We start from the raw sequence: 112,485 nt of genomic DNA on the forward strand, positions 1-112,485 counted from the left end.
CCGGTGTTGTTCACCGTCGCCGTCGTCAGGCTGTCCATCGCCTTGGCGGACAGCAAGACCTGCCCGCCCTGGGCCTGGATCAGCAGCTTGTTCTCGGCCAGCGCATTGATGGCGCCCTGGTCAATGCTGTAGCCCAGCAAGTTGCCGTTGTCCAGGTTCAGGGTGATTTTGTTGCCCGCTGCCAGCAAGGCCGTACCCAGCATGGCCCGGATGACACCTTCGTTGCGTACTTCCGGCGCCAGCAAGGCCACATAGCCGCCATTCGCAGCCGTCAGCGTGCCCTTGTTCACGACGGAGCCACTCGTGCCGTTGTTGCTGAAAACATGGTTACCCGCCATGAAGTCGGCATTGCTCATGCTGAGCGTGGAGGCGACCAGGCCGCCGACGTTGACCTGGCTGCCGGCGCCAAACAGCACGCCGTTCGGGTTCAGGATGAACACCTGGCCGTTGGCCGTGAGGCTGCCCAGGAATTCGCTCGGGCTGCTGCCGGTGATGCGGTTCAGCGCTATCGCCTGCGCATTGGGCTGGTTGAATTTCAGCGCTTCGTTGGCACGGGTAGACAGGCTGGTCCAGTCAATCGCCACGCGCTGGCTGGACTGGTTGATGGTGGTGGTGGTGCCCACCGTGGCCAGGCTGGCGGTGCCCGCAGACACGCTGGCGTTGGCGGCGTCTGCGGCCTGGGCCTGCTGGGCACCTCCGACAAGCAGGAGCCATGCGGCGCTACAGGCAGCGTTGAGCGTGAACCCGCCCGTTGCACTGGCGCCGCGTCGGGCCAGGCGGTAAATGCGGTTGATGCCGGCATGGCTTTTCATGTGTAGCCTTTCGGGACAGGACGGGCGGCGAAGCCCCCAAAGATCTCTCTTTTCCTGCCGGCGATGGCCTGCCATTTGGGGCCACAGGGCCATGCGCCGCGCATGACAAGTGCTATATTACGACGCCCCGGACCGGCGCGATAGCCTGGGTTTCACGCATGGCGCAGCCCTGGGAAGCCCTACTTGCTACAGTTTTGATAGCTGCTCTCGCCCGTCTCCATTGGGTTCAGGGCTTGTTTTTCTTAAGAAATAACAGCTGGCGACAAAGGGATGGCTCTGCACAGGGGAAGCCACGTTGCGGCCTCTTCATAATCACCCCATGAAGTTTTCACACAGCTATCCCCATTCCAGAGCCAGGACCCACCCCTTGCGCAAATTCGCCGGTTTGGCCCTTGCCACCTTGTTCTGCGGCCTCGCCGCTGCGCAGACAGCCAAACCCGCACCATCCGCCCCGGTACCCGTGCCGCACCCCCTCGTGGGTACCTGGAGCTGGACGCTGGCAGGAAAGGCCTGCACTGAAACCTGGCAATACAGTGCCAAGGGTACCCGGCTTAACACCAGCGGCGAAGAAGTCACACGGGGCGACTACGAAATATACGCAGCGCCCAGTGCGCAGGGTTTTTACCGGCTCACCGACACCGTGACCGACAGCAATGGCAAGCGGGACTGCTCAGGCGACCTGCATGAAGCGTCGGACCCACCGGTTGTGCGGTTCATCCAGTTCAGCCCCAAACAGGACCAGCTCATTGTGTGCAAGGCCGAGTCGCTGCAGGCGTGCTTCGGGCCTTTGAAGCGGATGCCGGGCTAGCGCTCTTGCGAGCGCTCAGCGGCCGCTGATCAGCGACTGCAAAACACCGGGCGTGAAATGCTCGCCGATGTAGTCGGCCAGACCGTCGAACACCGAGTCGAGCGTAGGCACCGTGGCGCCAAACAGCGCCTGCAGCACCGCCGGGTCTTCAAACATGCCGTGCAGGTACAGGCCCAGCACATTGCCGCGAATGTTCTGCCAGGCCAGGCCTTCTGCCATCACCGCGCTGGCCTTGTCGCCCGCTGCGGCCAGCGCCGGGTGCTCCGCGGTCTGGCCGTGGTGGATTTCATAACCCTGCAGGGCCACGCCTGACAGTGCTGCCCAGGCGCCGTCCACCTCGCCAAAGCGGGCCTGGCGCTGCCGCACCGTTTTGCCTTCTTCGAACACGGTGACCACCGGCAGCAGGCCCAGCCCCGGCGCGTTGCCGTCTATGCCATGCGGGTCAATCAGCGCTTCGCCCAGCATCTGCAGGCCGCCGCAAATGCCCAGCACCGCGCCGCCCTGACCCGCGTGGGCGGCAATGGCCTGGTCCAGCCCTTGAGCGCGCAGCCAGGCCAGGTCGCCGCTGGTGTGTTTGGAACCGGGCAGGACGATCCAGTCGGCGCCCGCCAGGTCGACCGGGCTGCGCACCCACTTCAAGCGCACACCGGGCACGTTTTTCAGCGGCTGGAATTCGTCGAGGTTGCTGATGCGGGGATAGGCGATCACGGCAACAGTGGTGGAGACTTCCCCTGCTGCGGTACTGCGGTCGTCAAAGACCCCGTCTTCTTCGGGCAAGCCATGCTGCCACCACATCGGCAACGTGGCCACCGTGGGGATGCCGGTCATGTCTTGCAGCATTTGCGGGCCGGGCGCCAGCAGTTTGGCGTCGCCCCTGAATTTGTTGAGCACAAAGCCCTTGATGAGTTTGCGCTCGGTTTCGTCCAGCATGGCCCAGGTGCCATACAGGTGGGCAAAAGCGCCGCCGCGGTCGATGTCGGTTACCAGCAGGCAAGCCGCATTGGCATGCTGTGCCGATCGCATGTTGACGATGTCGCTGGACTTGAGGTTGATCTCGGCCGGCGAGCCCGCGCCCTCCATCACCACCACGTCGTTGTCCGCAATCAACTCATCGAGCGCCCGCGACACCACCGGCCAGACCGAGGCGCTGCGGCCGCGCCATTCCATGCGCGAGAGTTCGGCATTCACCTGGCCCATCAACACGACCTGGCTTTGTGTGTCTTTTTCGGGCTTGAGCAGCAAGGGATTCATGCGCACGTCAGGCACCGCGTTGGCGGCGAGTGACTGGAAGTATTGAGCGGAGCCGATCTCTCCTTGCGCGACCACTCTTGCGTTGTTGCTCATGTTCTGCGCCTTGAAGGGCGCGACTTTCAAACCCTGGCGCGCGTAGTAACGGCACAGCGCGGTCGTCAGCCAGCTTTTTCCGGCACCGCTGGTAGTACCCAGCACCATGACACTTTTTGCACTCATGAACTTGTCCTGGAGAGTTGTTGCCACGCGTTGTGCAGGGCATCCTGCGCGGCTGGCGGCTGCACGCCCAGGCGCACATGGCCGGGCAAACCGAATGATGTCGTGTCGCGCAGCTTGATGCTTTGGGCGCGCAGTGCTGACAGCGCCTGCTGCAAGCTCAGGCCTTCGGGCAAGGCCGGTTGGGCGCAGAAGAAATTGGCGTCGCTGGACAGGCATATCCATCCCAGCGATTCGCAGACACTGATCTGCCGGGATTTCCATTCACGCAAGGTGTTGAGGCTGCCGGCAAGCCAGTCCTGTGCCTCTTTGCTCACCCAGGCTTGCAGCATGGCCTCACCATGCGCGCCCACCGGCCACGAGGGGCAGAGCCGCTCCAGCGCTGCAGCGTTGTCCGTTTGCTCCATCGGTGCAATCGCATAGGCCGCGCGCACGCCGGTCAGGCCCAGCGCCTTGTTCGGCGTCCAGAGCTGCCAGGTGTTTTGCAGCTGCTGCTGCGTGAGCGTAGGCGCAGCGCTGAGCCGCAGGGGCTCGTAAGCGCGGTCCAGCACGACAAGGGCTGACACTTCCTGACCTTCAACCAGCTCACCCAGGCCGCGATGTGCAGCACCCAACGGGCTGGAAGGCTCGCAGGCCCAGAGCAACTGCGCATCGTGCTGCTGGCTTGCCGCCACCAGGCCATGCGCAACAGCCGCCTGCGCATAGTCGCCATAACTGTGCGGCGGCAGCCGCACCGCGCGTGCGCCCTGCTGCGCGGCCAGGGTGGTCATCCGAAAGATGAATTCGCTGGCGCTGGCCGCCAGCAATACACGCGCCTCATCGACACGGTGAAAGGCCGCCAGTTGCCTGCGCAACTGCGTGTAGCCGGCGTCGGGGTAACGGGTGGCGTCAGCGTGGCGGACGGCGGCCAGCGCTGCGGGACAAGGTCCGCAGGCATTGCTGTTGGTTGAAAAGTCGTGCAGCGGCACACCGAGCGCGTCGGGTCCGCCGTGAATGCGCGTGGTGACGAGGCGGGTGTTCATGCCGATGCCACTAGCGCCATCAACAGCATCGCGGCGAGAGCAACCAGGGTCTGGGAGAACACCGCCCGGGAGGCCAAGGTTTGGGCCAGGGCCGTGTCTGATGCTTCAGGTCGCCGACCTTGCGGGTTCAAGGTGTAAACGCCGGGCTTGCCGAGCGAGATACCCAGCGCCAACGCCATGGCCGCCATGGGCCAGCCGCTGTTGGGCGACGGGGTCTTGCGGGCTTCTTCGCGCAATGCCTTGAGCGGCAGGCCCTTTGCCGCCAGTGCCAGCAACAGCGCTGTCAGGCGCGCCGGCAACCAGGAGAGCACGTCGTCCGCGCGCGCAGCCCACTTGCCGGCCCATTCCCAATTTTTGCCGCGATAGGTGCCGCGGTAACCCCACATGGCGTCTGCCGTATTGGCAAACCGGTAAATAGCCGCTCCCGGCAAACCCAGCAGTGCAAACCAGAAAACCGGGGCCACCACAGAGTCATTGAGGTTTTCGGCCAGCGATTCGATCGCGCTTTCCCGCACCTGGCTTTCGGTGAGCTCGGTGGTGTCGCGGCTCACCAGCCAGGAGAGGCGCTCCCGCCCTGCTTCCAGCGACTGGCCCAACGCCAGTTCAACCGCGCCGACTTCTTCGCGCAGCATGCGCCATGACAGCATGCATTTGAGCAACCAGGCCATCGGCACGGCCAGCAGCGCAGTGTCGATGGCGGTGCCCCAGGCCGGCACCTTGATGTAGCCGGCCAGTTGCCAGAACACCAGTGCCTGCACCCCCCAGGCTGCTGCGCCCACCAATGCCACACCCACCCACCAGGCCAGTGTGCCGAGAAAAAAAGCCGGCACGGGCGGGCAGCGTACCGTGACGCTTCCGCAGGCCCGGAGGTAGTTGCCCATCCAGACCACCGGATGCACACCTGTGGCCGGCTCACCGAAAGATTTGTCTACCCACAAAGCCAGCAACAGCACCACACCGAGCAAGCACGCCGTGTACCCTGCCATGGAAGCAGGAACGGCAAAGGCATGAAAGCTGGCCCAGTGCGTGAACATATCAGCCGGCTCCCGGCTCATGCCGGGCAATCGTGCCCCAGCTGTCTTCAAACACCATGTCGGCCAGCGGGGCACGGCGCGCCCACTTTTCAGCCTGCAACATGGGCTGGTCATAAAAGGCCTGGACCGGGCCCAGGCACAGCACCGCGATCGGCTTGCTGCCTTCGGGCATCTGCAACAACCCGCCCAGCTGCTGCGGGTCAAAAATCGAGACCCAGCCCATGCCAAGGCCCTCGGCGCGGGCCGCCAGCCAGAGGTTCTGGATGGCGCAGGCCGCCGAGGCCAGGTCCATTTCGGGCAGGGTCCGGCGGCCAAACACATGCTGTTCGCGCCCTGGCGGCAAGGCCACGACCAGCACTTCGGCCGCATCGAGCACGCCTTGCACCTTGAGTTTCATGAACTCGTCTTCGCGCTCGCCCAAGGCCCGGGCCGTGAGCACACGTTCCTGCTCAATCAGCGCATGAATACCTTCGCGCAAGGGCCGGTTGCGCACGCGGATAAAGCGCCAGGGCTGCATGAAGCCCACGCTGGGCGCGTGGTGCGCGGCCGACAGCAGGCGCTGCATCACATCGTCAGCCACCGTGCCGCCGCTGAAGTGGCGCATGTCGCGCCGCTCGAAGATGGCCCGGTACACCGCCTGCTGCTCGGAGTCGCTGAAGGCGTGGCCGGGTCGGGCCACATCGGCCGGACCCGGCCCGGCGGCGGAGACAAAGCCCGTCACACCATTCACTGAGGAGCTTGCACCGCGCCCGCTACGGGTACGTCTGCACGCTGCAGCACCGCCAGCAAGGCAGGACGCACCCAGCGCTGGAAAGCCAAACCACAGACCAGACCCAGGCTCACCCAGAACGACAAAGACACCCAGGTTGTGGCCCAGATGAACTGCGTGCCGAGCTGTTCAAGTGCGGCATGGGCTTCAGGGCCAAAACCGGCCAGGGCATCACCTTGAAGCTTGGGTGCACCCACCACAAATGGCAGCGCCAGCAAGGCTGCGGACACCAGCCAGCGCCAGGATGCGCGCGCAAAACCGGCTACGGCGCAGGCACCCGCCGCGCTGCCCACTGCCAGCACCCACCAGACCTGGCGGGCCTGCAGCGGCGCGGCTTCCATGCCGGGTACTTCCGCATGCAAACCCAGCGAAGGCCAGAGGTGAAAGCTCAACCAGCCAGCTGCAGCCACCACGCCGGCCAGGCGCAATGAAGCGATCGCGCCACCGCGTTGTGCGTCATGTTTGTAAAGCCACACGCCCATCACCGCAAACACCAGCAGCGCCATGCTGAAGGCGTGCAGCATGTTGGCCACCCAGGTCCAGCCAATGCGTTCTGTGCCATTTGCAGGCTCCCATTCCTTGGCAGTGCCGTGCTCATGCTCATGAGGAGCCGTACCTTCGGCATGCACGTGGGCAGCGGGAGCGGCGGCGGGCGCCGGAGCCTCAACCTTTTGCTCTTCGTACACCTCGGCCGCCAGAATCAGCGGGGCGGCTTGCCAGCGCTGCACACCGGTTTGCACGCTACCCACCACCACCGCAGTGGCCAGCGCCGCCCAGATCAATCGTTGAAAAACCATAGCTGTCTCCCGGTGAAAGTGCTGCTCAGTGGCAGGGTTTGACGGTGATGTGGCGCACATCGTGCGCGGCGTTGTGGGCCAATGGGCTTTCGGCAAAGGCCACGCCGTACAGCACCACCAGGCCCAGCGCGGCCGCGCCCAGCAGCGGGCGCAGCACGGCCAGGCCGGGGCTCAGGGTGTGAGAAGGGTTGTGGGTCAGCGTCGTCGGTTCAGTCATGGCGTTCTCCTTGAGGTAAGTGGGATGGTGGGTGGGGTGAAAAAAACAAACTTAGTGCATTTGGCCGCTCATGTCGAGCCCAGGCCGTTCAAACCAACAGGGGGCAATCGGGCAAGGATACCGCTGCGCAGGCGATCGGGCCGTGCATTGCGGGCCAGGTTGCCGTCGGCACTCTGCACGTGCAGTTGCCCGCAGGCAATCACCTGGGCTGCGGTCTCGCCATCAGGAGTCAGGTCGCCAAAGTAGTAGGTGTACTTGCCCTGGGCCTGCAGCGTCACGGTGCAGGCACGGGAGCAGCCGCTCATGCAGGCCAGGCCGCGCAGCTGCAGGCCCTTGTGCTGCCCGGTGTCCAGCTCACACACCAGCAGCGCTTCCTGAACGGCCTCGAACAGCGCCAGGCCGTGGGCGGGCAGCTCGCGCGAGGCGCCCGACGGGCGGCAGGTGGTGCAGACAATGATTTCGGTATCGGACATGACGATCTTTTACGGTTGGTAACCCGGAGCCATGGCCAGGCGGTGCTCCGCACCCCAGCGCATGGCCCAGGCGGCACAGCGGCCCAGGTTCTTTTTCGGGTCGTCAAAATCGACAATCACCAGGTGCTGCGGGGTCAACGGCGCCTGCGGTTGCTCCAGCGTGCGGCCATCGGTCAGCAGCCACAGCCAGCACTCCGTGGGGCCACTCTTGCGCAGCGTGCGTTGCAGCAGGCGGTCAGCCTGAACCAGTGCCTCGGCCAGCGGCGTGCCACCGCCACCGCCCAAGGGGCGCAGGCGCTGGCTGCCGGCGGCACGTGCGCGGCCAGGGGGCAGCAGCAGTTCCACCCCCTGCCCGCCAAAGCGCAACAGCGCCACATCGTCGCCCAGCCGCGCGGCCTGCTCAATCATGAAAGCAGCGTGGCCCTTGGCCAGCGCCAAGCGGCCGCGCTGGCGCATGGAGCCCGAAGTGTCGAGCACGATGCAATGCAGGCGACTGCTGCGCAGCGCCAGGGGCTGGTGGCGCAGGTGTTCGCGTTGAAGTGGCGCAGGCCCCTTGACCATCACGGTGGGCAGCCAGGCAATGGCGGCGCTGCGCTGCTGTGCGCTCAGCGCTGCGCAGCTCGTGGAAGACGTTTGAGGTGGAGGCCACCGCCAGCTGCCGGGCCCGTTGCGCGGGCGGCGGCTGGGGTGGCCTAGGCTTTTTTTGGCGGCCACCCTGCTATCGCGTGGACCTTGGTGGTGCCTTCGGGCTGGGCGGGCAAAGCGCCCCAGTCGCCTTGGGGCACGGGCGGCAACGATGGGACAGACGGCTGGTCTTGCAGGCGCTCTGGATTGTTTTTGGGCTGGGTCGATCCGTTGCTATTTCCCGGTGCCGACGCTGTACTGCCCTCCGGCCGGCGATGCGCCAGCGCCAGCTCGGCCACCGCGTCCACATCGTCCACGGTCACTTCGCTGCGCCCCTCCAGCGCCGCCAACGCACGCGCGGCGCGCAGCATCACCAGGTCGGCACGCATGCCGTCTACACCGGCGGCGATCGCACAGGCCGCCGCATGATGCAGCACCGCGTCAGGCCAGGCCAAGCCTGGCAACGCAGCACGGGCCGCCACCAGTGCGGCACTGAGCGCGCGTTGTTCTTCCGCATGCTGCGCGCCCAAGGTCCCGGGGTTTTCATCAAAACCCAGGCGCGCGCGCAGGATGGCGGTGCGCTCTGCAGCATCCACCGGGTTGGCCAGCGCCACCGACAGACCAAAGCGGTCCAGCAGTTGCGGGCGCAGCTCGCCCTCCTCCGGGTTCATGGTGCCCACCAGCACAAAACGTGCGGCATGCTGCTGTGAAATGCCGTCGCGCTCTACCGTGTTGACACCGCTTGCGGCCACGTCCAGCAGCGCATCCACCAGCGCATCGGGCAACAGGTTGACCTCGTCCACATAGAGCACACCATTGTGGGCACGAGCCACCAGCCCAGGCGCCAGGCGCACCTGGCCGTCGCGCAGCACGTCTTCCACATTCAGCGTGCCAACCAGTTGCTCCAGGCTGGCAGCCAGCGGCAAGGTGACAAAGGGCGCACCGGGCAGCAGCGCGGCCAGCGCGCGGGCCGCAGTGGACTTGGCTGTGCCGCGTGGGCCGCTGATCAGCACACCGCCTATGCCGGGGTCAATGGCGGCCAACTGCAACGCACGCTGTAACTGCGGCTGGCCCACCAGCGCGGTGAAGGGAAAGGCCGCACGGGTAGCGGGCTCAACAGGAATGTTCAGTTCCGGAATGCTCATGGTCGTGCTCATGTCAAGGGTCCTTCTCCGTGTTCTTCAAGCCGGCGCTCCAGCGCCAGCAAATGGTCTTCGATGCGTTCGCGCTGGTCGCCCGGCGCCTCCCACAGGCCGCGCTGCATGGCTTCGAGCAGCCGCTCACCGATGCTGCGCAGTGCGCCGGGGTTGTGCTGCTGCAAAAACGCGCGGTTGGTGTCGTCGTGCAAATAAGCATCGGCCACCAGCGCGTACTGATGGTCGCCCACCACGCCTGCGGTGGCGTCAAAGGCAAACAGGTAGTCCACCGTGGCGGCCATCTCAAAAGCACCCTTGTAGCCATGGCGGCGCACGCCTTCCAGCCACTTGGGGTTGACGGCGCGCGAACGCACCACGCGCGCCACTTCTTCACCCAGCGTGCGGATGCGCGGGGCGCCGGGCACGCTGAAGTCGCCGTGGTACAGCGATGCGGGCGCGCCTGCGAGGTGTTCAACAGCCACCGCCATGCCGCCCTGGAACTGGTAGTAGTCGTCCGAATCGAGCACGTCGTGCTCGCGGTTGTCCTGGTTGTGCAGCACCGCGTCCAGCCCTGCCAGGCGCTGCTCAAAACTGCCGCGCGCTGCTACGCCGTGCTCGCCCTGGCCGTAGGCAAAGGCGCCGGCGCGCAGATAGGCCTGGGCCAGGTCTGCGCCGTCGTTCCAGCGGCCGCTGGCCATGACCTCCTGCAGACCGGCACCATAGCCACCCGGGCGTGGGCCAAACACGCGCCAGGTGGCTTCGCGCTGGGCTTCCTCCGCACTCAAGCCCTTGGCCTCTGCCTCAGCGGCTTCGCGCCGCACCCGGGCGCGGATGGGGTTCACGTCGTCGGGCTCGTCCTCTTCACTGATCGCGGCCACGGCACGCACCGCGGTGTCGAACAGGTCAATCACATTGGGAAAGGCATCGCGGAAAAAACCCGACACGCGCAGCGTCACGTCCACCCTGGGCCGATTTCTGATGGCCATGGGCAGTACTTCAATGTCTACTACCCGGCTGCTGCCGTCTGCCCACCTGGGCCGCACACCCAGCAATGCAAAGGCCTGGGCAATGTCCTCGCCGCCGGTGCGCATGGTGCTGGTGCCCCAGACCGACAGGCCCAGGCAGCGCAGCATCTCGCCATGGTCCTGCAGGTGCCGCTCGATCACGCGCTCAGCCGCCGCAGCGCCCATGGCGTAGGCGGTCTGCGTGGGCACTGCGCGCGTGTCTACCGAATAGAAATTGCGGCCCGTGGGCAGTACGTCAGGCCGGCCGCGTGACGGCGCGCCGCTGGGGCCTGCGGGTACAAAGCGGCCTGACAAGCCGCGCAGGCACTGCGCAATCTCTTGTGGGCCGCAGGCGTCCAGCCGCGGACGCAGCACCTGGCGCATGCGCTGCAGAACCGGGGCTGTGTGCGGCCAGGCTGCGGCATCCCATGATTCATCGGCCACCACATGGTCAGCCACCAGTTGCCGGGCCAGCAATTCCAGCCGTTCGCGTGTGTGGCCCGCATGACGCCAGGCTTCGGTACTCACGCTCAGCAACACGGCAGGGAACGGCCCGTTCCAGGGCGCGGCCCATTCGGGGCTGAGCACGCTGAAGCCGTCCACACCATCCAGCTCCAAATCCTGGGCCAATGCCACCAGCAAGCTGCGCTGGCCGGCGGCCGTACCACCTGGAAAACGCGCCAGCGCCACCAGCGTGTCGATTTGCTGGCGGCCCTGTGGTGATGTGCCCAGGATGTGCAGCCCATCGCGGATTTGGGATTCCTTGATCTCGCACAGGTAGGCGTCCAGCCGCAGCAGCAGCGCTTCACGGCCCGCGTCATCGGCGGGTTTGGCAAAACCCAGGTCAGTGTGCAGGTTCTCAGTCAGCACACGCTCCAGAATGTCGCCCCGCAGGCGTTGGGCGCGGCGTGGGTCCAGCGACAGGGCCTCGTAGTACTCGTCCATCTGCCGCTCCAGCTTTTGCAGCGGGCCGTAGGTCTCGGCGCGGGTCAGGGCCGGCATCAGGTGGTCGATGATGACGGCCTGTGTGCGGCGCTTGGCTTGGCTGCCCTCGCCGGGGTCGTTGACGATGAAGGGGTACAGATGCGGCAGCGGGCCCAGGATGGCGTCGGGCCAGCAGTTGGCACCCAGCGCCACGCTTTTGCCGGGCAGCCATTCAAGGTTGCCATGCTTGCCCACGTGCACCACGGCATCCACTGCAAAACTGCGGCGCAACCAGAAGTAGAACGCCAGGTAGTTGTGCGTGGGCACCAGGTCGGCATCGTGATACGTGGCTACCAGGTCCAGGTCGCGCCCTCGCGCGGGCTGAATGCCCACAAACACATGGCCCAAGCGCAGGCCGGAGACCATGAAGCGGCCACTGCGCACCATGGGGTCCTGTTCGGGTGCGCCCCACAGCGTGTTCACCGCGTCGCGGCTGGCAGCGTCCAGTTGGTTGAAGTCCTGCAGGTAGTCGGCCATGGCAAGGCTCTGGCCTGCCGGCCGGATGAAGTTGGCGTCCATGTTGTTGGTCACGCCGGCCACCAGCGCGGCAATCAGCGCGTCACCACCCTCGGGCAAGGCACCTGTGGCATAACCTGCGTCCTGCATGGCGCGCAGCAGGGCCACCGTGGAGGCCGGGGTGTCCAGACCCACACCATTCGCCAGGCGGGCATCGTCGTTGGGGTAGTTGGCCAGGATCAGCGCGACGCGTTTGTCGGCATTGGGCTTGCTGCGCAACGCGCACCAGCGGCGCGCCAGCTCGGCCACAAAGGCCATGCGTTCGGGTTCGGGCTGGTAACGCACCACGTCCACCTCGGTGCGTTCATCGCGCCAGGCCAGGCCCTTGAAGCTGATGGCGCGCGTGCCGATGCGGCCGTCCACCTCGGGCAGCACCACCTGCATCGCCAGGTCGCGCGGGGCCAGGCCGTGCGGGTCAGCCGCCCACTGCTCTTGCGCGCAACCTGCGGTGATCAGCTGCAACACTGGCGCGTCGCCGGCCAGGGGCTCCATCTGCGCGCCCTCCACGCTGTCAACGTCGTCGCCATCGAGTGCGGTGATCGCAAAGCTCGTGGCGTTCAGCACCACGCCCACACCGTGCTGTACGGCCAGCGATTGCAAAAGCGCGAGGCTGGCAGGGTTCTTCAGCGAGTCCACGGCCACAGCCACAGCATTGAGACCCACCGCGTTGAGTGCGGCCAGCATGGCATCAAACACCGCTGTGTTGCCAGCTTGTACATGGGCGCGATAGAACACCAGCAGCGCCGCAGGAGCTCCGTCACGCCACGCCTGCGGCACGGGCGACTGGTAGACCATGGCCGGTGGCAACGCTGCAGGCGGCGTAGGCCGTGCGCCCAGGCCAAACGCGGAATGGCCTATCAATTCAAAAAAGTTGCGGGCGTTGTCACGGCCACCTTCGCGCAGGCAACGCCAGAGCTGGCGGCAATCTTCATGCGGGGCGGTGCTGCGCAGCAGCAGTTGCAGGTCTTCGCTCGCGTCACCCGAGAACAGCGCCAGCCACTGGCCGCGCGCACGAGCCAGCTCCCGCACACGCTCCACCACATAGGCCCAGTCGCTGGCCGCGCCCAGATGGTCGATCACCACCACGCGCGCATGCTGCAGCACATCGTCCACATACATGTCCGCCGACGCGGGCTGGCGCAGCCACATCAGGTTCGCCAGGCGCACCGTGGGAAAGCCTTCGGGCAACTGCTGCGCCGCATCGGCCAGCAGCGACAGCGTGGTATCCGCCGCGCTGAGCACCACGATGTCGCCCGGCGTTTGCTCCACGCGCACCACGCCCTGGCCACCGTCTTCAACGTGGCCTCCGGGGCGGGTGGAGAGCAAATGCATGGCTAACTTTCGCGATAGTTATGCGGCAACGGGAGTTGCCAATGCAGCACTGAGTTCAGCCTGCAACACAGCCGCATTGAGCTCGGAACCAATCAACACCAGGCGCGATTGGCGCGCTTCGTCAGCACGCCAGGGGCGGTCAAAGTAGCTATCGAAACGCGTTCCTACGCCCTGCACCACCAGGCGCATGGCCACACCGGGCAAGGCCACAAAACCCTTGACGCGGTAAATCTCGTGGCGGCCCACCACATCGCGCAGTGCGGCCAGCAATGTTTCGCGGCTGGTCACATCCAGCGCCACCTGCACCGAGTCAAAGGCGTCGTGGTCGTGGTCTTCTTCCTCGTCGTGGTGGGTCTTGCGCTGGTCGATCTGGTCTTCCACTGCACGCTCCAGGCCCAGCAACACACCGATGTCGATGCGGCCATGCTGCGCATGCACCAGCTTCACGCCGGGCAAGGTCTCCAGACGGATGGCTGCTTCCACGTCCACCAGCTGCGCAGGCGTCACACCATCCGTCTTGTGCACGATCACCAGATCCGCCGTGGCGAGCTGGTCTTCAAACAGCTCATGCAGCGGCGAGTCGTGGTCCAGGTTGTCGTCGGCGCGGCGCTGGGCGTCCACGGCCACCGGGTCGTCGGCAAAGTCGCCGGCCGCCACCGCTGGTGCGTCCACCACGGTCACCACGGCGTCCACGGTGAAGGTGTTGCGCAGGGCGGGCCACTGGAAAGCTTGCACCAGCGGCTTGGGCAGTGCCAGGCCCGAGGTCTCGATAATCAGGTGGTCGATCTGGTCGCGGCGCTTGGCCAGCTGCTCCATCACGGGCGCGAACTCTTCCTGCACCGTGCAGCACAGGCAGCCGTTGGCCAACTCATACAGCTGCCCGTTTTCTTCGCCGTTCTCGTCGCAGCCAATGCCACAGCCGCGCAGCAGTTCGCCGTCGATGCCGAGTTCACCAAACTCATTGACGATGACCGCAATGCGACGGCCTTGCGCGTTGGCCAGCAGGTGGCGGAGCAGCGTGGTCTTGCCGCTGCCCAGAAAGCCGGTGACGATGGTAGCGGGGATTTTTCGGGTTTGCATAAGAGTCTCTCGGGTAAAGAAAATTAACGGGGCGCGTCACGGGGAGGCAGGGCCTTGAGGCACTCCACCAACATTTGGGCGGCCTCGCCCAGGCGAGGGCCAGGGCGTGACAACAGGTCCATGCGTTCGGTATCCAGCAGGCACAGCTGCTGCTGGCGCACTGCCGGCAGTGCACTCCAGCCGGGGCGGTCTGACAGATTGGCCAGCGTGGCGCGCGGGCCAATGATGAGATCGGGCGGGCGGCGCAGCAGCAGCTCGGGGTTGATCCTGGGGAACAGGCCGAGCTCGCCACTCACCACATTGACCAGGCCCAACCGGGCCACCGTCTCGCCAATAAAACTCTTCTCGCTGGCAGCGGACGATCCTGCGCCCACTTCCACATACACGCTGCGCCCGCGCAATACGGCGGGCATGCGGCCCGCGGCGGCGTCCAGCTCACCCTCGATGCGGGCGATCAGCTCAGTGGCACGGGCAGGTTCGCCCAAGGTGTCGCCCAGCTTCACCAGCATGCGTTTCAGGTCTCCATGGGTGCGCGCATCCAGCATCATCACCGGCACGCCCAGCGCCTGCAGTCGTTCGCCCGCGCGGCTGCGCGGACCCAGCAAGACCAGGTTGGGACGCAAGGTCACGATGCGCTCGACCTGCGCGTCTTCCAGCCCTCCCACCTTGGGCAGCGCCAGCACCGAAACGGGCCAGGTGGAGTGGCGATCGGTGCCCACCAGCTGCGCGCAGCGGCCCAGCGCACACACAGCCTCGGTCAGCGAGGGCGCGAGCGTGACGATGCGCGACACCGGCTGCGAGCTCTGCGCCATCGCGAAGCTCGAGAGCAGCCCCAGCACTACCAACGACGCCACAGCGGGAACTCGCCTACGCAAGCTCCGAGTCCGCGCCCCGCCTTCACCAGCCGGGGCCGCGGAACCGGCTTTGCCGGGCCGCAGGCGCAGCGCCCCCAAGGGGCTGGAGCCCGCGGCTCCAAGCCTGCCTGCGCAGGCTTGGACGGGCGACAGAGGCGAAGCGTCTCGCGAGCCGCGGCCTGCAAGGCCTCGCGCATTACACGGAGCCGAAGGCGAAGTGAAAAGCGTGGGGGCCATATCTCTAGTCTTCAATGCCACGTTGTGCGGGCACGCCCGCCTTGAAGTGATGCTTGATCAAAGTCATTTCCGTCACCGTATCCGCCAGGTCTACCAGCTCACCCGGTGCATTGCGGCCCGTCAGCACCACGTGCACATGCGGTGGGCGTTCACGCAGGCAGGTGAGTATGGATTCCAGCGGAATCCAGCCGTAGCGCAACGGGTACATGATTTCGTCCAGCACCACCATGAAGTGCTCGCCGGCGCGAATCGTGGCCTCGGCCTTGGCCCAGCCGTCGAGTGCCAACTGGGCCGAGTGGTCCAGGTCGCGGCTCTTCCAGCTAAAGCCATCGCCCAGCCCTTCGATGGGGATGCCCAGTTGCTCAAACAAGCGGTGCTCGCCAAAGCGGGCAGTGGGCACTTTCATGAACTGGTAGACCTTGACGGCCTTGCCCCGGCCATGCGCACGCAGGGCAAGGCCAAAGGCTGCGGTGCTTTTGCCTTTTCCGTGGCCGGTGTTGATCATGATCAGGCCACGACGCTCGGCCGTAGGGACGACACGTTCGTAATCGACGGGTGGGGTTTCAATCTGCATAGGGGCTCTCTTTGCGGGATGGTTGACTTTGGGCAGCGCAATCCACTGCCCTTGCAAGGGATGAACGGCAAGGCGTCCGTCAAAGACATCTTCCAGTGCGCGGTGGGTGGCCAGATCGGCGCAGGCGCCTTGGTGGGTGATGCGGCCTTCAGCCATCACGACCATGGTGTCGGCTTGCAATGCCATGGTGATCTCATGCAGAACGCTGACCACGGTTTTTCCTTCGGCCACCAGCGCACGCACCACGTCCAGCCAGTCGGCCTGGTGCGGCGGGTCGAGGTTGGCCAGCGGCTCGTCCATCAGCAGCACCTGGGCCTGCACTGCCAGGGCACGCGCCAGCAGCACGCGCTGGCGCTCGCCGCCCGACAGTTGCCCCAAGGCACGCTCGCGCCAGTCCCAGGCACGGGTGGCGCGCAGGGCCTGCTCCACCGCTGCACGGTCGGCGGCGCTGGGCGGGGCCAGCCAGGCCTGGTGCGGCAAGCGGCCCAGCATGGCCACGTCCCACACGGTCAGGTCATCGGCCGAGGTTTCGTTCTGGCCCAGCCAGGCCAGCTGGCGGGCGCGTTCGCGGTGCGGCAGGCTTTGCAGCGGCTGGCCGAGCAAACTGACTTCACCGCTGTGCGGCAGTACGCCGGCCAGCGCCCTGAGCAAGGTGGACTTGCCTGCGCCGTTGGGGCCGACGATGCTGGTCCATCGACCCGCCGCAATGTCCAGGCTGATGCCGTGCAGGATGGGCTGTTTTTGCAGGCCATTTCCGAGGCTGGCCCTTATGGAATCTGCGCCGATAGCTATTGAATTCATAGCATTTCTCATGCCGCGCGCCCTCCACCCAGGTTGCTGCTGCGGTGCATCAACCACAGGAGGTAGCCGCCGCCCAGCACCGCAGTGAGCATCCCCACGGGCAGCTCCTGCGGCGCGATCAGCCAGCGTGCCAGCGTGTCGGCCGCCATCAGCAGCACGCCGCCCATGAGGCTGGAGAGCAGCATCAGGTGCGCGTGCGTGGTCTTGACCACCGAGCGCACCAGGTGCGGTGCGGCCAGGCCTACAAAAGCGATCAATCCGGTTTGCGCTACCGCGGTGCCCGTAGCCAGCGCCAGTACCGCCACCAGCGCCGCACGCATGGGCGCCACCGGCAGGCCCAGGCTGATGGCGGTGGCGTCGCCCAAACTCAATCCATCAAGCACGCGCGCCAGCAGCCACGCCGCCAGCACACACACACACCACACACTGGCCATCAGCACGCACGAGGTCCAACCGACAAAGGCGGTCGAGCCCAGCATGAAGGCCTGCATGGCCTGCAACGATTCCGGTGAGAACAGCAGCACCAGGTGCGTCATGGCGCCCAGCACCACGCCCACCACCACACCGGCCAGCAGCAGGCGCAGCGTGTGGCCCACACCGCGCGACAGCACCAACGTGAGCATCACCGCAAACACGGCGCCCAGAAACGCGGCACCGGTCAACCCCAGGCGCACCCACAGGCTGCTGGAGAACACACTGACGGCCATGCCGCCACTCATCATGCTGCCGCCCAACATGCCGGCACCACCGCCCAGCGCAGCCAGCGCAAGCGCCACGCCCAGCGAGGCACCCGATGCACTGCCGAGCAAATACGGATCGGCCAGGGGGTTTCGAAACAGGCCCTGGGCCACCGCGCCGGCCAGGCCCAGCAAGGCGCCGGCGGCCCAGGCGCCCAGGGTGCGCGGCAGACGTATCTGCCAAATGATTTGCTGTGCCATGGCGGTCTGTTGCGGGTCCTGTGCGGGGTTGAGCAGCGGACGAATCAGGTTCTCCAGCCCGGCGCTGCCCACACAGATGCCCAACGTGACCAAAGCCAATGCTCCCAGCACACCGGCCCAGACCAGCCAAAAAACGCGGGTTTGCATCATGGTTTGGCTCCCGGGGCGGGCGCATTTTTCAGCAGACATTGGGCCATCAGGCGCGCACCTTCAGCCATGCGCGGACCGGGACGCACCAGCATGTCGGCCTCGTCGGGTGGGAAAATGCAGACCCGCTGCTCGCGCAGTGCGCGGATGCTTTGCCAGCCGGGTCGGGCCGTCAAACCACCGGCGCTGCGCTGGCCGATCATGATCAGATCAGGGTTGGCGCGAACGACGTATTCGGGGTTGAGCTTGGGGAACGGCCCGAGCTTGGCCGGCACGATGTTTTGGGCACCCAGGCGTGTGAGCGTTTCGCCAATAAAGGACGACTCGCCCGCTGCATACGGCCCCTGGTTGACTTCAAAGTAGACCTTCACATTGCGCACGCTGGTCGGCAACGACTGTGCTGCGGCAGAGACACCCGCATCAATCGCACGCCAGATACGCGCCGCATCGGGCACCTCGAGCAACTGGCCCAGCTTGAGCATCACGCGCTGCACATCGGCATGGCGCTTGGGCTCCAGGGCCACCACCTTGATGCCCAGCGCCTGCAGCCGTTCGCCCGCACGCGACGAGGTGGCCATCAGCACCACATCGGGCTTGAGGGAGACGATCATCTCGATGTTCGGGTCCAGCCCGCCACCGACCTGAGGCAGCTTTTGCACGCTGGCCGGGAAGTTGGAATAACGGTCTACCCCCACCAGGCGCTGGCACTGGCCCAGCTCGCACACGGTTTCGGTCAACGAGGGCAGCAGGCTGACAATGCGCTGGGGTGCAGCCGGCAGCGTGACGGTGACGCCGCGGTCGTCTGTCACCTGCAAGGCGTGTGCCGCGCCGGCACAAGTGAACACGAACGCAAGCACCGACAGAAGGCGGGGTGTCAGAGTGTTTTGCGTAGGTAAAGGAGGCGCCCGCAACGCGGGCGGGGGACACGGAGCAAAACGCTCAGGCACCACGCATTCCAGCCGATGCCATAGCCGGCGAAGCAGTCCGGCGTAGGAGATGCTCATGCGGTGTCTTTCAAAGTCAGCGGCAGCCCTGCAGCCATTAAAGTCACGCGCTGACAGGCGGTGGCCACATCCTGGTTTAGTTTGCCCAGCGCGTCCACAAAGGCGCGTACCTCGCGCCCCATCGGAATAACCCCCAGGCCAATCTCATTGCCCACCAGCACCACAGGGCCAGGGGCTTGGGAAATTGCTATCAAAAGAGAAGCTGCTGGCGCACTGTCCATGAGGGCTAGAGGCTTATCTTTCTCAAAATCCACGGGCATCAACCGGTTGGTCAGCCACAGCGTCAGACAGTCCACCACTACCAAGGTGTCGGGCTGGCTGTGTTTTTGAATCGCCTCCGCCAGCGTCAACGGCTCTTCCACCGTGGTCATGCCGGGCACGCGCTCGGCGCGATCCGCCCGGTGGCGGGCGATGCGCTGGCGCATCTCCTCGTCCCAAGGCTGTGCGGTGGCAATCAGCACGGCGCGGTGGCCCAGTCTCTGGCCCAGCCACTGGTGCGCCAGCAGTTCGGCACGGCGTGACTTGCCACTTTTCTGGCCGCCCAGAATCAGTTCGCTTTTGGCAATCGTCATAGCGCTCATGATCGGAACGCTCCGGCTTGATCAGCGTCCATCCACTGCAGGATGATCTGGTGCATCCTGGCCACGCCGTCGGTCAGCGCAGCGGGGCCGGGCTGCAGGATGTCGGGCGACTTGATTTCAAACAGCTGGTTGTGACGCACCGCATTCACCGCACCCCAACCCTCGCGTGCCACCACGTTCTCTGGCCGGAATTTCTTGCCGCACCAGGAGCCCAGAATGATGTCCGGGTTCCGGCGCACTATCTCGGCGCCGTCGGCAATGATGCGGTTCTTGCCCAGCGACTCGGCAGCGAGTTCAGGAAAGCAATCGTCTCCGCCCGCGATGCCGATGAGCTCCGATACCCAGCGGATCGCGCTGATGTACGGGCTGTCCCATTCTTCAAAATACACCTTGGGTCGGCGCGCACCGTTGGCTACCCTGGCGGCAACCACCGCCTGCATGGCACGCAAATCGGCCTGCATCTGCACAATACGCTGCGCACCCTGCTCCGCCTCGCCCACCATGGCGGCCAGCTGGAACAGCATGGAGAAAATCTCGGCCACGCTGCGCTGGTTGAAGATCGTGACCTGCACGCCGCGCTTGACCAGGTCGGACGCAATATCCGCCTGCAGGTCCGAAAAGCCCAGCACGCAGTCGGGCTGCAGCTCCATGATCTTCTCGATCTTCGCGCTCAGGAAGGCGCTGACGCGCGGCTTCTCGTCGCGCGCGCGTTTGGGCCGCACGGTGTAGCCCGAGATGCCCACAATGCGCTGCTCCTGGCCCAGCAGGTAGAGCCATTCGGTGGTTTCCTCGGTCAGGCAGACGATGCGCTGCGGGCCGGGCTGGTAATGCAGCAAGTCCGTCATGCAGTCACCTCCACAGGTGCCGTGAACAGCTCTGCCACCGCCTCGGGGCAAGACGGGAACCAGGCGTGAAAGTAACTGGCGCGCACCGCACCCTGCTGCCACACAGCCTCACCCGCGTCGTTTGAAGGTTCGGTACCTGGGCGCGATGTTCGGGCCGTCGCCTGCAGGGGTGTGGCCGTGGTTGAGTAATGGAAGGTGTGGCCGCGCAAGGTGCCGCTGGCCAGCGGCAGTTGCTGCGGGCCCAGGCCGGCCAGCAGCTTTTGCATGGTCACCTCACCGGGCAGTACACCCCACTGCCCATGGCGCTCGCCATCCAGCGTGACCAGTGTGTCAAACAGCGCCATCATGCCGCCACACTCAGCCCACACAGGTTTGCTTGCGGCAATGTGCGCGGCCAGGCTTTCCCGCATGGGGGTGTTAGCGGCGATCGCCTCCGCGTGCAGCTCAGGGTAGCCGCCGGGAATCCACAGCGCGTCGCACGCAGGCAGCGCCGCGTCAGTCAGGGGCGAGAAAAACACCACTTCGGCACCCAGTGCGTGCAGGGTGTCGAGGTTGGCGGCGTAGATAAAGCAGAAGGCGGCATCGCGCGCAATGGCAATCGTCTTGCCTTGAAGTGCCGGCACTACGGACGCAGGGGCTTCTGGAACCGTAAAGTCCACCGCCCATCGCTGCAAGTCGTCCAGGGTCATCTGGCCCAGCGGGGTGGTGGCCAGCGTATCGGCCGCGGCGTCCAGCCGTTCCATGGCATCCGCCACTTCGGTCGCCACGGTCAGGCCCAGGTGGCGCTTGGGCAGGCTCATGGCGGCATTGCGCAACACCGCACCCAGCCATTGGTCCGGCGCCACACTGGCCTGCAGCATGCCCGCATGGCGCGCATTGGCCACGCGATTGGCCAGCACGCCGGCCCATGGCATGTCGGGGCGATAGTGCTGCAGGCCAAAGGCCAGCGCGCCAAAGGTAGCCACCATGCCCGACGCATCCACCACCGCCAGCACTGGCAAGCCAAAGCGCTGCGCCAGGTCGGCAGCGCTGGGCTCACCGTCAAACAGGCCCATCACGCCTTCCACAATGACCAGGTCGGCCTCCAGCGCCGCCGCATGGAGACGCGCGCGGCAATCGTCCTCGCCCGTCATCCACAGATCCATCTGGTACACCGGCGTGCCGCTGGCCAGGGCGTGCCAGCACGGGTCCAGAAAATCCGGCCCGCACTTGAAAACCCGAACCCGCCGGCCCTGCCGCGCATGCAGGCGCGCCAGCGCGCAGGTCACCGTCGTCTTGCCCTGGCCGGAAGCCGGGGCGGCGATGAGGATGGCAGGGCAACGGACGGGGGTTTGCATGGCTGGTGTGGATGAGGCTTACTTACTGGGGCGCCCAGGTCAGGCCGACGTACACAGAACGCCGGCCATTGGCGTAAGTGCCGGCAGTCTGGTAGGCCTTGTCGGTCACATTGTCGAGCTTGGCGACCAGTTTCCAGTCGCGCGACAGCGCCGTCGTGGCGCTCAGGTTCACGAGCGAGTAGCCTGGCAGCACGACGTTGCTGGTGTCGCTGTCGAAGGTATGCGAGGCCATCACCAGGTCGGTCGCCAGTTGCCAGCCGCCCACCGGCATCTCGGCGCCCAGCGTGCCGTATTGGCGGGAGCGGCGCTGCAGGGTTCGGTTGGTGACCAGGTTCTTGGGATTCTGCAAATCCAGCGAGCCGTGGACGTGAACATTGCCCAGCGTCTCTGCAGCCGTGAACGTCAGCCCCGTGTACTGGGCCTGCGCCGTGTTGGCATAGCAGCCACGATTGCTCAGCACTGTTGGCGGGCCGCCGTTGAGGCAGGGGCCGTTACCCGTGACATAGCTCAGCAGATTGGTCAGGCGGTTGCGATAAGCGGTGACACCGTACTGGGCAGTCCCCTGGCTGTATTTGAGCGCCATTTCCACACTGCGGCCGGATTCGGGCTTCAAGGTCGAGGTGCCGTAAATGCTGAAGCGCTGGTATAGCGTGGGGACCCGAAAGGAGGTGCCGGCGGATGCGGACACTTTCCACTGTGGTGTGAGCGCAAAGGCATAGGCGGCGGAGCCGGTGGTCTTGCCGCCGAATTCGCTGTCCGTGTCATGGCGGGCGTTGAACTGCACCGTATGTGCGCCGCCGCTCCAGCCGTAGCCCAGGCTCACGCCATCCAGCGAACGGTTCCCGTTGAGGGTGCTCCTGCCAGCCGGCACGGCCGAAGAGCCGACCAGGCGGAACACATCGCGACGACTTTCCAGTGTGGCGCTCAGGAGATGCGCGCCAATGCGGTATTCGTTCTGGAACAGCAGCGTGCTGATGGTGCTCTTGTCGTAAGAAATCTGCGGGGTCGAGCCGTTCAGGCCTTCTTCACCTGAGTCTGTACCCTGCGTGATCGCCAGCTTGGTACTGTATTGGCCAGACCATTTGGCTTCCCACTGCAGGCCCAGGGTCTGCAGGTCGCTGATGCGGCGAAAGTCGCGTGTGAGGCCGCCGTCGTACTGCGCATCCATATGGCTCTGCAACACATTGGCTTCAATGTGGTGGTCAGGATTGATCTGCAAACCCAGCTTGGCATTGGCGCTCTGGCTTTTGTAGCCGTCGGCATCGGGGTTTTGCGCCGGGATGGTCCGGGCATTGAAGCCATCGCTTTGTCCCTGCGTCAAGCCCAGCGAATAGTTAAAGCCGCCCGCTGAACCGCTGGCGGCGAGCTCAACCCGGCTGGTGTTGTAGGAGCCGTAACCCACCGTCACGGAAGGCGAAAAAGGGCCTTGGCCGCGCTTGGTGAATATCTGGATCACGCCGGCTACGGCATCGGAGCCATAGACTGCGCTGCTGGGGCCGCGCACGATCTCAATGCGATCAATCAGCGAGAGTGGAATGTTGTTCCAGGAGGCAGCTCCAGCCGTCGTCTGCGACTCCACCCTCACGCCGTCTACAAAAACCGGGGTGTGGCGGGTTTCACCGCCGCGCACAAAAACGCTTGTATTGCTGCCGATACCGCCGTTACGGGTGATCTGTGTGCCCGGCACGCGAACCAAAATATCAGCCAGCCCCACCGGGCCGGCCCGCTCTATGGTTTCACGGTCAATGACCGTGACATCGGCAATGACATCGCCGATAGGTTGGGCGCTGCGCGTAGCGGTTACCACCATTTCCTTGAGTTGTGGCGCCGCGCCGGCCTGGGCCGCTGGGGCAGTCTGCGACAAGGCGGGAAATGCAGCGGCCACAGCCAGCGCAAGCACGGCAAGGCGTGTGTGGAAAACACAGGTTTTCATGGAATCAGACAATCAACAAATACCCTCACTGGCTTCCCCGCCAGTGCATGAGCGTTACAAACGCTCATGCCAGTTCACGGACGTGCGCGTTCACCTTGTTGGCCGGTATCCGGGCTGACGGAACTGCCTCCATCGCCTTCCCAAGCGTGTGTTCAAAACGCTCAGTGGCTAGTGATGAAAGCTGAATGGGCTTCTGACCTGACGTCAGGAGCCCATTCGTCCGTATTACCGTTGCGGGGGCAGCGCAGGTTAAAGGTCGCGGCGCCAGCGAATCAGGTTGACCTGATGCATGGCTTTGACCCCCTCCTGCTTCCCGTTGAACTGCAGCGTGCGAACCACACTGCGGGCACCAACAAGGTAGATTCTACGCGGGCCTTCCCCATGTCCGGCCGCAAACCCTACAATCGGAGCTGCCATGTCGAACCAAACCCAAATCGACCAGATCGTCGAACGCGTTGAGCGGCTCCTGCTGCGCTATGAGGAGCTGCAGCGCACCAACGAGCTCCTGGTGGAGCAGGTGGGCGTTCTGACGCATGAACGCGACTCCCTCAAATCGCGGCTGGGCGCGGCACGCGCCCGTGTGGATGCGCTGCTGGAGCGCCTGCCCGAAACCAACGGGCATGCCGTCAAAAACACTGTGGGAACCGAGTCATGAAACAACTCGAAGTGCAGATCATGGGCCAAAGCTATCTGCTGGGCTGCCCCGAAAATGGCGACGCCCGAATGCTGGACGCGGTCAACCGCGTTGACATGGCCATGTGCAGGATTCGCGATGCCGGGAAAATCAAGGCACGCGACCGCATTGCCGTTCTGGCGGCGCTGAATCTCGCCTTTGAGCTCCCCGAGCGCACGCCAAACGCCACACCCGCACCCGCCGCGACAACGGCAGAAACAACCACCAGTACTGGCGAAACAGCACATCCGCAACTCACAGCCTTGCTACAGCGGCTTGACACAGCCCTGGGCGTTGACGGCCGCCTGCTTTAAGCCCGTGCATCCCTGCGGTAAATCACTCCCCACCTCGCGCGCGGGGGCCGCAAAGGCCTACAATAAAGACGTCTGCGATGCGTATTGGGCTTTATATTTCCTTGAACCAATGCTCTTCGAGCACGGGCTTGGTAAATTGTCTGGCAGGTGTGATCGTCTCGCGTCAGACGAACCCGAAACCTGACTGCCCTCGCCCACCTGAACCCCGGTTCAGGATGACGGTCCAGTGGCACTCGCAGACACCTTTCTTTTCTCATCCCGGATCCGACCGGAATCCAGGCCGCGAACAAAAACAATAGCCGGCTGCGGGCCCAGCCCGCAGCGCCACAGCAGATCCGATGTCTCTCGAACCCCAACTTATTGCCGAACTTCTCTTGTTGGGTCTGTGCACCGGTTTTCTCGCAGGCCTGCTGGGCATCGGCGGCGGCATGCTGATGGTGCCGTTCATAACATTCATCCTCACGGCAAAGGGTTACCCGCAGGAATACACCGTGAAAATGGCGGTCGCCACCTCGCTGGCTACCATCTGCTTCACCTCGTTGTCGTCAGTGCGTGCGCATCACCGGCGCGGGGCCGTGCTGTGGCCCATCGTTCGGTTGCTGGCACCCGGCATCCTGCTGGGGTCGTTGATTGGTGCACAGCTGGCAGTGGCCTTGCCGGGAAAAATCCTCAGCATCCTGTTTGCCGTTTTTGTGGCGTTTTCAGCCACCCAGATGTTTCTGGGCCGTAAACCCAAACCCAGCCGCACCCTGCCCGGCCGCCTAGGCACCTTCGGCATGGGTGGTGTCATCGGCATGTTGTCTTCGCTGGTGGGTGCAGGCGGCGCCTTCGTCTCGGTGCCTTTTATGACATGGTGCAATGTAAAGATCCACGACGCCGTGGGAACCTCGGCAGCGCTCGGCTTTCCAATCGCGCTTGCCGGCACCCTGGGCTACATCTGGGCCGGCCAGAATCTCCCGCAAATGCCGCCCGGCTCCATCGGCTTTCTGTACCTGCCTGGACTGCTCATCATCTCGGTGGCCAGCATTTGTACAGCGCCGCTGGGCGCGCGCACGGCGCACCGCATGGACATCCAGCCGCTGAAGAAAGTCTTCGCGGTCGTGCTGTATATCCTGGCGGCCTATTTCCTGCTGCGCTAACCCTTGTCGTGCTAACGGCGGGCGACAGCATGCCGGGGCCGCGCCGTCTTGGGACGAAAACCAATTGTCTGCTCGATCAACGCCCCGCCATCGGTCATCAAAAAAGTCTTGAACGCCTGCGCTACCGGCGTCAAACGCTTGTTGCGACGGTGCACGACATACCAATTCAGCATCAACGGAAAACCCTGCACGTCGAGCACGGTCAGGCTGCCCACCTGAAGTTCGCGGCTGATGGTATGCGCCGACAAAAAACTCACCCCCATGCCCGCGATCACGGCCTGTTTGATGGTTTCCGTGCTCTTGATTTCCATCGCGATGTTGAGGTCGGCCAGGTGCGCGCCAAAACCCTCCTCCATCGAATTCCAGGTATCGGAACCCTTTTCACGCACAACAAAGGGTTCGCTGGCCAGGCGCGATAGCGGAATGCGCTTCTTGGCTGCCAGCGGATGGTTGGGCGCCGCCACAACAACATAAGGGTGCGGGGCGAAAGGTTCGCTCACCGTGTCCATGTCCAGCGGCGGGCGCACCATGACGGCCAGATCCGTCAGGTTGTCGGTAAGTTGGCTCAACAGTTCCTCGCGATTGCAGACGCCGAAGTCCAGCGTCACGCCCGAGTGGCGCCGTGCAAACTCGACGAGCAGACGCGGAAAGAAATAGTCGCCGGCGCTGATCACCGCAACGTTCAGCTTGCCGCCGGAGATGCCCTTGAACTGCGCCATGGCTTCCTCCACCTCCTTGAACTGCTGGATGATGATCCGGCTGGAGTGAAGCATCTCAATGCCTGCTGGCGTGAGATGAATTTTTTTGCCGAGCTGCTCAAACAATGGAAGGCCTGCGTGGTCTTCCAGTTTGTTGACCTGGATGGACACCGCCGGTTGTGTCAAGTGCAGCTCTTCAGCGGCTCGCGAAAAGCTCAAGTTGCGGGCCACAGCCTCGAACACCTTGAGCTGGCGCAACGTCGCATTCTTCATCTCGGCCCCTTTAGTCCATAACTCACAAGTAATTCATGGTATCAAATGGATTAGCAATGAATAATCATTCATTGCAGGCCGGTCGGTCTGGACAAGCTTTCGCCTGTGGCTATTTCTGGTCCGCCCACCAGGACTCGCCGAACTGGCCTTGCAACCAGCCGACGAAGCCGTTGACCTTGGCCGGCACCAATTGGGGCGAAGGATAAACAGCATGGATTTCCTGCGATGGCAGCACCCAGCCGTTCAGCAGGGGCACCAGAGTACCGCTGCGCACCGACTCATGCGCCACATACCGAGGCAAGGCAGCCACGCCCATACCGCCGCGCGCTGCCGCCAGCAGCGCCGAGAGATTGTTCGAGCGCAGCGGCCCACTGACCGAGACCGGACGCACGTGGCCTTCTGCTCCGTTGAAATGCCAGCGCGCATCGCCTTGCACCGTGCTGTAGATCAGCGCATCGTGCGTGACAAGACCCGCAGGATCGGCCGGCGCGCCGCGCCTCTTGATGTATTCGGGCGAGGCCACCACCACCCACGGGTTGATACCCAGGTAACGCGCCCCTAACGTCGAGTCAGCGAGCGGCCCCATCCGGATCGCCACGTCAATGCCTTGCTCAACCAGGTTGACATAACGATCTTCGAAATTCAACTCGATCTGCAATTTGGGGTGCATCTGCATGAAACGCATGACCAGCGGCACCAGCACACGCCGTCCGAAAGCGACCGAGGTGGTGATTCGCAGGCCGCCCTGAACCTGTGACTGCAATAGCGCCGCCACCGTCTCGGCCTCTTCGACATGGTGTGCGATCAGCTTGCACTTGGCGTAATACAGTGCGCCTATCTCGGTGGGCGTCACTCCGCGGGTCGAGCGATGGAGCAGCCGAGAACCCAGCTGCTTTTCCAGTTGCACCACCAGCTTGGTGGCCGACGGCTGGCCCATACCCATGTCGGCCGCGGCTTTGCTGAAAGAGCCAAGGTCAACCACGCGAATGAAAAGCCGGATGGCTTGAATGCGGTCCATGGCCGCAAGTAGACCACGGCGACATCGGCCAGGCAATTATTTATTCCAGATTGGAATAAGCGTAATGCACGGGATGGGGGTTCCCCGCAGTCACCAACGCCGCGACCATCCGTCCAACGATCAGCAACCCTCTAGGAGACTTCGATGGCAAAAATGAAGGCCGCCATGGCCGCCGTTCTGGTGATGGAAAAAGAAGGCATCACACAAGCTTTTGGTGTGCCCGGCGCAGCTATCAACCCGTTTTACTCCGCACTGCGCGAGCGCCAGTCGATCACGCATATCCTGGCGCGGCACGTCGAGGCCGCATCGCACATGGCCGAAGGCTACACGCGCGCCAAGGCCGGAAACATCGGTGTGTGCATAGGCACCAGCGGCCCGGCCGGCACCGACATGATTACCGGACTGTACTCGGCAATTGCCGACAGCATCCCCATTTTGTGCATCACCGGGCAGGCACCCCGCGCGCGGCTTTACAAGGAAGATTTCCAGGCCGTGGACATTGAATCCATCTCCAAGCCGGTCACCAAGTGGAGCGTGACTGTACGTGAGCCGGCCCTGGTGCCGCGTTCCTTCCAGCAGGCTTTTCACCTGATGCGCTCGGGGCGTCCCGGCCCGGTGTTGATTGATCTGCCTTTTGACGTGCAGATGGCTGAAATTGAATTCGACATTGACACCTACGAGCCGCTGCCCGTGTACAGGCCGGCCGCCAGCCGCAAGCAGATCGAAAAAGCACTCGACATGCTTGCTGCTTCCAGCAAGCCTTTGATCGTCGCCGGCGGCGGCATCATCAATGCCGATGCTTCCGACTTGCTTGTCGAGTTCGCCGAACTCACCGGTGTGCCAGTGATCCCCACCCTGATGGGCTGGGGCACCATTCCCGACGATCATCCCCTGATGGCCGGCATGTGTGGGCTGCAAACCAGCCACCGTTACGGCAACGCCACCATGCTGGCCAGCGACTTCGTCATCGGCATCGGCAACCGCTGGGCCAATCGCCATACCGGTTCGCCCGAGGTGTATTGCAAGGGCCGCACCTTTGTGCACGTAGACATCGAACCGACACAGATCGGCCGGGTGTTCAACCCCGACTTTGGCATTGTCAGCGACGCCAAAGCCGCGCTGGAACTGCTGGTGCAGGTCGCCCGCGAACGCAAGGCGGCGAAGAGCCTGCCCGACTATGGCAGCTGGGCCGCCCGCTGCGCCGAGCGAAAAAAGCTCATGCACCGCAAGTCCCACTTTACCGAGACGCCCATCAAGCCGATGCGTGTTTACGAGGAAATGAACAAGGTGTTTCCGCGCGACACCATTTACGTAACAACCATCGGCCTGAGCCAGATTGCCGGCGCGCAGTTTCTCAATGTGTACGGGCCTCGCCAGTGGATCAACTGCGGCCAGGCGGGGCCGCTGGGCTGGACCATACCCGCGGCCCTCGGTGTAGTGGCCGCCGACCCGACACGTACCGTTGTCGGGCTGTCCGGCGACTATGACTTCCAGTTCTTGATGGAAGAACTGGCCGTGGGCGCGCAGTTCAATCTGCCCTATGTACAGGTGCTGGTCAACAACAGCTATCTGGGCCTGATTCGACAGGCCCAGCGCGGTTTCGAGATGGACTACTGCGTGCAGCTGGCTTTCGAGAACCAGAACGTACCGGAAGGCGAAGGCGATCTGCGCAGTTACGGTGTGGACCACCAGGCCGTGGTGCAAGGCCTGGGCTGCAAGTCATTGCGCGTGACCGATCCTGAAAAGATCAATGACGCCATGGTCGAGGCGCAGGTGATGGCACGCAAATACCGGGTGCCGGTGGTTGTGGAAGTCATCCTCGAAAAGGTCACCAACATCGCCATGGGCACGGAGATCGACAAGGTCAACGAGTTTGAAGACATCGACTGCCGCCACCCCAAGGGCCGCGAAGGCCTGGAACTGGCCGGCTTGCTTGAGTAAGCCCCTAGCAACGGCCAACGCCCCACCAGCAAAGAAATCATGCCTAAATTTTCCGCCAATCTCAGCATGCTCTATATCGAGCATGCGTTCCTCGACCGCTTTGAACCGGCTGCCAAAGCTGGCTTCAAGGCCGTGGAGTTTCTTTTCCCCTATGCCTTCAGCGCCGCTGACATCAAGGCCAGGCTCAATGGCAATGGTTTGCAGCTGGTGCTGCACAACCTGCCCGCCGGCGATTGGGAGGCCGGCGAACGCGGTATTGCCTGTCACCCCGATCGCGTGGAAGAATTCCGTGCCGGGGTTGCCCAAGCCATCGCGTATGCCCATGTGCTCGGTGTGAGTCAACTCAACTGCCTGGCCGGCAAAACACCCGCAGGGGCCAGTGACGCCGTTCTGCGCAAAACTTTTGTCGATAACCTGCGCTATGCAGCCAGCGAACTGAAAAAAACCGGCCTCAAATTACTGATCGAACCGATCAATACCTTTGACATTCCGGGCTTCTACCTGAACCGTACGGCGCAGGCACTGGATATTCTGGACGAGGTCGGCGCCAACAACGCCTTCGTGCAGTACGACATCTACCACGCGCAGCGCATGGAAGGGGAAGTGGCGGCGACGATACAAAAACATCTGGCACGCATCGCCCACATCCAGCTGGCCGACAACCCCGGCCGCAACGAGCCGGGCACCGGCGAGATCAACTACGCATTTTTGTTCACGCACCTGGACCGCCTTGGCTATGGCGGCTGGATAGGCTGCGAATACAAACCTGCCAGCACGACGGATGCCGGGCTGGGCTGGCGCCAGCGCCTGACAAGCTGACCCGCACCATCTCACAAGGACTACGTTTACATGACCTCCAACACCCTGAAAATCGGCTTCGTCGGCCTCGGCATCATGGGCACACCCATGGCCGGGCATCTGATCAAGGCCGGGCACCAGCTGTTTGTCCATACCCTCGGCAAGATGCCCGACGCGATTGGCAGTGGCAGCGCCACGCAATGCGTGAATGCCCGCGGCGTGGCTGAGCGCGCGGACATCATCTTCACCATGGTGCCCGATACCCCCGACGTGGAGGCTGCGCTGTTCAGCGAAGGCGGTGTCGCAGCCGGTCTGAAGGGCTCATCGGCAGACGCAGGTGAACGCAAGGTCGTCGTCGACATGAGCTCCATCTCGCCCATAGCCACCAAAACCTTTGCGCAGAAAATCAACACGCTGGGCTGCGACTACCTCGACGCACCGGTTTCCGGCGGCGAAGTCGGCGCAAAAAATGCGACGCTGTCCATCATGGTCGGCGGCCCGGAAGCCGTATTTGAACGCATCAAGCCGCTGTTTGAATTGATGGGAAAGAACATCACCCTGGTTGGCGGCAATGGTGACGGCCAGACCGCCAAAGTGGCCAACCAGATCATCGTGGCGCTCAACATCGAAGCGGTGGCCGAGGCGCTGCTGTTTGCCGCCCGCGCCGGTGCTGACCCGGCGCGTGTACGCCAGGCTTTGATGGGCGGCTTCGCGTCATCGAAGATTCTGGAGGTGCATGGTGAACGCATGGTCAAGCGCACGTTTGATCCGGGTTTTCGCATCGAGCTGCACCAGAAGGACTTGAACCTGGCGCTGTCCACCGCGCGCCTGCTCGGCATCTCGCTGCCCAACACGGCCACCGCGCAGGAGCTGTTCAATTCCTGCGTCGCACACGGTGGCAAAACCTGGGACCACTCCGCCATGGTGCGCGCACTGGAGAAACTGGCCAACTTCGAGATCGGCCAGCAGGCCGGGTGATCGTTGCCGGGACACGCAGCACAAGCTTGGGGCCGGCTTCTTTGCGTTGCGCCTGTTTTCCCCCGCGAGTTAAACATCCCCAAAGTCGCTCCGCACCGCTCATGCAACGGGCATGGGGCCTGCTATTCGATTTGCCGAAGAAAAGGCTGTCTCGTGCGGCCGAATCCCCTTCTGTGCTGGAACTGCCGAAAAAACTCCAGCCTCCATTTCTCACCCACTTGTTCGGGATTGGCGTGCGCACGCAGGCGTGCCGGAAAGTCACTGCACTCTTACCCACCTGCGTGAACCACACCCTTCGCGCCGGGCATTATCTATATATAACTGATAGATAATCATTTATATGAAATACTTTAACTATCATTAATCATCCATTCTTTCTACAGTTGTCTCAAGCCCGGTGCATCACGCATCGAAAAGTGCCCCCAGAGCATCCACCCATCAAAGGAGACCTCCATGCTCAACGCCTCGCTTGACAACACTGCCGCCGACCGGACCGATCAGACCCGCCACGCCTACAACGCCGCATTCGAAGAGCTCGGCTTGACCTGGCACTGGGATGTCGCTACTTATGCCCGATTGCAGGCCCAAGGCCGTGATGCCGTGCGTACCTATCTGGAGACCGAGCAGGCGCATCTGCTGCGAGCCTACGAAGCAGACTTCCTGGTTGAGGCCATCGAAGCGGCCAAGGCCCGCTGCCATGCCAGCATGGTCGCCAGCCGGGCAAACCCGGCTCCTTATGCCGGCTGGTCCAGCCATTCACTCACGCCGGCCAATAGCCGCCCGAAAAACACCACGCCAGCACCCCGGTTCACGCCGAGTGCGCTGTACACGTGAAGGGCCGGAATGTCTAACCGCTGGCTACGTTTCAGGGAAAGCAACTCAACCGGCTTCGGAACACTTGAGGGAGAAAACATCAGGGTTTGCCAGGGCAACATGTTCTCCGGTGCGACACCCACGGACCGGGTGCTACCGCTGGCCAGTGTCGAACTCTTGATGCCGGTACGGCCAAGCAAAGTCATCGCGATGTGGAACAACTTCCACGCCTTGGGTCAAAAACTCAACCTGGCTGTGCCAGCCGAGCCGCTCTACCTGATCAAGGCGCCGAACTCCTACCTGGATCCAAACGGTACCATCCTCAAGCCCCCATGCAATGGCAAAGTAGTTTTTGAAGGCGAACTGGGCATCGTGATCGGCAAAACATGCAAGCAGGTTCCCGAGCACGATGCGATGGATCATGTGTTCGGCTACACCTGCGCCAACGACGTAACGGTCGCCGACATACTGAACCGTGATGCCTCGTTTGCCCAGTGGGTACGCGCCAAAGGGCTGGATACCTTCTGCCCCTTCGGCCCCGTCGTTGCCACAGGTCTTGATCCGGACAAACTGGTAGTTAAAACCATCCTCAACGGCGAGGTCCGCCAGGACTATCCCATCAGCGACATGCGCTTTTCAGTGCAGCAACTCGTGAGCTTGATATCCCAGGATATGACGCTTTACGCGGGCGATATCATCCTGTGTGGCACATCAATCGGCGTGGGATCAATGAAACCGGGAAGCACGATCGAAGTGGAGATTGCCGGTATTGGCAGGCTCAGCAACCGATTCGAATAACGTTTTTTACCAGGAGTACGGGTGTGAAGATTGCGATCATTGGGGCCGGAGCCATCGGCGGTTATGTGGGTGTGAAATTGGCTTTGGCCGGTGAGGACGTGACTTTCATCGTACGCGGAGCCAACCTGGAGGCCATCCGCAAAAAAGGCATGAAGCTCATCATGCACGACGGCACCGAACACGTGGCCGACAACGTCAAGGCGACCAACAATTATGCGGAAGCCGGCCCGCAGGATGTGGTGATCCTGGCCATGAAGGCACACCAGGTTGAGGCCGTCGCCAATGAGCTTCCCAAACTGTTCGGGCCTGAGACGGCCGTGGTGACCATGCAAAACGGCATCCCCTACTGGTACTTCCACAACCATGGCGGCCCCTTTGAAGGCAGCCAGGTTCACAGCGTTGATCCCAGCGGCATACAGTCAAAAATGATTCCTGCCCAGCGCGTGATCGGCTGTGTCGTCTACCCGGCTTCTGAACTGATAGCACCGGGTGTCGTCAAACATATTGAAGGCGACCGCTTTCCCGTCGGCGAGCTCGATGGCTCCATAAGCGAGCGTGTCACGCGCATATCCGAATGCTTTTCCAAGGCCGGGTTCAAAGCGCCGGTACTAGACAACATTCGCTCGGAAATCTGGCTCAAATTGTGGGGCAACCTCACGTTCAATCCCATCAGCAGCCTGTCCCATTCCACGCTGGTGGATATCTGCCAATTTCCGCTGACGCGCGACCTGGCCGCCAACATGATGCGCGAGGCGCAGGAAGTAGCTCACAAACTGGGCATCGAGTTCCGCGTCACGCTGGACAAGCGCATCGCCGGCGCTGAGAAAGTGGGCAAGCACAAAACATCCATGCTGCAGGACATCGAAGCCGGCCGAGCCCCGGAAATCGACGCCCTGGTGGGTTCAGTAGTCGAACTGGGACGCCTTACGCAAACACCAACGCCGCACATCGACACGGTATATGCCCTGGTCAAGCTGCTCGCAAAAACCATGGATGAAGAGCGCGGGCAGGTGCGCCTTCAGCTCGCAGCCTGAACGACGGGGCGGGTGCCCGGGCAGCAGGCCGGAGTAAGTCGCTCAGGAAAATTGCCATATTTTTATAGCTAGAGGCCAAGGTAGCACCTTGGTCCGGGCCGTATTTCTTGTAAATATCAGACCAGAATCAGGGCCCAAAGGCCAACGTCTTCTTCATAGCCTCAACTACCGCGTCCGAAGGGGTGTCGAAATCGAACTTGGCTCCAAGGTCCAACGCCTTCAGCAGGAGCGGGTTTGCGTTCTTGAGGGAGTCGAACTGATTAGCCGCTTTTTTAGTCGCATCTGCTGGAGCTCCAGGGTGAACGTACAGCCCGTAGCCCCAACTCGCGTTGGCGGTCGGCACAATCACCAGTTGCGCCATATGGATGCGCTCATCGGTCCCGTGGTGGGTTTTCATGTCGGCAGCCTTTGCGCTCTGTAGCCGCGTAATCAGGCCGGCCCACCGGTCCGCTTGCCAATGAAACGCAGCCTTGGTCGGCAAGTAGCTTTGCCCCAGCCCTTGTTGAGGCAATATTTCGACCACCGTGCCGCAAAAATTCTCGGCTTTTACGAGCGATGTGGTCACACCGCTTTTCATGCCAAAGCAACTGGTCGTCTTGAGCTTGGCGAGCACTTTGGCTTGATCAGCGGGAGGGAGTGTCTTCAGCTCGACGGGTTTGCCGTCCTTGACCGTCCCGATGTCAGCCAAAATCAGTACAGCCGACTGGATCGGGTCCATATTGACCGCCACCGGCTTATAGCCCGAGGCAAGACCGACTACGGGGTTGCCATAGACCCAGCATGGTGGAGCCGGTTTCTTGACGGCTGTCAAAACATCCTGCGTCTCCCGGATGTTGAGCACCGGCGTGACCGATAGCCCCGTGGGGCGAATAAAGTCAACGAGTTCTTTCAGGGCACTTTCGGTTTGCGAGGCTCCCTCGCCCCGGATCACTTGCGGATTAAGGTAAAGACCGCCCTCGCACTGCTGCGCCTGCGCGGTCAAACCAAAAAAAAACAAAGCCATCAGCAACAATGAGTTTTTCATGGCTATTACCTTTCAAAACATTTTTGTGTTCCAGTTATCGCCACGGAACGAAGCGCCAGCCCTTTTGAAATTCATGGTATCGGCGATGTGACACTTTCCTCCTAGGGAGATACGCTATCAAGCGCCCGCCATGGAGCAAAACAGCTCGGGACAAACCCTAGAGGGCATCGAAAATCCCACAAACTTGACCCCTGTCAAGAGTTTTTCGTCCACTTGGTAAGACGATACGCGTGCAATATGCTCCGGCCAGGAATCAGTAAAGAAGTTCCAAGCCCAAACAGAGTTACCCAATACAGGAGACAACGTGATGAAAACCAGATTTGCGAGCATCAGGAATAAATTGACCGCAGCGGGAACATGCGCCGTCGCAGCTGCGGCGCTGACGGCCTTCCCGGCCCATGCAGCCTGGGAGCCCACCAAGCCAGTGGAGTTCGTGGTCCCTGCGGGTACCGGTGGCGGAGCCGATCAGATGGCCCGACTGATGCAAGGCATCATCATCAAGCACAAGCTGATGAAGGAACCGCTGATCGTCGTCAACAAATCCGGCGGTGCTGGCGCGGAAGGCTTCCTCGAAGTCAAGGGCGCCAAAGGTGATCCGCACAAGATCATCATCACGCTGTCCAACCTCTTCACCACACCTCTGGCGACAGGCGTTCCCTTCAACTGGCGCGACATGACGCCCGTGTCCATGATGGCGCTCGATCAGTTCGTGCTGTGGGTCAACGCAGAAAACCCCGCCAAAACTGCCAAGGATTACCTGGCAGCCGTGAAAGCTGCAGGCCCCAGCAAAATCAAGATGGGTGGTACAGGCTCCAAGCAGGAAGACCAGATCATCACCGTCGGTATCGAGCAGGCCACCGGTACCAAGTTCATTTATGTCCCCTTCAAGGGGGGTGGTGAAGTCGCGGTTCAGCTGGTCGGCAAACACGTCGATTCTTCCGTCAACAACCCGATTGAGGCTGTCGCCCAGTGGCGCGCCAACCAGCTTCGGGCTCTGTGCGTCTTCGACGAAAAACGCATGCCCTATAAGGCCAAAGTCACCGACACCCTGTCATGGGCCGACATCCCAACGTGCAAGGAAGCTGGCGTGCCCACCGACTACACCATGCTGCGCGGCATATTTATGGCGCCTGGCGTTTCGAAAGACCAGCTCGAGTTCTACGTCAACCTGCTCAAGAAAGTCCGCGACACCCCCGAGTGGAAAGACTACATGGAAAAAGGTGCGTTCAACCAGACATCGATGTCTGGCGACGAGTTCGGAAAGTGGCTAGGCGGCGCAGAACAGCGTCATCGCGAGCTGATGAAAGAAGCCGGCTTCATCGCGAAGTAACGCTAAAGAAAACCCGTTCGCCGGGTTTTCCCCTGCGGGCTGGCCAGGCGCCAGCCCCACAATCAATCAAGTTCGCCCTGCTGCAGGGCACTCAATCCAACGGAGTTGCTCATGGAGCCAAACCAAGAATCCGGCGCGGAGGCCCGCTCGGGCGTCGCGACCTATGTTGTTGAAGCGATCGTCGCCACCTGTATTGTCATCCTGGGTGCGGTGGTCATCCAGGGCAGTTGGGCCCTGGGGTCCGGCTGGACCACCGATGGCCCCGGTTCAGGCTACTTCCCGTTTTATATCGGCATCATCCTGTGTATTTCAGGCCTCGGCACCTTCTACCAAGCCGTGTTCGGCAAGAGCAGGAATACCGAGGTATTTGTCGACGGAGAGCAGCTCAAGCGGGTACTTGCCGTTTTGCTTCCTGCCATTGTTTATGTGCTGGCTGTCCAGTTTTTTGGCCTCTACGTGGCGTCCGCTGTATACATCGCGCTGTTCATGATCGTCCTGGGGAAATTCTCCCCGATCAAGAGCGTGATCACTTCCTTCGTTGTGATCGCGCTGTTTTTCTTCATGTTCGAGGTCTGGTTCAAGGTTCCCTTGTTCAAAGGCCAGTTCGACTTGCTGAGCTTCCTCGGCTACTGAGTCCTCTATCCCCGCATCGAGCCCACTGAACTTTTACCGGATATCGAAATGGAAGAACTAAACTCGCTTTTTCACGGATTCAGCGTCATCCTGACGCCGATGAACATTGTCCTGATGTTCGTGGGCATCATCCTGGGTGTGCTGATCGGCGTGCTGCCCGGCCTGGGCGGAGCCAACGGGGTGGCCATTTTGCTGCCCCTCACGTTCACGATGTCGCCCACTTCGGCCATCATCATGCTGTCCTGCATCTATTGGGGTGCGCTTTTTGGTGGTGCGATCACCTCCATCCTGTTCAACATACCGGGGGAGCCCTGGTCGGTAGCAACCACCTTTGACGGCTACCCGATGGCTCAACAAGGCAAGGCGGGCGCCGCGCTGACAGCTGCGTTCACCTCATCGTTCGTCGGCGCCTTTGTCGCCGTCGTGATGATCACCTTTCTGGCGCCCCTGGTGGCCAAGTTCGCACTCAAGTTCGGTCCACCAGAGTTCTTCGCGGTCTACCTTCTGACCTTCTGCAGTTTCGTGGGCATGGGCAAAGGCTCTCCGTTCAAGATCCTCGCGTCCATGACGCTCGGCTTTGCATTGGCGTCTGTCGGCATGGACACCGTAACCGGCCAGCTACGCCTGACCTTTGGGATTCCGGACCTTATGCGCGGCTTCGATTTCCTGATTGCGGTGATCGGCCTGTTCGGCATCGGCGAGATTCTTCTGTCCATGGAAGAAGGACTGGCGTTCTCCGGCAAAAGCGCCAAGATCGACCCCAAGGTCGTGCTGGAGACATGGAAAAAGCTGCCGAAGTACTGGATGACGTCGGTTCGCAGCTCGCTGATCGGCATCTGGATGGGTATCACCCCTGGCGGCGCAACACCGGCCTCATTCATGAGTTACGGCCTTGCCAAGAAAATGTCGAAGAACGGCCCGAAGTTCGGTACCGGTGAGATCGAAGGTGTCATTGCTCCCGAAACCGCAGCGCACGCCGCCGGCACCAGTGCCTTGCTACCCATGCTGGCACTGGGCATTCCAGGTTCACCCACCGCAGCTGTGTTGCTGGGCGGCTTGCTGATCTGGGGCCTGCAGCCCGGGCCACTGCTGTTCGTTGAGCAAAAAGACTTCGTCTGGGGACTGATTGCCAGCATGTACCTGGGCAACCTTGTAGGACTGATCGTTGTACTGACCACGGTCCCGCTGTTTGCCTCCATCCTGCGCATCCCGTTCTCAATCATTGCGCCCATCATTGTGGTCATCTGCGCCATCGGCGCCTACACCGTCCACAACGCCATGTTGGACATCTGGTTCATGATGCTGTTCGGCGTGGTCGGCTATCTCTTCAAGAAACTGGACTATCCACTCGCGCCGCTGGTGCTGGCGCTGGTCCTTGGAGATAAGGCCGAAGACTCGTTCCGCCAGGCCATGCTCGTGTCACAAGGTGAAATGTCCATCATGTGGTCTAACCCGCTGGTAGGTGGCATCACGACACTTGCCCTGGTTTTGCTGCTGTGGCCGCTGATCTCCCGCGTTCTGGCCAAAATTCGCCCGCCCAAGAAGAATGAATTTGCAGCGGAACAGCCTGTGGACTGAGCATTCGAGCCCATAACAAAAAAGCCGGGTATATCACCCGGCTTTTTTATTCCCGCTTCGCTTTTCCGTCAGATCTTGCCGCGCTGCTTGAGTCGGCTCAGGGTTTCTGCTGACAGGTTCAGGTAGGACGCCAATTCTTTCTTGGGAATACGGTCAAACAGTTCGGGATGCTTGCGCTGAAAGCGCTTGACGCGGCCCGGTGCATCCAGCAAATGCAGCGTAATGGTATGGGCCATGATTTCGCTCATCAGGCGCATTACGTAATATTCGAACGACTGCTTGATTTCATGGTGACGCTCCAGGAACGCCACCCACTCCTGCAGCGGCAGCTTTGCCACCCGGACCTTGGTCACACAAACAGTGCTGTAAGGCGTGGGCGTACCGAGGCGCCACGCGGCATAACTGGTTTCCATGTCGCGTTCGTCGGCGAAACGAAGAATCATCTCCTTGGCCTGCTCATTGGTTACCACCCGCTTCAGGATGCCTTCAAGGATGAAATATTGCTCCATTTCATGCACACCCTGATGCAGGAGCGAGTCACCTTTCTGACCATCAACAATCACCAGATGCGGCTCCAGTTCAGCGCTCTGTTCCGTCGTAATCCCCTTCAGAACTATGTTCTGTGCCAGCTGAACACGAATGACATTTCTATCTGGATGGTTTTGTATGGACAACATGGGTTGGGAGGGTGCGGAACTGACACGTTTGTGCGGTCCAAATACAGAGAAAGTTGACCTCGGTCAAGGGTGAAACCTGAATCAATTCCTATGATAACCCGACGATGCAAATGACCCTCGTGCATGCCAATGGACAGCCAGGCCTGCTCAATTTTTACCCAAGTCAAACGAAGAGACATTCAAATGACAAAAGACACCCAATCCGGAGAGCAGACCGATGGATTTCACCTGCTGATCGACGCGCTCAAGCTCAACGGCATTGACACGATCTTCGGCTTGCCCGGCATCCCCATCACCGACCTGACGCGTAAAGCGCAGGCCGAAGGCATTCGCATGATTTCGTTTCGCCACGAGCAGCATGCCGGCAATGCCGCAGCTGCCGCTGGCTTCCTGACGCAAAAGCCCGGCATTTGCCTGACGGTGTCGGCGCCCGGGTTCCTCAACGGCCTCACGGCACTGGCGAACGCAACGACCAACTGCTTCCCGATGATCCTGATCAGCGGCTCAAGCGAGCGCGAGATTGTGGATCTTCAGCAGGGTGACTACGAAGAAATGGACCAGCTGGCAATTGCCAAGCCATTGTGCAAAGCAGCATTTCGCGTCCTCCACGCCGAAGACATTGGCGTCGGCATCGCGCGCGCCATACGTTCGGCGCTGTCCGGCCGCCCTGGCGGTGTCTACCTCGACCTGCCGGCCAAACTGTTCGGGCAGACCATGGATGCCGCAGCCGGCAAAAAGTCGCTCATCAAGGTTGTGGACCCTGCTCCCCGCCAGATCCCGGCGCCCGATTCGGTCAAACGCGCGCTCGACCTGCTCAAAGGTGCCAAACGGCCGCTGATCGTGCTGGGCAAAGGCGCCGCCTATGCGCAGTGCGATGCCGATATCCGTGCCCTGATCGAAAAAACCGGCATCCCCTACCTGCCGATGTCCATGGCCAAGGGCCTGTTGCCTGACACGCATGCACAGTCGGCTTCTGCCACCCGCTCCCACGTACTGGCAGAAGCCGATGTTGTGATGCTGGTCGGCGCGCGCCTGAACTGGCTGCTGTCGCACGGCAAAGGCAAGACCTGGGGCGGCCCGAACGCCGACACCCGGCAGTTCATCCAGATCGACATCTCGCCGACCGAGATGGACAGCAACGTACCGATCGCCGCACCGCTGGTCGGCGACATCGGCTCGTGCGTCTCGGCGTTGCTGGAAGGTTTGGGCTCAAAGTGGGCCAAACCACCGGCCGAATGGACTCAGGGGATCGCCGAGCGCAAGGACAAGAATCTTTCCAAGATGGCGGCAACCCTGGCGCTGAACCCGCCGACGATGAACTTCCACAGCGCGCTGAACGTCATCCGCAATGCGGTTAAAGAGCGCCCCGATGCCATCGTTGTCAACGAAGGCGCGAATACGCTGGATTTCGCGCGCAGCATTATCGACATGTACGAGCCGCGCAAGCGCCTTGACGTCGGCACCTGGGGCATCATGGGCATCGGCATGGGTTTTGCCGTTGCCGCCGCAGTCACCACGGGTAAACCCGTAATCGCAATCGAAGGCGACAGCGCTTTTGGTTTCAGCGGCATGGAAGTCGAGACGATTTGCCGCTACAACCTCCCCGTCTGCGTTATCGTCTTCAACAACAACGGCATTTACAAGGGCACCGACGTGAATCCTCGCGGCGGCGATGTGGCGCCCACCGTTTTCGTCAAGAACGCACGCTACGAGATGATGATGCAGGCTTTCGGCGGGGTGGGCGTTTTGGCCAACACTCCGGCCGAATTGGCGAAGGCGCTGGACGAAGCCGTTAAATCTGGCAAGCCGACCCTGATCAACGCCATCATCGACGAAACCGCAGGAACCGAAAGTGGTCGAATCACCAGCCTGAATCCGCAGAGTGCTGCAGCAAAGAAGTAATCCAAAGCCATCCCAAGGAGAAATCAAAATGAGCAACAAACCACTCGCAGGCATCAAAATCATCGACTTCACCCACGTTCAGGCCGGTCCCGCCTGCACTCAGATGCTGGCCTGGTTCGGCGCTGACGTAATCAAGGTCGAGCGTCCTGGCTCTGGCGACGTTACCCGAAGCCAGCTACGTGACATCGAAGGCGCTGACGCGTTGTATTTCACCATGCTCAACAGCAACAAGCGCGGACTGACGCTGGACACCAAAAAGCCCGAAGGCAAGGAAGTGCTGGAGAGGCTCATCAAGGAATCCGACGTGATGGTCGAGAATTTTGGTCCCGGCGCGCTGGACCGTATGGGATTCACCTGGGAACACATCCAGTCGCTCAACCCAAAAATGATTCTGGCATCCGTCAAGGGTTTCTCTGACGGCCACCACTACGAAGACCTGAAGGTTTACGAAAACGTGGCCCAGTGCGCAGGCGGCGCAGCATCCACCACCGGCTACTGGAAGGGCGAGAACTCAGGTCCCACCATTTCGTCTGCCGCTTTGGGCGACAGCAATACCGGCATGCATCTGGCCATCGGTATTTTGACGGCTTATATCGGCCGCCAGAAGACTGGCAAGGGCCAAAAAGTCGCCGTGTCCATGCAGGACAGTGTGCTCAACCTGTGCCGCGTCAAAATGCGCGACCAGCTGCGCCTGGACAACCTCGGCTACCTGGAAGAGTACCCGCAATACCCGCATGAAATGGACGCCTTCAAAGACGGCGTGGTGCCGCGTGGCGCCAATGCCGGCGGTGGCGGACAACCCGGCTGGATTCTGAAATGCAAGGGTTGGGAAACCGACCCCAACGCGTACATCTATTTCACGGTCCAGGGGCACGCCTGGGAGCCGATCTGCGACGCACTGGGCAAACCCGAGTGGAAAACCGACCCGGCCTACACCACGGCCAAGGCACGCCAGCCGCACATCATGGATATCTTCGCCACGATTGAAGCATTCATCGCTGACAAGACGAAGTTCGAAGCCGTGGACGTCTTCCGTAAATTTGATATTCCTTGCGCGCCCGTGTTGTCGATGAAAGAGTTGTTGCACGACAAATCCTTGCGTGCCAGCGGCTCCATCGTTGAAGTACCGCACAAGGTGCGCGGTAGCTACTTCACCGTGGGCAGCCCGATCAAGTTCTCTGACACCAAGCCCGAAGTAACCGCATCGCCCCTGCTGGGCGAGCACACCGATGAGGTTCTTGCTGAACTCGGTTACAGCAAAGACCAGATCGCGGCCATGCACACTGCAAAAGCGGTGTGAGCGCAATCTTGAAGTAGCGGTCTTGATGGCCCGGAAAGACGGCGTTCAGATTGAGCGCCGTTTTTTTTAAAGCCTCAACCAGCTTATTTGCCAGCAACAGGAGTGGACATATGCAAACAACAACCGACCTGAAACAGCTAGTGGAGGCCGTTGGCGATGCCATTGTGGCTTCCGACGCCGGCGGTGCAATTGTCTTGTGGAACCCTGCGGCCCAGCGGATGTTTGGCTTCACAGAAGAAGAAGCGCTGGGTAAATCGCTGGACATCATCATCCCGCAGCGCCAACAGCAACGTCACTGGGACGGCTATCACAAGACCATGGCGACCGGGCAAACGCGGTATGGCAACGACGTCCTTCGTGTGCCCGCAGTGCACAAGGACGGGCATGGCTTGTCTATTGCCTTTACCGTCGCGCTGTTACACACCCCGGATAACAAGGTATCGGCGATCGTCGCGGTGATCCGCGATGAAACCGCCCGCTTTGCCGAAGAACGCAATCTGAAAAAACGCCTGACGGAACTGGAGATGCAGCTTCTCCCTCAAGGCAAAACACCGTAACCCAAAAGACAAAGGCACATCACCGGTGCAGTGATTAACATAGGGGTTGAACCGGGCACCCAGGTGCCCTGCAGCATGGCGCAAGCCATACGAGCATCCATTTCAACCTCCAGCAGGAACTTTCATGAGCAAAGCGTTAGACGGCGTTCGCATCCTTGATTTCACCCACGTCCAGTCCGGGCCGACGTGTACCCAGTTGCTGGCATGGTTCGGCGCAGACGTCATCAAGGTCGAGCGCGCTGGCGAAGGTGACGCGACTCGCGGACAGTTGCGCGACATACCCGGCGTAGACAGCCTGTATTTCACGATGCTCAACCACAACAAGCGATCAATCACGCTGGACACCAAGAAGCCGAAGGGCAAGGAAGTCCTGGACACCTTGATCAAGGAGTGTGATGTACTGGTCGAAAATTTCGCGCCAGGCGCGCTTGACCGCATGGGCATCACCTGGGAACACATCCAGAAGCTCAATCCCCGAATGATCGTCGCATCGGTCAAGGGTTTTGGCCCCGGCCCCTACGAAGACTGCAAGGTTTACGAAAACGTTGCCCAATGTGCCGGCGGTTCGGCCTCCACCTCCGGCTTTGATGACGGCCCGCCCATGGTCACTGGCGCACAAATCGGTGACAGTGGAACCGGCCTGCACCTTGCCCTGGGTATCGTCGCTGCCCTCTATCAGCGCAACACAACGGGGCGCGGCCAGAAAGTACTGGCACCCATGCAGGACGCCGTGCTGAACCTGTGCCGCGTCAAGCTGCGTGACCAGCAGCGACTGGAACGCACCGGCACCATGCATGAGTATCCGCAGTACCCCGACGGCAAATTCGGTGAAGCCGTTCCCCGCGCCGGCAATGCATCCGGCGGCGGCCAACCCGGCTCCATCCTGAAATGCAAGGGCTGGGAGACCGACCCCAACGCGTATATCTACTTCATCACACAGGGCGCCGTGTGGCCAGCCGTGTGCAAGGTCATCGGCGAAGAAGGCTGGATTGACGACGAAGCCTTTGCGACGCCGGCAGCCCGGCTGCTGCACTTGAAGCCCATCTTCGCGCGCATCGAAAAATGGACCATGACCAAGACCAAGTTCGAAGCCATGGAGATTCTCAACAAATACGACATTCCCTGCGGCCCCATCCTCTCCATGAAGGAAATCGCCGAAGAGCCCGCGCTTCGCGAGACCGGCACCATTGTTGAAATCGATCACCCCACCCGCGGCAAATACCTGACCGTGGGGAATCCCATCAAGATGTCAGACAGTGCCACTGAAGTCACCCGCTCTCCCCTGCTGGGCGAGCACACGGACGAGGTACTGACGCAGTTGGGCTACGGCGCCGACTACATCGCCGAATTAAGGGCCGAGCGCGTCATTTAGGCGCGGCCCTCCCGCCACCAAAGCCAGCCACACAGCGAGCCCAATGAACCATCCCATCATTCCCATCGCCGTCATCGACGCCTCCAAGCAGCGAAAGCGTCAAGCGCCAAAGGGACGCCGCGTCGACCCGCAGGCGCTGGCGGAAGTACAGCGCCTGCTGGGCACCGAGTCGCGCCGGGCGGATTTGCTGATTGAGCATCTGCACAAGATTCAGGATGCGTTCGGCCACTTGTCGGCCGCCCACCTGGCAGCGCTGGCCCAGGAGATGAAGCTGGCACAGACCGAGGTCTACGAAGTGGCAACCTTCTATCACCATTTCGACGTGGTCAAGGAAGGCGAAGCCGCTCCCGCCGCACTCACCGTACGGGTCTGTGACGGCCTTGCTTGCGAGATGGCAGGCGCCAAGGACTTGCTGGCCAAGCTCCCTGCCCTGCTCGGACGGGAAGTCCGGGTCATTGCTGCGCCTTGCATCGGGCGATGCGAGCAAGCCCCTGCGGCTGTGGTGGGACAAAACCCGGTGCCAAACGCCAGCTGCGAAACCATCGCCGCAACCGTGGCGGCAAGGGCCACCGAGCATGTTCCCGAAGGTTTTACCGACCTGCCCGCCTACCAGGCGAAAGGCGGCTACAGCCTGCTCAAGCAGTGCATTTCGGGCGAGCGGGATATCGAAGCTGTTCTCAAGACCATGGAAGACTCCGGCCTGCGCGGTCTGGGCGGCGCCGGCTTTCCTTCCGGCCGCAAGTGGCGCATCGTGCGTGCCGAAAAAGGCCCGCGCCTGATGGCCGTGAACATCGACGAAGGCGAGCCCGGCACTTTCAAGGACCGCGTCTACTTGGAGCGAGACCCGCACCGTTTCCTTGAAGGCATGCTGATTGCCGCCTGGGCCGTCGGCATCGAGAAGATCTACGTTTACCTGCGTGACGAGTACCACGGCTGCCGCAGCATGCTGGCGGCCGAACTGGCCAGGTTGCGGCTAGACCCGCTGATGACCGGCATGCCGGAAATCGAACTGCGCCGCGGCGCGGGCGCTTACATCTGCGGTGAAGAGTCGGCCATGATCGAGTCTATCGAGGGTAAGCGCGGCATGCCCCGGTTGCGTCCGCCCTACGTAGCGCAGGTAGGCCTGTTTGGCCGGCCGACGCTGGAGCACAACTTCGAGACGCTGTACTGGGTGCGCGACATCCTGGAAAAAGGCGGTGAATGGTTCGCCTCGCACGGCCGAAATGGCCGCAAGGGTTTGCGCTCGTTCTCCGTCTCAGGGCGGGTAAAGGAGCCTGGCGTCAAGCTGGCACCGGCCGGCATCACCATCCAGGAGCTGATCGACGAATACTGCGGCGGCATGCTCGACGGCCAGAAGTTTTATGCTTACCTGCCTGGCGGTGCTTCAGGCGGCATCCTGCCCGCCACGATGAACACCATCCCACTGGACTTCGACACGCTGCAGCCTTACGGCTGTTTCATCGGCTCGGCCGCCGTGATGATCTTGTCCGACAAGGACACGGCCACCGACGCGGCGCGCAACATGATGCGTTTCTTTCACCATGAATCCTGCGGCCAGTGCACGCCCTGCCGCGTCGGCACGGCGAAAGCGGCACACCTCATGGAACAGCCCAAGTGGGACCTCGCCCTGCTGGCAGACCTGTCTCTGGTCATGCGCGACGCATCGATCTGCGGCCTCGGTCAGGCAGCGCCCAATCCCATGGACTGCGTCGTCAAGTACTTCCCACACGAACTATGAGTCTCCACGCTTGTCGCTTTGCGTACTACGCTGCCCCCCGAGGGGGCTGGCCTTGCTTGGGGCGGCCCGGCGCTGCGGCCGGCCGAGCTGTGCACTTTAAGGATCTCCAATGAATGCAATTACCCGGCAGGAACTCGCCGAACTCGACTCGCCGCTCGTAAGCTTCAGCCTCAACGGCCGCGAAGTCCAGGGTCGCGCCACCGAATCACTGCTCCAGGTCGCCAAGCGCGAAGGCGTGGAGATCCCCCACCTGTGCTTCAAGGAAGGCATGGAAGCCGTCGGCAACTGCCGCTCCTGCATGGTCGAGATCAACGGTGAGCGCGTGCTCGCCCCCTCATGCTGCCGCGCACCTGCCGCCGGCATGAAGGTCGTCACCGACAGTGAGCGCGCTGTGGCGTCCCAAAAAATGGTGCTCGAGCTGCTGCTCTCGGACATGCCCGAAAAGGAATACACCCGCAACAACGAGGTAGACCAATGGGCTGCCAGGATCGGCGTCGGCAAGCCCCGTTTCGAGGCGCGCCAGCAGGTGCGCCAGGATGTATCGCACCCCGCCATTGCCGTGAACCTGGACGCCTGCATCCAGTGCACGCGCTGCCTGCGCGCCTGCCGTGACGAGCAGGTCAATGACGTGATCGGGTTGGCCTTCCGCGGTGACCAAGCCAAGATCGTCTTCGATATGGATGATCCCATGGGTGCGTCCACCTGCGTGGCCTGCGGCGAATGCGTACAAGCCTGCCCGACGGGCGCCCTGATGCCGGCCCGCGAGGCTGCCTTGACCGTGCCGGACAAGCAGGTCGAGTCTGTGTGTCCCTACTGCGGTGTGGGTTGCCAGCTGACCTACAACGTCAAGGACGACAAGATTCTTTTTGTGGAAGGCCGCGACGGCCCCGCCAACCATGAACGCCTGTGCGTCAAAGGCAGGTACGGTTTTGATTACGCCCACCACCCGCACCGGCTGACCAAGCCGCTGATCCGCCGCGAAGGCATGCCCAAGACAGGCGACTTCAGCATGGACCCCGACCGCGTGATGGACGTGTTCCGCGAAGCAAGCTGGGAAGAAGCACTGGAATTTGCCGGCGGCAAACTCGCCGCGATCCGCGACCAGCACGGCAAGAAGTCGCTGGCGGGTTTCGGCTCGGCCAAGGGCAGCAACGAAGAGGCCTACCTGTTCCAGAAGCTGGTGCGCACCGGCTTTGGCAGCAACAATGTGGACCACTGCACGCGGCTGTGCCACGCGTCCTCCGTCGTCGCCCTGCTCGAAGGCATCGGCTCCGGCGCGGTGTCCAACCCGGTGATGGATGTCACCAAGGCCGATGTGGTGGTCATCATCGGGGCCAACCCGACGGTGAACCACCCCGTAGCGGCCACCTGGATCAAGAACGCCGTGAAAAACGGCACGAAACTGATCGTGATGGATCCCCGCCGCTCCGACCTCACCCGCATGGCGCACTGCCACCTGCAGTTCAAGCCCGACACCGATGTGCCCATGCTCAACGCGATGATGAATGTCATCGTGACCGAGGGCCTGGTGGACCAGGCTTTCATCGACAGCCGCACCATCGGCTACGAAGAGCTGCGCAAGAACGTTGAAGGCTACACGCCCGAGCTGATGGCGCCGATTTGCGGCATCGACGCCGACACGCTGCGTTACGTGGCCCGCCTGTTCGCCACCTCCAAAGGCTCGATGATCCTGTGGGGCATGGGCGTTTCGCAGCACGTGCACGGCACCGACAACGCGCGCTGCCTGATTGCCCTCTCGCTGATGACCGGCCAGATTGGCCGTCCCGGCACCGGCCTGCACCCCTTGCGCGGCCAGAACAACGTGCAGGGTGCGTCCGACGCCGGCCTGATCCCCATGATGCTGCCGGACTACCAGCATGTGTCCAAGCCCGAGGTCCGCGCCAGTTTCGAGAAGGCCTGGAAGCTGGCCCCGGGCACCCTGGACGACCAGGTCGGCCTGACGGTGGTCGAGGTGATGCACGCCATCAAGAAGGGCGGCATCAAGGGCATGTATGTGCAGGGCGAGAACCCGGCCATGTCAGACCCCGACGCCAACCACGCGCGTGAAGCCCTGGCGGCGCTGGACCACCTCGTGGTGCAGGACATCTTCCTGACCGAAACGGCCTACTTGGCGGACGTGATCTTGCCGGCCAGCGCCTTCCCGGAAAAAGACGGCAGCTTTACCAATACCGACCGCCTGGTGCAGATGGGCCGCAAGGCCATCAACCCGCCCGGCGACGCACGCCAGGACCTCTGGATCATCACGCAGATCGCCAACCGGATGGGCTGCGGCTGGCACTACAACCATGTCAGCGAAGTCTTCGACGAGATGCGCCACACCATGCCGAGCATTGGCGGCATCACCTGGGACAGGCTTGACCGCGAACATTCGGTCACCTACCCTTGTATGAAGGAAGGCGATCCAGGCCAGTCGGTGGTGTTTGTGGATGACTTCCCCCGTGAAGGCGGCCGCGCGAAGTTTGTGCCGGCCGACATCATCCCGGCCAATGAGCGCCCGGACACCGAATACCCGATGGTGCTGATCACCGGCCGCCAGCTGGAGCATTGGCACACCGGCAGCATGACCCGACGCGCGACGGTGCTCGATGCGATCGAGCCGGATCCGGTTGCGTTGGTGCACCCCCTGGATCTTGCGGCCCTGGGCGGCAAACCGGGCGATGTCGTAACCATCGAGTCACGCCGCGGCAAGGTGGAACTGTATGCCCGCGCCGACGAAAGCTCGCCACGCGGTGCGGTTTTTGTACCTTTCTGTTACTACGAAGCAGCCATCAACAAGCTGACCAACGCGGCGCTGGACCCGTTTGCCAAGATCCCGGAGTTCAAGTACTGCGCGATCCGCGTGTCGCTGGGCGGCGTGCCGCCCGAGCAGGACAGCTACGGTGGCGGGCAGGCGCTGAAGAACTCGATCGCTCTTGCGGGGTTCTGAGTATTTTTTGGCAGCAATGAGAAGCAGGGCATGAGCGGCCCGCCTCTGCTGCTCAAAGACAGCGCGTGAGTGCTATTAAATTTATAGCCACTCACGCCCTTGTTTATTGAGGTTGAGGCCGGTTTTTCCAATATTCCATCCAGCGCCCCCGCTGCAAACCTCTGCGCCCGGCGGTAGAGCGCCTGGATTGCAAGCGCCCTGCGTCTACGCTTGCGCAGGCGCCGGCATCACCACCACCCCATCCTCGTCGGCGTAGAGCCAGTCGCCCGGCCGCACCCAGACGCCCTGTATCTGCACAGCGATGTCACGCAGGCCCGCCTGGCGCCTTTCCGTGGGCAGCGGCACGCTTGCCAGTGCGCGGATGCCGGTCTGGCATTGCGCCAGCTCCGCGACATCCCGCACGCAACCGTCAATCACAACCCCGGCCCAGCCGTTTTTGGCGGCTGCGGCACCCAGATTGCCGCCCAGCAAGGCACGACGCAACGAGGCGCCGCCATCCACCACCAGCACGCGCGACTCGCCCGGCGACTCCACCGCCGCCTTGACCGGCGTGTTGTCTTCAAAGCATTTCACCGTGACGACGGGACCGCTGAATTTCTGAAGGCCGCCGTAGCTCCTGAAAACAGGCGGGAGCACCCTGAAATGACCCGAGGTGTCACCCTTATGCAGGTCGCAGAGATCGCAGGTGGCGAAGAAGGCTGGGAAAGAGGATTTGTCCTGGCTCATTTTCCGGTGACTTTCTTGATGACGGGTTTGATGTCTTCACGGCGGGCGGGCAAAACCACCGCGTTTTCGCGGGGCGCATTGAGGACGATGGACGTCGAGGTCTCCGTCAGGATGCAGAATTTGGTCACCACCGCGTCCAGGTGCGCCACGTCGATCACTGCGATTTCCAGCACCCAGCTGTCTTCGCCGGTCACGTTGTAGGCATTGATGACTTCAGGCGTCTGCTCGATCAGCTTGACCACCCGGGCGTACTCGACCCGCCCTACCCGCGCAATAGCGCGTATGCCGTAACCCAGCCGCGCCAGGTCAACCTCGGCCCGGTAACCTTTGATCACGCCGCCCAGTTCGAGCTTGCGCACACGCTCCGTGACTGCCGGCTGGCTCAGGTGAACACGGCGGCCCAGCTCGGCCATGGTGATCCGCGCATCGCGCTGCAGTTCGCCGAGGATGCGGCTGTCGTAATGGTCCCACTCAGTAGTTTCGGTCATATCACTTTTCAAGCTTTAAATTTAAAGGCCAGCTGCAGTTTTGCCGTTAGTTTTGCATAGTCTGACGGCGTTTGGCAACCTACCATGCAGGCATGACCTCTGCGCTCATTTCATCCTCCGCCACCGGCAAAGCGCCGGCGCTTTTGATCCCTGCCCTGCTCGCCTGTTACCTGGTGTGGGGCTCCACTTACCTGGCAATCCGCTTTGCCCTGATCAGTTTTCCGCCTTTCTTCCAGATGGGCACGCGTTTCCTGGCGGCCGGCCTTCTGATGATGGCATGGGTGCTGATACGCGGGCACAAGCTGCCCAGCAGGCGCGAGTGGGCCAACGCCGCAGTCATCGGCACCCTGATGCTGGGCGGCGGGATGGGGCTGACAGCATCGGCTGAAGTTCACATCGGCTCCGGACTGATCGCCACCTTCATCGCGGTGGTTCCCATGATGGTGTCGGCCTGGGGCCTCCTGCTGGGCCAGCGGCCCAGCAGGCTGGAGTTCCTGGGCATGGTGGTGGGGCTGGCGGGTGTGCTGATGCTGGTGCAAGGCGCCAGCTTTAGCGCTGCTCCCGTCGGCATGGCGTGCATTGCGGGGGCGACCTTGCTGTGGTCACTTGGCTCGGTGCTGTCCACCACCCGGCTGCCGCTGGCGAATGGCCCCGCGGGTTTTGCCAGCGAAATGTTGTGTGGCGGCGCGGTGTTGATGGCGATTTCTCTTGCATTGGGTGAGCACCGCGAAGCCGCTGCCAACTGGCCCGCGCAGCCTGAAGCCGTGCTTGCATGGCTCTATCTCGTGGTGTTTGGCTCGCTCATCGCCTTCAGCGCCTACCTCTATTTACTGGCCAATGCCTCACCTGCAGTAGCCACGAGCTATGCCTTTGTGAACCCCCTGATCGCGATTTTTCTCGGTGCATTCTTCGCCGGAGAGTACGTCACTGGGGGCGAATGGGCTGCTTGCGGCGTGATTCTCATGGGCGTTTTCCTGATTTTCAGAGGTAAATCTGCAACATAAAAGCGCAAATAAAGTGCGCTTTCGCTAGGAAACTGCGTTTTTCTCCAGTAGCATCCGCATTGCCACAAGGAAGAGTAGTTATCCGTGTGGTGATTTATCAACTTCTAGAAGGAAAATCAATCATGGCAACTGCAAAAAAAGCACCGGCTAAAAAAGCGCCTGCAAAAAAGGCTGCTCCGGCAAAGAAAGTAGCTGCGAAGAAAGCAGCTCCTGCAAAGAAGGCTCCTGCGAAGAAAGCAGCTCCTGCAAAGAAGGTAGCCGCGAAGAAGGCAGCTCCCGCCAAGAAAGTTGCGGCCAAAAAGCCAGCAGCGAAAAAAGCGCCTGCCAAAAAGCGCACGCCCAATGCAGCGTTCATGAAGGCACTGACCTTGAGCCCAGCGCTGGCAGCAGTGGTTGGCGACAAGCCTCTGCCACGTACCGAGATCGTCAGCAAGCTGTGGGTTTACATCAAATCCAAGGGCCTGCAAGACAAGGTCAACAAGCGCATGATCAACGCCGACGAAAAACTGCGCGCCGTTTTCGGCAAGGCGCAAGTGTCGATGTTCGAGATGGCTGGCCTGATCGGCAAGCACGTCAAGTAATCGGCTCCTGCCGATTTCAAAAGGCCGGTTTACACCGGCCTTTTTTTATGCGTGCGTGCTGTAGGGTCCACATCAGACCCAAAACCGCTGGCACGCTTCCTGCGTTACTCCGGCGCTCTCCGCCCCGCTTCCATTAACGCCCAAAACGACCTGAAACGTATGCTAATGCCATAGGGTTACTCGGTAGCCTGCCACCAGCGGCACAGTCGAAAAACGACGCTATTGTTGCTAAGATAAAAAATTCCCCGCGGCACCGCCCGCACCAGACTTAACAAAACAAGACTCCATGTTGATGCCACTGCAGCTACTGCATTCAAAAACCGAGGCGGCGAAAAATTTCGCGCGCCCTGCCTGTCACCAGCGCGACGGTTTTTTCACAGCCCGTCCCAGGACCTGCCTTAGCATCCCGCGATAATGCTGCGCTTTATTTTTACCCGACTGAGCCTGATCATTCCCACCTTTTTGGGGATGACGCTGCTGGCCTTCTTCCTGATCCGCATGGTGCCCGGCGACCCGATCGAAACCATGGCGGGCGAGCGCGGCATCGACCCGGTGCGCCACGCACAATTGCTCAAGGAATACGGCCTGGACCGACCCGTAATGGTGCAGTACGGCATCTACATCGGCCGCGTTCTCAAGGGCGACCTGGGCAAGTCCCTGATCACGCAGGAACCAGTTTTGCGCGAGTTCCTTACGCTGTTTCCAGCCACAATCGAACTCGCCGTGTGCGCCATTTTGTTTGCCCTGCTGATCGGCATCCCGGCCGGCATCCTCGCAGCGGTCAAACGAAACTCCATACTTGACCACGGCGTCATGGGGGTGTCCCTCACGGGGTATTCCATGCCGATTTTCTGGTGGGGACTGCTGCTGATCCTGCTGTTCTCGGTGCAGCTCGGCTGGACACCCGTGTCTGGCCGGCTGTCGGTGCAGTACTTCATTGAGCCCACCACCGGCTTTCTGCTGATCGACTCGCTCCTCTCGGAAGACAAAGGCGCGTTCTGGTCGGCCGCCTCCCATCTCATATTGCCCATGATCGTGCTGGGCACCAACCCGCTGGCGGTGATCGCGCGCATGACGCGATCGGCCATGCTGGAAGTGCTGGGCGAAGACTACATCCGTACCGCGCGCGCCAAAGGACTTTCCAACCTGCGCGTGGTGGCCCTGCATGCGCTGCGCAACGCGCTGATCCCGGTGGTCACCGTGATCGGCCTGCAGGTGGGCGTGCTGTTTACCGGCGCCATCCTCACCGAAACCATTTTTTCCTGGCCGGGCGTCGGCAAGTGGCTGATCGAAGCCATCAGCCGCCGCGACTACCCCGTTCTGCAAGGCGGCATCCTGCTCCTGGGCGCCATCGTCATGGCCGTCAACCTTCTGGTGGACATCACCTACGGCATCATTAACCCACGCATCAGGCATCAGCGATGAGCACGGCCACCTTGAAACCCGCTACTGCGCCCGCGCCACCGCATCCGCTGCGCGAATTCTGGAACTACTTCAGTGCCAACAACGGCGCCGTGATCGGCCTGGTCATTGTCATTGGCGTGTTGCTGATCGCGCTGTTCGCGCCGCTGCTGGCGCCGCACGCGCCCAATATCACCAACAATGCGGTGTTCCTCAAACCTCCAGCATGGCAAACCGGCGGGTCATGGACTTACCCCCTGGGCACGGACGCCATCGGCCGGGACATCCTGACCAGGTTGATGTACGGCGCCCGCCTGTCGCTGGTCATCGGCCTGGCCGTGGTGGCGCTGTCGGTGGTCGTCGGCACGGTGCTGGGCCTGCTGGCAGGCTTTTTCCGCGGCATCTTCGAGATCGCCGTGATGCGCCTCATGGACATCATCCTGACGCTGCCCAGCCTGTTGCTGGCCATTGTGATCGTGGCCATCCTCGGCCCCGGCCTGATGAATGCCATGCTGGCTGTGGCCATCGTCGTGCTACCGCATTACGTGCGCATCACGCGCGCCGCCGTGATCGCCGAAACCTCGCGTGACTACGTGACCGCCGCCCGCATGAGCGGCGCCAGCCGCATCCGCCTCATGTTCAGCGAAATCCTGCCCAACTGCACGGCGCCGCTGATCGTCCAGGCCTCGCTCGGCGTGTCCACCGCCATCCTGGACGCAGCCGCCCTGGGCTTCCTGGGCCTGGGCGCCCAGCCGCCCTCACCCGAATGGGGCACCATGCTGGCCGACGCCCGCGAATTTGTCCTGCGCGCCTGGTGGGTAGTCACCTTCCCGGGCCTCGCAATTTTGATCACTGTGCTGGCCTTCAATTTGCTCGGCGACGGACTGCGTGATGCATTCGATCCCAAGCTAAAAAGATGAACAAGATTCACCCACCCCTCATGAACCTCTTCGCAAGTAACAGCGCGGAACCGGCTTTGCCGGGCCGCAGCTGTTGCCCCCTGCGGGGGGATCCGGCTACACGAAGTGAGCCGAGAAGGGGGAGTTACTAATATGGCCCTTCTTGAAATCGAAAATCTTTCTGTTGAATTTCCCTCACAAAACGGCGTGATGCACGCCGTCGACGGCATCAGCCTGTCGCTGGAAGAAGGCGAAGTCCTCGGCATCGTGGGCGAGTCCGGCTCCGGTAAAAGCGTCACCATGATGGCCTTGATGGGCCTGGTGGCCTACCCCGGCCGCGTGAAAGCCGACAAACTGCGGTTTGCCGGCCATGACCTCCTCAAGCTCTCGCAAGGCGAGCGCAACAAGCTCATCGGCAAAGATGTGGCGATGATCTTCCAGGAACCCACGACCAGCCTGAACCCCTGCTTCACCGTCGGCTTCCAGATCACCGAAACTCTGCGCCTGCACCTGGGTATGGATAAAAAGGCCGCCACACGCAAGGCCATCGAACTGCTTGAGCAGGTCGGCATCAATTCGCCAGAGAGCCGCCTCAAGGCCTATCCCCACCAACTCTCCGGCGGCATGAACCAGCGCGTGATGATTGCCATGGCGATTGCCTGCAACCCGCGCTTGCTGATCGCCGACGAACCCACCACGGCGCTCGACGTGACCATCCAGGCACAAATCCTGGACCTGCTGCGCAGCCTCCAGAAGGAGCGCGGCATGGCCCTGGTGCTGATCACGCACAACATGGGCGTGGTGTCTGAAATGGCGCAGCGCATCGCCGTCATGTACGCCGGCCAGATCATGGAAGAGCAAAACGCCCAGGCCCTCTTCAACACGCCCCAGCACCCCTACACCGAAGCCCTGCTGTCGGCCCTGCCTGAACGCAGCGACGGCAGCTCCCGCCTGGCGACCATCCCCGGCATGGTGCCAGGCCTCTATGACCGCCCTGCCGGCTGCCTGTTTGCTCCGCGCTGCGCCTATGCCACCGAACATTCCCGCAACGAGCGCCCGCTGCTGCGCGCCTGGAAGGACGGCATGGTTCGCTGCCACTACCCGCTGGGTGACCCCAGCCGCGAGGCCAACATCGAACACGACACCCCGCTGGTGGAGGCCGCGCAATGAGCACCGCCGCCATCACCACGCCAGGCACCCTGCCCGTCGGGCCGGTCGTCGAGGCCAAAAATCTCAAGCAGGTCTATGAAATCCGCCGCGGTTTCATGCGCAAGTCCGACCACCTGCAGGCCGTCGGCGGCGTTTCCTTCTCGGTCCACGCTGGCAAGACGCTGGCCGTTGTAGGCGAATCGGGCTGCGGTAAATCCACGCTGGCCCGTATGGTCTCGCTGATCGAAACCCCTACCGGCGGCGAATTGCGCATCACCGGCATCGACGCGGTGAACGGCGGCCAGGAAGAGCGTCAGGGCCTGCGCAAAGCCGTGCAGCTGGTGTTCCAGAACCCCTACGGCTCTCTCAACCCGCGCAAAAAAATCGGTGCGATTCTTGAGGCACCGCTTGAAATCAATACCAGCCTGACCGCTGCGGAGCGCGCCGCCAAGGCCCGTGCCATGCTGGCCATGGTGGGCCTGCGCCCCGAGCACTACGACCGCTACCCCCACATGTTCTCGGGCGGCCAGCGCCAGCGCATCGCCATTGCACGCGCGTTGATGCTCAACCCCACGGTGGTGGTAGCCGACGAGCCGGTGTCGGCGCTGGACGTCTCCATCCAGGCCCAGGTACTCAACCTGCTGGCCGACCTGCAGCAGTCCATGGGTCTCGCCTACCTGTTTATCTCGCACGACCTGGGTGTGGTGCGCCACATCGCCCACGACGTGCTGGTGATGTACCTGGGCCATGCCGTTGAACAAGGCGAGAAAAATGCCCTGTTTAACCGGCCCCTGCACCCCTATACCCAGGCCCTGCTGGCCTCCACACCCGGCCTGGCCGGCACCGGGGTGAAGCAACGCATCGTGCTCAAAGGCGAGCTGCCCTCGCCGCTGAACCCGCCCACCGGCTGCGTGTTCTCTACCCGTTGCCCGCACGTCACCGACCGCTGCCGCGCCGAAAGGCCGCAGCTGCGCGAAGTTGCGGACCGGCAGGTTGCGTGCCACTATGCTGAAAACTTTCTCACTGCGTGACCTGAAACCATGCGCTCAAGCACCGGTTTCAGGCCACGTTTTTCAATGACCAGGGCGCACAACGTCACAAATGTTGTGCAATCTGGCCGCAAGCCCCCGCTGCAAAAGCAGCATTAACCTCCAAAGGGATCGTCCATGATTCAGACCAAACCAAGTGCAAGCCCCCGCGCAAGTAAGTTGCGCCCGGTCCAGCGCGCATTGCTGTGCGCTGTTGCCCTGCCAGCGCTGCTGGCACTTTCACCCGTCTCCGCGAAGACGCTGGTGTTCTGCTCTGAAGGCAGCCCCGAAAACTTCTACCCCGGCGTCAACACCACGGGTACGTCGTTTGATGCCAACGAACCCGTCTACAACCGCCTCGTGGAATTCGAATACGGCGGCACCAAGGTCGTTCCCGGCCTGGCCGAGAAATGGGACATCTCCGCCGACGGCAAGGAATACACATTCCACCTGCGCAAGGGCGTGAAATGGCACGCCAGCAACAAGGCCTTCAAGCCAACGCGCGACTTCAACGCCGACGACGTGCTGTTCATGTTCGAGCGCCAGTGGAAAGAAGACAACGCCTTCTTCAAGGTCACCAGCCCCAACCACTCCTACTTCAGCGACATGGGCATGCCCAAGCTGCTGAAATCGGTGGAAAAGGTCAACGACTACACCGTCAAGATCACGCTGGACAAGCCTGAAGCGCCGTTCCTCGCCAACCTGGCCATGCCTTACGCGGCCGTGCAGTCCAAGGAATACGCCGACGCCATGTTGAAAGCCGGCACGCCGGAAAAAATTGACCAGGACCCGGTCGGTACCGGTCCCTTCTACCTGGTGCAGTACCAGAAAGACGCCGTCATCCGCTACAAGGCCTTCCCGCAGTACTGGGGCGGCAAGGCCAAGATCGACGACCTCGTGTACTCGATCACGCCTGACGCTTCGGTCCGCTGGGCCAAGCTGCAGAAGAACGAATGCCATGTCATGCCTTACCCCAACCCCGCCGACCTGGACGCGATCCGCAAGGACGCCAACGTCACGATCGTCGAGCAGGCCGGACTGAACGTGGGCTACCTGGCCTACAACACGACCAAGAAGCCGTTCGACGACGTGCGCGTGCGCAAGGCCATCAACATGGCGATCAACAAGAAGGCCATCGTTGACGGCGTGTACCTGAGCACCGGTGTTGCCGCCAAGAACCCGATCCCGCCGACCATGGCCGCGTACAACAACGCCGTCAAGGACGACGAGTACAACCCCGAAGCCGCCAAGAAATTGCTGGCCCAGGCCGGCTTCCCCAACGGATTCACCACCGACCTGTGGGCCATGCCCGTGCAGCGCCCGTACAACCCGAATGCCAAGCGCATTGCCGAGTTGATGCAGGCTGACCTGGTCAAGGTCGGTGTGACCGCCGAGATCAAGAGCTTCGAATGGGGCGAGTACCGCAAGCGTTTGCAGGCTGGCGAACACCAGATGGGCATGCTGGGCTGGACCGGCGACAACGGCGATCCTGACAATTTCATGTACACCCTGCTCGGCTGCGCTTCGGCCCAGTCCGCCAGCGGCTCCAACATCGCCAAGTTCTGCTACCAGCCGTATGAAGACCTGGTCCTGAAGGCCAAGACGGTGACCAATCCTGCCGAGCGCATCAAGCTCTACCAGCAGGCCCAGGTCATCTTCAAGGAGCAGGCGCCCTGGTTCACCATCGCCCACGCGGTGCAGCTCAAGCCCATTCGCAAGAGCGTGATCGGCTACAAGAACAGCCCGTTCGGCCGCCACAACTTCTACGCTGTCGACATCAAGGAGTAAACCTCGACAGGTTCAGGCGGCTTCGTCATGAAGCTGCCGCCACAAAAAAGGCCGGGGTGACCCGGCCTTTTTTTTGCTTTTTCAGTTCATTCATCAAGAAAAAAAGGCCTCCAGATCAATAAGGGCGGGCGCAAGCAGCTCCTATTTTGATAGCATTCGAGCCTGCGCGCCTTGCGTGATGGCAGACAGGGTGCCGCGCGTCGTGATGACCTCCGGATCCAGCGTGACCTCAATCACCGTTCCTTCCTTCCGAGCCAGCGCCGCCAGCAGCTCCGCCTCAAACTCCCCGGTGCGCGTGATACGCACGCCGGCGTAACCGTAGGCACGCGCCAGCGCCGCAAAGTCCGGGTTGTTCAGGCTTGAACCGCTTTGATGTGTTGGATACTCCCGCTCCTGGTGCATTCGGATCGTGCCGTACATGCCGTTGTTGAGCAGCACGATGATGCTTTTGGCGCCGTGCTGCACGGCCGTGGCCAGTTCCTGGCCGTTCATCAAAAAGTCGCCGTCACCCGCGATGGTGAAAGCCACCCGTCCGGTCGTGATGGCCGCAGCAATACCGGCCGGCACGCCATAACCCATCGCGCCCACGGTAGGCGCCAGCTGCGTCTTGTGGCCTTTGACGAGGCCGTGATGCTGAAAGAAGCGATGCACCCAGCTGGCAAAGTTGCCGGCGCCGTTGGTCAGCACGGCATCCGCCGGCAGCTGCTTTTGCAGCAGGCCGACGATGGCCGGCATGTCGATATCACCCGGCAGGTTGGCGGAAGGTGTCGGCTTCAGGTTTTCCAGGTAGTCCTCGTTCGCGGATACCGTCCAGGCTTCCCAGGCCACAGACACCGGCGCCGTGAGGACCTCCAGCGATCGCGCAGCCGCGTTCATCGTGGCATTGATGGCCAGATCGGCCTGGTAGACGCGGTTGAGTTCCTCGGCGCTTGAATGGATATGCACCAGCTTTTGCTTGGGCCGGGGCGCCTCCAGCAGTGTGTAGGTACCGGTCGTCATCTCGCCCAGGCGCGGGCCTATGGCGATGATCAGGTCGCTGGCCTTCACGCGCGCGGCCAGCTTCGGGTTCAGGCCAATGCCCACGTCGCCCGCATACAGCGGATGGTGGTTGTCAAAGGTGTCCTGGAAGCGGAAGGCATTGCCCACGGGCAGCTTCCAGTTTTCAGCAAAGCGCTGCAGCGCCTGCGCCGACTGCGGCGTCCAGCCGCCGCCACCGGCGATGACGAGCGGCCGCTCGGACTTGAGCAGCATCTCGCGCAGCGTACGCAGCGAGCCCGGGTCGCTCCAGGCCTGCACGGCCTCCACACGCGGCAGCGGCTGCGCGGCTGTCATGCGGGTCAACATGTCTTCCGGCAGCACCAGCACCACCGGGCCCGGGCGGCCGTTCATGGCGGTGGCGAAGGCGCGCGCCACGTATTCGGGGATGCGGTCGGCCTCATCAATCCGCTCGACCCGCTTGGCAAAGCCCTTGGTGCTGGGGCCGAAGAAACTGGCGTAGTCCACCTCCTGGAAGGCCTCGCGGTCGCGGCAGTCGCTGGCCACGTCCCCCACCAGCAGCACCATGGGCGTCGAGTCCTGGAAAGCCGTGTGCACGCCGATGGACGCGTTGGTCGCGCCCGGCCCGCGGGTGACCATGCACACGCCGGGCCGCCCCGTCAGCTTGCCATGGGCTTCGGCCATGAAGGCTGCGCCGCCCTCCTGCCGGCAGGTGACGAACTGGATTTTGTCCTGCCGTGCATGCAGGCCGTCGAGCACGGCCAGGTAGCTTTCACCGGGAACGCCAAACGCATGGGTAACGCCCTGGGCCAGAAGGCAATCGACGAGAAGGTGGCCGGCGAGTTGGGAATTCATGAAGCCTATTGTGCCGCTGGAACAGACACTGGCGCAGCGACTGAATATGGGGCTCTTCAATCAAGCAGGGGCCGCGGAACCGGCTTTGCCGGGCCGCAGGCGCCGCCCCCTTGAGGGGGGAACAGGCTACACGCAGTGAGCCTGGACGGGGGTGGAACAATTATTCAGGCGTAGCCGCGTCGCCGTCACCACCGCCGGCGGCGAGGGCCTGCCGCGCCAGCTCTTCGTCACTGAGCGGTGGCGCTCCTTCAAGGGCCCTGAGTTCTTCGAGAAACTCTTCCGTGGGCTGCTCGTGTTCGAGCAGTACCTCTTCGAGCTTCTGCCGGCCGGTCTCTACATGCACCGAGGGAGAATGCAGTTCGGACGGCGGTACCGGGAATTTTTCACCCAGTTCAAATTTGAGCGCCTCGGCCTTCTGGTCAACCCAGTTTGCGAAGTCGCCGTCTTTCGGTGTGTCTGAATTGTTCATGACCATCTCCTTTGCCTGCCGGTGCCGGCGCGGATGGCCGGTACCTGCTTCATTATGGATGTACCCTTGGTCGCCATGTGTCATCCAACAGCGCTATCGCGCCAGGATTCTTGCTTTAATTCACCAAACAGTTAAATTCTCGCCATGCCGACCCCCAAAACGAAGCCCGCCGAACCCCGCTCGCGCGATGCCGACCGCTCCCAACTGGCCATCCTGCTGGCCGCTCGCGACGAGTTCGCGCAACACGGCCTGGGTGGTGCGCGGGTAGACCGGATTGCCGAGCGCGCCGACGTCAACAAACGCCTGATCTACTACTACTTCAAGAGCAAGGACGAGCTCTTCCTGGCAGTGCTTGAACAGGCCTATGCCGATATCCGAGAAGCAGAAACCGAGCTGCATCTGCGCGACATGGATCCGGCGCAGGCGATCCGCCGTCTCACGGAATTCACCTGGGAATACTACATCGCCCACCCGGAATTTTTGACGCTCCTCAACAGTGAAAACCTGCACCAGGGACGGCACCTGGCCATGTCCAGCCGCGTGCAGGAAATGAACTCGCCCCTGGTCCAGACGCTGGCGGAAATCCTTGAGCGCGGACGCGCGGACGGGCTGTTTCGCGGCGGCATCGATCCGGTCCAGCTTTACGTATCCATCGCCGGGATGTCGTATTTCTACCTGTCGAACAACCACACGCTATCGGCCATCTTCGGGCGCGATCTCATGACACCCAAAGCCCGCCACGAACGGCTCTCGCACATGTGCGAAGTCATCCTAGGGTATGTCCTTAGAAACTGATCCTGAGCGGTCATTGACGCAACGTCGAGGTCATTTTTACAATTCGTAATTCACTTAATGGTGAATTAAGCGTAAACTGCATTCCGGTACCCAAACAACACCGGCGGCATGACAGGTCTTTCGCAGTCCTTCAATGACCCCTTTCAGGAGACAAGTACATGAAATTCGCACGTCGCGCCGCGCTGGTCAGCCTCAGCTGCCTGGCTGCACTGTCACCCCTGGTGGCCAGCGCCCAGGGCGCCTACCCCAACAAGCCCATCCGTGTCATCGTGCCTTTTGCCGCAGGCAGCACGACCGACATCATTGCCCGCGCCATCACCGACAAAATGAGCCAGAGCATGGGCCAGACGCTGGTGATCGACAACCGCGGCGGCGCCAGCGGCACCATCGGCCAGCAGGCCGTGGCCACGGCCGCGCCGGACGGCTACACCATCATGATCCACTCGTCCTCGCACACGGTCAGCCCCTCGACCTTCGCCAAGCTGCCCTTCGATACCGTGGGCGATTTCACGGGCGTGACGCCGATCTCGAGCACGCCCAATGTGCTGGTGATGTCGCCCTCGAAGAACATCAAGACGCTGCAGGAACTGCTGGCCGCCGCGCGCGCCAAGCCCGGTAGCATGAACTTTGCCTCGGCCGGCCAGGGCAGCGCCACCCACCTCAACGCCGAGAAGTTCAAGCTCGCCGCCAAAATCGAAGCCACCAACATTCCCTTCAAGGGATCCGGCGAAGCGGTGACCGAAGTCATGTCCGGCCGCGTCGACTACTACTTCTCGCCGATCGCACCGGTGATCGGCCAGATCAAGAACGGCCAGCTCGTGGCCCTTGCGGTCGGTTCGCCCAAACGCGCCAGCGCCCTGCCCCAGGTTCCCACCACGGCAGAAGCAGGCGTTCCTGGCTCGGAGTTCAACTTCTGGATCGGCATGATGGCCCCCGGCAAGACGCCGCGCGACATCGTCAATCGCCTGCACGACGAAGTGGTGAAAGCCCTGAACACGCCCGAAGTCAAGGAACGCTTCGCCGCCCTCGGCGCCGACGCCTGGACACTCTCGCCCGAGCAGTTCGACGCCTATATCAAGGACGAGATCAAGAGCAACGCCGTGCTGGTCAAGGCCGCCGGCCTGCAGCCCACCCAATAACACCCGCTTAGTTTCCCGCAGCGTCCCCGGCACTCTTCAACACCCCTGGCCAGACCCAGGTGAGGCCGCCGCATTTTTCACCTCCTCAAAGGACCCCATGGCTACTCAACGACTAGGAATCATCATGCACGGCGTCACCGGACGCATGGGCATGAACCAGCATCTGATCCGCTCCATCGTCGCGATCCGCAAACAGGGCGGCGTCACGCTCTCCAACGGTGACAAGGTCATGCCCGACCCGATCCTGATCGGCCGCAACGCCGAAAAGATTGAAGCCCTGGCCAAAGCCCATGGCCTCGCGCGTTGGGGCACCGACCTCGACGAGGCGCTGAAGAACAAGGACGACACCATCTTCTTCGACGCCGGCACCACGCAGATGCGCCCCACCCTGCTGGCCAAAGCCATCCGCGCCGGCAAACATGTCTACTGCGAAAAGCCGATTGCCACCAACCTCAACGAAGCCGTCGAGATTGCCCGCCTCGCTGAAAAGTCCGGCCTGAAACACGGCGCCGTACAAGACAAACTCTTCCTGCCCGGCCTGCGCAAGCTCGACATGCTGCGCCGCGCAGGCTTCTTCGGCAAGATGCTCTCGGTGCGGCTTGAGTTCGGTTACTGGGTGTTCGAAGGCGACCTGCAGCCCATCCAGCGCCCCAGCTGGAACTACCGCACCGAAGACGGCGGCGGCATGATCCTGGACATGATGTGCCACTGGCGCTACGTGTTGGACAACCTGTTCGGCGAGGTCAAGTCCATCTCCTGCATAGGCGCCACCCACATTCCCGAACGCTGGGACGAGGCCGGCAAGCCCTACAAGGCCACCGCCGACGACGCAGCCTACGCCACGGCCGAACTGGTCGGCCACAGCGGCGAGCCGGTGATTGCCCAGATGAACATGTCCTGGGCGACCCGCGTGAACCGCGAAGACCTGGTCACCTTCCACGTCGACGGCACGCATGGCTCGGCGGTCGCCGGCCTCTCCTCCTGCAAGGCCCAGTCGCGCGTCAACACGCCACGCCCGGTCTGGAACCCGGACGAGAAGCAGACGATGAATTTCTCTGACCAGTGGCAGGAAGTGCCCGACACCCAGACCTACGACAACGGTTTCAAGATCCAGTGGGAACACTTCATCCGCCACGTGGTGGAAAACGAGCCCTACAAATGGACGCTGCCCGAAGGCGCCAAAGGCGTCCAGCTGGTCGAAGCCGCACTCGAAAGCTGGAAAGAGCGCCGCTGGGTGGACGTCCCCGCGCTACAAGTTTGATAGCTGCTTGCGCCCGTCAGATAAGGGCCAGAGGCATATTTTTCATACAAAAAAGGTAGATTCATGGCTTTAACCCTTTCGCTGCCTGTCGCCGTGGGCGGCCTGCGGCCTTACACGTTGCAAGGCAGCACACCGGTGAGGCCGGCACCGGGCAAAACTGTTGGCCCCCACGCTTCGCTGCCCCCCGGGGGGGTGGCCACCGGCTTGGGGCGGCCCGGCGCCGTGGCGTTCAACCGCATCGCCTACTCGGCCGCCCACGTGGTGGCCGACCCGTTGGCCGCAGTGGATCCCTGGGTCAACTGTGCGATCGACTGGGACACGACCATCGCCTACCGCCGTCACCTGTGGTCGCTGGGCCTGGGCGTGGCCGAAGCCATGGACACGGCGCAGCGCGGCATGGGCCTGGACTGGCCCACTTCTCTGGAGCTGATCCGCCGCTCACTCGACGCCGCCAAAGACGTGCCGGGCGCGCTGGTCGCTTCCGGCTGCGGCACCGACCACCTGGTGCTGGAAAACGTCAAGAGCGTCGATGAAGTCATCGCCGGCTACGAAGAGCAGATGGCCGCAATTGAAAAACTCGGCGGCAAGCTGATCGTCATGGCCAGCCGCGCGCTGGCCCGTGTCGCCAAAAGTCCGGCGGACTACGAACGCGTCTACGACCGTATCCTGAGCCAGGCCAGGCAACCCGTGGTGCTGCACTGGCTGGGCGACATGTTCGACCCCGCGCTGGCTGGCTACTGGGGCAGCAGCGATGTCGAAAAAGCCATGGACACGGCGCTCGGCATCATCAACGCCCACCCCGACAAGGTCGACGGCATCAAGATCTCCCTGCTCGACAAGGACAAGGAAATCGCCATGCGCCGGCGCCTGCCTTCGGGCGTACGCATGTATACGGGCGACGACTTCAACTACGCCGAGCTGATTGCCGGCGACGGTTTCGGCAAGGAAGCCATGCACGGGCAAAGCGATGCCCTGCTGGGCATCTTCGACGCCATCGCACCGGCCGCCAGCGCCGCGCTAGGCGAACTCGCGCAAGGCAATGTCGAGAAATTCCACGCCATCCTCGGCCCCACCGTGCCGCTGTCGCGCCACATCTTTGCCGCGCCCACGCGTTTTTACAAAACTGGCGTCGTCTTCATGGCCTGGCTTAACGGCCACCAGAAGCACTTCACCATGGTCGGCGGGCAACAGAGCACGCGTTCGCTGCAGCACTTCGCCGAGCTGTTCCGCCTGGCCGATGCCGCCAACCTGCTGGAGCATCCTGAACTCGCGACCCAACGCATGAAGACGCTACTGGCGCTACACGGAATTCAGTAGAAAACACAGCAAAGAAGCCACCAGAAGCTTCCCCTGACCTCTCATAACACCCCCTGGAGACAAACCATGAAGACACGCACTTTCCTCAAGGCCACCCTGGCCACAGCCCTCGCAGCCGCAGCCTTCGGCGCCGCGGCGCAGGCTTACCCCAGCCGCCCGGTCAAGGTCATCATCCCCTTCCCGCCCGGCGGCACGCTGGACGCGGTGGGCCGGCAACTGGCGCAAAAGCTCGGTGAGCAGATGGGCCAGCCCTTTGTGGTGGAAAACCGTGCGGGCGGCAACGGCACCATCGGCGCGCACGTGGTCGCGCAGGCGCCTGCGGACGGCTATACCCTGCTCTTCAATGCCTCCACTTTCACCACCGCACCCATGACCATGAAGTCCGTGCCCTACGGTGTGGTGAAAGACTTCACGCCCGTCTCGCTCGTTGCCAAGGCGCCCTTGTCGATTGCCATCAACAAGAACCTGCCGATCACCGACGTGAAGTCGCTGATTGCCCATGCCAAGGCCAACCCCGGCAAGATGACGTTTGCGGTCGGCTCCATCGGTTCGGCCGGCCACCTGTCGACCGAACTCCTCAAGCGCGCCGGCGGCATCGAATACACCGTGGTGCCCTACAAGGGCACGGCGCCGGCGTTCCAGGATTTGATTGGCGGCCAGATCGACGGCTTTATCGACCCCATCCTCGGCTCGTTGCAGTACCACAAGAGCGGCCTGTTGCGCGTCGTTGCCATCACCGGCGACAAGCGCGTCCCCAACCTGCCTGATGTGCCAACCGTGGCAGAGACGATTCCCGGTTACGAGTTTTACAGCTGGTACGGCCTATGGGGACCGGCCAAGCTGCCGGCTGACATCACGCAGAAACTCAACGCTGAAACCAACAAGGCGCTGGCCAGTGACATGCGCGAGAAACTCCTCCAGCAAGGCCTGGTGCTGACGCCCGGCACACCGGAGGACTTCGCGAAATTCCAGAACAGCGACATGGCGCGCTCACAGAAGATCATCACGGACGGGAATATCCGTGTTGAGTAACATGCACAACCATGGCCACTGAAGATGTGAAACGCGCCCTGGTCACGGGCAGCAGCTCCGGCATTGGCCTGGCCATTGCGCAGGCACTGCTTGACCAGGGCTGGGACGTCGTCGGACTGGACCTTGCGCCCGCGCGCATCGTGCATCCGGCGTTTTCCTCCACCGAAGTCAACCTGTGCAACACCGAAGCGACGGAACGTGCTGTGCGCTCAGCGGGCGGGGTACAAGCGCTCATCCACGCTGCCGGGGTGCTGCGCGTGGGCCCGCTTGGTGCGCTTTCCGGTGAAGACTCGGCGCTGATGTGGGAGCTTCACGTGGATGCTGTCATGCGCATCGCCAACCTGGTGGTACCCGCCATGGCACAGGCGGGCGCAGGCCGCGTGGTGCTGGTCGGAAGCCGCGTGGCGCGCGGCATGGCAGGCCGCAGCCAGTACGCGGCCACCAAGGCCGCGCTGGTGGCCCTGGCACGCAGCTGGGCGGCTGAAACCGTGGCTTCGGGTGTCACCGTCAATGTGGTGTCCCCGGCCGCCACCGAAACAGCCATGCTTGCCGACCCGGCGCGAACGACGGTCCCGCCAAAGCTGCCGCCGCTGGGCCGCCTCATCCAGCCGCGGGAGATTGCCGCGCTGGTCTCCTTTCTGCTCTCACCCGACGCCGCGGCCATCACTGGCCAGGAGATCCAGATCTGCGGAGGCGCGTCGCTTGCGGCGTGAAGGCATGGCCGCAAACGCTGTCGGCATTGTCGGTCTGGGCCTCGTCGGTACCGCGCTGGCGCAGCGCCTGATGGCCGCCGGTTTCCAGGTCACCGGCTTTGACCTGCGCGAAGAAGCCCGCTCGGCCCTCACCGCCCAAGGCGGCCGCGCTGCCGGCTCCCTGGCCGAAGTTGCCAATGCGGCTTCCTGCATGGTGTTGGCGGTCTTCAATACCGATGATGTGCTCAAGGTGGTCGAAGGACCGGGCGGCCTGCTGTCCGTCTTCGGCGTTCGCAGCATCATCGACTGCTCCACCGGCACACCTCACGAACTCGCGGCCCTGGCCGCGCGGCTCGCAGCACGCGGCATCAACTTCGTCGAAGCGCCGCTCTCGGGCTCCAGCCAGCAGATAGCGGCCGGTGAAGCCACCCTGCTGCTGGGTGGCGAGGCCGGGGCATTGCAGGCGTGCGAATCCGTTCTGGCCGCTATTTCAGGTAAACGCATCCACGTCGGCGGCGCCGGCATGGGTGCCAAGGCCAAGCTGGCCACCAACCTGGTGCTGGGCCTGAACCGGGCGGCGCTGGCTGAAGGCATGGTCTTCGCCGAAAACATGGGCATTCCCCCTGAACAGTTCCTGGCGCTGGTGCTGGCCAGCCCGGCCACGTCAGGCGCGGCCGAGGCCAAGGGCCGGATGATGGTGGACGGGAACTTTGCGCCGCAGTCACGCATCCACCAGCATCTCAAGGATGTCAGGCTGATGATTGACCGTGCCGCGGCCCAAGGCCAGAAACTGCCCTTGTCCGAAGCCCATGCAGCGCTGATGCGCGCAGCGATTGCCGCCGGCGATGGCGAGCTCGACAACGCGGCCATCATCCGCGAACTGCGCCGGCAGAAAACCGCACCACCGTCCAACTGACTTCACTGACACCCAACCCGCCACCTAATCCATCTCATGCGCAACTTTTCCCAGGACCACCGCTGGCTCTCCATCAACACCGCGACCGTGCGCAAAAGCCGCGGCGTCGAGCAGCCGCTGACCACCATCATCGAAGCCTGCGTGCAGCGCGGCATCAAGGCGATTTCGCCGTGGCGCGACCAGGTCGCGGCCGCCGGCCTGCCCGCTGTTTCTAAACTCGTCAAAACCCACGGGCTTGAACTCTCCGGTTACTGCCGCGGCGGCATGTTCCCCGCAGCCGACGCCGCCGGCCTGCAGGCTGCGCATGACGACAACCGCCGCGCGGTCGATGAAGCCTGCGAACTCAAGGCCGCTTGCCTGGTGCTGGTGGTGGGCGGCCTGCCCGGTGCGCTGGCCGGCAAGGCCGCACACAAAGACCTGGCGCTGTCGCGCAGCCAGGTCACCGATGGCATTGCCCAATTGCTCGACTACGCCAGAAGCTGCAACATGCCGCTGGCCATCGAGCCGCTGCACCCCATGTATGCGGCAGACCGCGCCTGCATCAACACCATGGAGCACGCACTCGACGTCTGCGATGCCCTCGACCCCTCAAAAAGCGGCGCGCTCGGTGTGGCAGTAGACGTGTACCACGTGTGGTGGGACCCGAAGCTGCAGCCGCAAATCGAACGGGCAGGCAAGGAACGCCTGCTCGCCTTCCACGCCTGTGACTGGCTGACACCCACGGCCGATTTGCTGAACGACCGCGGCATGATGGGAGACGGTGTGATTGACATCCCGAAAATCCGCGGCTGGATGGAAGCGCAAGGGTTCGCGGGTTACAGCGAGGTGGAGATTTTTTCCACCGGCAACTGGTGGCAGAGGGAAGCCGGCGAGGTGCTGGATACCTGCATTGCCCGGCATCGCAGCGCGGTGTAAAGAGTCTCTTCATCCTGCCGGCAGATGGGCTGCTAGATGACCATCTTGAGGCGGAGCTCCAAACGCGAACCTCGCTCTATCGCCTGCGCAATCCGGGTCTGCCGTTCAGTCGCAGAAAGTGTTTTGTCGTCGTTGATGGCCTGGCGTGTCTTGAACATTTCCAGGTCGGCAATGGGAATCAGTTGCCGGTTACTGGAAGACCGGAACCGGGACAAGCCGTTAACAGCCAGGAGGATGCGCTTTTCGGCAGGATCGCTCTCTGCAAACCCGACGACGAACTTCCGGATGGAGGCCTTCAACGGGTCAGGCAGCGTTGCCTTCCAGAGCAATGGGGATTGCGGTATGAGGGGCGATTCCCAGATGACTTTTACCTCCCTGGCAAGGTCCGCAAAGTCGCGCTGAAAAAATGCAAGCTCTTCATTGTTGGCCGTCGCCACATCAATTTGCTTTTTCGATACCTTCAGCAGGTTTTGCTGGTGGCTCCCTGTCTCCACTGACTTGAAAATTTCCGCGGGCCTGCTCACGCCGTTCTTGGTGAAAGCAAAATACAGCGGCACCAGATGCCCCGACGTACTCTTGGGATCGCCATCGCCAAAGCGCAGGCCTGCGGCCTTTTCGATCAACGGCTTGAGCGCCTCGATTTGCGAACTGCGATGGGTCACCAGGATGGACTTGTAGCCTACGCTGCCATCCCCCGTGACCATCTGCGCAAAAACGCCACCGGCGCCCGAGGCCACCACATCCAGAGCAGGAACATTGCCCATCCAGGCCAGATCTATTTCTCCACCAATGAAGGCGGTTACCAGCGCGCCCTGCGACTCATAGACACGCAGATCAATCGGACGGCGGATGGCCGCGCCCAGGAGTTTGACGAAGGGCTCCCAGCTCGCGCGGGTCTCCGCAGCCGCCCTGGGCGATATCAAACCAAATACCAGCATTGGCTCTGCAGCAGGCTGCGCCATCACTGGTGAAGGAAGCAGTGGCCCGGCGCACAGCCCGGCAAGACCATGGAGGGCAATTCGACGTTGAAGGCTCATATCATTTTCTCCATCAGGCTGAAACAACAGAAACACCCCGTTCGGGCAGGTGAAGGGTTACGGCATCACCCTGGAACCAGTCGGATGCCGCGTCCGAAGACACGACAAAGATGGAGCCCAAGCTGGTGTCGACGGTGAACTCGCGGACACTGCCCAAATAGGCTTTCTTGGAAACCACACCGGGCAAACCTTCATCTCCGGGCGGTGCAATCGTCCAGGCTTCAGGACGAATGGCCGCTTTCACCAGACCGGGCTCGACGGGATGCAGGGCTTTCACGCGCAACGCCCCCAGCTGAATCCGGCCGTCCGCAAACGCCTCCCCTGGAAACAGCATGGCCTCGCCCATGAATCCGGCAACAAATTCGCTGTTGGGTCGCTCGTAAAGTTCCGAAGGGGATCCTGCCTGGGCAATCACCCCCTGGTCCATGACAATGATCTGGTCACTGACGGCGAGGGCCTCGCTTTGGTCGTGCGTAACATAAGCAACGGTCAGTCCCAGGCGCTGCTGCAGCCCCCGGATTTCTTCACGCATGGAGCGCCTCAGCCGCGCATCCAGATTCGAGAGCGGCTCGTCAAACAGCAACACTGACGGCTCCAGCACCAAGGCACGGGCGACGGCTACACGCTGCTGCTGCCCGCCGGACAGCTCACTGGGCAAGCGGTCGTCATAGCCGGACAAACCGACCGCCGACATGGCGACCTGCGCGCGCTCAAGCAGCTCTTTGGCATGGACACCGCTGACGCTCAAGCCGTAACCCACGTTCTCCAGCACGCTCATATGCGGGAACAAGGCATAGCTCTGGAACACCATGCTGACGTTGCGCTCGGCGGGTCCGAGATGGGTCACGTCGCGGCCGTCGATCAGGATCTGGCCCGCACTGGGCGTCTCCAGTCCGGCGATCATGCGCAGCGTCGTGGTCTTTCCGCAGCCTGAAGGCCCCAGTATCGTCGTCAACGTGCCCTTGGGAACGGTAAAACTGATTCCTTTGACCACCAGGGGCGACGGGTCGCTGCCATAACGTTTTTGCACGTTCTTGAATTCAATGCCGAGTTGGCTCATGAGCAGACTTTCTTTGTTTGTATGAAAGAACGGAAAGGAGGCGAAGAAGAAGCGGTACCGTCAGGCAGTTTTTCCATTGCGGGTCTGCGCCCGTCACGCAGCGGCCGCATGTAGTTTTCCCAAAAAATTGCTATCGATGAGTTCGTTGTAATCGTGCACGCTGGCTATCACGTGCGGGCCCGAGAGCTCTTCGGCGCTGTGGCTGGTGCAGATTGCCACGGCCCGCATACCGGCGCGGCGTGCGGCCTCTATGCCAAAGGGCGCATCTTCAAACACGATGCAGCCGGCCGCCGCAACCCCCATGCGGCGCGCAGCCTCCAGAAATATGGCGGGCTCGGGTTTTCCTGGCAGGCCTTCGTCGCCACCCACAACGGCATGAGGCGGGGACGCCATGGCAAGCCCGGCCATGACAAATGCGATGTTGTGCTGGTCACCAGCGGTTCCCACACCCACCTTCAGCCCCTGCGCCTTGGCCAACGCGGCAAAGGCCTTGAAGCCCGCAACCTCGGCGAACACCGGCGCGAACATCTCTCGATAAAGGCCTTCTTTTTCAGCCACCAGCAGCAGTGCCTCGGAAATTTCAATGTCCCGCTTGAACAATACGTTCATGCACTCCACGCAGGTGCGCCCGGTAGTACGCCTGAGGATGTCGTCGAGCGCCATCTCAATGCCGTGCCGCCTGGCGAACTCACCCCAAGACCTGGCATGCCATGGCATGGAGTCGACCATGGTGCCGTCCATGTCAAAAATCAGCGCGTCTGTCCTCGGGGCACCAAGGCGGCCGGCCGCGGTCATCGCACACCCCGCATCGAATGCGCTTCCATGAAAAGTCCGACGGCTTCGTCACAGCGCCTGGCAGAGCCCTTTAACCCGATATGTGCCTGAGTCATTGATCGATATCCTTTACATAAAAATGATTGACCCGGAGTGGTCGCTGATATGGGCTACCGGTTGGCACCTACCGTGCGCCGCCCCAGCTTGCGTTCACCAACAAGGAACTGAATCAATGCCGTGGCCATGGACATCAGGACGATCAGCACAGTGCAGTACGCCAGCGCCACGCCATAGTCCCCATTCCCTACCCTGCCAATGATGTAAGTGGTGGCCAGCTCGTATTCGGCTGTCACAAGAAAAATGACGGCAGAGACCGTGGTCATCGAGCGCACGAAGCTGTAGACCAGCGCGGCCACCAGGGCGGGCTTGAGCAAAGGCAACACCACACGGCGCAAGGTGGTCAGGCTGCTGGCCCGCAGCATGACGGAGGCTTCGTCGAGGGACCGGTCCAGCTGCTTGAACGATGCCGTTCCGGCCCGAACCCCGACAGGCAGATTGCGAAACACAAAGCACAGGACAATGACCAGGCCGGTACCCGTCAGCTCCACTGGCGGCACGTTGAAAGCCAGGATGTAGCTGACACCCAGCACCGTGCCGGGAATGGCAAACGTCAACAAAGCGGAAAACTCAAACAGGGCCTTGCCCCTGAATTCGGTCCGCGCCAGCAACCAGGCAATCAGCAAGCCGATGCTCGCGCAAACAGGCGCCGCAATGGCCGAAAGCGTGATGGTATTGAACAGGGAGGCCCAGGCAGTTCCTGCCCAAACCAGGCCACGTTCCCCCCATTGCATGTCAAACGCAGTTTTGAAGTGCACCAGGGTCAGCGTGTAATCGCGCCCCCAGACTTTGACGAACCCACCCGCGAAAGCGAAGAAATAGACAACCATCGTGAAGACCAGCCAGGGGCCTGCGACCCAGGTGCACAGGCGGCGCACCCCTGTCGGCAGTGCCATGGGCACGCCAGCGTCGCCTTTACCGGAAACGGTTGTGAAGCTGGTTTTACCCAGGATGCGCCGCTGCACGAAGAAGACCGTCAATGCAAACGTCGTCAGCACCAGGGCCAGGGCCGCGGCCATACCCTGGTCCAGTGAAGCGCCCACAATGGCAAAAAAGATTTCCGTTGAAAGGACTGCATAGCCGCTACCCAGAATGATGGGGTTGCCGAAATCGGAAATGCTTTCGATAAACCCCACCAGAAACGCATTGGCCAGGCCAGGCGCCAGAAGCGGTAGTGTGACGGTCAGGAAGGTTTTCATCCGGCTGGCACGCAGGGTCTGCGCAGCTTCCTCCAGGGATGGGCTGATGCCTTGCACCACGCCGCGCATGATCATGAAGGCAATGGGTGTGAACGCAAACAGCTGCGCCAGCCAGACGCCGAATACCCCATAGAACCAGCGGGTGGGCGTGACGCCGAAAGACCATTCCATCAACTGGTTGACGATGCCGGCCCGGCCAAACAGCAGGATCAAACCCAGGCCCACGACAAACGGTGGCGTGATGATGGGCAGCATGGCCAGGGCGTTAAGCGGTTTCTGCAGGCGCCTGCTGGCGCTACGCTCCGCGATGAGCGCAATCATCGTGCCCAGCACGGTGGTGCCGGCCGCGGTCAGCAACGCCAGGTACAGGGTATTCCACGCCACGCCGCAATTGGTCCCGCCTCCCAGGCAGCCGACACCCCACACACGCGCCGTGCCGACTCGCTCCCACACAGCCCCCAGGGCGAAACCTCCGTCTTCGGCATAGAAAGCAGCAGACAAGGATTTGGCGACCGGAAACACCACAAACAGCGACAGCAGCGCACCGCACCCCACGACCGTGGCGGCTACAAACACGTCACCACGAAAATAGCCCAGACGGGCGATACCCGAACCCAGCAACATGACCAGACAGACCAGGACCACAAAGCCACCCCAACCAATGCCGGATTGGCCTTGCGGGAGCGTACCCACCGCGGCATTGAGCCACTCGTAAGACCACCCCGTGGCCCCGATCACGAATCCGCTCACGCCCAACCCCAGCAGGCCGATCACGGCCCCTGCAATCAGCACGCCGCCTTGAAGCCTGCTGGCCGGCAACCAGGCACCGACCCCCGCAACCAGCAAGCCGGCCACACCCATCCACAGCCAGCTTCGACCAAGCAGAGCAGCGTGCGTCAGGCCATTGGCCGTCACGGGGTCGGCAAAGAGCCTGGGCATGGCAAAGAGCAGCGAGCCACTTTGCAGGTAGTACCACGGCAGCGCCAGGTAAGCGGCAAGGCCGATGAGCACCCAGACGTATATCGCCCGCTGGGTTCGTTCAGTGATTTGGACTGGCATAGGAGTAGCGAAGGGTCGAGCTGGATCGGCAGCTCTTTGGGTTGAAGGTTGTCAGCGCCACCCTGCTGCGCAGGGCGCCGCCCGAACTTACTTGGGCTGGTTGAAAACCTTGCGTTCCCAGTTGAGGATCAGCTGGCGGCGAATCGCCGTTTGCCCATATTTGGCGTAGTCGTAATCAATCAGCTTGATTTTTTTGAAATCAGGAATACGGGGATCCAGGGGAGTTGCCTTGTTGGAGGGCAACTGGAACTGCTTGACTGCGGCACCAAATTGCTGCGCGCCCGGCGTGAGGGCCCATTCGTAAAATTTTTTGGCGTTCGCCAGATTGCGTGCACCTTTAATAATGGACATGGAGCCCACTTCTGCACCGGTGCCATCCACGGGCGTGATGGCATCAACCGGGAATCCTTGCGCTTTTTCACCGGTAACATCATGTACAAAACTGATGGAGACAGACGCCTCGCCGCGGGCAACCGCTTTGATGGGCCCCACGCCGGAGCGTGGATAGGTGCTCACGTTTTTATGCAATGCGGACAGGTAATCGAATGCCTTTTCTTCGCCCATCATTTGCACTAACGTGGCGATCATGGTGTATGCCGTGCCGCTGGCACGCGGGTCCGCGACCAGGATCTCCCCCTTGTATTCCGGCTTGAGCAGGTCTGCCCAGACCTTGGGAATTGGCAGCTTTCTTTTGGCCAGCAGTTCGGTGTTGTAGCCAAAGCCCAGTGGCCCGGAATACACGCCCACGGCCTTGAAGCCCGACTGCTCCGCCTGCTTTTGCGCCCAGGCATGCAATTGGGGCAATGACGGAGACTTGTATTCGAGCGTCAGGTTCTGTTCCGCGGCCAGCAGATGCGGGTCACCCGTGCCACCAAACCAGAGGTCGGTCTTGGGGTTGGCGCGTTCGGCGGTGACCTGCGCCAGCGCCTCCCCCGACCCCTTCAGCGTCATGTTGACCTTGATGCCGCTGGTCTTGCCAAAGGTGGTTTGCATCAGGTTGCACCAGTCCGCCTGGGCGGAGCAGATGATATTGACTTCCCCCTCCTGGGCAAAAGCCGGCAGTCCGAGTGCCAGCAGCAAGGGGGCTGCAAAGAGTGCTGTTTTTTTCACGTTAGTCTCCTGAAGGATGGGCGACGAGGCCCGATTGAATACGTTCGATGTATTGATGTGTTCAGTCAAATGGCATGACCACGCTCACGCCCTGGGCCCCCAGATGCACGCTGACCGGGGAGCCCACCTGGCGGGCCTGCGCCTCGCTTTGCACCAGGACCATCAAGGTCCCCAGCGCGGTCAGCACGTGGTACTCGGTGTTGCGCCCCAGGTAGGCGTGTGAGAGGACTTTTCCAGGCAGCCCTTCTCCGCTGGCAGGTGCCAGCTGCCACGCATGCGGGCGCACCACGAGGCGGACTTTTCCCTGCCGCCGCGTCAGTCCGGGCGCGATGCGCAAGGGCCCCAGCTGAATCGCACCCGATACGTCAACCTGGGCGTCAAACATCACGGCATCTCCCATGAAGGCCGCAACGAATTCGCTGTGCGGCGTCTCATAGACTTCCTGCGGCGTTCCCACCTGCATGACCTGTCCTTCATGCATCACCACCACGGTGTCGCTGACCGCCATGGCTTCGCCGTGGTCATGCGTCACGTACAGCACGGTCAGCCCCAGGTTTTGCTGAAGGGCGCGTATATCTTCCCGAATCTGGCGCCGCAAACCCGCATCCAGATTGGACAGCGGTTCATCCAGCAGCAATACCTTCGGCTGCAACGCAAGCGCCCGGGCCAGGGCCACACGCTGCTGCTGCCCCCCCGACAACACAGCCGTGTTGCTCCCTGCACTGCTCTGCAGCCCCACCATGCCCAGCGCGAGCCGCGCACGCTCGTCACGCTCGCGCGGGCGCAGTCCCAGCATGCGCAGGCCGTAACGCACGTTGTCCAGTACGTTGAGATGCGGAAACAAGGCGTAGCTCTGGAACACCATGCTGATGGGACGTTGTTCGACGCCCATGTCGGTCACATCCACACCGTCGAGCAGGACCCGGCCCGAGGTGGGCCGGGCCAGTCCGGCCACCATCCGCAGCAAGGTCGTCTTGCCACAACCGGACGGCCCCAGCAAGGTCGTCAGTTGCCTGGACGGTATGCGCAAGTGGATATTGCACAGGGCACGGACCCCATTGGGAAAGGTCTTGCTGATGGACTGGAACTGGACGGCGCTACTCATGGGGCACTTCCTGGGGCCACCGGACGACGGCATCCACCCCCACCACATGGTTGTCTTGCACACGGTTGAACAGATCCACTGCGGCGTTCATCGACAGTGCAATCTGGCGGCAAATTGACAACCCCAGGCCGACACCAGAGGTTCCCGACGATGACTGGAAAGGCTCGAACAGGCGGGCCTGGACAGCTTCATCCATGCCGCCACCGTTGTCCCAGATCAGCAGTTCGGTTTCGCTGGGCAAAGCCCGAATCACCAGGCCCAGAGCGCCGCCCTTGGGCGTGTGCTGGATAGCGTTGGACATCAGGTTACGGATCAACTCTCCCAACAACCAGGGATCGGTGATCAGGCGCACCGGAATGGCCTGCATCGAGAAGTCAAGTTTCTTGCGGGCCAGCAAGGGCGCAAATTCCATGACCACGTCACGTGCGGTAGTCGCCAGGTCCACTTCAACCCAGTTGGCCCGGCGTACCAATTGCTCCATCTTGGCGACAGACAGCAACTGGCGAACCAGCTCACTGGAACGGTCCACGGTATTGAGCATCTTGGGCAGCGTTTCCCGCACGTCCAGCTGCCCGGACATGGCGCCCTGCAGCTGGGTGCGCAGCACCGCAAAGGGCGTACGCAACTGGTGAGAGGCATCGGCCAGAAACTTCTTTTGCTGATCCAGCGATTCCTGCTGCTGCTGCATCAGCCAATTGACCGTTCTGGCCAATTGCCGCAGCTCAACCGGCTGCTGGTTCGTGACCGGCCGCAAGTCTTCCGTGCGGCGGCTGTCGAGCTCTTGCCCCAACTCCACAACGGGTTTAAAGGCCTGGCGCAAAACCCACCACAAGGCGGCGGCAAACGCCAATACCTTGAACATCCACCAAAGTCCTGCAGGCAACCCAAAGAGTGTCTGGGGGTACGCCGCGCCCACCCAGTCCAGAAGGCACCAGGCCAACAGCAGCCCCAGCGACCAGGCCCAGACAAACAACCGCATTGATCGCCCGGCCCGCCATGGGCGCCAGGCCGTCCATGGCTTTCCCCGCAACAGGCTCACTGTTTTCACGGTTGATCCTGCCTTTCAGCCAGGGCATCATCCATCAGGTAGTAGCCAACGCCCCGCAGGGTGACAAGACTGGCTCCGGACCCCAGGATGCGTTTGCGTAACCGGTGCACCAGCACCTCAATGGCATCCGCACCGGCCGAGCCTTCGTCACCAAAGACGGCCTGGAGCAGGTCATCCTTGGCCACAGCTTTCCCGGGATGCATCATCAGCGCCTTGAGAAGGGCCAGTTCACGCCCCGACATTTCAAGCGGCAGTGCCCCGCGAAATACCTGTCCGTTGTCCAGGTTCAGGCGCAAGGTGCCGCAGCGGAAATCTTCCACGCCCAGGCTGCGGCGCACGAGCGCCTTCAGGCGGGCCACCAGCTCTTCCACATCAAAAGGCTTGATCAGGTAATCGTCCGCGCCGGAGTTCAATCCCAGCACCCGGTCTTCGACCGCAGTACGCGCCGTCATGACCAGTACGGGAAGCCGGGAACCTTCGTCCCTCAGGTGCTGCAGCAAATCCAGGCCATCCATGCCGGGCAGGCTCAGGTCGAGCAGGGCCGCATCAAACGGGCGATGCCGTGCCATCACGAGCGCCTCCTTCCCGTCGGCGCAGCAAACGACATGGAACCCGCGGGCAACCAGCATGCGGCTCAGGGCGTCCACAAGATTCAGGTCGTCTTCAACCAGCAGGATGTTCATGAAACGAATCATGCGGGAGGACAGACGGTTAAACCACCGAGGAAACGCCGACACCTGGTGAAAGCTCGGTGAAAGCTGGGGCGTAAAGCGCAAAAAAAACGTGCGCCCGCCCACTCAAACAGGATATGCGGACTGCATGACCGGCTTATCGCGTAGTCCACACGTAAAGGAGCGCCAGCGTTTCAGGTCTGCGGCTGAATGCAGCCGGCCGCCGGCCTTCCCAACGACAGCAGGCTAGCGAAAGCGGTACGACACGGCGATAAACCCGGTGTCCTGCGTCCGGCGGCTGACCAGGGGACTGCCCTGAACCGAAGACCCCAGCCATTTGCGGCGCAGCTGCATCGTCAGCACCCAGGGGTCACCGAGCGGCACATCGACCCCCAGGCCCAGCGTGGGCGCTGTCGAGGCGCCAGCGTTGTAGGTTGAAAACCCGCTGGCGGCCGACTCGGCCTGGGTCACGCCGTAGAGGTAGTTGTTGTATTTGGCGCTGGCATGCTCCAGCCCCACCTGCGGAAAGAACGACCAGCTGCCGACCTTGAACTCCGCCGCATAAGTGGCTTCCAGCAATGCACCGTGCGACTTGTTGGTGTCCACAAACGCGTTCACGAAAAACCCGCCGTAAGGCGTTTCCTGAAAGGTCCCGATGCCCAGCGGAATCGGCCGCTTGCGGTCCTTGAGTCCCGACAGCGCGGCGGTATCGGCACGCCAGCCGTCCTGGCTGATGCGGCCGGAAAATTCCAGGTAGCCGTAGCCCATTCTTGCGGTTTTGATGCCCAGCGTGTCGACACGCGCAAAGAAGCGGCCATAGTCCGCATAGGCGTAGGGCAGCAAGGCGGTATCGTTGCTTTTGCTGCGGATCACGCTCTGCGTGCCATACACGGCGCCACCGATGTCGCCCGTCAGCTGGTATTTGAGCGGGGTGGGTTGTGCCTGCGCGATGCCCGTAAACACCAAACCGGTGAAGATCACAGCGGACGGCAAAAACCAGACGCCCTGAGATGCAGGAGAAGAAGCCCGGGTGAGACGTTTCATCGCATGCCTTCTTTCCGGAAAATAATGCGATCCAGTATAGGACCGGGCAGGAAAAACTGTGCACCCGTCCTGCAGGCGCGTCGCGGGGCCGCGACACTCAAGCCCTGGAACGCTCAGGCCGTGGCGAGTACCGTGCGACGCACCCGGCGCACATTGAAGGCGCTGGCGATCAGCACCGCCTGCATCAGCGCCAGGCCCAGCAGCACGCCGCGGTAATAGCCATGGTCCATCATCGCGCCGAAGATCAGCGGCGACACGGCCTGGCCGATGTCCAGGCCCGCATACACCACACCATAAACCCGGCCCGAGGCGTTTTCGGGGGTTGATCGCTTGACCAGCAGATCACGCGACGGTCCGGCGATGCCTGTGGCGAAGCCCATGATGCCGAACAGCACAGGCACGACCCATGCGGGGTAGCTGCCGGCGGCCAGCAGCACCGCCACCGCAGCTGCCGCACCAAACCCGATGCCCACAATGCGCTCGCAGCGTGCGGGATCCGATGCCAGGAAACCGCCAAAAACCATGCCGCCCGCGCTGCACACCATATAAACCGTCAGGCAGATGGCCACCAGCGCGAGCGGCACGTTATGCAGGTGGCGCGCCGCTTCAGGCGCAAAAGCCTGCACCACGCTGAGGACAATGGCATACCAGAAGAAGAAGGAAAAACACATCCAGACGGCCGGTATCTTCAGGAAGCCCATGCTGCTGTCGGCCGCGGGCCCGCCCTTGACCGGTGCCGCCACCGTGAGGGTGAGCTTGTCGCGGTTCATGACCAGCACCGCCAGCACGGCAAAAGCCAGCACACCGGCCGCGGCCAATGCCACGCGCCACGAATAAGCAAACGTCAGCGTCACCACCACCGCGGGAGCCAGCGCCCAGCCCAGGCTGCCGGTGATGCCGTGCACGCTGTAGGCGTGGCCCAGGCGCGGCGCGCTGACCTTGCGGTTCAGCAGCGTGTAGTCGACCGGATGGAACACACCATTGCCGACACCGGCAATCACGGCAAAGCCGGCCAGCATCCAGTAGCTGGTGCTGATGGAATAACCAAAAGCCGCCACGCCCAGCAAACTCAGGCCGGCGAACAATATGGGGCGCGGGCCGAAGCGGTCGACCACAAAACCCGAGAGAGCCTGCACCGCGCACGACACCACAAAAAAGATCGTCATCAAAAACCCCAGCTCCGCATAGCTGACGCTGAACTCTTCCTTGAGCCACGGAAACAGCGGCGCCAGCAGCAGCTGGCTGAAATGGCTGATCATGTGCGCCAGGCCCACCAGGCCGATCACGCTGGCATCGGCGCGAAAAGGGACTGCGGCGGGCGCGTTGAGGGTCGTACTTGAAGTATTCATGGCGCTATCGTAGTATTGGCCAGGCCTTCTGAAATGCGACATAAAGCCATGTTTCATCGAATTTCGGACAAACCGCTTTGATGGCTTTCGCTCACGATCACATCCAGATTCAGGTGAACAGAACCTCCGTCCATGCCGCAACGTAAAGCCCCGCTCCATTTCGTGCCGGTGGGCGACACCGACAACTTCACCCCCAGCCGCCATCGGCCGGTGCGCGTGCGGGCGCGGACGCTGGAAGCAGACACGCATTTCAAGCCCCATTCCCACGCCTGGGCGCAACTGGCTTACTGCTCCACGGGGGTGCTGCAGGTCACGGCTGAGCAGTCGGGCCATGCGGGCGGCGAAATTACCTACATCGTGCCGCCCTCCCGCGCGGTGTGGATCGCCCCTGGCGCTCAACATCACGTGACCGTGCTGGAGGCCGCCGAATTCCGCACGCTGTACCTCGACGCAAGCGCCACCCCGAAGGGCTGGACCGGTTGCCGCGTATTGGTGGTGTCGCCGTTGCTGCGTGAGTCCATCCATGCGCTCGACGCGGCCACCCCGGAACGGCCGCTGCCGACCACTCGCGAACAACTTCTTTCCAGCCTGGTGCTGGACGAGCTCGCAGGCGCCGACACCCAGGCGCTCGGCGTGCCCATGCCGCATCCGCAAACCGGGGACAAGCGGCTGCGCGCCCTGTGTGAAGCCGTGCTGCGCGCACCATCCGAGCGGGCCACGCTGGCCGAGTGGGCCGCCGACACCGGCGCCAGCGAACGCACGGTGGCCAGGCTTTTTCGCGACGAACTGGGCCTGAGCTACCAGCAATGGCGCCAGCAAGCCATCCTGGCCCACGCCCTGCCCCTGCTCACGCGCGGGCAATCAGTCAGCACCGTGGCCGCGGCCAGCGGTTATGCCAGCGACAGCGCCTTCACCGCGATGTTCAAGGCCGCCATGGGCCAGCCGCCCAGCCATTTTCAAAGCAAAAACCGGCTGTAACTCAATACTGACGAGCGCAAGCAGCTATCAAAACAATAGTACCCTCGGTTAACTGTTAACACGCTGTCTCGCGCCCTACAGATCCCCGGCCGCCTGCCAGAGGGTTCGCGGGCCGATCGTGGGGTGCCACAGCATGAAGTTCCGGCGGTGGCTTTCGAAAGGCTCTCCCAACGGCGCCCGCGGGTCCTCACTCAGCGCGTAAGCCATGCCTTCGACAAACCATTGGGGCTTGAACAGCAGGCGGATCGTGCCAAGACGCTCGGCCTGCAAATAATGGATCAGCTCATGTCGAACGTAAAACGACTTCCAGGCGCGCGGCCCGACAACGGTGCCGAAAGTACCCAAGGTGACGGCCGAACGCATACCCAGGCCGAAAGCATCAGCACACGCCTGCGTTGAGCAAAAGACCATCTTCGGCATGCCCTGGATCGCACCGACCCTGGCAGACACGAAGGCCATGCCCTCCGCATGCAGCCGGGCAGCCTCTTCAAATCGGGCTTTGTCGTCCACACATACAGAGGTGCTGAGGCATGAAACACCAGACAGTTCCGGCGCGATCACCCGCACGGGCCTGACAGCAAACCACGCCACTACCGGTACAAGCACCAGCATGGCCAGCAGGCGAACTTTGAAGGAAGGACGACTCAGGCGCATGCGAAGCAGGTCAAGCGGCAGGTTTGAGGCATTGGGCAGGCGTTGAGTACGGGCAGTCAGGATGTTTCGCAAATCCTGACCGGCGTCAGGTGACCGAAGTTTAGCGGCCCGTTCAGCGGTGGAAAGTCATCCTCCCAATTGCGAAGTAAATTCACCTTCCGGCCCTTGGAGATGAGCGCAAGCGGCTATCAAAACAATAGCACTCAACGTCAGCCGTACAACAGCACACCACCGGGCCCGGCTGGTTATCATGGCCTGATGAACTTCCTCAGCGCAGCAAGAAAAACCGGCAGGAGATGGGGTCACGCGGCGGCTTCAATGGCTGTTGTCATGTTTGCAGCCACAGGCCATGCCCAGGCGCCTGCCGAGCCGCACCCCACGCTGCTGCGCGAGCTGAACCGGCTGCGGCAGGACGGCTGCGATGGACGCGGCGCCAACGTTTCCCTGCTGCGCGAAAACAGCGCCTTGTCGCGAGCGGCCCAGCTCATGGCGGGTGGCCGCAAAATGGACGACGCCCTGAAAGCTGTCAACTACCGCGCCGTGCGGACCGCACAGATTGCCGTACGCGGCGCGACCGGCCCCTCGGCGCTGGCGCGCAGGACCCTGGGCAAATCATGCAGCGCAGTCATGCATGCTGAGCTCGCTGAAGCCGGCTTTTACCAGCGCGGGGCACAAACCTGGGTCATTCTGGCGGCCCCCTTCTCGCCTCCCGCGGCTGCCCAGGCCGGTGACGTGCAAGCGCGGGTGCTGGCTTTGGTCAATGAAGCACGCGCCAGCCCGCGCCGCTGCGGTGCGCAGGCTTTCCCGGCGGCACAGCCGCTGCAGTCAAGCCCGCTGCTGTACAGCGTTGCCGGGTTGCATGCCGCAGACATGGCGCGTTACAGCTACTTCAGCCACACCGGGCGCGATGGTAGCGATGTGGCTAGCCGCGCAACACGCGCAGGCTACGGCTGGAAAGCCATCGGCGAGAACATCGCCGCGGGGCAGATGCAGGCCGACACTGCCGTGCAGGGCTGGTTGAACAGCCCCGGCCATTGCGCCAACATCATGGCGCCGGCGTATACCGAGATGGGCACGGCCTTTGCGGTCAACACCCAGAGCAGCGCCGGTATTTACTGGGTGCAGGTGTTCGGGGCGCAGCGGTAAGCCACGCGTGCCGGGACCTCTGCTTTCAGCGTTTTTCAAACGCCGCGTTGAGGCGGCGCAGCAAGAGCTTGTTCAGCTCGCGCGTGTGCCTGTTCCAGCGCTCCATGGACCGCTGCAGCTCAATCTGCAGGCGCGCGCTGGTGGCGGTGTCCCCGCTCAGCGCGGCCCAGATGGCGTATTCAGCGCGGCTTTCAAAGCTGCCGAAACGCTCCACGGCGGATTCAAACTCCGCTTTCGCGTCAGCACCCCTGCCGGCGCCGCCCAGCGCCTGGGCAAGCAGCAGCGACACCAGCTCCGCGCGAAAGGCGGAGTCGGTCTTGCGGATGAATTCAAGGTGGGTGATGGCCTCGGGATAACGCTGGCAGGCGAAATAGGCCCGGGAGGCGCCCAGCCGGATTTCCAGGTCGGAGGCGAACGGGCCCTTGAGGCATGCGTCGTAACTCTGCGCAGCCTCCAGCGCCTGGCCGGCTTCGAGCAGCGCGGAGGCAAGCCGCATCTGGTTCTGCGCGGTGGGCGTGTAGTCAAACGCGGCGTGTGCTTCACGGAGTTCGCGCGTCGGGTCCAGTGTTTTTGCGGCAGCGGCCACAACCTTGCGCGCGCCGCGCTCCAGCCGCGAGTCCGGCAGGTAGACCGCCAGGAAATAAACGAGGCTGCCCAGCATGGGGAACGAAAACAGGATGATCAGCCAGTACATCTGCTGGCCGCTGCGCAAGGCGTGGACGGCAAAAAACACCGCCACAATGAAATGAAGTCCCAATCCGACAAAAGGCATGGCCCATCCCTCCAGTTATTTTGGGGGGATTCTAAAGGGATGGTGAAGGACGCATCAACCTTTCAATTGCCGGCGGGAAGCTCCTCTTCGTTCCCACTTTCGTCAAACAGGCGCAAGGCGAGCAAGCCGTGCCCCACACTGGCGCCTGCGCGCACGGCAGCCGCAACCAGAACCACTTCCGCCAGCTCCTCGCGCGTCACGCCCAGCCGCCTGGCCGCACGGGTATGCACGTCCAGGCAATAGCCACATTGGGTGGTAAGCGCCACCGCCAGTGAAATCAGCTCTCGCACACGTGGCTCAAGATGGCCGCCTTCGCGCTTGGCCGCATGGTCAAACGTGAGGAAAGCCTGGGCCTCCACAGGCGCCAGCCGCACGAAGGCTGGCGCCAGTTGCAGGTCTTGGGGTGACTGGTAACCGGCGCTCATGGCAGGCCTTTGCTGTCCGCTGGCCAGCGGCGCCGTGCGATGGTTTCAAACAGGCCCACAAACCAGCACATCGGGCAGCCGCGCATCAACACCAGCGCGCCCGCCAGGGGAAGCAGCGCCCACAGGGGATGCGTCTGGAAAACCAGAGCGGCACACCCGAGCAAGGCCAGCGCGCCTATCCCGCGCAACACATGTTGGGTGACCGAAGTGCTACAGAACACGGGCACCTCCGGTGGATGTGGTGCCACCCATGGCGCAGTCCGGCGCACAGGCGGAAGGATTTCGTCGCAGGAAAAACATCAGGAACTCCTTGTCGGTGGTTGATACCGGCAAAGAGGCCCGCACTCACCAAAAGGATTCAGGTTTTCCGAAAAAATTTGAACGGCAACGGCACCGCCGCGCCAACCTCTTCAGGGTCAGGGTTCAAATCAGGCGCTTAAGCAAGCCCATCGCCTGCTCAAACCGCTTGCCATAAGGCGGATAAAACAGGTCACCCCTCGCCCACTTTGACTGCACCAGCACCGGCTTTTGCTGCGTCAGCCGCAGGAAACCGGTTTCGCCGTGGTAGCTGCCCCAGCCGCTTTCGCCCACGCCGCCGAAAGGCAGGTTTTCGTGCGCGATGTGCATCAGCGTGTCGTTGACAGTGACGCCGCCACTCACGGTGCGTGCCAGCACATGGTCGCGGGAACCGGTGTCGGTGCCGAACCAATACAGCGCCAGCGGCCTGGGGCGGGCGTTGACATAGCCAATCGCGTCCTCGATCGATGCGTACGGAATCACCGGAAGGATGGGGCCGAAGATTTCCTCGCTGAGCAGTTTCGAGCCGGCGGGTACATCGAACACCAGCACCGGCGCCATCTGGCGCGACGCCGCGCCCACACCGGGTGCACCGGCCTGGATGGTTTGCAGGCGCGCCCCCGCGCCTTCGGCCTGGTCCAGCAGCGCCTGCAGGCGTTCATGGTGGCGCGGGCTGATGATGGCAGCGTAATCGGGGTTGCCGGCGATGGTGGGAAAGAGCGTGGCCACGGCGCGCGCAAAGGCTTCGCCAAACGCGGCTTCACTGCCTTTTGGCAGCAACACATAGTCGGGAGCGATGCAGGTCTGGCCGGCGTTCAGCAGTTTGCCGTGGGCAATCTTGATGGCAGCCTTGTCGATGTCGCACGAGGCGTCGATGATGCAGGGTGACTTGCCGCCCAGTTCCAGCGTGGTGGGCGTGAGGTTGGCGGCGGCCACTTCGGCGACCTTGCGGCCCACGGCGGTGGAGCCGGTAAAAAACAGATGATCAAACGGCAGCCCGGCAAATTCGGCGGCCAGGGCGCCGTCGCCCTGCACCACGCAGAGTTCATCAGGTGCGAAGGATTGTTCAATCAGGGCCGCCAGCAAGGCAGAGGTTTTCGGCGTCAGCTCGCTGGGCTTGAGCATGACGCGGTTGCCGGCCGCCAGCGCGGTGATGACGGGCCCGAGCGACAGCTGCACCGGGTAGTTCCACGGCGACACCACGCCCACCACGCCCAATGGCTGGCGCTGCAGGTAGGCCCGCGCAGGCTGCAGGTACAGCGGCGTGCGCACCTTCACGGGTTTCATCCACTTCGGCAAATGCCTGAGCGTGCTGGACAACAGCGAACGCAGCACAAAGATATCGGCGATTTCGGTGAGCTGGGGCGACCGCACGCCAAAGTCTGCGTTGACGGCCTGTGCCAGCGCGCTGCCGTGCTCATCCAGCAAAGCACGAATACGCAGCAGTCGGTCACGGCGCAAGGCCAGCGGAACCTCTGTCTGTGCCCGGCTGGCCTGGTGCTGGGCTTCGAACAATGTGCGAAGGGCGGACGGAGGTGTGCTGGAACTCATGCGGCCATGATAGGGGCCACAGGGGCAGAGCAGTAGGGACGCAACTCCAGCAGCACTGCGGGTTGACCCTGAGGTACTTGACCCCATTTGCAGACTTGATGCAGAACCTGTTGACGGTCTAAACGGGTTCTCAGGCATTTGGCTGACAATCGCGCCGGCACTTATCCGCTATGGTGACTGGCAGGTAAACCATCCCTGATGAAAGTGTTTCATGGAATTCAAGGATTACTACAAGGTCATGGGCGTAGAGCGCAGTGCCACGCCCGACGAGATCAAAAAGGCACACCGCAAGCTGGCACGCAAATACCATCCCGACGTCAGCAAGGAAAAAAACGCCGAAGCACGCTTCAAGGAAATCGCCGAAGCCTACGAGGTGTTGCGCGATCCTGAAAAGCGCACCGCTTACGACCAACTGGGCGCCAACTACCAGGCCGGGCAGGACTTCCGCCCGCCACCGGGCTGGAACCCGGGGCAGGCCTCGGGGGGTGCCACCGGCGCTCCCCATTTTGGCGGAGCCGAAGGTTTTGACCACAGCGACTTTTTCGACGCGATCTTCCGCGGCATGGGCGGAGGGCCGCAAGGCCGGGGTGGTTTTGACGATATGCGCGGCAGCCGAAGCTTTGACATGCATGGCCAGGACCAGCGCGCCAAAATCCAGATCGACATCGGCGACTCCTACAGCGGTGCCACGCGCAAGCTGCAGTTGCGCATGCCCATGGAGAGTGAAGCCGGCGTGACGATGCAGGACCGCAGCATCGAGTTCGTCATCCCCAAGGGCATACGCGCAGGCCAGCACATTCGCCTGGCGGGCCAGGGCTCTCCCGGTATGGGTCAAGGCAGCCCGGGCGACCTTTACCTGGATGTTGAATTTCTGCCGCATGCCCTGTACCGTGCCGAGGGCCATGACGTGTACATGAATCTGCCCGTCGCGCCATGGGAAGCCGCGCTGGGCGCCGAGGTGGAAGTGCCCACGCCCACCGGCGAGGTGGAGCTGAAGATCCCGGCGGGTTCTGCCGGCGGGCGCAAGCTCAGGCTCAAGGGGCGCGGGCTGCCGGGCAAGACTCCGGGAGATTTTTATTTTGTGCTGCAGGTGGTCCTGCCGGCCGCGGACACGGATGCGGCAAAGAAAGCGTACGAAGACATGGCGGCGGCATTCAAGGCCTTCAGGCCGCGCACCGCCCTGCAAACCTCGGGAGCCAAGGCATGAACACCCCCACCCGCTACGTCGCCGGCTTCATCCTGGAAGACCAGGATGAACTCACCCTTGACGATCTCTGCCGGGCCTGCGCCGCGCAGTCGGAGCTCATCGTGGACCTGGTACACGAAGGCCTGCTGGCGCCGGTGGGAGAGGCTCCTGAGGTCTGGCGCTTCACCGGCGTGCACTTGCACCGGGCCACCGTGGCTGTGCGCCTGCAGCGCGACCTGGGGGTTAACCCAGCCGGTGCGGCGCTGGCACTGGAACTGATGGACGAGCTGAACAGCCTGCGCCGACAGCTGCACCGTCTGCAGGACAACTGACCCACCGGCGCGGGCAATCTTTTATATAGGACAGGTGATGGCGCTCGCTGCCAAAGCACCGTGGGAGAATTCGCGCCATGTCCACCGAAGCCGCGCCGGCCCTGAAAAACATCTTTGACAAGGTGCGCTATCGCCACATCGCGGCAGAAACCACCGCTGTCTACCCGCGTTTTGACGGTAAAAAATTTCTTGCACTCGCGCTCCCTGGCCTGGACGAGCTCTCGCTGATGCAGCGCCTGCGCCGCACCAGCGAGTGCCTGCACGCCACGCTGCCCGACGACTACAGGAAAACCGTCACCATCCTGCGCAAGCTGGCCCCGCGCATCAACAGCGGCTTTGTCACCCTGGTACTGCCGGACTATGTGGGCCTGTATGGGCGCGATGATTTCGACACGTCGATGGAGGCGCTGAAATTTTTCACCGCTTTTGGCTCTTCGGAATACGCCATCCGAGAATTCATCCGCCAGGACCCTGCGCGCACGCTGGCCGTGATGAAGGCCTGGGCCAGAGACGAGAGCGAGCACGTGCGGCGCCTGGCCAGCGAAGGCAGCCGCCCTCGCCTGCCCTGGTCTTTCAGGCTGGATGCGCTGATGGCCGACCCCGAACTTGCCGCACCCATCCTGGACGCGCTCAAGGCCGACAGCAGCCTCTACGTTCGTAAATCGGTGGCCAACCACCTCAACGACGTCACCAAGCTGCACCCCGACTGGGTGCTGGGGCGCCTGAAGAGCTGGCCGCTGGACAACCCGCACACCGCGTGGATTGCCCGGCACGCGCTGCGCACACTGATCAAGCAGGGCGACAGGCGGGCGCTGGGTGTGATCGGCGCCGGTAAAAAGGCGAACGTCGGCATCACCGGTTTGTCCATCACCCCCAAGAAACTCACCCTGGGCGAGCGGATGGCACTGTCGTTCACACTGCAATCCACCTCGCGCCAAAGCCAGCGGCTGGTGGTGGACTACGCGGTGCACTACGTCAAGAAATCGGGCAGCAGCTCGGCCAAGGTATTCAAACTCAAGGAGCTGACGCTGGCCGCTGGCGAAAGCGTGCAGCTGTCACGCAGCCAGGTCGTGCGCGACTTCACCACCCGTGTGCACCATGCCGGGCGGCATGCGGTGGACATCATGGTCAATGGGGAATGCCTTGCGAGCGGGCATTTTGACCTGGTGAAGGCCTGAATGGCTGCAGCCCAATAAGGACGAGCGCAAGCAGCTATCAAATATATAGCACTCCGATATACTACCCTGACGCCCACCGCCGCCCTTCCGATTCCCATACCAAGCACCAAGGACATGTTCATGCGCCCATTCACCCAGCAACGATTCAGCCCCGCCTATTGCGCCCTCAGCCTGGTGCTGCTTCTGTCAGCCTGCGGAGGCGCCGGCGGTGAAGAGATCGGCGCGGTCGACACGGTCTTCAAATTCATCGGGCCGGACCACAAGATCGTGGTGGAAGCCTATGACGACCCCAAGGTAAGCGGCGTCACCTGTTATGTCTCGCGCGCCAAGACGGGCGGTATCAAGGGCGCATTCGGCGTGGCCGAAGACAAGGCCGAAGCCTCGATAGCCTGCAGGCAGACCAGCGTGATCAGTTTCCCGGCAGGCAAACCCATCGAGAAGCAGGAAGAAATGTTCAGCGAACGCATTTCGCTGGTCTTCAAAAAGCTGCGTGTGGTGCGCATGGTGGACACCAAACGCAACACCCTCGTCTACCTCACCTATTCCGACCGCGTGATCGAAGGTTCGCCGCAGAACAGCGTGACAGCGGTTCCGGTGCCGGCGGGCACGGTGATTCCGGTGAAGTAAAGCCCCGGCCACGGTCTTCACGGCTGGCGGGCCTGAATACCCCCGCTGGCCGGCGGGACTAGCGGGCTGCGCCGTCGGCGTTTTCGCTTTTGACAACAGAATTTCGACCCATGACCCAACCCACAAACACTTCCCTTGCGGATTTCCCCATCACCCGGAAATGGCCCGCCCAGCACCCTGACCGCATCCAGCTGTATTCGCTGCCCACGCCCAACGGCGTCAAGGTATCGATCATGCTGGAAGAGTGCGGCCTGCCCTACGAGCCGCACCTCGTTGACTTTGGCAGCAACGACCAGATGTCGCCGGCCTTTGTGTCGCTGAACCCGAACAACAAGATCCCGGCCATCCTTGACCCCAATGGGCCCGGCGGCAAACCACTCGGTTTGTTCGAGTCCGGCGCCATCCTGATCTACCTTGCCGAAAAAACCGGGAAATTCCTGCCGGCGGACGCAGCAGCCCGCTACGAAACCATCCAGTGGCTGATGTTCCAGATGGGCGGCATCGGCCCGATGTTTGGCCAGCTCGGCTTTTTCCACAAGTTTGCCGGCAAGGACTATGAAGACAAGCGCCCGCGCGACCGCTATGTCGCCGAATCCAGCCGCCTGCTTGGTGTGCTGAACCAGCGGCTCGAAGGCCGCAGCTGGATCATGGGCGACGACTACACCATTGCCGACATTGCCACCTTCGGCTGGGTGCGCAACCTGGTCGGGTTTTATGGCGCCGGTGAGCTGGTGGAAATCCAGAAATTTCCTAACGTGACGCGCGTGCTCGACGCGTTTGTGGCCCGCCCTGCCGTCGTCAAGGGTTTGGGCATACCTGCACGCGGCTAACGCCGACCGCAAAGAAGGGGTTGGTCCTGCATGGTCGCGGATCGCCAGAATGGCTATCATGAGAGACATGTCCGCCAATCCAGCCCCTATCCAGGAACAGATTACGACGGACCGCTTTCGCCTGCTGGTGGATGCGGTGCAGGACTACGGCATCTTCATGCTCGACACCGCGGGCAACGTGATGTCCTGGAATATCGGCGCCCAGCGCATCAAACAGTACCGCGCCGACGAGATCATCGGCCGCAATTTCTCCACCTTTTACCCCCCTGAGGCCGTCGCCGCCGGATGGCCCGCCGAGGAGTTGCGCCGCGCGGAAAGAGATGGGCGCTTCGAGGAAGAAGGCTGGCGCATCCGCAAGGACGGCAGCCGTTTCTGGGCCAATGTCGTCATTACCGCGCTCAGGGACGAGAACGGAAAACTCGCCGGCTTCGGCAAGGTCACACGCGACCTCACGGAACGCCGGGCTCACGAGGAAGCGCTGCGCGAGAGCGAGGAACGCTTCAGGTTCATGATCGAAGGGGTGCGGGACTACGCGATCTTCATGCTGAGCCCCGACGGCGTGATCGAGAGCTGGAACAGCGGCGCGCAGCTCATCAAGGGCTACAGCCCGAGCGAAGTCATCGGCAAACATTTCAGCCTGTTTTACCGCCCTGAAGACATGGAGGCCGGCAAACCCCAAGCCGAGCTGAAGGCGGCCCTGGAGCACGGCCGCGCTGAAGAAGAAGGCTGGCGCGTTCGCCGGGACGGCTCGGTGTTCTGGGCCAATGTGGTGATCGCCCCGGTGTATGACACGGGCCGGCAACTGCGCGGCTTTGTCAAAGTCACACGCGACATGACCGAAAGGCGGCGCCTGTACGAGCTGGAAAAATCCAGCAAACGCATGAGCGAGTTCCTGGCCATGCTGGCGCACGAGCTGCGCAACCCGCTGGCCCCCATCCGCAACGCCATCACCATCCTGCAACTGGAGCCCTCTCCCAGCCCGCTGGTCCGAAGCAGCCGCGACATGATCGACCGGCAGCTCACGCACATGACGCGACTGGTCGACGACCTGCTCGATGTCGGGCGGCTGACCACCGGCAAGATCCGCTTCAAGGCGGAGCAGGTTTCCTACAACCAGGTGGTGGCCCGCTCCATTGAGGCCGTGCGTCCCCTGTTTGACGCGCGGCGCCACCGCCTGGTGTCAGAAATCCCCGCCGCCACGCTGCTGGTTCAGGGTGACGCCACGCGGCTGGCGCAGGTCCTGCAAAACCTGCTGATCAATGCGGCCAAGTACACCCCCGAAGCGGGCCTGATTGAGCTGAAGGTCTGGCAGGAAGGCACGCAGCTGTACACCTCGGTCAAGGACAACGGACTGGGCCTCTCGTCCGAGGCGCTCAGCCAGATCTTCGAGCTGTTCTCGCAAGGAGACGCGCAGACCGCCGCGCGGGAAAGCGGGTTGGGCATCGGGCTCACGCTGGCACGTTCCCTGGTGGAAATGCACGGCGGCGCACTGCATGCTGAAAGCGAGGGCCCCGGCCGCGGCAGCACCTTCACTTTTTTCCTGCCCAATGCACAAATAAGCACGCACGATCCCGATGGTGTGGACGGCAACGGCCCCGGCGCGGCCATCCTGGTGGTGGACGACAACCGCGATGCCGCCAACAGCCTGGCGGAGATTCTCAGGCTGATGGACTGCCAGGTGAAAGTGGCCTACGACGGCCCCGCCGCGCTGGAGCTTTTTCGCCAGCAGACGCCGCAAGCCATCTTGCTGGACCTGGGCATGCCGGGAATGAACGGCTACGAGGTACTGGCGGCCCTGCGTGCCCTGCACGGCGGCGAGCAGGTGACCGTCGCGGCCCTCACCGGCTTCGGCACGGACGAAGACAAAAGCCGCGCGCTGGCCGCCGGGTTCGATGAGCACCTCACCAAGCCGCTGGACTTTGCCGCGTTGCAGGCATTTCTGCAAACTGCGGGCGTGACAGTCTGATATTGGCGGCGGGGACGGTGTTTTCACCCTCTTTTCATATATAAAAGGGCCTGTAAACCAATAACACCGGGCGCAACCAGCTATCAAATAGGTAGCAAACGCCAAAGCACCGATATGGCCGGCCTGCCCGCAAGGCCCGCCAGCAGGCCGCCTTGGCCATGGGTGTATAACCAGAGCCCCCGGTCCCGCGTTTTTCCCCATCCCGCGCGTGGCCGCTTACCTCACATCAATAAGCATCAAGCCGGGCGCATGAAGCGCTGCGGCACACCAAGGAAGATCAAACATGGGCGCGCAGTGGAAAGCAAAAGGCAAGGAACTGGCCGCAAATGCCAAGGGCAAGGTATTTGGAAAACTGGCCAAGGAAATCATGGTGGCCGCGCGCAGCGGTGCCGACCCGTCATTGAACGCCCGCCTGCGGCTGGTGGTGGAGCAGGCCCGCAAGGTCTCCATGCCCAAGGACACGCTGGAGCGCGCCATCAAAAAAGGCGCCGGCCTCACGGGCGATGCGGTTCATTTTGAACACGTGATCTACGAAGGTTTTGCCCCACACCGCGTGCCCGTCATGGTCGAATGCCTGACCGACAACCTGAACCGCACCGCCTCCGAAGTGCGCGTGCTGTTTCGCAAGGGGCAGCTCGGCACCTCCGGCTCGGTGTCCTGGGATTTTGACCACGTGGGCATGATTGAAGCCGAACCTGCAGCAGCAGGCGCCGACCCCGAGCTGGCCGCCATTGAAGCAGGCGCCCAGGACTTTGAGCCGGGCGAAGAAGAAGGTACCACCCTGTTCCTGACCGACGCAGTCGACCTGGACCTGGTGAGCCGCGCATTGCCGGCCCAGGGTTTCAGCGTGCTGTCGGCCAAGCTGGGCTACAAGCCGAAAAACCCGGTCGATCCGGCAAGCCTCAGCGCCGCCGAACTCGAGGAAGTCGAAGCCTTCCTGGCCGCCATCGATGCCAATGACGATGTGCAGACCATTTACGCGGGCCTGGGCAGCTAGGGCCTGGTTGTTTGCGTTCCGCGGGCGCGCCCCTGATCAGTTGCCCATCAGCGCGCGTACGTGCGCCGCCGTGCCGCTGGCCAGGCCTTCCATGCTGTAGCCTCCCTCGAGGACGGAAACCACGCGGCCCTGGGCGGTTTCATCGGCCACCTTCATCAACTCCCGGGTGATCCAGTGGTAATCGTCGTCCGTGAACTGCAGGCCGCCCAGCGGGTCCAGATGATGGGCGTCGAAGCCCGCGGAGATGATCAGCAGCCCGGGTGCGAACTTGCGCAGGGCCGGCAACAACTGATCGGTCATCGCGGCGCGGAAGGCGGCTGACCCGGTGCCCCGCGGAAACGGCACATTCACGATGTTTCCGGCCACGCCGGTTTCATGGCGCGCGCCGGTGCCGGGGTAAAACTGCGATTGGTGGCAGGAACCGTAGAACAGGTCCGGGTCGTCGTAGAACGAGTTCTGCGTGCCGTTGCCGTGGTGCACGTCGAAGTCCACCACCGCAACACGCTGGATGCCGTGCCGCTCGCGCGCATGCAGCGCTGCAATGGCCGCCTGGTTGAACACGCAAAAACCCATGGCCTGGTCTGCCTCGGCATGATGTCCGCAGGGGCGGGTAGCACAAAAAACGTTGCTCGCCTCCCTTGTCACCACATCGTCCACGCCGGCACAGGCCGCGCCCACACAACGCATCACCGCCTCGAGCGATCCCGGCGACAAGATGGTGTCACCGGCATCCAGTGCGCGGTAGCCCTCGGCCGGCGACACCGCCTGCACCTGCTCGACATAGCCGGGTGTGTGCACGTGGAGCACCTGATCGAACGAGCCCAGCGGCGCATCGCGCCAGACCGCCTTCGCAAACTCCGGTGTCTTCAGTGCGTGCAGCACGGCTTCGAGGCGCTCGGGCGACTCCGGGTGGTGCGGGCCGGGACGATGGTCGAAACAGGCTTCGTGGGTGTAGATCAGGGTGCTCATGGGTGTTTGTCTCCTTTGCAGCGCCAGCGCCGCCATGCAGTCGATGGCTTTCATCGCTGCGGGTTTTTGTAGGGTCTCGTGAATGACTTTAACGGATCATGGCCGCAAGCGGCTCTGCCAGCCGCCTCAGACGGCGAGCAAGAAAAAACCCGTTGCCTGCATGCGCAGGAACGGGTTTTCGTATTTTTCACATCAAAATGGCTGTAAGCCCCCGGCTGGCGAGCGCGAGCAGCTATCAATCCGATAGCAAGCTGCAGGCGCCGCTCAGCCCGGTCTCACCCGGCCGCCGCTTCGAAGCTGAACACCCCCGGATTCTGGATCGGGTCCACATCGACCGGGATGGTGCTCTTGGGCGGGAACTTGCCCTCAAGCAGCAACTTCGACAGCGGGTTTTCAATGCGCTGCTGGATCGCACGCTTGAGCGGACGCGCGCCAAACACCGGGTCGAAACCAACCTTGGCGAGCTCGGCAATCGCCGCTTCCGACACCTCCATGTTGAGGTCCATCTTCTGCAGGCGCGCTATCAGCGTACGCAGCTGGATGCGGGCGATGGACTCGATGTTTTTCGCGTCGAGCGAATGGAACACCACGGTCTCGTCGATACGGTTCAGGAACTCGGGCCGGAAGTAGTTCTTCAGCTCGCCCTCCACCGCCTCCTTCACATCCTCATACGGCCGGCCCACCATGGACTGGATGATGGGCGAGCCGATGTTGCTGGTCATCACGATCACGGTGTTCTTGAAGTCCACGGTGCGGCCCTGGCCGTCGGTCAGGCGGCCATCGTCCAGCACCTGCAGCAGCACATTGAAGACATCGGGGTGGGCTTTTTCCACCTCATCGAGCAGCAGCACGCTGTAGGGCTTGCGGCGCACGGCTTCGGTCAGGTAGCCGCCTTCCTCGTAGCCCACATAGCCGGGAGGCGCGCCAATCAGGCGAGCGACGGAATGCTTTTCCATGAACTCGCTCATGTCGATGCGGACCAGGTGGTCTTCGCTGTCAAACAGGAAACCCGCCAGCGCCTTGCACAGCTCGGTCTTTCCGACACCCGTAGGGCCCAGGAACAGGAAAGACCCGGTGGGCCGGTTCGGGTCGGAAAGGCCCGAGCGTGAACGGCGGATGGCATTGGCCACGGCGCCGATCGCTTCATCCTGGCCGACCACGCGCTCGTGCAGCTTGCCTTCCATGAGCAACAGCTTGTCGCGCTCGCCCTGCATCAGCTTGCTGACGGGAATGCCGGTGGCGCGCGCCACGACTTCGGCGATCTCTTCAGCGCCGACCTGGGTGCGCAGCAACGTGGGGGCGTTGGATTTGCCCTTGCTGGCTTCGCTAGCCTGCGCTTCTTTCAGGCGTTTTTCAAGCGCCGGCAACTGGCCGTATTGCAGCTCGGCGACTTTGTTGAAGTCGCCCTTGCGGGTGAATTCCTCGATCTGGAAGCGGATGCGGCCGATTTCTTCCATCACGTCCTTGGAGCCGAGGGCCTGGGCTTTTTCGGCCTGCCAGATTTCATCGAGGTCGGAGATCTCTTTTTGCAGCTTGGCGATCTCCTCTTCAATCAGGTCGAAGCGCTTTTTCGAAGACTCGTCTTTTTCGCGGCGCACGGCTTCGCGCTCGATCTGTAGCTGGATCAGGCGGCGGTCGAGTTTGTCCATGACCTCGGGCTTGGAGTCCATCTCGATCTTGATCTTGGCCGCGGCTTCATCGATCAGGTCGATGGCCTTGTCGGGCAGGAAACGGTCGGTGATGTAGCGATGGCTCAGCTCGGCCGCGGCCACGATGGCCGGGTCGGTGATCTGCACGCCGTGGTGCTCTTCGTATTTCTCTTGCAGGCCACGCAGGATGGCAATCGTCGCCTCCACGCTCGGCTCGCCCACCAGAATCTTCTGGAAACGGCGCTCCAGTGCGGCGTCTTTTTCGATGTACTTGCGGTATTCGTCGAGCGTGGTGGCGCCGACGCAATGCAATTCGCCGCGTGCCAGCGCGGGTTTGAGCATATTGCCCGCGTCCATGGCGCCTTCTGCCTTGCCGGCGCCCACCATGGTGTGCAGCTCGTCGATGAAGACGATGGTCTGGCCTTCGTCCTTGGCCAGCTCGTTCAGCACGGTCTTCAGGCGCTCTTCAAACTCACCGCGGAACTTGGCGCCGGCCAGCAGGGCGGCCATGTCCAGGCTCAGCACGCGCTTGCCCTTGAGGGAGTCGGGCACCTCACCCGCAACGATGCGCTGGGCCAGGCCCTCGACGATGGCGGTCTTGCCGACGCCGGGCTCGCCGATCAGCACCGGGTTGTTTTTAGTGCGGCGCTGCAGCACCTGGATCGCGCGGCGGATTTCATCGTCGCGGCCGATCACCGGGTCGAGCTTGCCCAGGCGGGCGCGCTCGGTCAGGTCCATGCAGTATTTCTTGAGGGCTTCGCGCTGGCCTTCGGCGTCGGCGCTGTTCACGCCCTGCCCGCCGCGCACGGCGTCGATCGCCGCTTCCAGCGCCTTGCGGGTCAGGCCGTTTTCTTTGGCCAGCCGGCCCACGTCGCTCTTGCTGTCGGCCACAGCCAGCAGAAAGAGTTCACCGGCAATGAACTGGTCGTTGCGCTTGATGGCTTCTTTTTCGGTGGCCTGCAGCAGTTTGGCGAGGTCGGAACCGACCTGGATCTGGTCCTGGCCTTGCACCTGTGGCAACTTTTTGACAGCAGCATCAGCTGCCTGCGTAAGGCCGCCTATGTTGACGCCGGCTTTTTCCAGCAGGGCGCGCGGGCCGTCTTCCTGGCGCAGCATGGCGGCCAGCAGGTGAACCGGCTCGATATAGCCGTTGTCGTTGCCCAGCGCGAGGGACTGCGCGTCGCTGAGGGCTTCCTGGAATTTGGTGGTTAGTTTGTCTTGTCGCATTGAATTTGACTCCGCAAAGGGCTCAGGGGCTCACGAAGGAGCGGTTATTGCCAAGTTTGGGGCTTTTGCGCGCCTTTTCAAGTCATTCAGCCGCAAGCGCGGCAAGCCATTGGGCCGCGTTTGATGTGCGTCAAGTCCGCGCCCGGTTCAGGCGTTGCCGGCGCTGATGCCACATTTCGCCAGGGCGGCGTCGTCACTGACACGGGCGTCCACCCAGCGGGCACCTTCCGGTGCTTCTTCTTTCTTCCAGAAAGGCGTCTGGGTTTGCCCCGCCGCCTGCCGCTTTCCCTGATGCCAGCACTGAATTCAGGCCCCGCGGACACGCATGCGCTTATCAGCGCCGTTGACCGATCATCTCCTGGATCGAAGGCCGGTGATTGGAAAACAGGTTGAGCTTGTCGGCCTTGTCGTCGTGCAGGAAGGCGTAGTCCAGGGCGACGAATTCCTTGTACAGGCTGTCCTGGTTGTCCAGCAGATAGGTGGACGCGGGGTCCAGATTCTGGATCACGGCCAGCCCCGTGGGCGCGCTGGCAATCGTGTGAATTCGCAGATCGGGCCTGTACTTTTTCAACAACACGATTAGACGCCAAACATCTCCGCTCCAGCGGCTGGAGCGGGGTTCCCGCCCTGCCGATTCGGCATCCACCGGGTAACAGTCATGGACCAGAATGACAGAGTCCGGCCGGCAAAACCGTTCAAGGTGGGCGAAGTCCCGCATGGCGAATTCAAACTGGTGCATTCCATCGATAAACGCCAAGTCCACAGGCCGTCGGCCCAGCTCAACTCCCAGATCATGGCTGGCAAAAAAGTCATCGCTGGTCATCTTGAACACTTTCATGTTGGGCTCAAGCGGCCATGTGATCTTGGGGTCCGGGTCTACGCCAACCACGGCCTCTGCCGACTGGGCCAGTTTCAGCGAAGCCCCCTCGAATACACCAATCTCCACATAGGTGCGGGGCTTCACATGTTCAACAATGCGGGTCAACACGTCGAAATAGTAGTCACCCGGCAAGCGCAGCTGGCTCAGCAGGAAAAAGATCGGTACTGAAGCGGGATCCAGCTCGCGCGCTTTCTCACAATGCGTTAATGCCTTCGAACCGTCCCCCATCGCGTGCCAGCACTGCGCGAGTTCGAAGTGGCAGGTTGCCCGTTCAGCCCCGGCCGCCCGAGGCAACGATTGTTCGAGATCGGCAATCGCCCCCTCCGGATCATTGGACAGGCGCTTCACAACGCCCCTGAGCAACAGGGCATCCGCGTGAGCCGGAGCCCTCTGGATCAGCGCGTCCAGTACTTCGCGGGCGATATCAAGCTCTGAGCGCTGAAACAGCGCCTGGGCTAACTGCAAGTCTTCCTGGTCCCTGCGTGCCCTGGTCTTGAACAGGCTTTTGAATAGATTGAATATGAGCATGGTGCTTTCCAAAATCAGGCATTGGGGGAGTCTATCCCCCAACGTGCCAGGGCCTCATCGTCGCGAATCCGGGCATCCACCCAGCGGGCGCCTTCCGGCGTTTCTTCCTTCTTCCAGAACGGCGCCTGGGTTTTCAGGTAGTCCATCAGGAATTCGCAGGCCTTGAAGCTTTCGCCGCGATGGGCTGACACTATGGCCACCATCACCACCTGGTCCAGCGGCTGCAGCAGCCCGACACGGTGGATGACGCGGGCGCCAAAAATATCAAAACGCGACATCGCCTCATCGATCATGGCCTCGATGGCTTTTTCGGTCATGCCGGGGTAATGCTCGAGTTCCATGGAAAGTACTTCTCCCGCGTCGGCCGACGAACGCAGCGAAGGGCCGCCCCGAGCAAGTTCAGCCCCCTCGGGGGGCAGCGAGGACACGCCAGTGCCGAGCGTGGGGGCCATATTGCGGTCCCGCACGGTGCCGGTGAACGTGCAGACGGCGCCGACGCGCTTGTCGTTTGCGCGCAGCGCGGCAACTTCATCGGCGAGGTTGAAGTCGTCGGTGGTGATCAGGACGCGGGGGGAAGACTGGGCCATAGTGGCAATTTTGCCACTCGGCCAAACCGGCCGGCGCCTATTCGACGTCGAAACCGGGCCAGAACCCGCCTCGTCAAGTAATATTGGGCGCATGACTGGCCACATTCACTTCCTTGCCACCCGGACGCCCGACAGCGCCCGTGGTTTTGAAGCGTGCGCCAGCAAATCGAAAAAACCGTTGCTCATTTGACCGGGGCTGCGGTTCCGTCGTCGAATGAGCGATGGAACCGCCGGTTACTTTTCCAGAGTCTTTTGCGGACACCTTCTCTTGTTCTGATGACGGCCTTTTTAGCCGGTCAGTTTTTTGGGATGTGTATTCATGCAAACAGTGCTCAGTGCCGATCAGGCCAATCTGCCAATTCAGGATTTTTCGGGACTCTGGATCCCGCTCGTTACCCCGTTTGACCAGGACAAGGTCGACTACGGGGCCTTGAAGCGCCTGGTAGCGCACTACCAGGCCTGCGGCATCGCCGGGCTGGTGGTTTGCGGCTCTACCGGTGAAGCTGCTGCGCTGAGCGATGAAGAACAACTCGAGGTGCTGCAAAGCGTGATGGCCGAAGCCCCTGACCTGCCGGTGATCATGGGCTTGTCGGGCTATCACCTGGGCAAAACAGTGGCGCGCGTTCGTGCTTTGAGCCAACTGAACCTCGCGGGCATCTTGCTGCCGGCGCCCAGCTATATCCGGCCGTCACAAGACGGACTGATCGAATGGTTTACCACCCTGGCCGATGCCAGCGCGGTGCCGGTGGTTCTTTACGACATCCCCTACCGCACAGGCAGCCAGATGGCGCTTGAGACCATCCGGGCGCTGGCGGCGCACCCGCGCATACAGGCCGTCAAGGATTGTGGGGGTGACACTGCAAAAACGCGGGCACTGATCGCCGATAGGCAGTTGCAGGTGCTGGCCGGTGAGGATGCGAACATCTTCACGACTGTGTCAGCAGGCGGCCGGGGCGCTATCGCGGCAGCGGCGCATTTGCATACGTCGCGATTTGCGGAAATTGTTCAGCGCCTTCGAGCGGGTGACGTGGCCGGGGCCGAGGCTTTGTGGAAACCGCTGCCGCCGCTGATTGAAGCCCTGTTTGCAGAACCCAATCCGGGACCGCTCAAGGCATTGCTGGCGCGGCAGAGTTTGCTGCGTGACGAGTTGCGCAGCCCGATGACGCGCGCGTCTGCGGCGCTGGTAGAGCGGCTTGTGAAGCTGGATGCGCTGGTGGTTTGAGCCGCCGAGTTTGAGCCGCCGCGAGTGAGTGGATCAACCGCCGGTGACGGGGGGAAAGAAGGCGACTTCGCAGCCCTCGCTGAGTACAGCCGACTCATCGCTCATGACCTGGTTGAGCGCCATACGCACCGATTTTCCGCGCGCAAGCGCTGCAGCGTGCGCGGGCGTGGCCGCCAGCAATTCATCGCGCAGGGCGGCCAGCGTGGTGGCGGAGGTGTCGCGCGCCTCGCTGCCCTGCCCTATGGCTTCGCGGATCGAGGCAAAGTATTTGACGGTGATTTTCATGTGGAGCCTTGCCGAAGAGCCTCTACGACATCAGCGCTGAAAACGGGATGAACTGCACCACATCCCCGTGCGCGATGGTCTGGCCTGCCGGGTTGTCGATCACGCCGTCGCCCCAGACCGCCGAGGTCAGCACACCCGAACTCTGGTTGTTGAACAGTTCCAGCCCGCCGGACGCGTTGCGCCTGACGCGCAGGAATTCGCGGCGCTTGTCGGCTTTGGGCCAGTCAAAATGCGCCGTCGCAGCCATGGGACGAACGGCAGGTTCGACAGCGCCCTGCAACTTGAGCAGGAAAGGCCGCACCAGCACCAGGAAGGTCACAAAACTGGACACCGGGTTGCCAGGCAGGCCGATGAAGTGAGAGCCTGCGATCTTGCCGTAGGCGAAGGGCTTGCCCGGTTTCATGGCGATCTGCCAGAGCGCCAGTTCGCCCAGCGCCTGCACGGCGGGCTTGATGTGGTCTTCTTCGCCCACCGACACGCCACCGCTGGTGAGGATCAGGTCGTGCTGCTCGCTGGCGCCCTTGAGCGCGGCGATGGTGGCGTCCAGGCGGTCGGGCACGATGCCCAGGTCGGTGACCGTACAGCCCAGGCGCAGCAGCAGCGCACGCAAAAAGAAACGGTTGGAGTTGTAGATAGCACCGGGCTTCATGTCTGCGGGTGCAACCTCGCCGGGCATGACAAGTTCGTCGCCCGTGGAAAACAGGGCGACGCGTACGCGGGGCGCCACCTGCAATTTGTCGAAACCGATGCTGGCGGCCAGACCAAGCGCGGCCGGCGTCAGGCGCTCGCCACGGCGCAATACCACCGCGCCGGCAGCCACGTCTTCGCCCCGGCGGCGAATCCACTGGCCGGGCTGGGGCTGGATCTTGATGCGCACGCTCGAGTCCCCCGCCTCGCAATCTTCCTGCATCACCACGGCGTCGGCGCCAGGGGGTATGGGCGCGCCGGTGAAAATGCGCGCCGCGGAATTCGCCGCCAGCGCATGCCCGCTGCTGCCGGCCGGAATGCGCTGGTTGACCTGCAGTACGGCGCCCTCGGACCAGTCGGCAACACGCACCGCGTAGCCGTCCATGGAACTGTTGTCGTGTGCCGGCACGTCGAGGCTGGACACCAGGTCCTGGGCCAGCACCCGGCCGTCGGCATCGAAGGTGGAAACCGTCTCGGCGCCGGGCAGCAATGCCGCGCGGTCCAGTAACTCGGCCAGCGCCTGGTCCAGCGGCTTCAAGGGGGCCCGACCGGGCTGCGGTGCAGGCGCCGGGCCGGCGGGCATGGGGGAAACAGAACTCATGGTCAGGGTGTCCGGAACAAAAAACATGAACGGAACGAAAAATCCTGCTTTGGCGGATGTTTAACCGAAACGGTCTTCAAACGAATAGGCGAAGCGTTCCTGATTGTTGACCAGGTACTCTGCCACGGCGTCGGCATCGTCCAAATCCAGCAACGGGCGCAAGGTTGCTTGGGGCAGCTCGCCGGGGGCATCCGTGGCGACGGCGACGATAAAGTCGTCGTCCGGGTAGAGCGGAGGTTTGCCGGCATAGTCAGCCGAGGGGGCACGCCAGACTTCGATCTTGAGGAGGTCGCTGCTCTTGAAGCCCTCCACCAGCACCCAGTCCACGCCGCCGTACAGCTCGGCGATCAGCTGGTGAACGGTGAGCTCGGACGGCTTTTCAAATTCACGCATGAGCGCAAGCCGGTTTGGCGAGGCCACGACCACTTCAAAGGCACCGGCCTGGCGATGCCGGAAAGTGTCTTTGCCGGGATGGTCTATGTCGAACTTGTGGTGCGCATGCTTGACCACCGACACGCGCAGGCCTCTGGCCTTCAGTGCCGGGATCAGCTTTTCGACCAGTGTCGTCTTGCCCGAACCGGAATACCCGGCAAATCCGACCACGTTCATGATGTCGCTCTCACAGAAAGAAAGACCGGAAGACGCCCAGGTTGCTATTAAAAATATAGCTGCTTGCGCCCGTCAGATAAGGACTACAGCCCGATTTAATGCACATGGTCGGCAATGTAGCGTTTGATCGCGGCCGCGTCAGCTGGCAGCACCTTGACGCGTTTGGGCAAGGCCTCAATGCCTTCGAACTTTGCCGGCCGCGTGGGCGACTGGCCCAGTGCTTCTTCAATGGTGGCCGCAAACTTGATCGGCAAGGCGGTTTCCAGCACGATCATGGGTATGCCAGCTTGAAGTTGCTCGCGTGCCACCTTCACGCCGTCGGCAGTGTGGGTGTCGATCATGGTGCCGAAGCGCTTGTAGGTATCGCGAATGGTGGCCAGCCGGTCGGCATGGGTGCTCTTGCCGCTCACAAAACCGTAGCGCTGCGCGGCCGACTTGAACGTCGCCTCAGCGCTCAGGTCAAAGTAGCCCTGGCTGCCGATCTGGTCATGGAACAGCGCCTTCGTCTTGTCGCCGTCACGGCCCAGCAGGTCAAACACAAAGCGCTCGAAGTTCGAGGCCTTGGAAATGTCCATGGAAGGACTGGAGGTTTCGTGCGTGTCGGCGCTGCTGCGCACGCGGTACACGCCGGTGCGGAAGAACTCGTCGAGCACGTCGTTTTCGTTGGTGGCGACCACCAGCTTGCCGATGGGCAGGCCCATCATGCGGGCGACGTGGCCTGCGCAGACATTGCCGAAATTGCCTGAGGGGACGGTGAAGTTAACTTTTTCAGTGTTGTTGCTCGTGGCCTGGAAATAGCCTGCGAAGTAATACACGACCTGTGCCATCAGCCGCGCCCAGTTAATCGAGTTGACGGTACCGATCTTGTACTGGCGCTTGAAGGCCAGGTCGTTGGAGACTGCCTTGACGATGTCCTGGCAGTCGTCGAACACGCCGTCAACGGCGATGTTGTGAATGTTCTCATCCTGCAGGCTGAACATTTGCGCTTGCTGGAACGGGCTCATGCGGCCGTTCGGCGAGGTCATGAAGACGCGCACGCCCTTTTTGCCGCGCATGGCGTATTCGGCTGCGCTGCCGGTGTCGCCGCTGGTGGCGCCCAGGATGTTGAGCTCTTCGCCGCGGCGTGCCAGTTCGTATTCGAACAGGTTGCCCAGCAGCTGCATGGCCATGTCCTTGAAGGCCAGCGTGGGGCCGTTGGACAGGGCCTCGAGGTAAACGCCGTCTTCAAGCTTTTTCAGCGGGACGATGGCTTGGGTGCCGAACACTTCTTCGGTGTAGGTCTTGTTGCAGATGGCTTTGAGGTCGACGGCTGGAATGTCGTCGACGTAGAGCGAGAGGACTTCGAACGCGAGTTCAGCGTAAGACAGGCCGCGCCACTTCTGCAGCGTGGCAGCAGCCACCTGCGGATATTGCTCGGGCAAATAGAGGCCGCCATCAGGCGCGAGGCCTTCGAGCAGGATTTCGCAAAAGCGCTTGCGGTCGGTGTGGCCGCGCGTGGAGATGTACAACATCAGGCCAGCTCCTCCTTGCGGATGCGGGTGATGGGCGCGAGCACCGTGGGCAACGCCTGCATTTGGGCCAGGGCTTCGTTCATCTTCGCTTCCACGCACTCGTGCGTGAGGATGATGAGGTCGGTGTGCGTGGAACCCACGCCGCCCACTTCATCGGCTTCGCGCTGCAGCACGGCATCGATGCTGATGCCCGTGCCAGCCAGGATGCCGGTGACCTTGGCCAGTACGCCGGCCTGGTCTGCGACTTTGAGGCGCAGGTAGTAGCTGGTGACGACTTCGGACATGGGCACCACAGGCAGGTCGCTCATCGCGTCGGGCTGGAAAGCCAGGTGGGGCACGCGGTGTTCTGGGTCTGCGGTGTGCAGGCGGGCGATGTCGACCAGGTCGGCGATCACGGCGCTGGCGGTGGGCTCGCTGCCCGCGCCCTTGCCGTAGTACAGCGTGGTGCCGACGGCGTCGCCCTGCACCACCACCGCGTTCATCGCGCCTTCGACATTGGCAATCAGGCGTTTGGCCGGCACCAGGCTGGGGTGCACGCGCAGCTCGATGCCGTTGGCGGCGCGCTTGGTGATGCCCAGCAGCTTGATGCGGTAGCCGAGTTGCTCGGCATAGCGGATGTCTTGTGCGGCCAGACCAGTGATGCCCTCAACGTAGGCCTTGTCGAACTGCACCGGGATGCCGAAGGCGATGGCCGACATCAGCGTGACCTTGTGGCCGGCGTCCACACCTTCGATGTCGAAGGTGGGGTCGGCTTCGGCATAGCCCAGGCGCTGCGCTTCTTTGAGCACGACGTCGAAGTCCAGGCCTTTGTCGCGCATTTCGGACAGGATGAAGTTGGTGGTGCCGTTGATGATGCCGGCGATCCACTGGATGCTGTTGGCTGTGAGTCCTTCGCGCAGGGCCTTGATGATGGGGATGCCGCCGGCCACCGCCGCTTCAAACGCGACCATCACGCCCTTGCGGTGGGCCGCTGCAAAAATCTCGGTGCCGTGCACGGCCAGCAGCGCCTTGTTGGCGGTGACTACGTGTTTGCCGGCTTCGATGGCTTCAAGCACCAGCTGTTTGGCGATGCCATAGCCGCCTATGAGTTCGATCACGATGTCGACGTCGGGGCTGGCCACGACCTTGCGGGCATCGTCAACCACCTGCACACCGGGGCCGACTGCGGCCTTCGCGCGCGCCACGTCGAGGTCGGCCACCATGGTGATCTCAATACCGCGGCCTGCACGGCGGCGGATTTCCTCCTGGTTGCGCTGCAGTACGTTATAGGTGCCGCTGCCCACGGTGCCAATGCCCAGAAGGCCTACGCGGATGGGGCTCAAATTCGTCGGTTTCATAGTCGCTGAGGTCTTGCTTTACGTTGATCTTGGAGTCCTGCCCTCAAAAGAGCGAGGAAGAGGAATGGTGCCGAATGCAGGGTCAAATCCGGTTGTTGCGGTAGTTCTCGAGGAACTTCGCAATGCGGCCAATGGCTTCGCGCAGGTCTTCCTCATGCGGCAGGAAAACGATGCGGAAGTGGTCCGGCTCGGGCCAGTTAAAGCCCGTGCCCTGCACCAGCATGACCTTGGTCTCTTTGAGGAGCTCCAGGAAAAACTGGCGATCGTCCTTGATCGGGTAGACCTTGGGATCGAGGCGCGGAAACATGTAGAGCGCAGCGCTGGGCTTGACGCAGCTCACGCCCGGAATGGCGGTGATCAGCTCATAGGCCAGGTCGCGCTGGCGGCGCAGGCGCCCGCCTTCGCAGGTCAGGTCGTTGATGCTCTGGTAGCCGCCCAGCGCAGTCTGGATGGCCCACTGGCCGGGCACGTTGGAGCACAGCTTCATGTTGGCCAGCATGTTCAGGCCTTCGATGTAGTCCTGCGCCTGCTTCTTGGGGCCGGACACCACCAGCCAGCCGGCGCGGTAACCGCAGGAACGGTAACTCTTGGACAGCGAATTGAAAGTCAGCGTGAGCACGTCGGTCGACAGGCTGGCGATGGCCGTGTGCTTCACGTCGTCGTACAGCACTTTGTCGTAAACCTCGTCAGCGAGGATGACCAGGCCGTGCTCGCGCGCGATGGCGACGATGCCCTTGAGCAATTCATCGGAGTACAGCGCCCCCGTCGGATTATTGGGGTTGATGACCGCAATGGCCTTGGTCTTTGGCGTGATCCTGGCGCGGATATCGTCCAGATTGGGCATCCAGCCGTTGCTCTCGTCGCACAGGTAATGCACCGGCGTGCCGCCCGAGAGGCTGGTGGAAGCCGTCCACAGCGGGTAGTCGGGCGCCGGCAACAGCAGTTCGTCGCCGTCATCGAGCAAGGCGTTGGTGGCCATCGAGATCAGTTCGCTCGCACCGTTACCGAGGTAAATGTCGTCCAGCGTGACGCCCTTGATGCCCTGCTTCTGTGTCTCGTGCATCACGGCCTTGCGCGCCGCAAAAATACCCTTGCTGTCCGAATAGCCGGCCGAAGCCGGCAGGTTGCGGATCATGTCCTGCTGGACTTCCTCTGGCGCATCAAAACCAAACACTGCCAGATTGCCGATATTGAGCTTGATGAGCTTTTGGCCTTCTTCTTCCATCTGCTTGGCGGCATCCATGATCGGGCCGCGGATGTCATAAAGGACGTTGGCCAGCTTGGCAGATTTGGTGATCGGTTTCATGCAGTTTTATCGGTATGTGGGCAGGGCCTCGGGCCCCACCATGCTGGCAACGGGGAAGAAGCGTCAGCACTGCGGCGGGAAATTCGGGCGGAATCTATAATTTGACCACATAAAAGGGGGTTTTCGCCTCTAAAACCCGTCAAACCACCCCGTGCATCGGCGTCCTCCGCGCCATCGAAACGCCCAAATAATCCCGTATGAAACTTCAGCCAGACCGTCTCGATGTCCAGTCCATCCTTGGCTACGGTCCAGGCTGGGTCGGCCTGGGAAGCAACGGTATCGCGGAGAAAATCGAACACAGCATCGTGATTGGCTCAAGGGGCGAAAAATTTGAATGGAACTGCACGCGTTTTGAGCAACTCACGGCAGAGCATTTCGCCCTGCTTGCCGCGACGCAGCCTGAACTCGTGATTTTTGGCAGCGGCTCCCGGCTGCGCTTTCCGCCTCCGGCCTTCCTGCGCACGCTGATGGAGCGCCGCATCGGCATTGAGACCATGGACACCTTGGCGGCATGCCGCACCTACAACATCCTCGCGGGAGAAGGCCGGCAGGTGATTGCAGCCCTGCTGATTGAAACAGAAGGAACAGAAGGCTGAAATGCCCTCTCTTTCAGGGTAAAATCTAGGGTTGCACTTGGCACCACATCCCAGGACTCGCGTCCGGGCCGGTTGCCAAAAGGCGCGGCTAATTACAACTACTTTCGTCAGGGTCTACTCAGTATGGCAGTCGTCGTCAATAAACCACTCCCCGAATTTGAAGCGATCGCCACGAGCGGCATCAAGGTTTCCAACACATCCCACCTCGGCAAAGTCGTTGTGCTGTATTTCTATCCCAAGGACAACACACCGGGCTGCACCACGGAAGCCATGCAGTTCCGTGACCGCTACAAGGACTTCGTCAAGGCCGGCGCAACCGTGTTCGGCGTGTCCCGCGACAACATGAAATCCCACGACGAGTTCAAGTCCAAGCTTGAACTCCCGTTCGAGCTCATCGCGGACACCGAAGAAAAAATGTGCCACATGTTCGGCGTGGTCAAAAACAAGATCATGTACGGCAAGAAGGTCAAGGGCATCGAACGCAGCACCTTCCTGGTGGGCGCCGATGGCCAGCTGAAAGAAGAGTGGCGCGGCCTGAAAGTGCCCGGCCACGTGGACGACGTGCTCAAGGCCGTCAAGGCACTCAAAAAGGCTGCCTGAAACAGCCCTGACGCCAGTTAGCAACAAAGAATCGCAAAGGATTGCCCTGTCACGCGAGTTGTGCATAATGAACTCATGCTGTTGACCTTCGCAACTGCGCCAAAAGAACAAGCCGCCCTGGTTTCAAGGCGGCTTTTTCGCTTCTGGAACCCTTCTTTTTTAGAGAGTTTTAAGCACTATGCCCCTGCCCCCCGCCCCGACCAAACGTGCCGCCCTGCTCTCCCCCGACGCGCTTGACGCGCCCGCCCGCTCGCCTTCCAAAGCACGCAAGACGGAAAGTGCCGAATCCGCCCAGAAACCCCCGGTGATGGACCTGTTTGACAGCCGCGCTGCAGGGGATGGCAGCCAGCATCCGTCAGCGTTTCAAGGAAAAGAGCCCGCCAACCCTTCAAGGACGAGCGCAAGCAGCTATAAAAAAGAGAGCATTCCACTGCCGCAGCCGGCTGCCAGGCCCAAAAAGGCCAAGCGCACCGGCCCTACCAAGCTGTTCGTGCTCGACACCAATGTGCTGATGCACGACCCCATGTGCCTGTTCCGGTTTGAGGAGCACGACATCTTCCTGCCCATGATCGTGCTTGAAGAGCTCGACGGCCACAAAAAGGGCATGACCGAGGTGGCGCGCAACGCCCGCCAGACCAGCCGGACGCTGGACGCGCTGGCAGGCACCCAGGGCGCCGACATTGCCAAAGGCCTGAAACTCGACACCACCGGCCACCCGGAAGCCGGCGGCTGCCTGTTCTTCCAGACCAAACCGCTGGATTACACGCTGCCCATGAGCCTGCCACAGGGCAAGGCCGACAACCAGATCCTGGGTGTGGTCGAGGCCCTGCGCAAGGAGTACGCGCCACGCGAGGTGGTCCTGGTGTCCAAGGACATCAACATGCGCGTCAAAGCGCGTGCCCTGGGCCTGGCCACTGACGACTACCAGAACGACAAAACCCTGGAAGACGGCGACCTGTTGTATTCGGGCTCGCTGGCCCTGCCGGCGGACTTCTGGACGCGCCAGAGCAAAACCATTGAAAGCTGGCAGCAGGGCAGCCACACCTTCTACCGGATCACAGGCCCCATCGTGGGCAGCCTGCTGATCAATCAGTTTGTGTTTTTCGAGGCTCCCGGCGAGCCGCCGCTGTATGCCCGTGTGACGGAAATCCGGGCGAAAACCGCCGTCCTGAAAACCCTGAAGGACTACAACCACCTCAAAAATGCGGTCTGGGGCGTTACCACGCGAAACCGCGAGCAGAACTTTGCCATGAACCTGCTGATGGACCCGGAGGTGGACTTCGTCACCCTGGCCGGCACGGCGGGCACGGGCAAGACGCTGATGGCGCTGGCTTCGGGCCTGACTCAAGTGCTGGACGACCGCCGCTACACCGAAATCATCATGACGCGCGCCACAGTCTCGGTCGGCGAAGACATCGGCTTCCTGCCGGGCACTGAAGAGGAAAAAATGGGCCCCTGGATGGGCGCACTGGACGACAACCTGGAGGTGCTGGGCAAAACCGACAGCGGCTCGGGCGAATGGGGCCGCGCCGCCACCAACGAGTTGATCCGCTCGCGCATCAAGGTCAAAAGCATGAACTTCATGCGCGGCCGCACCTTCCTGAACAAGTACGTCATCATCGACGAAGCGCAAAACCTGACGCCCAAGCAGATGAAAACGCTGATCACGCGGGCCGGCCCCGGCACGAAGATCATCTGCATGGGCAACCTGGCGCAGATTGACACGCCCTACCTTACCGAAGGCTCATCGGGTATGACCTTTGCCGTCGACCGCTTTAAAGGCTGGCCGCACGGTGGGCACATCACGCTGGCCCGGGGTGAGCGCTCGCGGCTTGCTGATTTCGCGAGCGAAGTGCTTTAAGACTGGAAACTGCGCTGTCGGCGCAGAAAATGAAAAAAGGCCAGGTCGCAAGACTTGGCCTTTTTTGTTCTTCAAATTCTGGTGGGCGGTGCAAGTTTCGAACTTGCGACCCCTGCAGTGTGAATGCAGTGCTCTACCCCTGAGCTAACCGCCCTATTGGTCAGCCTAAGATTATATGCTGTTTCGAACAGCTTTATTGTTTAGGCCGCCAAAACACGCCAAACCGTTTTACCCTTGCTGGCCTTGTCAATATCCGCCAGCAGCTTTTCATGATCGGCGATCTCCTGGTCGTTGGCAGCGAGCAACGGCAGGTCAAAGGTGCTGAGATCAATCTGGGGCACGTCACTATCACCTTCCCGGGCGCTGTCCCCCACATCCATCACGAGCGCATTCTGGCCACGGGTGAGATTGATGTAGACATCGGCCAGAAGTTCGGCGTCCAGCAAGGCGCCGTGCAAGGTCCGGCCCGAATTGTCGACTTCCAGCCGGTCGCACAAGGCGTCCAGCGAGTTGCGTTTGCCCGGGAACAGCTCCTTGGCCATCATCAGGCTGTCGGTGACCTTGGCCACGCAATGCTTGATGGGCGGCTTGCCGATGAGTTCGAGTTCCTTGTTGAGGAAGCTCACATCGAAAGGCGCGTTGTGAATGATGATCTCGGCGTCCTGCAGATACTCCAGCAGTTCATCGGCCACGGCCACGAACTTGGGCTTGTCCTTCAGGAACTCGTTGCTGATACCGTGAACCTTGAGCGCGTCTTCGTGACTGTCGCGCTCGGGGTTCAGGTAGAAGTGCCGGTTGTTGCCGGTGAGCTTGCGGGCCACCAGTTCGACGCAACCGATTTCGATGATGCGGTCGCCGTTTTCAGCGGAAAGACCGGTGGTTTCGGTATCAAGGACGATTTGGCGCATGGCTGGATTATCGCCTCCGCACAGGGGGAAATCCGTCCTGAACTACCCCAAAATTCAGTGATTCTCTTTTGCATGATTGATGGAGTATTTGGGTATCTCCACCGTCACATCAGCCTGGGCCAGAAACGCCTGGCAGCTCAGCCGCGAATTGGGCTCCAGGCCCCAGGCGCGGTCCAGCAGATCTTCTTCGCTCTCGTCGAGCTCGTTCAGTGATTTAAAGCCTTCACGGACGATGACATGGCAGGTCGTGCAGGCGCAGCTGAGGTCGCAGGCGTGTTCGATGTTGATCTTGTTGTCGAGCAGGGCTTCGCAGATCGAGGTGCCGGCTGGGGCTGTGATTTCAGCGCCCTGTGGGCAATATTCGGGATGAGGCAGTATTTTGATGATGGGCATGGTTGTCGGCCTGTTCAGACCGCCTCGATGTTTTTACCGGCGAGGGCTTGCTTGATGCCCCGGTTCATGCGCTGGGCGGCAAAGCCTTCGGTTCCTTTGGCCAGCGCCTGGGTGGCCGCCTCTATCGCGGCCACATCACCGTGGGCGCGTGTGTCGGCAAGACCGACGATCAGGCTGTCGACCTGCGCCCGCTCATTGGGGCTCAGCAAGTCGGCATCCACCGCCAGCGCGCTTTGCGTAGCCAGAATCATGCGGTCGGCATCGACCTGGGCTTCTGCCAGGGCGCGCGCCTGCATATCTTGCTGCGCGGTTGAAAAGCTGTCTTGCAGCATGCGCGCAATGTCGTCGTCCGACAGGCCGTAGGAAGGCTTCACGTCGATGCGTGCCTCAACGCCGCTGACCTGTTCTTTCGCGTTCACGCTGAGCAGCCCGTCGGCGTCGACGGTAAACGTCACACGGATACGCGCGGCGCCGGCCACCATGGGAGGAATGCCGCGCAGCTCAAAACGGGCAAGGCTGCGGCAATCGGCCACCAGGTCGCGTTCGCCCTGCACCACGTGCAGCGCCAGCGCGGTCTGGCCGTCCTGGTAGGTGGTGAAGTCCTGTGCCATGGCTGTGGGGATGGTCTGGTTGCGCGGCACGATGCGCTCGACCAGCCCTCCCATGGTCTCGATGCCCAGCGACAGCGGGATCACGTCGAGCAGCAAAAGGTCCGTACCCGTGTTGTTGCCGGCGAGCTGGTTGGCGGAAATGGCCGCACCCAGCGCCACCACTTCATCGGGGTTGAGATTAACCAGCGGTTCGCGCCCGAAGAAACTGGCAACCGCCTTGCGCACTTGCGGCATGCGTGTGGAGCCACCTACCAGCACTGCGCCCTGAATATCTTCTTTCGCCAGCTTGGCATCGCGCAACGCCTTGCGAACGGCAGCCAGGGTACGCTGGGTCAGGTGGGCGGTGGCGGTTTCAAAATCCTCCGCCTTCATTTCGAAATTGACGAGGGCCTTGGCCAACTGCACCGAAAAAGGCACGGGGTTCGCAGACGACAACGCCTCCTTGCAGTTCCGGGCGGTACGCTGCAAGGCCGCCTTATCGGACGGCGTGAGCGTGTCCGCCGCAAGCCCGGCCTTGGCCAGCACCCAGTCGACCAGCGCACGGTCGTAGTCATCACCGCCCAATGCGGAATCGCCACCGGTAGCCACAACCTCGAAGACGCCTTGCGTGAGGCGCAGGATGGAAATGTCAAAGGTGCCGCCACCCAGGTCATAGACGGCATAGACGCCCTCGCTACCGTTATCCAGCCCGTAGGCAATGGCAGCCGCTGTGGGTTCATTGAGCAGGCGTAATACATTGAGGCCAGCCAGCTGCGCGGCGTCTTTGGTGGCCTGGCGCTGGGCTTCGTCAAAGTAAGCCGGTACGGTGATCACGGCGCCATAGACATCATCGTTAAAGGTGTCTTCGGCGCGGTAGCGCAGCGTGGCCAGGATCTCGGCACTGATCTCGACCGGACTTTTCTCACCGGCTATGGTCTGCAGCGTGACCATGCCCGGCTTGTCATTCAGCTCGTACGGCAACTGGGCGCGGCTGCCGATGTCGGCGATGCCGCGACCCATGAGGCGCTTGACGGAAGAGATGGTGTTGCGCGGGTCTTCCACCTGCGCCGCCAAAGCTTCGTAGCCGATCTGGCGCTTGTCGCCTTCAAGGTAACGGACCACGCTGGGCAACAGCACCCGTCCCTGCTCATCTGGCAGGCATTCGGACACGCCGCTGCGCACACTGGCGACCAATGAGTGTGTGGTGCCCAGGTCTATGCCCACCGCGACGCGTCGCTGGTGCGGGTCGGGCGCCTGTCCGGGTTCGGAAATTTGCAGAAGTGCCATGCGCGGTTGTCGTACTTTTTCTTTAATG

Annotated in this window: 103 protein-coding genes, 1 tRNA gene, 3 pseudogenes and 1 riboswitch; of the genes and pseudogenes, 48 read left to right on the forward strand and 59 right to left on the reverse strand. The window is 62.3% G+C overall.

The annotated features are described in order from the left end of the window. A partial coding sequence (locus AC1D11_RS07490; RefSeq protein WP_477651436.1) for a two-partner secretion domain-containing protein occupies positions 1 to 812 on the reverse strand: 812 nt, incomplete at its 3' end. Positions 813 to 1,131: 319 nt separating this feature from the next. On the opposite strand from AC1D11_RS07490, the gene AC1D11_RS07495 reads away from it, so the two are divergent. Next, positions 1,132 to 1,620 (forward strand): hypothetical protein, encoded by a 489-nt coding sequence (locus AC1D11_RS07495; RefSeq protein WP_477646602.1) that lies wholly within the window; start codon positions 1,132 to 1,134, stop codon positions 1,618 to 1,620. Positions 1,621 to 1,635: 15 nt separating this feature from the next. Here AC1D11_RS07495 and AC1D11_RS07500 read toward each other — a convergent pair whose 3' ends face one another. From AC1D11_RS07500 to AC1D11_RS07575, 16 genes and pseudogenes are all read right to left on the reverse strand, one after another. Next, the gene (locus AC1D11_RS07500) at positions 1,636 to 3,090 is read right to left on the reverse strand and encodes a cobyric acid synthase (RefSeq protein ID WP_477646601.1); all 1,455 of its coding nucleotides are present in this window, start codon (positions 3,088 to 3,090) and stop codon (positions 1,636 to 1,638) included. Next, complete coding sequence (locus AC1D11_RS07505; protein ID WP_477646600.1) at positions 3,087 to 4,109, reverse strand: aminotransferase class I/II-fold pyridoxal phosphate-dependent enzyme; 1,023 nt, start codon at positions 4,107 to 4,109, stop codon at positions 3,087 to 3,089. The genes AC1D11_RS07500 and AC1D11_RS07505 overlap by 4 nt, the downstream gene beginning before the upstream one ends. Further along, positions 4,106 to 5,095: an adenosylcobinamide-phosphate synthase CbiB gene (gene cbiB / locus AC1D11_RS07510; RefSeq protein WP_477646614.1), complete on the reverse strand. Its 990-nt coding sequence runs from the start codon at positions 5,093 to 5,095 to the stop codon at positions 4,106 to 4,108. Before cbiB ends, AC1D11_RS07505 begins: the two co-directional genes overlap by 4 nt. A 49-nt stretch (positions 5,096 to 5,144) precedes the next feature. Continuing rightward, complete coding sequence (bluB, locus tag AC1D11_RS07515) at positions 5,145 to 5,822, reverse strand: 5,6-dimethylbenzimidazole synthase (protein ID WP_477646613.1); 678 nt, start codon at positions 5,820 to 5,822, stop codon at positions 5,145 to 5,147. 47 nt (positions 5,823 to 5,869) lie between these two features. Beyond that, on the reverse strand, positions 5,870 to 6,709 hold the full coding sequence (locus tag AC1D11_RS07520) for a CbtA family protein (RefSeq protein ID WP_477646599.1): 840 nt from the start codon (positions 6,707 to 6,709) through the stop codon (positions 5,870 to 5,872). Positions 6,710 to 6,734: 25 nt separating this feature from the next. Beyond that, on the reverse strand, positions 6,735 to 6,926 hold the full coding sequence (locus AC1D11_RS07525) for a CbtB domain-containing protein (RefSeq protein WP_477646598.1): 192 nt from the start codon (positions 6,924 to 6,926) through the stop codon (positions 6,735 to 6,737). Positions 6,927 to 6,994: 68 nt separating this feature from the next. Continuing rightward, positions 6,995 to 7,399, reverse strand: a complete 405-nt coding sequence (locus AC1D11_RS07530; RefSeq protein WP_477646597.1) for a DUF1636 family protein — start codon at positions 7,397 to 7,399, stop codon at positions 6,995 to 6,997. Between the two features lie 9 nt (positions 7,400 to 7,408). Beyond that, a complete protein-coding gene (locus tag AC1D11_RS07535; protein WP_477646596.1) occupies positions 7,409 to 8,113 on the reverse strand; it encodes a vWA domain-containing protein in 705 nt (234 codons plus the stop codon). Then, positions 8,092 to 9,180 carry a magnesium chelatase ATPase subunit I gene (locus AC1D11_RS07540; protein ID WP_477646595.1) on the reverse strand — a complete coding sequence of 363 codons (1,089 nt, stop codon included), beginning with the start codon at positions 9,178 to 9,180 and terminating at the stop codon, positions 8,092 to 8,094. The genes AC1D11_RS07535 and AC1D11_RS07540 overlap by 22 nt, the downstream gene beginning before the upstream one ends. Next, positions 9,177 to 12,995 (reverse strand): cobaltochelatase subunit CobN, encoded by a 3,819-nt coding sequence (cobN, locus tag AC1D11_RS07545; protein WP_477646594.1) that lies wholly within the window; start codon positions 12,993 to 12,995, stop codon positions 9,177 to 9,179. Before cobN ends, AC1D11_RS07540 begins: the two co-directional genes overlap by 4 nt. An 18-nt stretch (positions 12,996 to 13,013) precedes the next feature. Then, positions 13,014 to 14,075, reverse strand: coding sequence for a cobalamin biosynthesis protein CobW (cobW, locus tag AC1D11_RS07550; RefSeq protein WP_477646593.1), 1,062 nt, complete (start codon positions 14,073 to 14,075; stop codon positions 13,014 to 13,016). Between the two features lie 23 nt (positions 14,076 to 14,098). After that, a complete protein-coding gene (locus AC1D11_RS07555; protein WP_477651437.1) occupies positions 14,099 to 14,929 on the reverse strand; it encodes an ABC transporter substrate-binding protein in 831 nt (276 codons plus the stop codon). Between the two features lie 241 nt (positions 14,930 to 15,170). Next, a complete protein-coding gene (gene cobO / locus AC1D11_RS07560; RefSeq protein ID WP_477646612.1) occupies positions 15,171 to 15,740 on the reverse strand; it encodes a cob(I)yrinic acid a,c-diamide adenosyltransferase in 570 nt (189 codons plus the stop codon). A 27-nt stretch (positions 15,741 to 15,767) separates the two neighbouring features. Then, a pseudogene (locus AC1D11_RS07565) lies at positions 15,768 to 16,541 on the reverse strand (ABC transporter ATP-binding protein); the annotation flags it as partial. Between the two features lie 8 nt (positions 16,542 to 16,549). Continuing rightward, the gene (locus AC1D11_RS07570; protein WP_477646591.1) at positions 16,550 to 17,629 is read right to left on the reverse strand and encodes a FecCD family ABC transporter permease; all 1,080 of its coding nucleotides are present in this window, start codon (positions 17,627 to 17,629) and stop codon (positions 16,550 to 16,552) included. Further along, positions 17,626 to 18,471 (reverse strand): ABC transporter substrate-binding protein, encoded by an 846-nt coding sequence (locus AC1D11_RS07575; protein ID WP_477651438.1) that lies wholly within the window; start codon positions 18,469 to 18,471, stop codon positions 17,626 to 17,628. Before AC1D11_RS07575 ends, AC1D11_RS07570 begins: the two co-directional genes overlap by 4 nt. A gap of 122 nt (positions 18,472 to 18,593) precedes the next feature. Between AC1D11_RS07575 and AC1D11_RS07580 the strand changes: the two are divergent. Beyond that, positions 18,594 to 18,641: pseudogene (locus tag AC1D11_RS07580) on the forward strand (hypothetical protein); the annotation flags it as partial. On the opposite strand, the gene AC1D11_RS07585 reads toward AC1D11_RS07580, so the two are convergent. The 4 genes from AC1D11_RS07585 to AC1D11_RS07600 are packed head-to-tail and all read right to left on the reverse strand — an operon-like array spanning position 18,627 to position 23,326. Then, a complete protein-coding gene (locus AC1D11_RS07585) occupies positions 18,627 to 19,211 on the reverse strand; it encodes a bifunctional adenosylcobinamide kinase/adenosylcobinamide-phosphate guanylyltransferase (protein ID WP_477646590.1) in 585 nt (194 codons plus the stop codon). The pseudogene AC1D11_RS07580 and the gene AC1D11_RS07585 overlap by 15 nt on opposite strands. After that, positions 19,208 to 20,056, reverse strand: a complete 849-nt coding sequence (locus AC1D11_RS07590; RefSeq protein ID WP_477646589.1) for an ABC transporter substrate-binding protein — start codon at positions 20,054 to 20,056, stop codon at positions 19,208 to 19,210. The genes AC1D11_RS07585 and AC1D11_RS07590 overlap by 4 nt, the downstream gene beginning before the upstream one ends. Continuing rightward, complete coding sequence (locus AC1D11_RS07595; RefSeq protein WP_477646588.1) at positions 20,053 to 21,393, reverse strand: cobyrinate a,c-diamide synthase; 1,341 nt, start codon at positions 21,391 to 21,393, stop codon at positions 20,053 to 20,055. Before AC1D11_RS07595 ends, AC1D11_RS07590 begins: the two co-directional genes overlap by 4 nt. Before the next feature lie 22 nt (positions 21,394 to 21,415). After that, positions 21,416 to 23,326, reverse strand: a complete 1,911-nt coding sequence (locus AC1D11_RS07600; RefSeq protein WP_477646587.1) for a TonB-dependent receptor domain-containing protein — start codon at positions 23,324 to 23,326, stop codon at positions 21,416 to 21,418. A gap of 83 nt (positions 23,327 to 23,409) precedes the next feature. Continuing rightward, positions 23,410 to 23,695: riboswitch (cobalamin riboswitch) on the reverse strand. A gap of 46 nt (positions 23,696 to 23,741) precedes the next feature. Here AC1D11_RS07600 and AC1D11_RS07605 point away from each other — a divergent pair. The 3 genes from AC1D11_RS07605 to AC1D11_RS07615 all read left to right on the forward strand — a co-directional run bounded on the left by AC1D11_RS07605 (position 23,742) and on the right by AC1D11_RS07615 (position 25,452). Then, on the forward strand, positions 23,742 to 23,981 hold the full coding sequence (locus AC1D11_RS07605) for a DUF904 domain-containing protein (protein ID WP_477646586.1): 240 nt from the start codon (positions 23,742 to 23,744) through the stop codon (positions 23,979 to 23,981). Further along, positions 23,978 to 24,313 (forward strand): cell division protein ZapA, encoded by a 336-nt coding sequence (locus AC1D11_RS07610; protein ID WP_477646585.1) that lies wholly within the window; start codon positions 23,978 to 23,980, stop codon positions 24,311 to 24,313. The genes AC1D11_RS07605 and AC1D11_RS07610 overlap by 4 nt, the downstream gene beginning before the upstream one ends. Before the next feature lie 338 nt (positions 24,314 to 24,651). Beyond that, positions 24,652 to 25,452: a sulfite exporter TauE/SafE family protein gene (locus AC1D11_RS07615; RefSeq protein ID WP_477646584.1), complete on the forward strand. Its 801-nt coding sequence runs from the start codon at positions 24,652 to 24,654 to the stop codon at positions 25,450 to 25,452. An 11-nt stretch (positions 25,453 to 25,463) separates the two neighbouring features. Here AC1D11_RS07615 and AC1D11_RS07620 read toward each other — a convergent pair whose 3' ends face one another. After that, entirely contained in the window at positions 25,464 to 26,423 is a 960-nt protein-coding gene (locus AC1D11_RS07620; RefSeq protein WP_477646583.1) for a LysR family transcriptional regulator, read from the reverse strand. 109 nt (positions 26,424 to 26,532) lie between these two features. Continuing rightward, positions 26,533 to 27,441, reverse strand: coding sequence for a LysR family transcriptional regulator (locus AC1D11_RS07625; RefSeq protein WP_477646582.1), 909 nt, complete (start codon positions 27,439 to 27,441; stop codon positions 26,533 to 26,535). Positions 27,442 to 27,585: 144 nt separating this feature from the next. On the opposite strand from AC1D11_RS07625, the gene gcl reads away from it, so the two are divergent. The 6 genes from gcl (at position 27,586) to AC1D11_RS07655 (ending at position 33,803) form a co-directional block, all read left to right on the forward strand. Beyond that, positions 27,586 to 29,382 (forward strand): glyoxylate carboligase, encoded by a 1,797-nt coding sequence (gcl, locus tag AC1D11_RS07630; protein ID WP_477646581.1) that lies wholly within the window; start codon positions 27,586 to 27,588, stop codon positions 29,380 to 29,382. Between the two features lie 39 nt (positions 29,383 to 29,421). Then, entirely contained in the window at positions 29,422 to 30,201 is a 780-nt protein-coding gene (gene hyi, locus AC1D11_RS07635; protein ID WP_477646580.1) for a hydroxypyruvate isomerase, read from the forward strand. 30 nt (positions 30,202 to 30,231) lie between these two features. Beyond that, positions 30,232 to 31,158: a 2-hydroxy-3-oxopropionate reductase gene (gene glxR, locus AC1D11_RS07640; RefSeq protein WP_477646579.1), complete on the forward strand. Its 927-nt coding sequence runs from the start codon at positions 30,232 to 30,234 to the stop codon at positions 31,156 to 31,158. Between the two features lie 453 nt (positions 31,159 to 31,611). Then, the gene (locus AC1D11_RS07645; RefSeq protein WP_477646578.1) at positions 31,612 to 31,992 is read left to right on the forward strand and encodes an HAD family hydrolase; all 381 of its coding nucleotides are present in this window, start codon (positions 31,612 to 31,614) and stop codon (positions 31,990 to 31,992) included. 9 nt (positions 31,993 to 32,001) lie between these two features. Beyond that, a complete protein-coding gene (locus tag AC1D11_RS07650; RefSeq protein ID WP_477651091.1) occupies positions 32,002 to 32,769 on the forward strand; it encodes a fumarylacetoacetate hydrolase family protein in 768 nt (255 codons plus the stop codon). 23 nt (positions 32,770 to 32,792) lie between these two features. Then, on the forward strand, positions 32,793 to 33,803 hold the full coding sequence (locus AC1D11_RS07655) for a 2-dehydropantoate 2-reductase (RefSeq protein ID WP_477646576.1): 1,011 nt from the start codon (positions 32,793 to 32,795) through the stop codon (positions 33,801 to 33,803). Positions 33,804 to 33,930: 127 nt separating this feature from the next. On the opposite strand, the gene AC1D11_RS07660 is transcribed toward AC1D11_RS07655, so the two are convergent. Continuing rightward, positions 33,931 to 34,827, reverse strand: coding sequence for a hypothetical protein (locus tag AC1D11_RS07660; protein WP_477646575.1), 897 nt, complete (start codon positions 34,825 to 34,827; stop codon positions 33,931 to 33,933). 307 nt (positions 34,828 to 35,134) lie between these two features. Between AC1D11_RS07660 and AC1D11_RS07665 the strand changes: the two genes are divergently transcribed. From AC1D11_RS07665 to AC1D11_RS07675, 3 genes are all read left to right on the forward strand, one after another. Continuing rightward, positions 35,135 to 36,157 carry a Bug family tripartite tricarboxylate transporter substrate binding protein gene (locus AC1D11_RS07665; RefSeq protein WP_477651090.1) on the forward strand — a complete coding sequence of 341 codons (1,023 nt, stop codon included), beginning with the start codon at positions 35,135 to 35,137 and terminating at the stop codon, positions 36,155 to 36,157. Between the two features lie 111 nt (positions 36,158 to 36,268). Next, entirely contained in the window at positions 36,269 to 36,790 is a 522-nt protein-coding gene (locus tag AC1D11_RS07670; protein WP_477646573.1) for a tripartite tricarboxylate transporter TctB family protein, read from the forward strand. A 48-nt stretch (positions 36,791 to 36,838) separates the two neighbouring features. Next, complete coding sequence (locus tag AC1D11_RS07675) at positions 36,839 to 38,368, forward strand: tripartite tricarboxylate transporter permease (protein ID WP_477646572.1); 1,530 nt, start codon at positions 36,839 to 36,841, stop codon at positions 38,366 to 38,368. Between the two features lie 68 nt (positions 38,369 to 38,436). Here the strand turns inward: AC1D11_RS07675 and AC1D11_RS07680 are convergent, their stop codons facing one another. Further along, entirely contained in the window at positions 38,437 to 39,045 is a 609-nt protein-coding gene (locus AC1D11_RS07680) for a Crp/Fnr family transcriptional regulator (RefSeq protein WP_477646571.1), read from the reverse strand. A 183-nt stretch (positions 39,046 to 39,228) separates the two neighbouring features. Between AC1D11_RS07680 and oxc the strand changes: the two genes are divergently transcribed. From oxc to fdhF, 6 genes are all read left to right on the forward strand, one after another. Further along, entirely contained in the window at positions 39,229 to 40,947 is a 1,719-nt protein-coding gene (gene oxc, locus AC1D11_RS07685) for an oxalyl-CoA decarboxylase (protein WP_477651089.1), read from the forward strand. Between the two features lie 28 nt (positions 40,948 to 40,975). After that, positions 40,976 to 42,247 carry a formyl-CoA transferase gene (gene frc, locus AC1D11_RS07690; protein ID WP_477646569.1) on the forward strand — a complete coding sequence of 424 codons (1,272 nt, stop codon included), beginning with the start codon at positions 40,976 to 40,978 and terminating at the stop codon, positions 42,245 to 42,247. Between the two features lie 110 nt (positions 42,248 to 42,357). Beyond that, entirely contained in the window at positions 42,358 to 42,804 is a 447-nt protein-coding gene (locus AC1D11_RS07695) for a PAS domain-containing protein (RefSeq protein ID WP_477646568.1), read from the forward strand. A 124-nt stretch (positions 42,805 to 42,928) separates the two neighbouring features. Further along, positions 42,929 to 44,176, forward strand: coding sequence for a formyl-CoA transferase (gene frc / locus AC1D11_RS07700; protein WP_477646567.1), 1,248 nt, complete (start codon positions 42,929 to 42,931; stop codon positions 44,174 to 44,176). Between the two features lie 43 nt (positions 44,177 to 44,219). Next, positions 44,220 to 45,914, forward strand: coding sequence for an NAD(P)H-dependent oxidoreductase subunit E (locus AC1D11_RS07705; RefSeq protein WP_477646566.1), 1,695 nt, complete (start codon positions 44,220 to 44,222; stop codon positions 45,912 to 45,914). Positions 45,915 to 46,023: 109 nt separating this feature from the next. Beyond that, positions 46,024 to 48,861, forward strand: coding sequence for a formate dehydrogenase subunit alpha (gene fdhF, locus AC1D11_RS07710; protein ID WP_477646565.1), 2,838 nt, complete (start codon positions 46,024 to 46,026; stop codon positions 48,859 to 48,861). A gap of 204 nt (positions 48,862 to 49,065) precedes the next feature. Here the strand turns inward: fdhF and rraA are convergent, their stop codons facing one another. Further along, positions 49,066 to 49,587 carry a ribonuclease E activity regulator RraA gene (gene rraA, locus AC1D11_RS07715; RefSeq protein WP_477651088.1) on the reverse strand — a complete coding sequence of 174 codons (522 nt, stop codon included), beginning with the start codon at positions 49,585 to 49,587 and terminating at the stop codon, positions 49,066 to 49,068. After that, complete coding sequence (locus AC1D11_RS07720) at positions 49,584 to 50,075, reverse strand: Lrp/AsnC family transcriptional regulator (protein WP_007873193.1); 492 nt, start codon at positions 50,073 to 50,075, stop codon at positions 49,584 to 49,586. The genes rraA and AC1D11_RS07720 overlap by 4 nt, the downstream gene beginning before the upstream one ends. Before the next feature lie 92 nt (positions 50,076 to 50,167). On the opposite strand from AC1D11_RS07720, the gene yedA reads away from it, so the two are divergent. From yedA to AC1D11_RS07755, 7 genes are all read left to right on the forward strand, one after another. Then, positions 50,168 to 51,079, forward strand: coding sequence for a drug/metabolite exporter YedA (yedA, locus tag AC1D11_RS07725; RefSeq protein WP_477646563.1), 912 nt, complete (start codon positions 50,168 to 50,170; stop codon positions 51,077 to 51,079). Positions 51,080 to 51,201: 122 nt separating this feature from the next. Continuing rightward, positions 51,202 to 51,660, forward strand: coding sequence for an SWIB/MDM2 domain-containing protein (locus AC1D11_RS07730; RefSeq protein WP_122956824.1), 459 nt, complete (start codon positions 51,202 to 51,204; stop codon positions 51,658 to 51,660). A gap of 414 nt (positions 51,661 to 52,074) precedes the next feature. Next, positions 52,075 to 53,085: an ABC transporter permease subunit gene (locus tag AC1D11_RS07735; RefSeq protein ID WP_477646562.1), complete on the forward strand. Its 1,011-nt coding sequence runs from the start codon at positions 52,075 to 52,077 to the stop codon at positions 53,083 to 53,085. Next, entirely contained in the window at positions 53,082 to 53,981 is a 900-nt protein-coding gene (locus tag AC1D11_RS07740; RefSeq protein WP_457280471.1) for an ABC transporter permease subunit, read from the forward strand. Before AC1D11_RS07735 ends, AC1D11_RS07740 begins: the two co-directional genes overlap by 4 nt. A 132-nt stretch (positions 53,982 to 54,113) precedes the next feature. Beyond that, complete coding sequence (locus tag AC1D11_RS07745; RefSeq protein WP_477646561.1) at positions 54,114 to 55,130, forward strand: ABC transporter ATP-binding protein; 1,017 nt, start codon at positions 54,114 to 54,116, stop codon at positions 55,128 to 55,130. After that, positions 55,127 to 56,140 (forward strand): peptide ABC transporter ATP-binding protein, encoded by a 1,014-nt coding sequence (locus AC1D11_RS07750; RefSeq protein ID WP_477646560.1) that lies wholly within the window; start codon positions 55,127 to 55,129, stop codon positions 56,138 to 56,140. The genes AC1D11_RS07745 and AC1D11_RS07750 overlap by 4 nt, the downstream gene beginning before the upstream one ends. Positions 56,141 to 56,275: 135 nt before the next feature. Next, positions 56,276 to 57,925, forward strand: coding sequence for an ABC transporter substrate-binding protein (locus AC1D11_RS07755; protein WP_477646559.1), 1,650 nt, complete (start codon positions 56,276 to 56,278; stop codon positions 57,923 to 57,925). Between the two features lie 141 nt (positions 57,926 to 58,066). Here AC1D11_RS07755 and AC1D11_RS07760 read toward each other — a convergent pair whose 3' ends face one another. Beyond that, positions 58,067 to 59,776, reverse strand: a complete 1,710-nt coding sequence (locus AC1D11_RS07760) for a thiamine pyrophosphate-binding protein (protein WP_477646558.1) — start codon at positions 59,774 to 59,776, stop codon at positions 58,067 to 58,069. Between the two features lie 160 nt (positions 59,777 to 59,936). Further along, positions 59,937 to 60,245 (reverse strand): hypothetical protein, encoded by a 309-nt coding sequence (locus tag AC1D11_RS07765; RefSeq protein WP_477646557.1) that lies wholly within the window; start codon positions 60,243 to 60,245, stop codon positions 59,937 to 59,939. Positions 60,246 to 60,389: 144 nt separating this feature from the next. Between AC1D11_RS07765 and AC1D11_RS07770 the strand changes: the two genes are divergently transcribed. The 8 genes from AC1D11_RS07770 (at position 60,390) to AC1D11_RS07805 (ending at position 68,312) form a co-directional block, all read left to right on the forward strand. Then, positions 60,390 to 61,040 (forward strand): TetR/AcrR family transcriptional regulator, encoded by a 651-nt coding sequence (locus tag AC1D11_RS07770; RefSeq protein WP_477646556.1) that lies wholly within the window; start codon positions 60,390 to 60,392, stop codon positions 61,038 to 61,040. Positions 61,041 to 61,198: 158 nt separating this feature from the next. After that, a complete protein-coding gene (locus tag AC1D11_RS07775; protein ID WP_477646555.1) occupies positions 61,199 to 62,179 on the forward strand; it encodes a Bug family tripartite tricarboxylate transporter substrate binding protein in 981 nt (326 codons plus the stop codon). Positions 62,180 to 62,276: 97 nt separating this feature from the next. Further along, positions 62,277 to 63,440 (forward strand): Gfo/Idh/MocA family protein, encoded by a 1,164-nt coding sequence (locus AC1D11_RS07780; protein WP_477646554.1) that lies wholly within the window; start codon positions 62,277 to 62,279, stop codon positions 63,438 to 63,440. Between the two features lie 63 nt (positions 63,441 to 63,503). Then, positions 63,504 to 64,757, forward strand: a complete 1,254-nt coding sequence (locus tag AC1D11_RS07785) for a dihydrodipicolinate synthase family protein (protein ID WP_477646553.1) — start codon at positions 63,504 to 63,506, stop codon at positions 64,755 to 64,757. A gap of 66 nt (positions 64,758 to 64,823) precedes the next feature. Continuing rightward, on the forward strand, positions 64,824 to 65,789 hold the full coding sequence (locus tag AC1D11_RS07790) for a Bug family tripartite tricarboxylate transporter substrate binding protein (RefSeq protein WP_477646552.1): 966 nt from the start codon (positions 64,824 to 64,826) through the stop codon (positions 65,787 to 65,789). Between the two features lie 11 nt (positions 65,790 to 65,800). Further along, positions 65,801 to 66,502 (forward strand): SDR family NAD(P)-dependent oxidoreductase, encoded by a 702-nt coding sequence (locus AC1D11_RS07795; RefSeq protein WP_477646551.1) that lies wholly within the window; start codon positions 65,801 to 65,803, stop codon positions 66,500 to 66,502. A gap of 4 nt (positions 66,503 to 66,506) precedes the next feature. After that, a complete protein-coding gene (locus AC1D11_RS07800) occupies positions 66,507 to 67,397 on the forward strand; it encodes an NAD(P)-dependent oxidoreductase (protein WP_477646550.1) in 891 nt (296 codons plus the stop codon). A gap of 36 nt (positions 67,398 to 67,433) precedes the next feature. Then, complete coding sequence (locus tag AC1D11_RS07805) at positions 67,434 to 68,312, forward strand: sugar phosphate isomerase/epimerase family protein (protein WP_477646549.1); 879 nt, start codon at positions 67,434 to 67,436, stop codon at positions 68,310 to 68,312. Positions 68,313 to 68,344: 32 nt separating this feature from the next. Here AC1D11_RS07805 and phnD read toward each other — a convergent pair whose 3' ends face one another. The 10 genes from phnD to AC1D11_RS07855 all read right to left on the reverse strand — a co-directional run bounded on the left by phnD (position 68,345) and on the right by AC1D11_RS07855 (position 79,885). Continuing rightward, on the reverse strand, positions 68,345 to 69,385 hold the full coding sequence (phnD, locus tag AC1D11_RS07810; RefSeq protein ID WP_477651086.1) for a phosphate/phosphite/phosphonate ABC transporter substrate-binding protein: 1,041 nt from the start codon (positions 69,383 to 69,385) through the stop codon (positions 68,345 to 68,347). Beyond that, entirely contained in the window at positions 69,363 to 70,409 is a 1,047-nt protein-coding gene (locus tag AC1D11_RS07815; protein WP_457280455.1) for an ABC transporter ATP-binding protein, read from the reverse strand. The genes phnD and AC1D11_RS07815 overlap by 23 nt, the downstream gene beginning before the upstream one ends. Positions 70,410 to 70,502: 93 nt before the next feature. Continuing rightward, positions 70,503 to 71,204 carry an HAD family hydrolase gene (locus tag AC1D11_RS07820; RefSeq protein ID WP_477646547.1) on the reverse strand — a complete coding sequence of 234 codons (702 nt, stop codon included), beginning with the start codon at positions 71,202 to 71,204 and terminating at the stop codon, positions 70,503 to 70,505. Positions 71,205 to 71,353: 149 nt separating this feature from the next. Next, on the reverse strand, positions 71,354 to 73,558 hold the full coding sequence (locus AC1D11_RS07825; protein ID WP_477646546.1) for an ABC transporter permease: 2,205 nt from the start codon (positions 73,556 to 73,558) through the stop codon (positions 71,354 to 71,356). Between the two features lie 87 nt (positions 73,559 to 73,645). After that, a complete protein-coding gene (locus AC1D11_RS07830; protein WP_477646545.1) occupies positions 73,646 to 74,668 on the reverse strand; it encodes an ABC transporter substrate-binding protein in 1,023 nt (340 codons plus the stop codon). Between the two features lie 61 nt (positions 74,669 to 74,729). Beyond that, a complete protein-coding gene (locus AC1D11_RS07835) occupies positions 74,730 to 75,773 on the reverse strand; it encodes an ABC transporter ATP-binding protein (RefSeq protein WP_477646544.1) in 1,044 nt (347 codons plus the stop codon). After that, positions 75,766 to 76,821, reverse strand: a complete 1,056-nt coding sequence (locus tag AC1D11_RS07840; RefSeq protein ID WP_477646543.1) for a sensor histidine kinase — start codon at positions 76,819 to 76,821, stop codon at positions 75,766 to 75,768. The genes AC1D11_RS07835 and AC1D11_RS07840 overlap by 8 nt, the downstream gene beginning before the upstream one ends. Then, the gene (locus AC1D11_RS07845; RefSeq protein WP_477651085.1) at positions 76,818 to 77,504 is read right to left on the reverse strand and encodes a response regulator transcription factor; all 687 of its coding nucleotides are present in this window, start codon (positions 77,502 to 77,504) and stop codon (positions 76,818 to 76,820) included. Before AC1D11_RS07845 ends, AC1D11_RS07840 begins: the two co-directional genes overlap by 4 nt. Before the next feature lie 234 nt (positions 77,505 to 77,738). Beyond that, on the reverse strand, positions 77,739 to 78,536 hold the full coding sequence (locus AC1D11_RS07850; protein ID WP_477646541.1) for a MipA/OmpV family protein: 798 nt from the start codon (positions 78,534 to 78,536) through the stop codon (positions 77,739 to 77,741). A 113-nt stretch (positions 78,537 to 78,649) separates the two neighbouring features. Then, positions 78,650 to 79,885, reverse strand: a complete 1,236-nt coding sequence (locus AC1D11_RS07855; RefSeq protein ID WP_477646540.1) for an MFS transporter — start codon at positions 79,883 to 79,885, stop codon at positions 78,650 to 78,652. Between the two features lie 132 nt (positions 79,886 to 80,017). Here AC1D11_RS07855 and AC1D11_RS07860 point away from each other — a divergent pair, with 132 nt between their 5' ends. Beyond that, positions 80,018 to 80,863 (forward strand): AraC family transcriptional regulator, encoded by an 846-nt coding sequence (locus AC1D11_RS07860; protein ID WP_477646539.1) that lies wholly within the window; start codon positions 80,018 to 80,020, stop codon positions 80,861 to 80,863. Between the two features lie 75 nt (positions 80,864 to 80,938). Here AC1D11_RS07860 and AC1D11_RS07865 read toward each other — a convergent pair whose 3' ends face one another. Further along, positions 80,939 to 81,517, reverse strand: a complete 579-nt coding sequence (locus tag AC1D11_RS07865; RefSeq protein ID WP_477646610.1) for a hypothetical protein — start codon at positions 81,515 to 81,517, stop codon at positions 80,939 to 80,941. Positions 81,518 to 81,847: 330 nt separating this feature from the next. On the opposite strand from AC1D11_RS07865, the gene AC1D11_RS07870 reads away from it, so the two are divergent. After that, the gene (locus AC1D11_RS07870) at positions 81,848 to 82,663 is read left to right on the forward strand and encodes a CAP domain-containing protein (RefSeq protein WP_477646538.1); all 816 of its coding nucleotides are present in this window, start codon (positions 81,848 to 81,850) and stop codon (positions 82,661 to 82,663) included. 25 nt (positions 82,664 to 82,688) lie between these two features. On the opposite strand, the gene AC1D11_RS07875 is transcribed toward AC1D11_RS07870, so the two are convergent. The 4 genes from AC1D11_RS07875 to AC1D11_RS07890 all read right to left on the reverse strand — a co-directional run bounded on the left by AC1D11_RS07875 (position 82,689) and on the right by AC1D11_RS07890 (position 85,708). After that, complete coding sequence (locus tag AC1D11_RS07875; RefSeq protein WP_477646537.1) at positions 82,689 to 83,435, reverse strand: hypothetical protein; 747 nt, start codon at positions 83,433 to 83,435, stop codon at positions 82,689 to 82,691. Positions 83,436 to 83,497: 62 nt separating this feature from the next. Continuing rightward, positions 83,498 to 83,860, reverse strand: a complete 363-nt coding sequence (locus AC1D11_RS07880; RefSeq protein WP_477651084.1) for a carboxymuconolactone decarboxylase family protein — start codon at positions 83,858 to 83,860, stop codon at positions 83,498 to 83,500. Beyond that, positions 83,857 to 84,081 (reverse strand): hypothetical protein, encoded by a 225-nt coding sequence (locus AC1D11_RS07885; protein ID WP_477646535.1) that lies wholly within the window; start codon positions 84,079 to 84,081, stop codon positions 83,857 to 83,859. Before AC1D11_RS07885 ends, AC1D11_RS07880 begins: the two co-directional genes overlap by 4 nt. 202 nt (positions 84,082 to 84,283) lie before the next feature. Further along, the gene (locus AC1D11_RS07890) at positions 84,284 to 85,708 is read right to left on the reverse strand and encodes a coniferyl aldehyde dehydrogenase (protein WP_477646534.1); all 1,425 of its coding nucleotides are present in this window, start codon (positions 85,706 to 85,708) and stop codon (positions 84,284 to 84,286) included. A 211-nt stretch (positions 85,709 to 85,919) separates the two neighbouring features. Here AC1D11_RS07890 and AC1D11_RS07895 point away from each other — a divergent pair, with 211 nt between their 5' ends. From AC1D11_RS07895 to AC1D11_RS07925, 7 genes are all read left to right on the forward strand, one after another. Further along, entirely contained in the window at positions 85,920 to 86,915 is a 996-nt protein-coding gene (locus AC1D11_RS07895) for a DnaJ C-terminal domain-containing protein (protein WP_477646533.1), read from the forward strand. Then, positions 86,912 to 87,226: a chaperone modulator CbpM gene (locus AC1D11_RS07900; RefSeq protein WP_477646532.1), complete on the forward strand. Its 315-nt coding sequence runs from the start codon at positions 86,912 to 86,914 to the stop codon at positions 87,224 to 87,226. Before AC1D11_RS07895 ends, AC1D11_RS07900 begins: the two co-directional genes overlap by 4 nt. A 77-nt stretch (positions 87,227 to 87,303) precedes the next feature. Next, positions 87,304 to 88,404, forward strand: a complete 1,101-nt coding sequence (locus AC1D11_RS07905) for a DNA alkylation repair protein (protein WP_477646531.1) — start codon at positions 87,304 to 87,306, stop codon at positions 88,402 to 88,404. 120 nt (positions 88,405 to 88,524) lie between these two features. Continuing rightward, positions 88,525 to 89,031, forward strand: coding sequence for a CreA family protein (locus AC1D11_RS07910; protein ID WP_477646530.1), 507 nt, complete (start codon positions 88,525 to 88,527; stop codon positions 89,029 to 89,031). A gap of 110 nt (positions 89,032 to 89,141) precedes the next feature. Beyond that, positions 89,142 to 89,861 (forward strand): glutathione binding-like protein, encoded by a 720-nt coding sequence (locus tag AC1D11_RS07915; protein WP_477646529.1) that lies wholly within the window; start codon positions 89,142 to 89,144, stop codon positions 89,859 to 89,861. A gap of 58 nt (positions 89,862 to 89,919) precedes the next feature. Then, positions 89,920 to 91,827 (forward strand): PAS domain-containing hybrid sensor histidine kinase/response regulator, encoded by a 1,908-nt coding sequence (locus AC1D11_RS07920; protein WP_477646528.1) that lies wholly within the window; start codon positions 89,920 to 89,922, stop codon positions 91,825 to 91,827. 283 nt (positions 91,828 to 92,110) lie between these two features. Next, entirely contained in the window at positions 92,111 to 92,824 is a 714-nt protein-coding gene (locus tag AC1D11_RS07925; protein WP_477646527.1) for a YebC/PmpR family DNA-binding transcriptional regulator, read from the forward strand. Positions 92,825 to 92,860: 36 nt separating this feature from the next. Here AC1D11_RS07925 and AC1D11_RS07930 read toward each other — a convergent pair whose 3' ends face one another. The 5 genes and pseudogenes from AC1D11_RS07930 to AC1D11_RS07950 all read right to left on the reverse strand — a co-directional run bounded on the left by AC1D11_RS07930 (position 92,861) and on the right by AC1D11_RS07950 (position 98,664). Beyond that, on the reverse strand, positions 92,861 to 93,793 hold the full coding sequence (locus AC1D11_RS07930) for a histone deacetylase family protein (RefSeq protein ID WP_477646526.1): 933 nt from the start codon (positions 93,791 to 93,793) through the stop codon (positions 92,861 to 92,863). A 275-nt stretch (positions 93,794 to 94,068) separates the two neighbouring features. Further along, positions 94,069 to 96,669 (reverse strand): ATP-dependent chaperone ClpB, encoded by a 2,601-nt coding sequence (gene clpB, locus AC1D11_RS07935; protein ID WP_477646525.1) that lies wholly within the window; start codon positions 96,667 to 96,669, stop codon positions 94,069 to 94,071. 147 nt (positions 96,670 to 96,816) lie between these two features. Next, positions 96,817 to 96,936 (reverse strand): annotated as a pseudogene (locus AC1D11_RS07940) (molybdenum cofactor biosynthesis protein MoaE); the annotation flags it as partial. Between the two features lie 67 nt (positions 96,937 to 97,003). Continuing rightward, a complete protein-coding gene (locus tag AC1D11_RS07945) occupies positions 97,004 to 98,077 on the reverse strand; it encodes a class I SAM-dependent methyltransferase (RefSeq protein WP_477651083.1) in 1,074 nt (357 codons plus the stop codon). 14 nt (positions 98,078 to 98,091) lie between these two features. Further along, complete coding sequence (locus AC1D11_RS07950; protein WP_477646523.1) at positions 98,092 to 98,664, reverse strand: molybdenum cofactor biosynthesis protein MoaE; 573 nt, start codon at positions 98,662 to 98,664, stop codon at positions 98,092 to 98,094. A gap of 319 nt (positions 98,665 to 98,983) precedes the next feature. On the opposite strand from AC1D11_RS07950, the gene dapA reads away from it, so the two are divergent. Further along, positions 98,984 to 99,886, forward strand: a complete 903-nt coding sequence (gene dapA, locus AC1D11_RS07955) for a 4-hydroxy-tetrahydrodipicolinate synthase (protein ID WP_477646521.1) — start codon at positions 98,984 to 98,986, stop codon at positions 99,884 to 99,886. A gap of 33 nt (positions 99,887 to 99,919) precedes the next feature. Here dapA and moaD read toward each other — a convergent pair whose 3' ends face one another. The 6 genes from moaD to AC1D11_RS07985 all read right to left on the reverse strand — a co-directional run bounded on the left by moaD (position 99,920) and on the right by AC1D11_RS07985 (position 106,222). Continuing rightward, on the reverse strand, positions 99,920 to 100,171 hold the full coding sequence (gene moaD / locus AC1D11_RS07960) for a molybdopterin converting factor subunit 1 (protein ID WP_477646520.1): 252 nt from the start codon (positions 100,169 to 100,171) through the stop codon (positions 99,920 to 99,922). 22 nt (positions 100,172 to 100,193) lie between these two features. After that, on the reverse strand, positions 100,194 to 101,459 hold the full coding sequence (locus AC1D11_RS07965; RefSeq protein WP_477646519.1) for a molybdopterin molybdotransferase MoeA: 1,266 nt from the start codon (positions 101,457 to 101,459) through the stop codon (positions 100,194 to 100,196). A gap of 60 nt (positions 101,460 to 101,519) precedes the next feature. Continuing rightward, positions 101,520 to 102,068: a molybdopterin-guanine dinucleotide biosynthesis protein B gene (gene mobB, locus AC1D11_RS07970; RefSeq protein ID WP_477646518.1), complete on the reverse strand. Its 549-nt coding sequence runs from the start codon at positions 102,066 to 102,068 to the stop codon at positions 101,520 to 101,522. Positions 102,069 to 102,163: 95 nt separating this feature from the next. Further along, positions 102,164 to 103,579 carry a threonine synthase gene (gene thrC / locus AC1D11_RS07975; RefSeq protein ID WP_477646517.1) on the reverse strand — a complete coding sequence of 472 codons (1,416 nt, stop codon included), beginning with the start codon at positions 103,577 to 103,579 and terminating at the stop codon, positions 102,164 to 102,166. After that, positions 103,579 to 104,901 carry a homoserine dehydrogenase gene (locus tag AC1D11_RS07980; protein WP_477651096.1) on the reverse strand — a complete coding sequence of 441 codons (1,323 nt, stop codon included), beginning with the start codon at positions 104,899 to 104,901 and terminating at the stop codon, positions 103,579 to 103,581. Before AC1D11_RS07980 ends, thrC begins: the two co-directional genes overlap by 1 nt. Positions 104,902 to 104,998: 97 nt before the next feature. Continuing rightward, entirely contained in the window at positions 104,999 to 106,222 is a 1,224-nt protein-coding gene (locus AC1D11_RS07985) for a pyridoxal phosphate-dependent aminotransferase (RefSeq protein ID WP_477646516.1), read from the reverse strand. 197 nt (positions 106,223 to 106,419) lie between these two features. Here AC1D11_RS07985 and AC1D11_RS07990 point away from each other — a divergent pair, with 197 nt between their 5' ends. The 3 genes from AC1D11_RS07990 to AC1D11_RS08000 all read left to right on the forward strand — a co-directional run bounded on the left by AC1D11_RS07990 (position 106,420) and on the right by AC1D11_RS08000 (position 109,279). Continuing rightward, on the forward strand, positions 106,420 to 106,818 hold the full coding sequence (locus AC1D11_RS07990) for an Mth938-like domain-containing protein (RefSeq protein WP_477646515.1): 399 nt from the start codon (positions 106,420 to 106,422) through the stop codon (positions 106,816 to 106,818). 123 nt (positions 106,819 to 106,941) lie between these two features. After that, entirely contained in the window at positions 106,942 to 107,418 is a 477-nt protein-coding gene (locus AC1D11_RS07995; protein ID WP_457280423.1) for a peroxiredoxin, read from the forward strand. A 178-nt stretch (positions 107,419 to 107,596) separates the two neighbouring features. Further along, a complete protein-coding gene (locus AC1D11_RS08000) occupies positions 107,597 to 109,279 on the forward strand; it encodes a PhoH family protein (protein ID WP_477651082.1) in 1,683 nt (560 codons plus the stop codon). 79 nt (positions 109,280 to 109,358) lie between these two features. Here the strand turns inward: AC1D11_RS08000 and AC1D11_RS08005 are convergent. From AC1D11_RS08005 to hscA, 4 genes are all read right to left on the reverse strand, one after another. Beyond that, a tRNA-Val gene (locus tag AC1D11_RS08005) sits at positions 109,359 to 109,433 on the reverse strand. A gap of 46 nt (positions 109,434 to 109,479) precedes the next feature. Further along, positions 109,480 to 110,187, reverse strand: a complete 708-nt coding sequence (gene dnaQ / locus AC1D11_RS08010) for a DNA polymerase III subunit epsilon (RefSeq protein ID WP_477646513.1) — start codon at positions 110,185 to 110,187, stop codon at positions 109,480 to 109,482. A gap of 54 nt (positions 110,188 to 110,241) precedes the next feature. Next, positions 110,242 to 110,580, reverse strand: coding sequence for an ISC system 2Fe-2S type ferredoxin (gene fdx, locus AC1D11_RS08015; RefSeq protein WP_477646512.1), 339 nt, complete (start codon positions 110,578 to 110,580; stop codon positions 110,242 to 110,244). Between the two features lie 14 nt (positions 110,581 to 110,594). Beyond that, complete coding sequence (gene hscA / locus AC1D11_RS08020) at positions 110,595 to 112,457, reverse strand: Fe-S protein assembly chaperone HscA (RefSeq protein ID WP_477646511.1); 1,863 nt, start codon at positions 112,455 to 112,457, stop codon at positions 110,595 to 110,597. Positions 112,458 to 112,485 lie beyond the last annotated feature (28 nt).

It is taken from the genome of Polaromonas sp. P1_E11, from assembly GCF_056405995.1.

What these genes read in the sequence shown, in the direction of transcription:
- AC1D11_RS07705 (WP_477646566.1), top strand. Translation starts at nt 44,220, where the DNA reads ATGAACCATCCCATCATTCCCATCGCCGTCATCGACGCCTCCAAGCAG.
- AC1D11_RS07750 (WP_477646560.1), top strand. Translation starts at nt 55,127, where the DNA reads ATGAGCACCGCCGCCATCACCACGCCAGGCACCCTGCCCGTCGGGCCG.
- fdhF (WP_477646565.1), top strand. Translation starts at nt 46,024, where the DNA reads ATGAATGCAATTACCCGGCAGGAACTCGCCGAACTCGACTCGCCGCTC.
- AC1D11_RS07845 (WP_477651085.1), bottom strand. Translation starts at nt 77,504, where the DNA reads ATGAACATCCTGCTGGTTGAAGACGACCTGAATCTTGTGGACGCCCTG.
- AC1D11_RS07795 (WP_477646551.1), top strand. Translation starts at nt 65,801, where the DNA reads ATGGCCACTGAAGATGTGAAACGCGCCCTGGTCACGGGCAGCAGCTCC.
- glxR (WP_477646579.1), top strand. Translation starts at nt 30,232, where the DNA reads ATGACCTCCAACACCCTGAAAATCGGCTTCGTCGGCCTCGGCATCATG.
- AC1D11_RS07990 (WP_477646515.1), top strand. Translation starts at nt 106,420, where the DNA reads ATGAAACTTCAGCCAGACCGTCTCGATGTCCAGTCCATCCTTGGCTAC.
- AC1D11_RS07720 (WP_007873193.1), bottom strand. Translation starts at nt 50,075, where the DNA reads ATGACCGAAACTACTGAGTGGGACCATTACGACAGCCGCATCCTCGGC.
- yedA (WP_477646563.1), top strand. Translation starts at nt 50,168, where the DNA reads ATGACCTCTGCGCTCATTTCATCCTCCGCCACCGGCAAAGCGCCGGCG.
- AC1D11_RS07500 (WP_477646601.1), bottom strand. Translation starts at nt 3,090, where the DNA reads ATGAGTGCAAAAAGTGTCATGGTGCTGGGTACTACCAGCGGTGCCGGA.
- hscA (WP_477646511.1), bottom strand. Translation starts at nt 112,457, where the DNA reads ATGGCACTTCTGCAAATTTCCGAACCCGGACAGGCGCCCGACCCGCAC.
- AC1D11_RS07985 (WP_477646516.1), bottom strand. Translation starts at nt 106,222, where the DNA reads ATGAAACCGATCACCAAATCTGCCAAGCTGGCCAACGTCCTTTATGAC.
- AC1D11_RS07875 (WP_477646537.1), bottom strand. Translation starts at nt 83,435, where the DNA reads ATGCCTTTTGTCGGATTGGGACTTCATTTCATTGTGGCGGTGTTTTTT.
- AC1D11_RS07905 (WP_477646531.1), top strand. Translation starts at nt 87,304, where the DNA reads ATGTCCACCGAAGCCGCGCCGGCCCTGAAAAACATCTTTGACAAGGTG.
- AC1D11_RS07945 (WP_477651083.1), bottom strand. Translation starts at nt 98,077, where the DNA reads ATGCTCATATTCAATCTATTCAAAAGCCTGTTCAAGACCAGGGCACGC.
- AC1D11_RS07595 (WP_477646588.1), bottom strand. Translation starts at nt 21,393, where the DNA reads ATGCAAACCCCCGTCCGTTGCCCTGCCATCCTCATCGCCGCCCCGGCT.
- AC1D11_RS07760 (WP_477646558.1), bottom strand. Translation starts at nt 59,776, where the DNA reads ATGAATTCCCAACTCGCCGGCCACCTTCTCGTCGATTGCCTTCTGGCC.
- AC1D11_RS07610 (WP_477646585.1), top strand. Translation starts at nt 23,978, where the DNA reads ATGAAACAACTCGAAGTGCAGATCATGGGCCAAAGCTATCTGCTGGGC.
- AC1D11_RS07745 (WP_477646561.1), top strand. Translation starts at nt 54,114, where the DNA reads ATGGCCCTTCTTGAAATCGAAAATCTTTCTGTTGAATTTCCCTCACAA.
- AC1D11_RS07730 (WP_122956824.1), top strand. Translation starts at nt 51,202, where the DNA reads ATGGCAACTGCAAAAAAAGCACCGGCTAAAAAAGCGCCTGCAAAAAAG.
- AC1D11_RS07865 (WP_477646610.1), bottom strand. Translation starts at nt 81,517, where the DNA reads ATGCGCCTGAGTCGTCCTTCCTTCAAAGTTCGCCTGCTGGCCATGCTG.
- AC1D11_RS07755 (WP_477646559.1), top strand. Translation starts at nt 56,276, where the DNA reads ATGATTCAGACCAAACCAAGTGCAAGCCCCCGCGCAAGTAAGTTGCGC.
- AC1D11_RS07995 (WP_457280423.1), top strand. Translation starts at nt 106,942, where the DNA reads ATGGCAGTCGTCGTCAATAAACCACTCCCCGAATTTGAAGCGATCGCC.
- oxc (WP_477651089.1), top strand. Translation starts at nt 39,229, where the DNA reads ATGACAAAAGACACCCAATCCGGAGAGCAGACCGATGGATTTCACCTG.
- cobW (WP_477646593.1), bottom strand. Translation starts at nt 14,075, where the DNA reads ATGCAAACCCGAAAAATCCCCGCTACCATCGTCACCGGCTTTCTGGGC.
- AC1D11_RS07820 (WP_477646547.1), bottom strand. Translation starts at nt 71,204, where the DNA reads ATGACCGCGGCCGGCCGCCTTGGTGCCCCGAGGACAGACGCGCTGATT.
- AC1D11_RS07620 (WP_477646583.1), bottom strand. Translation starts at nt 26,423, where the DNA reads ATGAAGAATGCGACGTTGCGCCAGCTCAAGGTGTTCGAGGCTGTGGCC.
- AC1D11_RS07670 (WP_477646573.1), top strand. Translation starts at nt 36,269, where the DNA reads ATGGAGCCAAACCAAGAATCCGGCGCGGAGGCCCGCTCGGGCGTCGCG.
- cbiB (WP_477646614.1), bottom strand. Translation starts at nt 5,095, where the DNA reads ATGGCAGGGTACACGGCGTGCTTGCTCGGTGTGGTGCTGTTGCTGGCT.
- AC1D11_RS07505 (WP_477646600.1), bottom strand. Translation starts at nt 4,109, where the DNA reads ATGAACACCCGCCTCGTCACCACGCGCATTCACGGCGGACCCGACGCG.
- AC1D11_RS07850 (WP_477646541.1), bottom strand. Translation starts at nt 78,536, where the DNA reads ATGAAACGTCTCACCCGGGCTTCTTCTCCTGCATCTCAGGGCGTCTGG.
- AC1D11_RS07570 (WP_477646591.1), bottom strand. Translation starts at nt 17,629, where the DNA reads ATGATGCAAACCCGCGTTTTTTGGCTGGTCTGGGCCGGTGTGCTGGGA.
- AC1D11_RS07740 (WP_457280471.1), top strand. Translation starts at nt 53,082, where the DNA reads ATGAGCACGGCCACCTTGAAACCCGCTACTGCGCCCGCGCCACCGCAT.
- AC1D11_RS07600 (WP_477646587.1), bottom strand. Translation starts at nt 23,326, where the DNA reads ATGAAAACCTGTGTTTTCCACACACGCCTTGCCGTGCTTGCGCTGGCT.
- AC1D11_RS07920 (WP_477646528.1), top strand. Translation starts at nt 89,920, where the DNA reads ATGAGAGACATGTCCGCCAATCCAGCCCCTATCCAGGAACAGATTACG.
- AC1D11_RS07780 (WP_477646554.1), top strand. Translation starts at nt 62,277, where the DNA reads ATGGCTACTCAACGACTAGGAATCATCATGCACGGCGTCACCGGACGC.
- AC1D11_RS07930 (WP_477646526.1), bottom strand. Translation starts at nt 93,793, where the DNA reads ATGAGCACCCTGATCTACACCCACGAAGCCTGTTTCGACCATCGTCCC.
- AC1D11_RS07605 (WP_477646586.1), top strand. Translation starts at nt 23,742, where the DNA reads ATGTCGAACCAAACCCAAATCGACCAGATCGTCGAACGCGTTGAGCGG.
- dapA (WP_477646521.1), top strand. Translation starts at nt 98,984, where the DNA reads ATGCAAACAGTGCTCAGTGCCGATCAGGCCAATCTGCCAATTCAGGAT.
- AC1D11_RS07520 (WP_477646599.1), bottom strand. Translation starts at nt 6,709, where the DNA reads ATGGTTTTTCAACGATTGATCTGGGCGGCGCTGGCCACTGCGGTGGTG.
- AC1D11_RS07815 (WP_457280455.1), bottom strand. Translation starts at nt 70,409, where the DNA reads ATGAGCCAACTCGGCATTGAATTCAAGAACGTGCAAAAACGTTATGGC.
- frc (WP_477646569.1), top strand. Translation starts at nt 40,976, where the DNA reads ATGAGCAACAAACCACTCGCAGGCATCAAAATCATCGACTTCACCCAC.
- AC1D11_RS07950 (WP_477646523.1), bottom strand. Translation starts at nt 98,664, where the DNA reads ATGGCCCAGTCTTCCCCCCGCGTCCTGATCACCACCGACGACTTCAAC.
- AC1D11_RS07835 (WP_477646544.1), bottom strand. Translation starts at nt 75,773, where the DNA reads ATGAGTAGCGCCGTCCAGTTCCAGTCCATCAGCAAGACCTTTCCCAAT.
- AC1D11_RS07890 (WP_477646534.1), bottom strand. Translation starts at nt 85,708, where the DNA reads ATGAGTTCCAGCACACCTCCGTCCGCCCTTCGCACATTGTTCGAAGCC.
- cobN (WP_477646594.1), bottom strand. Translation starts at nt 12,995, where the DNA reads ATGCATTTGCTCTCCACCCGCCCCGGAGGCCACGTTGAAGACGGTGGC.
- AC1D11_RS07695 (WP_477646568.1), top strand. Translation starts at nt 42,358, where the DNA reads ATGCAAACAACAACCGACCTGAAACAGCTAGTGGAGGCCGTTGGCGAT.
- AC1D11_RS07525 (WP_477646598.1), bottom strand. Translation starts at nt 6,926, where the DNA reads ATGACTGAACCGACGACGCTGACCCACAACCCTTCTCACACCCTGAGC.
- AC1D11_RS07785 (WP_477646553.1), top strand. Translation starts at nt 63,504, where the DNA reads ATGGCTTTAACCCTTTCGCTGCCTGTCGCCGTGGGCGGCCTGCGGCCT.
- AC1D11_RS07650 (WP_477651091.1), top strand. Translation starts at nt 32,002, where the DNA reads ATGTCTAACCGCTGGCTACGTTTCAGGGAAAGCAACTCAACCGGCTTC.
- hyi (WP_477646580.1), top strand. Translation starts at nt 29,422, where the DNA reads ATGCCTAAATTTTCCGCCAATCTCAGCATGCTCTATATCGAGCATGCG.
- AC1D11_RS07895 (WP_477646533.1), top strand. Translation starts at nt 85,920, where the DNA reads ATGGAATTCAAGGATTACTACAAGGTCATGGGCGTAGAGCGCAGTGCC.
- rraA (WP_477651088.1), bottom strand. Translation starts at nt 49,587, where the DNA reads ATGAGCCAGGACAAATCCTCTTTCCCAGCCTTCTTCGCCACCTGCGAT.
- thrC (WP_477646517.1), bottom strand. Translation starts at nt 103,579, where the DNA reads ATGTTGTACATCTCCACGCGCGGCCACACCGACCGCAAGCGCTTTTGC.
- AC1D11_RS07665 (WP_477651090.1), top strand. Translation starts at nt 35,135, where the DNA reads ATGAAAACCAGATTTGCGAGCATCAGGAATAAATTGACCGCAGCGGGA.
- AC1D11_RS07900 (WP_477646532.1), top strand. Translation starts at nt 86,912, where the DNA reads ATGAACACCCCCACCCGCTACGTCGCCGGCTTCATCCTGGAAGACCAG.
- moaD (WP_477646520.1), bottom strand. Translation starts at nt 100,171, where the DNA reads ATGAAAATCACCGTCAAATACTTTGCCTCGATCCGCGAAGCCATAGGG.
- cobO (WP_477646612.1), bottom strand. Translation starts at nt 15,740, where the DNA reads ATGCAGATTGAAACCCCACCCGTCGATTACGAACGTGTCGTCCCTACG.
- mobB (WP_477646518.1), bottom strand. Translation starts at nt 102,068, where the DNA reads ATGAACGTGGTCGGATTTGCCGGGTATTCCGGTTCGGGCAAGACGACA.
- AC1D11_RS07735 (WP_477646562.1), top strand. Translation starts at nt 52,075, where the DNA reads ATGCTGCGCTTTATTTTTACCCGACTGAGCCTGATCATTCCCACCTTT.
- AC1D11_RS07625 (WP_477646582.1), bottom strand. Translation starts at nt 27,441, where the DNA reads ATGGACCGCATTCAAGCCATCCGGCTTTTCATTCGCGTGGTTGACCTT.
- AC1D11_RS07530 (WP_477646597.1), bottom strand. Translation starts at nt 7,399, where the DNA reads ATGTCCGATACCGAAATCATTGTCTGCACCACCTGCCGCCCGTCGGGC.
- clpB (WP_477646525.1), bottom strand. Translation starts at nt 96,669, where the DNA reads ATGCGACAAGACAAACTAACCACCAAATTCCAGGAAGCCCTCAGCGAC.
- AC1D11_RS07770 (WP_477646556.1), top strand. Translation starts at nt 60,390, where the DNA reads ATGCCGACCCCCAAAACGAAGCCCGCCGAACCCCGCTCGCGCGATGCC.
- AC1D11_RS07880 (WP_477651084.1), bottom strand. Translation starts at nt 83,860, where the DNA reads ATGAGCGCCGGTTACCAGTCACCCCAAGACCTGCAACTGGCGCCAGCC.
- AC1D11_RS07855 (WP_477646540.1), bottom strand. Translation starts at nt 79,885, where the DNA reads ATGAATACTTCAAGTACGACCCTCAACGCGCCCGCCGCAGTCCCTTTT.
- AC1D11_RS07765 (WP_477646557.1), bottom strand. Translation starts at nt 60,245, where the DNA reads ATGAACAATTCAGACACACCGAAAGACGGCGACTTCGCAAACTGGGTT.
- AC1D11_RS07585 (WP_477646590.1), bottom strand. Translation starts at nt 19,211, where the DNA reads ATGAGCGCTATGACGATTGCCAAAAGCGAACTGATTCTGGGCGGCCAG.
- AC1D11_RS07645 (WP_477646578.1), top strand. Translation starts at nt 31,612, where the DNA reads ATGCTCAACGCCTCGCTTGACAACACTGCCGCCGACCGGACCGATCAG.
- AC1D11_RS07615 (WP_477646584.1), top strand. Translation starts at nt 24,652, where the DNA reads ATGTCTCTCGAACCCCAACTTATTGCCGAACTTCTCTTGTTGGGTCTG.
- AC1D11_RS07860 (WP_477646539.1), top strand. Translation starts at nt 80,018, where the DNA reads ATGCCGCAACGTAAAGCCCCGCTCCATTTCGTGCCGGTGGGCGACACC.
- AC1D11_RS07825 (WP_477646546.1), bottom strand. Translation starts at nt 73,558, where the DNA reads ATGCCAGTCCAAATCACTGAACGAACCCAGCGGGCGATATACGTCTGG.
- AC1D11_RS07790 (WP_477646552.1), top strand. Translation starts at nt 64,824, where the DNA reads ATGAAGACACGCACTTTCCTCAAGGCCACCCTGGCCACAGCCCTCGCA.
- fdx (WP_477646512.1), bottom strand. Translation starts at nt 110,580, where the DNA reads ATGCCCATCATCAAAATACTGCCTCATCCCGAATATTGCCCACAGGGC.
- AC1D11_RS07925 (WP_477646527.1), top strand. Translation starts at nt 92,111, where the DNA reads ATGGGCGCGCAGTGGAAAGCAAAAGGCAAGGAACTGGCCGCAAATGCC.
- AC1D11_RS07800 (WP_477646550.1), top strand. Translation starts at nt 66,507, where the DNA reads ATGGCCGCAAACGCTGTCGGCATTGTCGGTCTGGGCCTCGTCGGTACC.
- gcl (WP_477646581.1), top strand. Translation starts at nt 27,586, where the DNA reads ATGGCAAAAATGAAGGCCGCCATGGCCGCCGTTCTGGTGATGGAAAAA.
- AC1D11_RS07805 (WP_477646549.1), top strand. Translation starts at nt 67,434, where the DNA reads ATGCGCAACTTTTCCCAGGACCACCGCTGGCTCTCCATCAACACCGCG.
- AC1D11_RS07495 (WP_477646602.1), top strand. Translation starts at nt 1,132, where the DNA reads ATGAAGTTTTCACACAGCTATCCCCATTCCAGAGCCAGGACCCACCCC.
- AC1D11_RS07965 (WP_477646519.1), bottom strand. Translation starts at nt 101,459, where the DNA reads ATGAGTTCTGTTTCCCCCATGCCCGCCGGCCCGGCGCCTGCACCGCAG.
- frc (WP_477646567.1), top strand. Translation starts at nt 42,929, where the DNA reads ATGAGCAAAGCGTTAGACGGCGTTCGCATCCTTGATTTCACCCACGTC.
- AC1D11_RS08000 (WP_477651082.1), top strand. Translation starts at nt 107,597, where the DNA reads ATGCCCCTGCCCCCCGCCCCGACCAAACGTGCCGCCCTGCTCTCCCCC.
- AC1D11_RS07680 (WP_477646571.1), bottom strand. Translation starts at nt 39,045, where the DNA reads ATGTTGTCCATACAAAACCATCCAGATAGAAATGTCATTCGTGTTCAG.
- AC1D11_RS07540 (WP_477646595.1), bottom strand. Translation starts at nt 9,180, where the DNA reads ATGAGCACGACCATGAGCATTCCGGAACTGAACATTCCTGTTGAGCCC.
- AC1D11_RS07915 (WP_477646529.1), top strand. Translation starts at nt 89,142, where the DNA reads ATGACCCAACCCACAAACACTTCCCTTGCGGATTTCCCCATCACCCGG.
- AC1D11_RS07675 (WP_477646572.1), top strand. Translation starts at nt 36,839, where the DNA reads ATGGAAGAACTAAACTCGCTTTTTCACGGATTCAGCGTCATCCTGACG.
- AC1D11_RS07870 (WP_477646538.1), top strand. Translation starts at nt 81,848, where the DNA reads ATGTTTGCAGCCACAGGCCATGCCCAGGCGCCTGCCGAGCCGCACCCC.
- AC1D11_RS07775 (WP_477646555.1), top strand. Translation starts at nt 61,199, where the DNA reads ATGAAATTCGCACGTCGCGCCGCGCTGGTCAGCCTCAGCTGCCTGGCT.
- AC1D11_RS07910 (WP_477646530.1), top strand. Translation starts at nt 88,525, where the DNA reads ATGCGCCCATTCACCCAGCAACGATTCAGCCCCGCCTATTGCGCCCTC.
- dnaQ (WP_477646513.1), bottom strand. Translation starts at nt 110,187, where the DNA reads ATGCGCCAAATCGTCCTTGATACCGAAACCACCGGTCTTTCCGCTGAA.
- AC1D11_RS07660 (WP_477646575.1), bottom strand. Translation starts at nt 34,827, where the DNA reads ATGAAAAACTCATTGTTGCTGATGGCTTTGTTTTTTTTTGGTTTGACC.
- AC1D11_RS07590 (WP_477646589.1), bottom strand. Translation starts at nt 20,056, where the DNA reads ATGACGGACTTGCTGCATTACCAGCCCGGCCCGCAGCGCATCGTCTGC.